81 protein-coding genes and 1 riboswitch (1 of these 82 running past the window's edge) are annotated in these 115343 nt (G+C 42.2%); of the genes, 30 read left to right on the top strand and 51 right to left on the bottom strand.

Going from position 1 to position 115343, the window contains the following annotated elements; all coding sequences use genetic code 11:
* Together QYZ87_07110 and QYZ87_07105 are read left to right on the top strand one after the other, a co-directional pair.
* Positions 1–588, top strand: partial view of an adenosylcobalamin-dependent ribonucleoside-diphosphate reductase gene (locus QYZ87_07110; GenBank protein ID MDN4754296.1) — the end only. The gene continues 1962 nt to the left of window position 1, outside the view; the window shows 588 of its 2550 coding nt (coding positions 1963–2550); its start codon lies off the left edge, out of view; it ends in the stop codon at positions 586–588.
* Between the two features lie 280 nt (positions 589–868).
* On the top strand, positions 869–2011 hold the full coding sequence (locus QYZ87_07105; GenBank protein MDN4754295.1) for an IS256 family transposase: 1143 nt from the start codon (positions 869–871) through the stop codon (positions 2009–2011).
* 424 nt (positions 2012–2435) lie between these two features.
* Here QYZ87_07105 and QYZ87_07100 read toward each other — a convergent pair whose 3' ends face one another.
* Entirely contained in the window at positions 2436–4757 is a 2322-nt protein-coding gene (locus QYZ87_07100; GenBank protein MDN4754294.1) for a BamA/TamA family outer membrane protein, read from the bottom strand.
* Position 4758: 1 nt separating this feature from the next.
* A complete protein-coding gene (locus QYZ87_07095) occupies positions 4759–9552 on the bottom strand; it encodes a translocation/assembly module TamB domain-containing protein (protein MDN4754293.1) in 4794 nt (1597 codons plus the stop codon).
* 709 nt (positions 9553–10261) lie between these two features.
* On the opposite strand from QYZ87_07095, the gene QYZ87_07090 reads away from it, so the two are divergent.
* The 8 genes from QYZ87_07090 (at position 10262) to QYZ87_07055 (ending at position 24142) form a co-directional block, all read left to right on the top strand.
* On the top strand, positions 10262–11887 hold the full coding sequence (locus QYZ87_07090; protein ID MDN4754292.1) for an ATP-binding cassette domain-containing protein: 1626 nt from the start codon (positions 10262–10264) through the stop codon (positions 11885–11887).
* Positions 11888–11923: 36 nt separating this feature from the next.
* Positions 11924–12901 (top strand): hypothetical protein, encoded by a 978-nt coding sequence (locus tag QYZ87_07085; protein ID MDN4754291.1) that lies wholly within the window; start codon positions 11924–11926, stop codon positions 12899–12901.
* A gap of 55 nt (positions 12902–12956) precedes the next feature.
* The gene (gene purL / locus QYZ87_07080; protein MDN4754290.1) at positions 12957–16721 is read left to right on the top strand and encodes a phosphoribosylformylglycinamidine synthase; all 3765 of its coding nucleotides are present in this window, start codon (positions 12957–12959) and stop codon (positions 16719–16721) included.
* 45 nt (positions 16722–16766) lie between these two features.
* Positions 16767–17921, top strand: a complete 1155-nt coding sequence (locus QYZ87_07075) for an iron-containing alcohol dehydrogenase (GenBank protein ID MDN4754289.1) — start codon at positions 16767–16769, stop codon at positions 17919–17921.
* Positions 17911–19371 carry a zinc-dependent metalloproteinase lipoprotein gene (locus tag QYZ87_07070; protein ID MDN4754288.1) on the top strand — a complete coding sequence of 487 codons (1461 nt, stop codon included), beginning with the start codon at positions 17911–17913 and terminating at the stop codon, positions 19369–19371. Before QYZ87_07075 ends, QYZ87_07070 begins: the two co-directional genes overlap by 11 nt.
* A gap of 75 nt (positions 19372–19446) precedes the next feature.
* A complete protein-coding gene (locus QYZ87_07065; protein ID MDN4754287.1) occupies positions 19447–21162 on the top strand; it encodes a glycosyltransferase family 39 protein in 1716 nt (571 codons plus the stop codon).
* Positions 21162–22940, top strand: coding sequence for a hypothetical protein (locus QYZ87_07060; GenBank protein MDN4754286.1), 1779 nt, complete (start codon positions 21162–21164; stop codon positions 22938–22940). The genes QYZ87_07065 and QYZ87_07060 overlap by 1 nt, the downstream gene beginning before the upstream one ends.
* A complete protein-coding gene (locus QYZ87_07055; GenBank protein ID MDN4754285.1) occupies positions 22937–24142 on the top strand; it encodes a DUF1343 domain-containing protein in 1206 nt (401 codons plus the stop codon). The genes QYZ87_07060 and QYZ87_07055 overlap by 4 nt, the downstream gene beginning before the upstream one ends.
* Before the next feature lie 8 nt (positions 24143–24150).
* Here QYZ87_07055 and QYZ87_07050 read toward each other — a convergent pair whose 3' ends face one another.
* From QYZ87_07050 to QYZ87_07010, 9 genes are all read right to left on the bottom strand, one after another.
* Positions 24151–25038 carry a phosphatidate cytidylyltransferase gene (locus tag QYZ87_07050; GenBank protein MDN4754284.1) on the bottom strand — a complete coding sequence of 296 codons (888 nt, stop codon included), beginning with the start codon at positions 25036–25038 and terminating at the stop codon, positions 24151–24153.
* Positions 25039–25344: 306 nt separating this feature from the next.
* Entirely contained in the window at positions 25345–26217 is an 873-nt protein-coding gene (locus tag QYZ87_07045; GenBank protein MDN4754283.1) for an RNA polymerase sigma factor RpoD/SigA, read from the bottom strand.
* Between the two features lie 156 nt (positions 26218–26373).
* The gene (gene murD, locus QYZ87_07040; protein MDN4754282.1) at positions 26374–27729 is read right to left on the bottom strand and encodes a UDP-N-acetylmuramoyl-L-alanine--D-glutamate ligase; all 1356 of its coding nucleotides are present in this window, start codon (positions 27727–27729) and stop codon (positions 26374–26376) included.
* Between the two features lie 5 nt (positions 27730–27734).
* Positions 27735–28997 (bottom strand): phospho-N-acetylmuramoyl-pentapeptide-transferase, encoded by a 1263-nt coding sequence (gene mraY, locus QYZ87_07035; protein ID MDN4754281.1) that lies wholly within the window; start codon positions 28995–28997, stop codon positions 27735–27737.
* Positions 28998–29042: 45 nt separating this feature from the next.
* Complete coding sequence (locus tag QYZ87_07030) at positions 29043–30503, bottom strand: UDP-N-acetylmuramoyl-L-alanyl-D-glutamate--2,6-diaminopimelate ligase (GenBank protein ID MDN4754280.1); 1461 nt, start codon at positions 30501–30503, stop codon at positions 29043–29045.
* A gap of 20 nt (positions 30504–30523) precedes the next feature.
* The gene (locus tag QYZ87_07025; protein MDN4754279.1) at positions 30524–32701 is read right to left on the bottom strand and encodes a penicillin-binding protein; all 2178 of its coding nucleotides are present in this window, start codon (positions 32699–32701) and stop codon (positions 30524–30526) included.
* A 23-nt stretch (positions 32702–32724) separates the two neighbouring features.
* On the bottom strand, positions 32725–33099 hold the full coding sequence (locus QYZ87_07020) for an FtsL-like putative cell division protein (GenBank protein MDN4754278.1): 375 nt from the start codon (positions 33097–33099) through the stop codon (positions 32725–32727).
* 507 nt (positions 33100–33606) lie between these two features.
* Positions 33607–34410, bottom strand: coding sequence for a PD-(D/E)XK nuclease family protein (locus QYZ87_07015; GenBank protein MDN4754277.1), 804 nt, complete (start codon positions 34408–34410; stop codon positions 33607–33609).
* A gap of 54 nt (positions 34411–34464) precedes the next feature.
* The gene (locus QYZ87_07010) at positions 34465–34953 is read right to left on the bottom strand and encodes an Lrp/AsnC ligand binding domain-containing protein (GenBank protein ID MDN4754276.1); all 489 of its coding nucleotides are present in this window, start codon (positions 34951–34953) and stop codon (positions 34465–34467) included.
* A 739-nt stretch (positions 34954–35692) separates the two neighbouring features.
* Here QYZ87_07010 and QYZ87_07005 point away from each other — a divergent pair.
* Entirely contained in the window at positions 35693–36835 is a 1143-nt protein-coding gene (locus QYZ87_07005; protein MDN4754275.1) for an IS256 family transposase, read from the top strand.
* A 294-nt stretch (positions 36836–37129) separates the two neighbouring features.
* Here QYZ87_07005 and cbiD read toward each other — a convergent pair whose 3' ends face one another.
* The 18 genes from cbiD to pepE all read right to left on the bottom strand — a co-directional run bounded on the left by cbiD (position 37130) and on the right by pepE (position 66707).
* The gene (cbiD, locus tag QYZ87_07000; GenBank protein MDN4754274.1) at positions 37130–38971 is read right to left on the bottom strand and encodes a cobalt-precorrin-5B (C(1))-methyltransferase CbiD; all 1842 of its coding nucleotides are present in this window, start codon (positions 38969–38971) and stop codon (positions 37130–37132) included.
* A 3-nt stretch (positions 38972–38974) separates the two neighbouring features.
* Positions 38975–39694, bottom strand: a complete 720-nt coding sequence (gene cobI, locus QYZ87_06995; GenBank protein ID MDN4754273.1) for a precorrin-2 C(20)-methyltransferase — start codon at positions 39692–39694, stop codon at positions 38975–38977.
* A gap of 3 nt (positions 39695–39697) precedes the next feature.
* Positions 39698–41518: a precorrin-4 C(11)-methyltransferase gene (gene cobM / locus QYZ87_06990; protein ID MDN4754272.1), complete on the bottom strand. Its 1821-nt coding sequence runs from the start codon at positions 41516–41518 to the stop codon at positions 39698–39700.
* Between the two features lie 31 nt (positions 41519–41549).
* Positions 41550–42740 carry a precorrin-6y C5,15-methyltransferase (decarboxylating) subunit CbiE gene (cbiE, locus tag QYZ87_06985; GenBank protein MDN4754271.1) on the bottom strand — a complete coding sequence of 397 codons (1191 nt, stop codon included), beginning with the start codon at positions 42738–42740 and terminating at the stop codon, positions 41550–41552.
* A gap of 20 nt (positions 42741–42760) precedes the next feature.
* Positions 42761–44167 (bottom strand): precorrin-3B C(17)-methyltransferase, encoded by a 1407-nt coding sequence (gene cobJ, locus QYZ87_06980; GenBank protein MDN4754270.1) that lies wholly within the window; start codon positions 44165–44167, stop codon positions 42761–42763.
* Positions 44168–44764: 597 nt separating this feature from the next.
* Positions 44765–45907 carry an IS256 family transposase gene (locus QYZ87_06975; protein ID MDN4754269.1) on the bottom strand — a complete coding sequence of 381 codons (1143 nt, stop codon included), beginning with the start codon at positions 45905–45907 and terminating at the stop codon, positions 44765–44767.
* A 582-nt stretch (positions 45908–46489) separates the two neighbouring features.
* Positions 46490–48445, bottom strand: coding sequence for a PL29 family lyase N-terminal domain-containing protein (locus QYZ87_06970; GenBank protein ID MDN4754268.1), 1956 nt, complete (start codon positions 48443–48445; stop codon positions 46490–46492).
* Positions 48446–48506: 61 nt separating this feature from the next.
* Positions 48507–49271, bottom strand: coding sequence for a hypothetical protein (locus QYZ87_06965; GenBank protein MDN4754267.1), 765 nt, complete (start codon positions 49269–49271; stop codon positions 48507–48509).
* Between the two features lie 28 nt (positions 49272–49299).
* Entirely contained in the window at positions 49300–51381 is a 2082-nt protein-coding gene (locus QYZ87_06960; protein ID MDN4754266.1) for a PKD-like domain-containing protein, read from the bottom strand.
* A gap of 2 nt (positions 51382–51383) precedes the next feature.
* Entirely contained in the window at positions 51384–52568 is a 1185-nt protein-coding gene (locus QYZ87_06955; GenBank protein ID MDN4754265.1) for a YncE family protein, read from the bottom strand.
* Positions 52565–54655: a TonB-dependent receptor plug domain-containing protein gene (locus QYZ87_06950; protein ID MDN4754264.1), complete on the bottom strand. Its 2091-nt coding sequence runs from the start codon at positions 54653–54655 to the stop codon at positions 52565–52567. Before QYZ87_06950 ends, QYZ87_06955 begins: the two co-directional genes overlap by 4 nt.
* A gap of 109 nt (positions 54656–54764) precedes the next feature.
* Positions 54765–54977: riboswitch (cobalamin riboswitch) on the bottom strand.
* Between the two features lie 346 nt (positions 54978–55323).
* Positions 55324–61518, bottom strand: a complete 6195-nt coding sequence (sprA, locus tag QYZ87_06945) for a cell surface protein SprA (GenBank protein MDN4754263.1) — start codon at positions 61516–61518, stop codon at positions 55324–55326.
* 18 nt (positions 61519–61536) lie between these two features.
* Positions 61537–62145: a Holliday junction branch migration protein RuvA gene (gene ruvA, locus QYZ87_06940; GenBank protein ID MDN4754262.1), complete on the bottom strand. Its 609-nt coding sequence runs from the start codon at positions 62143–62145 to the stop codon at positions 61537–61539.
* 13 nt (positions 62146–62158) lie between these two features.
* The gene (gene hemE / locus QYZ87_06935; protein MDN4754261.1) at positions 62159–63217 is read right to left on the bottom strand and encodes a uroporphyrinogen decarboxylase; all 1059 of its coding nucleotides are present in this window, start codon (positions 63215–63217) and stop codon (positions 62159–62161) included.
* Between the two features lie 15 nt (positions 63218–63232).
* A complete protein-coding gene (tpiA, locus tag QYZ87_06930; GenBank protein ID MDN4754260.1) occupies positions 63233–63988 on the bottom strand; it encodes a triose-phosphate isomerase in 756 nt (251 codons plus the stop codon).
* A 42-nt stretch (positions 63989–64030) separates the two neighbouring features.
* Positions 64031–65386: a DoxX family membrane protein gene (locus tag QYZ87_06925; protein MDN4754259.1), complete on the bottom strand. Its 1356-nt coding sequence runs from the start codon at positions 65384–65386 to the stop codon at positions 64031–64033.
* On the bottom strand, positions 65387–65974 hold the full coding sequence (locus QYZ87_06920) for a DUF1599 domain-containing protein (GenBank protein ID MDN4754258.1): 588 nt from the start codon (positions 65972–65974) through the stop codon (positions 65387–65389).
* 19 nt (positions 65975–65993) lie between these two features.
* Positions 65994–66707: a dipeptidase PepE gene (pepE, locus tag QYZ87_06915; GenBank protein MDN4754257.1), complete on the bottom strand. Its 714-nt coding sequence runs from the start codon at positions 66705–66707 to the stop codon at positions 65994–65996.
* A 616-nt stretch (positions 66708–67323) separates the two neighbouring features.
* Here pepE and QYZ87_06910 point away from each other — a divergent pair.
* The 5 genes from QYZ87_06910 to QYZ87_06890 are packed head-to-tail and all read left to right on the top strand — an operon-like array spanning position 67324 to position 71489.
* A complete protein-coding gene (locus tag QYZ87_06910) occupies positions 67324–67755 on the top strand; it encodes a type II 3-dehydroquinate dehydratase (protein MDN4754256.1) in 432 nt (143 codons plus the stop codon).
* 38 nt (positions 67756–67793) lie between these two features.
* Complete coding sequence (gene pyk / locus QYZ87_06905; protein MDN4754255.1) at positions 67794–69248, top strand: pyruvate kinase; 1455 nt, start codon at positions 67794–67796, stop codon at positions 69246–69248.
* Positions 69241–69888 carry an O-methyltransferase gene (locus QYZ87_06900; GenBank protein MDN4754254.1) on the top strand — a complete coding sequence of 216 codons (648 nt, stop codon included), beginning with the start codon at positions 69241–69243 and terminating at the stop codon, positions 69886–69888. The genes pyk and QYZ87_06900 overlap by 8 nt, the downstream gene beginning before the upstream one ends.
* Before the next feature lie 2 nt (positions 69889–69890).
* Positions 69891–70250, top strand: coding sequence for a 30S ribosome-binding factor RbfA (gene rbfA / locus QYZ87_06895; GenBank protein MDN4754253.1), 360 nt, complete (start codon positions 69891–69893; stop codon positions 70248–70250).
* A 27-nt stretch (positions 70251–70277) separates the two neighbouring features.
* Positions 70278–71489 (top strand): FtsX-like permease family protein, encoded by a 1212-nt coding sequence (locus QYZ87_06890; protein MDN4754252.1) that lies wholly within the window; start codon positions 70278–70280, stop codon positions 71487–71489.
* 1 nt (position 71490) lies between these two features.
* Here QYZ87_06890 and QYZ87_06885 read toward each other — a convergent pair whose 3' ends face one another.
* From QYZ87_06885 to QYZ87_06830, 12 genes are all read right to left on the bottom strand, one after another.
* Entirely contained in the window at positions 71491–71925 is a 435-nt protein-coding gene (locus tag QYZ87_06885; GenBank protein MDN4754251.1) for a DUF695 domain-containing protein, read from the bottom strand.
* Positions 71926–71936: 11 nt separating this feature from the next.
* A complete protein-coding gene (locus QYZ87_06880) occupies positions 71937–72857 on the bottom strand; it encodes a hypothetical protein (GenBank protein ID MDN4754250.1) in 921 nt (306 codons plus the stop codon).
* 6 nt (positions 72858–72863) lie between these two features.
* Positions 72864–73577, bottom strand: a complete 714-nt coding sequence (locus QYZ87_06875; protein ID MDN4754249.1) for an MBL fold metallo-hydrolase — start codon at positions 73575–73577, stop codon at positions 72864–72866.
* Positions 73578–73585: 8 nt separating this feature from the next.
* Positions 73586–74575 carry a ferrochelatase gene (hemH, locus tag QYZ87_06870; GenBank protein MDN4754248.1) on the bottom strand — a complete coding sequence of 330 codons (990 nt, stop codon included), beginning with the start codon at positions 74573–74575 and terminating at the stop codon, positions 73586–73588.
* Between the two features lie 6 nt (positions 74576–74581).
* On the bottom strand, positions 74582–75211 hold the full coding sequence (locus QYZ87_06865; GenBank protein MDN4754247.1) for a ribonuclease H family protein: 630 nt from the start codon (positions 75209–75211) through the stop codon (positions 74582–74584).
* Position 75212: 1 nt separating this feature from the next.
* On the bottom strand, positions 75213–75866 hold the full coding sequence (locus tag QYZ87_06860; GenBank protein ID MDN4754246.1) for a thiamine diphosphokinase: 654 nt from the start codon (positions 75864–75866) through the stop codon (positions 75213–75215).
* Positions 75863–76444 carry a nicotinamide riboside transporter PnuC gene (gene pnuC / locus QYZ87_06855; protein ID MDN4754245.1) on the bottom strand — a complete coding sequence of 194 codons (582 nt, stop codon included), beginning with the start codon at positions 76442–76444 and terminating at the stop codon, positions 75863–75865. The genes QYZ87_06860 and pnuC overlap by 4 nt, the downstream gene beginning before the upstream one ends.
* Positions 76445–76834: 390 nt before the next feature.
* Positions 76835–77587: a shikimate dehydrogenase gene (gene aroE, locus QYZ87_06850; GenBank protein ID MDN4754244.1), complete on the bottom strand. Its 753-nt coding sequence runs from the start codon at positions 77585–77587 to the stop codon at positions 76835–76837.
* The gene (gene ubiE, locus QYZ87_06845) at positions 77575–78345 is read right to left on the bottom strand and encodes a bifunctional demethylmenaquinone methyltransferase/2-methoxy-6-polyprenyl-1,4-benzoquinol methylase UbiE (protein ID MDN4754243.1); all 771 of its coding nucleotides are present in this window, start codon (positions 78343–78345) and stop codon (positions 77575–77577) included. Before ubiE ends, aroE begins: the two co-directional genes overlap by 13 nt.
* Positions 78346–78349: 4 nt before the next feature.
* Positions 78350–79300 (bottom strand): phosphoribosylaminoimidazolesuccinocarboxamide synthase, encoded by a 951-nt coding sequence (locus QYZ87_06840; protein MDN4754242.1) that lies wholly within the window; start codon positions 79298–79300, stop codon positions 78350–78352.
* Between the two features lie 35 nt (positions 79301–79335).
* Complete coding sequence (locus tag QYZ87_06835) at positions 79336–80310, bottom strand: PhoH family protein (GenBank protein MDN4754241.1); 975 nt, start codon at positions 80308–80310, stop codon at positions 79336–79338.
* A 23-nt stretch (positions 80311–80333) separates the two neighbouring features.
* Entirely contained in the window at positions 80334–80846 is a 513-nt protein-coding gene (locus tag QYZ87_06830) for a thioredoxin domain-containing protein (GenBank protein MDN4754240.1), read from the bottom strand.
* 352 nt (positions 80847–81198) lie between these two features.
* Between QYZ87_06830 and QYZ87_06825 the strand changes: the two genes are divergently transcribed.
* The 13 genes from QYZ87_06825 (at position 81199) to QYZ87_06765 (ending at position 98711) form a co-directional block, all read left to right on the top strand.
* A complete protein-coding gene (locus tag QYZ87_06825; protein MDN4754239.1) occupies positions 81199–82173 on the top strand; it encodes a BACON domain-containing carbohydrate-binding protein in 975 nt (324 codons plus the stop codon).
* A gap of 152 nt (positions 82174–82325) precedes the next feature.
* Positions 82326–83918 carry a BACON domain-containing protein gene (locus tag QYZ87_06820; GenBank protein ID MDN4754238.1) on the top strand — a complete coding sequence of 531 codons (1593 nt, stop codon included), beginning with the start codon at positions 82326–82328 and terminating at the stop codon, positions 83916–83918.
* Positions 83919–84011: 93 nt separating this feature from the next.
* Positions 84012–86846, top strand: coding sequence for a S8 family serine peptidase (locus tag QYZ87_06815; GenBank protein ID MDN4754237.1), 2835 nt, complete (start codon positions 84012–84014; stop codon positions 86844–86846).
* A gap of 58 nt (positions 86847–86904) precedes the next feature.
* A complete protein-coding gene (locus QYZ87_06810) occupies positions 86905–87873 on the top strand; it encodes a PorV/PorQ family protein (GenBank protein MDN4754236.1) in 969 nt (322 codons plus the stop codon).
* Between the two features lie 31 nt (positions 87874–87904).
* Positions 87905–89278, top strand: coding sequence for a PL29 family lyase N-terminal domain-containing protein (locus QYZ87_06805; GenBank protein MDN4754235.1), 1374 nt, complete (start codon positions 87905–87907; stop codon positions 89276–89278).
* Between the two features lie 167 nt (positions 89279–89445).
* Positions 89446–92451, top strand: coding sequence for a SusC/RagA family TonB-linked outer membrane protein (locus QYZ87_06800; GenBank protein MDN4754234.1), 3006 nt, complete (start codon positions 89446–89448; stop codon positions 92449–92451).
* Positions 92452–92472: 21 nt separating this feature from the next.
* Positions 92473–94026: a RagB/SusD family nutrient uptake outer membrane protein gene (locus tag QYZ87_06795; protein ID MDN4754233.1), complete on the top strand. Its 1554-nt coding sequence runs from the start codon at positions 92473–92475 to the stop codon at positions 94024–94026.
* A 174-nt stretch (positions 94027–94200) separates the two neighbouring features.
* Positions 94201–94593, top strand: a complete 393-nt coding sequence (locus QYZ87_06790; GenBank protein ID MDN4754232.1) for a hypothetical protein — start codon at positions 94201–94203, stop codon at positions 94591–94593.
* Between the two features lie 311 nt (positions 94594–94904).
* Positions 94905–95375 carry a hypothetical protein gene (locus QYZ87_06785; protein MDN4754231.1) on the top strand — a complete coding sequence of 157 codons (471 nt, stop codon included), beginning with the start codon at positions 94905–94907 and terminating at the stop codon, positions 95373–95375.
* Between the two features lie 315 nt (positions 95376–95690).
* Entirely contained in the window at positions 95691–95927 is a 237-nt protein-coding gene (locus tag QYZ87_06780) for a 4Fe-4S binding protein (GenBank protein ID MDN4754230.1), read from the top strand.
* Positions 95928–95986: 59 nt separating this feature from the next.
* Positions 95987–97066, top strand: a complete 1080-nt coding sequence (locus QYZ87_06775) for a 3-methyl-2-oxobutanoate dehydrogenase subunit VorB (GenBank protein ID MDN4754229.1) — start codon at positions 95987–95989, stop codon at positions 97064–97066.
* Between the two features lie 254 nt (positions 97067–97320).
* Positions 97321–98118 (top strand): thiamine pyrophosphate-dependent enzyme, encoded by a 798-nt coding sequence (locus QYZ87_06770; protein ID MDN4754228.1) that lies wholly within the window; start codon positions 97321–97323, stop codon positions 98116–98118.
* A gap of 32 nt (positions 98119–98150) precedes the next feature.
* On the top strand, positions 98151–98711 hold the full coding sequence (locus tag QYZ87_06765) for a 2-oxoacid:acceptor oxidoreductase family protein (protein ID MDN4754227.1): 561 nt from the start codon (positions 98151–98153) through the stop codon (positions 98709–98711).
* Between the two features lie 396 nt (positions 98712–99107).
* Here QYZ87_06765 and QYZ87_06760 read toward each other — a convergent pair whose 3' ends face one another.
* Both QYZ87_06760 and QYZ87_06755 read right to left on the bottom strand, forming a co-directional pair.
* Entirely contained in the window at positions 99108–100730 is a 1623-nt protein-coding gene (locus tag QYZ87_06760; GenBank protein MDN4754226.1) for an ABC transporter ATP-binding protein, read from the bottom strand.
* A 392-nt stretch (positions 100731–101122) separates the two neighbouring features.
* Positions 101123–101833, bottom strand: coding sequence for a hypothetical protein (locus QYZ87_06755; protein MDN4754225.1), 711 nt, complete (start codon positions 101831–101833; stop codon positions 101123–101125).
* Positions 101834–102472: 639 nt separating this feature from the next.
* Here QYZ87_06755 and QYZ87_06750 point away from each other — a divergent pair.
* Positions 102473–103045, top strand: coding sequence for a hypothetical protein (locus QYZ87_06750; GenBank protein MDN4754224.1), 573 nt, complete (start codon positions 102473–102475; stop codon positions 103043–103045).
* A gap of 63 nt (positions 103046–103108) precedes the next feature.
* On the opposite strand, the gene QYZ87_06745 is transcribed toward QYZ87_06750, so the two are convergent.
* The 8 genes from QYZ87_06745 to QYZ87_06710 are packed head-to-tail and all read right to left on the bottom strand — an operon-like array spanning position 103109 to position 115188.
* Positions 103109–108607, bottom strand: coding sequence for a hypothetical protein (locus tag QYZ87_06745; GenBank protein MDN4754223.1), 5499 nt, complete (start codon positions 108605–108607; stop codon positions 103109–103111).
* On the bottom strand, positions 108604–109350 hold the full coding sequence (locus QYZ87_06740) for a hypothetical protein (GenBank protein MDN4754222.1): 747 nt from the start codon (positions 109348–109350) through the stop codon (positions 108604–108606). Before QYZ87_06740 ends, QYZ87_06745 begins: the two co-directional genes overlap by 4 nt.
* A 4-nt stretch (positions 109351–109354) precedes the next feature.
* Positions 109355–112984 carry a hypothetical protein gene (locus tag QYZ87_06735; GenBank protein ID MDN4754221.1) on the bottom strand — a complete coding sequence of 1210 codons (3630 nt, stop codon included), beginning with the start codon at positions 112982–112984 and terminating at the stop codon, positions 109355–109357.
* Between the two features lie 3 nt (positions 112985–112987).
* Positions 112988–113137, bottom strand: a complete 150-nt coding sequence (locus QYZ87_06730; GenBank protein MDN4754220.1) for a hypothetical protein — start codon at positions 113135–113137, stop codon at positions 112988–112990.
* A gap of 14 nt (positions 113138–113151) precedes the next feature.
* Entirely contained in the window at positions 113152–113670 is a 519-nt protein-coding gene (locus tag QYZ87_06725) for a hypothetical protein (protein ID MDN4754219.1), read from the bottom strand.
* 3 nt (positions 113671–113673) lie between these two features.
* Positions 113674–114201 (bottom strand): hypothetical protein, encoded by a 528-nt coding sequence (locus tag QYZ87_06720; GenBank protein ID MDN4754218.1) that lies wholly within the window; start codon positions 114199–114201, stop codon positions 113674–113676.
* Between the two features lie 27 nt (positions 114202–114228).
* Positions 114229–114684 (bottom strand): hypothetical protein, encoded by a 456-nt coding sequence (locus QYZ87_06715; protein ID MDN4754217.1) that lies wholly within the window; start codon positions 114682–114684, stop codon positions 114229–114231.
* A gap of 51 nt (positions 114685–114735) precedes the next feature.
* On the bottom strand, positions 114736–115188 hold the full coding sequence (locus QYZ87_06710; protein ID MDN4754216.1) for a hypothetical protein: 453 nt from the start codon (positions 115186–115188) through the stop codon (positions 114736–114738).
* Between the last annotated feature and the right edge of the window lie 155 nt (positions 115189–115343).

Raw genomic sequence — 115343 nt, 5'->3', positions numbered from 1 at the left:
GAAAAGAAGAAAGAAGATGAGGCCAAGAAGGATAATTCAGACCCTTTAAAACGTCCATTAGAGCTCGAGGCGGATATTGTCCGTTTCCAGAATAATAAAGAGAAATGGATCGCATTCATTGGTTTACTTGAAGGACGACCTTATGAGATCTTTACTGGTATTGATGATGAGGATGAGGGCTTGAGTATTCCTAAACGCGTCAATAAGGGTTTGATCATTAAAACTTATGAGCAAGATGGCACTAAGCATTATGACTTCCAGTTCTCTAATAAACGTGGTCTAAAGATGACTGTTGAAGGACTAGATACTAAATTTAACCCAGAGTTTTGGAATTATGCCAAACTAATCAGTGGTGTCTTACGATACGGCATGCCAATAGATCAAGTGATTAATCTAGTACAGGGAATGGAGCTTAATGATGCGTCTATCAACACCTGGAAAAATGGAGTGGAGCGTGCTCTAAGAAAATATGTCAGCTCTGGCCAAAAAGCAATTGGTCAGAAGTGCCCAAATTGTGGATCAGAGGATCTCGTTTATCAGGAGGGATGTTTGATCTGTCAGAGCTGTGGTAATTCCAAGTGTGGCTAAGTCGAATGACTTCTGGTTATAAGACTGGTGACTTTTTAGAATGTCAAATGGGCGAGAGGCAGTAATTACTGCCTCTCGCCTTTCTCTTTGTTTTCACCGCTCTGTCATTGGCTTCCCTTGAGTTTTGATGAGCATCGTTTCTGTTCTGAAAAAGTGAGTAAGCCTCTAGTCGGTTATCTATAAAAACAGGATACTGTCCCCAAAAAGTGTGTAAGTCCCAAGAATGTTATCTTTGAAAAGTTAAAAACAAAAGATAAACAAGAAGATGAGACTTACACAAATGCAATTTAATGAAATTCTATCAAACTTGATGACAGAGCCAAATGGAGTTGGCCGTTTAATGGAGTTAATCATCGAAATAGCGATGCAAGGGGAGAGGGAACTGTATAAAGAAGATAGTGGCGATGTGAGCAATGGATACCGCTCCCGTCGCATCTTTGCGAGTGGTAATATGCTAGAATTACGAGTACCCCGAACTCGACAGCAGGGCTTCATGCCCTTGATTTTAGGCGTTCTCAAAGATCAAGAGAAAGAGATGGGAGAACTAGCAGGTTATCTATATAGCTGCGGTGATACGATGGAGGATATCTCTGGAGTATTCGAGCGTTTGTATGGTAAACGTTATAGTACGAGTCAAATCAATCGTCTCTCCTTATCGACCCAAGAAGCAGTAGAAGAGTGGCGTCAAAGACGTCTACCGAGGACTTTAGAGGCACTTGTTATCGATGCTACATATCTTCCTGTACGGAGAGGAGAAAGTGTGAGCAAGGAGGCATTTTTTGTAGTGATGAGTTTAGATAGCGAAGGACGTCGAGACATCGTGGGTGTCTATAATAATCCAACAGAGGGAAGCGGCATCTGGGGCGAGTTTTTTGAGGATCTAAAAAGCCGAGGACTCGAAGAGGTAGGACTAATCATTTCAGACGGGTTGAATAACATTGAAGAGGTTGCACGTGAGCACTTTACAGAAGTGGAAGTCCAGCTCTGCACGGTGCATCTACAGCGAGAAATAACTCGAAAGATACGCCCTCGAGATAAGTCAGCCATCGCAAGTGATCTACAGGAGGTCTTTAGTAAAGACGGCTCAAGAAGCTCACCTTTAGATGGCCTAGAGAGCTTTAAAAACTTTGCGTTCAGATGGCGTAAGAGCTATCCTTTTCTCACAAAAATAGCTAACGGTCAGAGGATAGAGTATTACTTCACATACCTAAAATACGACGTCAGTGTTCGCAAGTACATTCATAGTACTAACTGGATAGAACGCTTCAATAGACAGGTAAAGAAAGGGGCTCGATATAAATGTGCATTACCTAGCGTAGAATCCGCTCTACACTTGATAGGTAGTATTGCAATCAATGCAAACTATCTGAAGAAAAGAATAGGAGATCTAACTCTTGGACTTAGGAAGAACAATGAAAAGTAAATAACAACAATGTGCTTTATTTTCCAACACAAAGATATCAACCTAAAAGAATACGGCAAGGCGGTGTCTCCGCGGTGCTACGACAGCCTTGCCTTAATTCTTTATTGGTCTATCTTTAATGTTTATGGAAAACAAAGCGAAAAAATATGTAGGTTTGCTTTTCAGAGACGCATTCTGCCGTACACACTTTTGGGGACACTACCATACAACGCGAAAAAATAGCTAGGTTTGCTATGGCTAATCGCATTCTGACTTATACACTTTTGGGGACACTACCTCGTGCGTAGTTTTTTTTTATTTCCTTAACCGAGTTTCGACTGGATGGTGCTTGTATGGAATCCGAGATGGGATATAAATAGGGGCCTATAATGCTTTAGCACTATAGGCCCTATATCTTATAAGTCTATAAAACTTTTTATGAAGGTTAGAACGGATAACCGATGGCAAAGTGGAAGGCGACAGGAAAGCCTCTGTCTTTACCAAAGGTATTAAAGTATTTTCCTTTCTCTCGTGTTGGATTATGAAGGGCTAACCCGACATCAAATCTCAGTAATAGATAATCTAGTACATTGTATCTAAGTCCTAGCCCTGTACCTAAGGCAATCTCCTTCAGAAAATACTTGCCATTTAATAAAGCATTAGGACGTGAAGCATCACTTCTTATTAACCATATGTTACCAGCATCTATAAAAGTGGCTAACTCCAGATCTCCAATCACTTTATAACGCAATTCTATATTGCTTTCAAATCGTACATCTCCCGTCTGGTCAATAAAGCTTAGTGGATTATCTGTGTTTGGAACAAATGACCCAGGACCGACCCCTCTCACATTATATCCCCTGATACTATTGGCACCTCCTACATAGAATTGCTCCGTATAGGGTGCGATCAACATATTTCCGTAGCTCCAAATGGCTCCTGCGAAAGCCCTAGTTGCGATCTTAAGTTTGTTACTAATCAAGTAATTATAGCGTAGTTCCACACTCCCCTTAATGAATTGAGCAAAAGGAGCTCCTAGGAACTTATGCGGTGAGCCATCTTCTCGGGTCTTACCTTTATAAAATAGGGATAAGAGACCTCCAGCTTCTGCTACGTAGGTTTCGATACTGAATCCATGCTTGCTCATAAATTCTTGATTTTCAAACCTGTAGAGATAGTTCATTTGAGGAATAAACTGGTTCTGAAAAGATAACCCTAATAACGGATTCTTGTCAATTGCTTCTTTGAAGCGATCTGTTTGGTGTAGCAGGTGATTATAGCTAACACTTATCGGTGTAATACTGTGTAAAACATAACTATTTGGCTCAAATCTGTAAGTTAGGTCAGACCCAAACTTTGCCTGTCTGTAAAACTTTCCTCTATTGAGTAGTGCACTATAGAGTGATATTTTTGTGGTAGCCGGATAGTTAATAGGTTTATTCGCGATCCCTGGAATTAGAATTCGGGGAAAGGTTAGGGAAGTATTGAGGCCTATTTCGTAGCTATTGATATTCCAGCTCTTATCACTTCGACTACTATTTGTTTGCCATTCGTAGTTTCCATTCAAGCGGATGTTAAATAACTCACCCCCTCTGAATACATTCTTTTTATTCACAGAGAACACTACACCAGGACCTACTTGCTGACTACTTTTCCATCTGAAGAGTCCTTCAAGTTCTGTAAAGTAAGGCCTGTCCACCTGAGAGTTGATAATAACATTTAGTCTATTTTGAGTGCTATCGCTCTCAGATGCGATTTTGTAACTTACATCAGTATAGGCAAAGGTGTTTAGCTCAGCCATAGATCGAATGGTCTGATTCTGGTATTTCTGATTATAGAGTGAGTCAGAGTGAATTCTTACCCGATTATGCAGTACTTTCAGTCTTACAGGTGATTTTTTATTGAATTTATATAGTACCCCTTTGTGATAAATGCTGTCTGTTAATTCACTTCTGTAAGCGTCATAGACATTATATGTTATGTTTCCAATTTTCCATGGTTTATAAGCTTCGGCTGGTGTCTTTTCATTAAATCTCACTCTCAGCTGTACCATCTTTGGCTTTATGACTGTATCAGCATCATATACTATATTTGTGGGTTTGAAGAAGTAGTACCCCTTTCCTCTTAAGACATCACTTATCCTATTTCTTTCCTCCTCTAATGGTCTGACCCCAAAGGGTTCATCCTTATGTAGAAGTCGTTCATCGGTGTCACTCAGCTCCGCTTGGGTTTCTTGAGGTAGCTTATCAAGATGGTATGAAATACTATCCATTAGATAAGGCTCATTCATAACAATATAGTACGATGGTTTGGCGATAATAGAGTCTCCAGATGCATTAACTTCAGCGACTACGGAAGAGCGAAAATATCCATATTCATCTAAAACCTGTTTTGCTACGATTGCTCTTAAGTCGGGGTTCACCTGAGATATAAGTATAGGATCATCTCCAAATTTCTTATATAACCATCGCCCAAAGAAATTATTAGAGTTTTCGAAATGCTTATTTATATAAAAGGAGAAGTTGATCGGTAGCCTTGTCGAAGCACTCCCAAAAATGCTATTGTTGGGTTTGTACTTAAGGATGCTTTCCATATCTTGGGATGCCATCCTACCATGCTTGCTTCCATCTTTATCCTCATATTTTATTTCTTTTACTCCAGCGTAGAACTGTTCCCCTTCTGGTATGTATGGCTTTACAGAACAGCTACTAGTGATGGTCAGTAAAAGTAGTACGAGTAGTGAGTATTTGTATGCTTTATCCTTCATATTATTCCTCGTCTGAGTTAAGGGGTTCCTTACTTATTGATTTGTCCTCCTTAGGAAGAGCTGGCGTTTCCTTGGAAGGCTCTACCGCTGGGATTGTATCCGCTGGAGTCTCTTCGATAGGCTCGAAGCCTTCTTTTTTCTCCTTTTTGAACTTAAATAAGTCTGTTAACTTGTGAAGACGTCTCCGAATCACATAACCTCCTCCTGTTTCAGTTACCTCACCATCCAGAAGGTTTTCATAATTCTTATTATGGAAAAGTCTTAGGTATTGATTTCCAGCCTTGTCTAATCTATAATCCAATGAGAACTTATCTATAAAGCTCTGTTGTATACCACTAGCAGCCTCACCCGTCACCATCTTTCCCCCTATGGTCATGCTGATTCGGTTATTGTAAAAGCTTTTGGTGAAGCTATATGAATAATTAGTTCCCTGCCCGTAAGCATTGGTACCATCTGAGACTCCTAGATTAATTTCAGCATCAAGTGCTTCGCCAGCAAGTGAATTAATCTGAGATGCGAGCACGGATGAAATAGCTGAGTTTACATCAAAACCCCTGTTGGATGATGCATTACTGTTCATCGTAAGGAATCGTCCTGTGGTTAGAAGTAACATGGACTGCCTATTCTGCTCTTCAGGACTCATGCTACTCAGAATGTTCTTCATTGTGAGGTCTTGTACAGCTTCGGTTTCGAAACGAAGATTAAGTTTGTCTAATCGGTCCTCAGCAATGATATTAACATCGAAATCTACCTGTCTTGATGGTTCACCAGGAGGGGTCACATTCGTTTTGATACGAGCCGTAGCCTTGAAGTTAAGCTGAGGCTCCATAATGTCACCGCTCCATACTACGCGACTTCCTTGTCTGATGATGAATTTCCTAGAGATAGGAGGTTGACTAAAGAAGATATCCCCCTCCTGAATATCGTAAGTCCCATTAAGGTTCATTTCCCCATATGGTGGTATGACTAGGTTGAAGTCACCCCCTCCCTGTACGGACAGACTGTTCGCCTCATCATCTGTGAGGATGGCATTAATCTTAGTTGCAGGGTCTATATGGAGGCCTAGTCGGATATCCATGCCGCCTAAAGTGAGGCTGTCCACATTACTTTTCTTAGCAACAAAAAGTGTATCGCTGAAGTAAGTAAAGTTCACAAGGTCCTTATAATTATTTCTATTTTGTAGTTCACTCTTTTGTGACTGGTAGGTCACATTTGTATTCCCCAACAAACTCACGTCACCCCTTATATTAATGGCTTTAATAGGTCCCGTAAGCTTTAAGTCAGCATCCGCGTTCACGACACCGAAGATCATCGTGTTTTTGGTCTGCTTAGAGTTTAATAAGAGGATGTCATCCCCAGTGACACGGAGATTGATCTCATTGTTATTCTCCAGATCAAAGGTCCCTTTCAGTAGCATCTTACGATCATTTGCCGTTAGGGCATAGTCGTCAAGCCTTAGCATCCCTTCTCTGATAGGTATTGTCTGGCTGTCCATCTCGTACGTTTCATTAGCTATAGCTGTGTAAAGCTTAGCATCTCGCATTCTTATTTCCCCAGCATAAGAGAGTTTCTTAGCTTCTTTGATCGGTAAGCGGGTGTCGTAGTTGCTTACTTGGCCATTCAGCTGACCTGATAGTTCTGCATATTTTCCTGGAAGGAAAGGATTTGCTTTATCCAGAGGTAACTCTTTGATGCTGATGGCAAATTTTTGGCCATCTTTAATTTTCTTTGGATTAAAGAAGTTTGCGTCTATCACCTCTTTCTGGTTTAGGTCTATCTGTGATTCTAAGGTGAGATCATTATCGGTCATGTTAGCATCAGCAAAGACCTCTAATGTGCCCATTGCCTTCTTCTCGAACTCAAACTTATCAATAAGGATGTGACCATTAATATTACTACCTTTTTCAGGGAGTTGTAGCCAGTCCATTTCCACATTAAGTAGTCCCTTTAGGTTAGGAACAAATTCAATACCATCCAGCTGTGATAGCTTTAGATCCTTGATGACTGCTCTAGAAAGGGTCCCCTTATCACTTGGCACACTTTTAAACGATACGGTAGCTCCCTCAGGTGAAGTAAGTTCTATATCAGCATCGAGTTTGCTCGTTTTGCCATTAGGTAAGGTGACGTAGTCTTCATCTGTTATATTGAATGTGTTGTATGCCAGAATGATTGGGTCTGGTGTAAATTTAAATGTGAGGTCACCATTGGACTTATTCCATAGCTCTAACCCCAGATTAACAAATTGTTCATTCTTCGAGTCTAACCAGTTGAGGTAGGCTTCGCTTCGTAGGACATTCGAGGTTAGTGAGAATAGGATGTCAAATGGTAATTGATTGCGGAATCGCTCTTTGTGTACCGTAGAGACAGCGTTGAAGAACAATGAATCCTGGCGAAGTACAAGGTCGATGTTATCAATCCTAAATGTATCCACTTGGAGGTACGAGATGACACCAAGGCCAGTAAGACCCTTGTCTGTGGATGTCGCTAGGTTAAGTGATGCTGATTGAGCCCCAATCCGATACTCATCCATGTAAGCACGCAATAAGTTATTGCGTCCCATCTTAAAGTTGATGGTCATATCTGGATAATGCATAATCCACGGAGCCATATTGATTTGTCCAAGCGAATCCGCTAAAGATGTCTGAACTTCAGCAACTACCTGCTTTACCCTAGAGGAGAAATCATTCAATCCATTTTTTGCCTCAAATTTCAGGGACAAGTCTCCCGATGTGACCTCAGCGTTCATCGCTATGTCACTAGTATTTGCCTTGATATACGTGTTCGTCGGATGGATTTTATTCTTATCAGTTGTGATGAAGAAGTTCTCGATTTCCCCCGTAAACTGATGATTCTCCTTGAGGTCACTTCGTAGGTTGCTCCTAAGCTCTAATCGAGCCGACTCTATCATTGACATGTTTAGGCCCAGCTGCGAAGGGATAATGGTATCTACGAATATATTGATACTACCTACGAGATCTTCTTTTTTGATTGTAGCATCAGCCTGAGCCGTCATCTTAATAGCATCATTAGGGCTATCAATCGCTGCGAAGAATTGATTATTATTCAGCTCGGATAGGAGCGTAATCCTTCTTAACGTTTGGCTCTTGTACGATATTGAGTCAATTACAGCATTGATTACGAAGTTCGTCTTAGGACTGTATATGTCGGTGCCCATACCATCCATAACAATTAAGCCAGATGTGACACCAATGGAATCGTTGGGAAGGATCTCGTTTAAGGGCAATTCTTGAATTAATAGATCTGCAAAATACTTTTCAGCATTAGGATTGTATTTTACCTTAGCATCCAGGTTGGTTTCCCCTTTAATGTTTTTCAACGTGAGGTTTGCAGAGATTGCCCGAGGTGAATAAAGTGCATCTCCTTCAATGCTGACACCCTCAGGAATACGCCACGAAGGGGGCGTGCCACCTTCCTTGCCCTTATTCATGAAGTGGGTGATCGTCTTCATTAGGTCCTCACCAGTTGAGATACTATATTTTGCAGTTAGTTTTCTATCATGTTCAGAGAGGATGCTTTCCGCATTAGCCTTAATGTCGAGGTCGATTAACTGCTTTTTGTTTATTGTTATGTCTGCGTCTATTTTCTTTTCTATGTATCCCTGAGCCGTTAGATCTATATCAAAGATGTCATCTGGAAGGCCTTCATTATTTCCGATGAAGCGTTTGAGGTCCGACGGATTAAGCCTGCCCGATAGCTTAAGGTCAGCTGCCCCAATACTATCTGGAAGCCACTCTTTGAATGGCAAATGAGCATATCCGGTAATGTCGCTTTCTGGAAGTTTGAGGGATAGGTCATTGATGAATAGGTTGGTGCTGTCTTTATGAAAATTCATGGCCCCATCTTTGATAGCCCATCCGTCACCAGTCTCATAATAGATCTCGCTGATGTTAGCATCTATATTATGAACCCCTCCATATCGGATATTCTTCGCTTTTAATTCAGCTATCCATGGAAAGGGGATAGACTCAATATCGCTTCCAAGGTAACCCACGAACGCTTTAAGGTTAACCCTTTTGGCTTGATAATATTCCTCCCTCATGTTAACTTCTCCATCTGTTATTTTTCCCTCATTGATTTGAACTGAGAGCTGTGTGGAGTCAGGCAGGATCAATACATCTCCAGATATATTGGAAAGATCCGCTCGATCGAGTAAGATGAGTAAGTTTGATGGCTCTTTAGGTTTTTCACTTGGGACAGTATCTACTAATATATGTAGATCAATAGAGGCATCATGGAGTTTTAGCTTCCTAGCTACCATCTCCATGCTTTTCGTGTCAAGGTCGAAGTTGCTCAGTCGGAACTGTCCTATCTTCGCATAAATAGTTATAGAGTCACTGGGAAGGGTGTAATCTACAATGGCATGATTTAGCTGAATGCCAGAGATAGGGATCTGTCCACCTTTGAGAAGAGGGATGATGCTGACCTCTGCAGTTAGCTTCTCAATGTCACCGACAAGCATACCTGTCTCACGATCCACAGCTTTTACGTCATCAACCTTTAATTTTAGCGGAAAGCCAATCCTTATTCTGCCAATTTCTATATCATAACCAGTAGCCTTTTCTATGGTTGAAATACTTTTTTGGGTGATCCAATCCTGTATCGAAGGCACATACAATAACCCAGTTAGGATAATAAGTAAGGCCATCAATGCGCCAATAATGCCGAAGAACCACAAGATTAGTCTCTTCCACCACGGACGACGTTGTTTCTTTTGAATTTCTTCGTTCTGATCAGACTCCTGATTGTTTTGCACAGGAAGGTCTTTCTGCTCCATATACTCTATCAACTATTTCTGAAGATTCCACACTTTCCCGCAAATATAATCATAATCATTCATTCAATGGAATTTACAGGATGTCCTTCTTCGAAGCTAATGTGTTAGAATCTTTATAAATAGGTCGCTCTTTGAATGATGATGAATAGACCATTTTAAGGATACTCATCGGGTGTTTTGATGATATTAATAGAATATCCATAGTGTGTCATGAGGTGTTTTAATTTGCGATTCGTAAGCGTTTTGCTTTCTTTCTGTTAAGTGCTACCCTATAAGTGTAAGAATGATGAGGTAATCCGCTGTTATATAGCGATAAATACGATGTGATGAAATGTAAGGATAGTGTGATTTTTTTAATGTAAATGCAGGTGTGATTTTAGTTATATGAAAGAGAAATGTTTCCTATAGGAAAAAATCATCTCTCCTATATGACGGAGATATGCTTCCTATAGGAAAGTTTCTATCCGTATTAATGGGATCTTTTGCTGTGTGGAGAATAAATCACACTTTCATTTCGTTACTTCTCGTAGGTCCAATAATGCCTGATAGAACCTGATTAGCAAGTTTCGGGAAAAGCGGTCTTATATGATTGTCTATTAGATTGCGTCTTCTTACGTCTAACTCATATATTTAATGGTGTATTGGCTTGGGGGAGTTTGTTGAAAAGATTATCTTTGCAAGTAGAATACTTAAAGATATATTTTTCAGAATGATTCAATTAAACGATCTAGGGATACAATTTTCTGGTAGAGTCCTCTTCCAGGATGTTAATTTGCAATTTCTTCCAGGCAATTGTTATGGAATTATTGGCGCTAATGGAGCTGGTAAGTCCACCATGTTACGAATGATAAGTGGTGAGCTGGAGCCCTCTCAGGGTAATATCCAGATGGGCCCAGGTGAACGCCTCTCGGTACTGAGTCAGGATCACTTCGCTTTTGATGATAAGACCGTGATGGATACTGTCCTTACAGGGCACTCTGTTCTCTGGGCTATTATGCAGGAGAAAGATGCACTCTATGCTAAAGAAGACTTTAGCGATGAGGACGGAATTAAAGCTGCTGAGCTGGAGGAGAAGTTTGCAGAGTTAGAGGGGTGGAATGCTGAGAGTGATGCGGCACAATTGCTGAGTGGACTTGGCGTGAAGGAGGATCAACATTATCAATTGATGTCCGATCTTAGTGGTAAGCAAAAGGTGCGGGTGCTACTCGCAAGAGCTCTTTTTGGAAAGCCTGATAACTTATTGCTTGATGAGCCCACGAATGACTTGGACCTTGAGACGGTGAATTGGCTGGAGAATTATCTATCTGAGTTTGAGAATACCGTGCTGGTAGTGAGTCACGACCGTCACTTCCTTGATTCGGTGTGTACCCATACGGTAGATATCGATTATGGTAAGGTGCAGCAGTTCAGTGGTAATTATAGCTTCTGGTACCAAAGTAGCCAGCTGGCACTTAAGCAGCAACAGCAACAGAATAAAAAGGCTGAGGAAAAGAAAAAGGAGCTGGAAGAATTTATACGTCGCTTTAGTGCAAATGTCGCTAAGAGTAAGCAGACTACTAGTAGGAAGAAGATGCTGGAGAAGCTCAATATTGATGAGATTAAGCCTTCTACTCGTCGCTATCCAGGGATTTTATTTCAACCAGATCGCGAGGTCGGAAATAAGATATTAGAGGTCAATGGGCTTACAGCTTATGCCGGTGGTGATGGAGAGCGTACATTGCTCTTTAAGGACTTGAGCTTTAATGTGGAGAAGAAAGATAAGATCGTCTTCCTATCCCGTGACCCTAGAGCTATGACAGCTTTTTTCCAGATAATTAATGGTGAAGAGAAGCCTGCGGCAGGATCTTTTGAGTGGGGGCAAACCGTTACCACAGCCTATTTGCCAGTTGATAATGGTGCATATTTCGATACTGATATGAATCTCTTGGACTGGATCTCACAGTTCGCGAAGGACACTAATGAGGTTTATCTGAAGGGTTATCTTGGACGAATGCTCTTCAGCGGTGATGAGATAAAGAAGTCTGCTAGGGTATTGAGTGGAGGAGAGAAAATGAGATGTATGATTGCTCGCATGATGCTTAAGGATGCCAATGTGCTGATCTTAGATTCACCTACCAATCACTTGGATCTTGAAAGTATTCAGTCCTTTAATAACACGCTTGTAAATTATCCGGGTATAGTCTTATTTAGTAGCCATGACCATGAATTTATTAATACGGTTGCTAATCGAATTATAGAGGTGGGGCCTAATGGTGCTATTGATAAGATGATGACCTATGATGAATACATTACCGATCCAATCGTAGCTGAGCAACGTCTGAAGATATATTCGTAACTGAAAAGGGTGTATTAAGATTATTCTGTCTGTATTATGTATAAAGTAGGTATTGTAGGAAGTGAGGGTTACGCTGTAGGGGAGTTGTATAATCTGATTATCAATCACCCTGATGTCCATTTGGAGATGATATATGCTCCCAACCGAAAGGGAACTCATATCTCAGATCTTTATCATGACTTGAATAATATTCGCTCATTGACTTTTACAGACGAGCCAATGCTGGATGAGCTAGATGTGCTCTTCTTGTGCCTACAGTCGGCTGCCTCACGTGAGTTCTTAGAGACACATCTGGTGCCAGACCACCTCAAGATTATTGACTTTTCTCAAGAGTATAGACACACGGATTTTAATGAAAATGGATTCATATACGGATGTTGTGAAGCCAATAGGCGGCAATTAAATTTTGCCAACAAAGCTTCTGTGCCAGGTTCTTTCGCTACTGCGATACAGGTGCCATTGATACCTCTCGCAAAGCATCTGCTTTTGAATTCCCCTCTTCATGTATATTCAGTATCAGGTAAGACCGAGGCTTTTGCGAGACCTACTCCTGAAAAGGGTATTTCATACGATATGCTTTTTGATAATTTCCATGTGCATCGCCCTCTGGAGCATCATCATGTAGCTGAGGTAAAGCGTACATTGCAGGGTATTCAGGCTAGCTTTGAGGAAGATATCATCTTAATTCCGATGCGTGGAAATTATACGAGAGGACTTTATACCACTACATATCTTGATACCACTGTTGATCTCGAAACGATTAAGGAGATCTATCGAGAGTACTTTGAAGATCACTCTTTTGTGAAGCTCGTGGACTACTACCCTGATGTTAGGGATACGGTGAATACGAATGAGATCCATATTCACTTATCAAAGCATGGAAATAGGTTGCTCATAGTTAGCACATGTGATAATTTGCTCAAGGGTGCTGCTGGCAATGCGATTCATATCATGAACTTGATGCTGGGTTTGGTCGAAACAGTGGGGTTAAATGTGAAAGGAACCATTTTTTAGGGTGGGGATAGATATAGAGATAGATATTTATTAAATTTGTAAGATACATAATACGATTTACCAAGATAAAGAAATGACTAATAATATGAAGATATCTTTTTTTCAAGTAAAAGAGAGTGATGGCCGTGAGCTAGTCTATGCAGTACAACACACTGGGGCGATGCAGTCAGATGATTTAGAGGCGTTAAGATGGCTCTTTGGCGGAGGTCAATTGGTAAATAATGAGCAATTAACTGGTCATTATGTGGGGCCACGAGCTGAGATGATTACCCCATGGAGTACTACAGCAACCGAGATTACTCAGAACATGGGACTCGGCGAGAGGCTGGGGGTGTCTCGTATTGAGATGTTTGTCGGTGCTGATGCTGATACTCCGTATGATCGTATGTTGCTACGTATGTATGAAGGACTTAACGACCAAGTCTTCGAGCTCGAAGGGGGAAAAGCCGAGGTTTTGGAGGTGAAGGATATTCGTTCTTATAACGATGAGGAGGGCTTGGCTCTAAGTGAAGAGGAGATAGAGTATCTCGAGAATGTAGCTAAGGAAATGGGGAGACCATTAACCGACGGAGAGTTGTTTGGCTTTTCACAAGTCAATTCTGAGCACTGTCGCCATAAAATTTTTGGTGGTACATTCGTTATTGATGGTAAAGAGAAGGAGCGATCACTTTTCCGAATGATAAAAGATACTTCAGCCGCTCACCCTAATGATTTGTTGAGTGCTTACAAAGATAATGTTGCTTTTAATAAAGGTCCAAAAGTAGAGATATTTGCACCCAAGAAAGCGGAAGAACCTTCTTTATTCCGCGTTCATGAGGTGGACACCGCTCTTTCTCTAAAGGCTGAGACACATAATTTCCCCACCACCGTAGAGCCATTTAATGGAGCTGCTACAGGAACTGGTGGTGAAATACGAGATCGCCTTGCTGGGGGACGTGCTAGCTTGCCATTGGCGGGTACCGCTGTATATATGACTCCATATAGTAGATTGGCGGGTCATTCATGGGAGAAGTCTATCTCTGCTCGTCCATGGCTGTACCAGACGCCTCAAGAGCTATTGACTAAGGCAAGTAATGGTGCTAGTGATTTTGGAAATAAATTTGGTCAGCCACTGATTAACGGTTCTCTATTAACCTTTGAGCATAAGGAAGAGCAGCAAATGTGGGGGTATGATAAGGTTATTATGCTCGCTGGAGGAGTAGGATTTACTACCGTAGATAATGCTATAAAGGATGAAGCTTCAGTCGGTGATCAGATGATCGTCATGGGGGGTGATAATTACCGAATCGGTATGGGTGGAGGAGCTGTCTCTTCTGTGAATACAGGTCAGTATGCTGATGCTGTGGAGCTAAATGCTATTCAGAGGTCTAATCCTGAAATGCAAAAGCGTGTGGCCAATGTGATTAGGGCTATGGCAGAGATTGATGAGAATCCTATCATCTCTATTCACGACCATGGTGCTGGTGGTCACCTCAATTGTCTTAGTGAATTGGTCGAGGATAAGGGTGGAATTATTCACTTAGATAAGCTTCCGATAGGCGATCCTACACTATCTGCTAAGGAGATTATATCTAATGAGAGCCAAGAGCGAATGGGCTTGCTCGTGAATCGTAAAGATGTTGATTACATCAAGACGGTAGCAGACCGTGAGATGGCTCCATTTTATGAGGTTGGTGAGGCTACCGGTGATATGGAGCTTCAGTTTGTAGATAAAGATGGTTCAAAGCCATTTGACATGAAGCTGGATCACCTCTTTGGCTCTGCTCCTAAGACCATTATGGTGGATGAGACCAAAGAGCAGACCTTCTCAGAACCAGATCAATCTCTCTTTTCTATCGAAAATATCGAAGAGCATATCTGTAATGTGCAAAAATTGGAGGCTGTGGGCTCTAAGGATTGGCTTACCAACAAAGTGGATCGCTCCGTTAGTGGTAAGGTGGCTCGTCAGCAGTGTCAGGGAGTGTATCAATTACCTGTAAGTGACTTCGGGGCGATGGCCTTGGATTATACTGGGAGGTCTGGTATCGCGAGTGCTATCGGTCATGCTCCTCAAGTAGCTCTGATTAATCCAGCTGCTGGCTCACGTATCGCGATTGCAGAGGCGTTAACCAATATTGTTGGAACACCACTTAAGAAAGGTGTAAGATCCGTTTCTCTTTCAGCGAACTGGATGTGGCCTTGCAAGAATCCAGGGGAGGATGCTAGACTGTATAATGCCGTTGAGGCTTGTAGTGACTTTGCCATCGGCTTAGGTGTAAATATCCCTACTGGAAAGGACTCCCTCTCTATGACTCAGAAGTATCAGGATGGTTCGAAAGTGCTATCTCCAGGTACCTTGATCGTATCAGCGAGTGCGGAAATAGCAAATGTTGATAATTTAGTTGGTAATATCTTGACTCCTAATTCTGATGGCGATATTATTCTACATCTCGATTTCTCTGCTGTAGCACCTGCTTTAGGAGGGTCAGCTTTATATCAAACAATCAATAAAGTTGGGGCTGTGTCACCAGATGTGGCTGATCCAGAATACTTCTTAAGAGCCTTTAATGCAGTTCAAGAGTTACTAAAAGCAGGATTAATCGATGCTATTCACGATATTTCAGCTGGAGGTTTGATTACGGCTCTCCTAGAGATGGTATATCCACAGAGTGACTGTGGACTAGAAATCCGAGCTGATGGGGGCGATCTATTTGCTCAACTCTTTGCAGAAAATCCAGGCGTTGTTATTCAGGTGAAGCCAAGCCATCTTGATAAGGTGATCACGGTTCTTCATAATTGTGAAGTGCGTACAGCGAAGGTAGCTAGTGTGGTTAGTGGTCGGAGATGTGTGCTTAATGGCAAAGAGCTTAACCTAGATAAGCTATTTAAGGCATGGTCAGCTCCTTCGGATATCATGGAGCCATTCCAGACAGAAGTAAACGCAGCCGAAAGCCGTATAAATAATAGACTTACTCAGCCTATCCTATGGAAAAAAGGAGATAAGGTGATGAGCCTAGGTGTAGAAACAGTACCGGGTGATGTCTTGGAGCTGGTTAAGAGGAATAGAAAAAATCATGAATCATCACCACTTACAGCAGCTATTATTCGTGATAAGGGGACTAATGGGGAGCGTGAAATGGCCTATGCGTTGTACCTAGCTGGCTTCGATGTTAAGGACATTCACATGAGTGACCTTATTACTGGTAGAGAATCATTAGAAGAGGTGCAGCTGATCGTCTTCTGTGGTGGTTTCTCACACTCAGATGTATTAGGATCAGCTAAAGGCTGGGCTGCAGGATTTAAGTATAATGATAAGGCTCGCAAAGCCCTTGAGAAGTTCTATGCTCGTCCTGATACCCTTTCGTTGGGTATTTGTAACGGATGCCAGTTGATGGCTGAATTAGAGCTACTCTATCCAGAGCATGAATTAAAGCATAAGATGTTACACAATGCCTCTGGAAAGTTTGAGTCTAGTTTTGTGACACTTACCATTCCAGAAAATAACTCAGTCTTCCTAAGTACATTAGTCGGAGATACACTTGGCTGTTGGGTGGCACATGGAGAAGGCCGTTTTGACCTACCTTACCCAGCTGATGAATACAATGTGGCTGTAAGATATGCATATGATGAATATCCAGGGAATCCTAATGGTTCGCCTGATCGTATCGCAGCACTTTCGAGTGCTGATGGCCGCCATTTGGCGATGATGCCTCACCCAGAGCGAAGTATTTTCCCTTGGCAATGTGGCTATTACCCTGAAGAGTTACGTGGTAAAGACCAGGTGACTCCATGGTTTGAGATGTTCGTGAATGCCTATAGATGGCTGGAACAAAAGAAATAAATGATGATCTCTTCTGGAGATCGAAGATAGATAGATAATATTGTTATGATCAACTTTGAATTTTATAACCCAACCAAGATTATTTTTGGAAAAGGAGGAGTGCACAAATTAACTTCTCTGATCCCAGATAATAGTAAGGTATTACTTACCTATGGTGGTGGTAGCATCAAGCGTAATGGCATCTATGATGAGGTGATGAAGGAGCTAGAGGGGTATCACGTGGTCCCATTTGGCGGTATCGAGCCTAATCCTGATTGTGCAACGATAGATAAAGCCATAGCATTGGGTAAAAGAGAAGAGGTTGATTTCGTCCTCGCTGTAGGTGGAGGTTCGGTGATCGACGCTTCAAAAGTTATCGCTACGGGTATCTTGACTCAGAAGTCAGCATGGGAGATGGTCTTAGATGGTAGATTTACCAAGTCATTGCCTGTCGGAACTGTCCTTACTGTACCAGCGACTGGGTCAGAGATGAATAGGGGTTCGGTCATTTCAAATAGAGAGACAGAAGAGAAATATAGCTATTATAGTCAGCATCCGATTTTCTCTATCTTAGATCCCACCTATACCTACACGCTGAGTCAACATCAAGTCTCTTGTGGTCTCGCTGATATATTCATGCACACATTGGAGCAATATCTGACCTATTCGGGACAGAGTGGAGTGATGGATCGTATGGCAGAAGGTATTTTGCTCAATTTAATGGACTTTGCTCCTATTAGACTTCAGGAAGCGGACAACTATGACGTCGCCTGTGAGTATATGCTTTCAGCAACTATTGCTTTGAATGGAATGCTTTCAATGGGTGTAGAACAAGATTGGCTTACACATAAGATTGGTCATGAGGTTACAGCTCTTACTGGTACCACACATGGGGCTTCGTTAATGATGATATTGCCTTCTTTAATGATGGTACTTCGTGAACCTAAGAGAAGCAAATTAGTACAACTTGGTCTTAGGGTCTATGGTATTGAGGAAGACAGTGAAGAGACTGTTATCGATAAGACAATCGCACGAACCATCCAATTTATTCACGATCTAGGCTTGTCCGCCTCTCTATTAGAAGGTGGAATTGATCTCAGTGTTGCTGAGACTATAGCTACTCGGTTTGAGGAACGAGGTGACTCCTGGGGAGAGAAGAATATCGGTACCCCTCAGGCTATTAGAGAGATATTGATGACCTCAGCGAAGAATGAATTTTAATAAAATAACCATGAAGAACATCAGCTGGATACTATTTCTGCTTATCCTTATTACTTCATGTAACAAAGGTATTAATCTGCCTGATCTTGAGGCTTCTCAAGACGAAGTGGTGGTGGACCATCAAGGATACGACAAGAATGATAAAGCTCCAGTGGTGCTATTAACTGCTAATGCAAAGTGGGAGGTCACCTCTAGTGCAGACTGGCTTAGTACAAATACAAGCAAGGGTGGGACACGTACTCTGGTCACCATTAAGGTGAGTCCTAACTTTACCGATAAAGAGCGACAAGGGCTGCTGACATTTAAGAATGAAAATGCAGAGATAGCCATCAAAGTTATTCAAGGTACTGGGGAGGTTGATATTGAACAGATTACTTATGAAGTGCCGGTGATTTTTCATGTGATCTATAATGAAGATGATATTAACAATCCTGATGAGAAGAAGCGCCGTCATGCCCTCAATAGTCAGGATTTGCAAACGATTCTTTATACCGTAAATAGATTTTATGGAGCTCCTCCGACCAATAAGCAAGAGGAAGAGGAGGATGAGAAGAATCTGAGGGAAAGAAATGGTGTGCCTAAGATTGAGACCCGAATACGTTTTGTCTTGGCTAAGGAGGATCCTAGTGGCAAAAAACTGCCTAATATGGGTGTTACTCGTACTGTAATGCCAGAGAAATTTATAGACCCATATAGTGTCCTTAATAGTAAGGAAGGGGAGTCATATCACGATATGGCGTGGCCTCTTGATAAGTATATCAATGTTTTTGTCTTTCCTTTTAAAGCAGCAGACCAAGACATTAATCAAGGTATGGTCTTAGGTGTTGCGAGTATGCCTCGAGTCCCTGAAAGCAAGCCTATTGATGGACTGGCAACTTTGAACGAAAGAGTGACTCAATTCAGTAACTACACGCACTGTATTGTTCTTAATGCTGAAGCATTTGAAGAGCGAGTGTATGGGGATAATAAAACGTTCCTCGGTGAGAGATTAGGTTTGACTACCTTGGCACACGAATTAGGGCATTACTTAGGACTCTCTCACACTTTCACTGAGATTAAGCAGAAGGATGGAGGGGTATTGATGGATGCATGTGAGGATACTGATTATTGTAAAGATACTCCTACCTATAATAGAGTCTCATATATTCGTACAGCTAGAGAAATACTTTCTGCGGGTGGAAATTATTACACACAGGTAGAGGGACTATTGCGGAGAACAGACTGTAGTAATGCAAAATTTATTTCCACCAATATCATGGACTATGAGTGGTCTCATAGTGATCGATTTACACATGATCAGGTAGAACGGATGAGACATGTCCTTTATTATAGTCCTATTGTCCCAGGGCAGAAATTAATAGACTTTAGTAGTACTCGAGCCATGGATGATTCTATTGAGGTAGAGCCCCATTTCTCCGTATGCACAAGCCTTTGTCATCATCACCATTAAGGTGATATATTTTCTTTTGAATATATGAAGAATGGATCGAAAATATTAACTGGTCTGCACTCACAACGAGCAGCAATGAGTGTACTATTACTGGTTGTAATAGGGTTGCTGTTTTCGGTTTTCTTTTCCGAATTTTATACAAAAGGAGAACCTCGAGAGGCTATTGTAGCACAGGCGATGATGGAGTCGGGTAATTACGTGTTACCGACTGTGTATGCGAGTGAATTTGCCTATAAGCCCCCGATGGTTCATTGGTTGATAGCTGGGGTTAGCTCTCTTTTGGGCGGCGAGGTGACTCCGATCTCTGCAAGGCTACCATCAGCTATAGCGATGGTGATACTAGTCATGTCTTCATTTCACTTCTTTAATCCGAGAGTACGATTTCGCACCTCATATTTAGCCGTCTTAGTACTTCTAACTAGCTTTGAGTTGCATCGTACAGGTCAAGCTGCTAGAGTCGATATGGTTCTCACTATGTTTATAGTCCTTACACTATATGAGCTATACCGATGGGAAGAGCAGCGTAGATTATGCGGATTGCCCTATCTGATCCCATTATTAATTAGTGGTGGCATCCTTACCAAGGGTCCTGTGGCATTGGTTCTTCCAATGTTGATATTTGTGGTCTACCTGCTTTTATTTAAAGATTACAGCCTTAAGCGAATTTTGAGGGCTGTCTTTATTCCATCAATTCTCTCTCTCTTGCTACCCGCTATATGGTATTATGAAGCTTGGCAGATAGGTGGTGATAAATTCTTGATGTTGCATTTTGGAGAGAGTATTAGTCGCTTTTTCCATACAAGTCCTGGTGAGCTGTGGTACCCTTTGGGGCATCAATTACCATTCTATTATCCTGTGATATTTTTATTGGCTGGAATATTACCATGGTCTATTTTATTTTTCTTCGTTCCATGGTGGAGAAAAGATTTGTACCAGCAGCGTCCTACTGGAGAAGAACGCTTGGGTGATATGCGTATTTCAAAGCTAAATGGGTTACGCAAGGTTCATCTATTTTCCCTAGTCGTGATCATAGTGACTCTCGTCTTTTATATGATTCCATCAAGTAAAAGAGGTGTGTATCTATTACCACTATACCCATTTATGGCTCTTATGATTGCAGAACTTCTACAGCAAATGAGTAAGAGTGCTCGTAAGCTATTGGTCGCTTTTAGTTACTTTATGGCTTTTGTCGGGTTGGTTGTTACTGTAGGGTTGGTTCTAATAGTTTCTGGTGCTTACCAAAAGGTAATACCTGCGGAATATGCAGAAATACATCAGCAGATATCACAGCTTCAGGTGGGTATGTCCGATTATTTCCCACTAACTTTATTGCTTATATTTGGTCTCTTCATCATCGTTCTTTCGACCTTCTATCAAAGTTACCGAAAGGGATATACCAAGCTGGCTTTTTGTGCTGTAATGATTATGTTCTTCTTGAATCTGAATATAGATGGACCGATGATGATGGGCTTTAAAGAACAACACTCAGCCAGGCGTTTTGCACAGGTTATTAAGCCTATTATGAAAGATAATCCAGCTGAGGTATATGCTGTTAGTCGTCTTAATGAGAGGATATTCAATCTCTATGGATTGACATTTTATGCTGATCTTAGGCCGAAGGATTTTGAGAAAGAGCAGCCTCAGAGAGGTTATATGATCATATGGGAGAAGAATTTGGAAGAGGTGCAGAGGCGGTTCTTGTCAGATTATAACGTCGATCTTGTTGCGAGTGATATTTTACCCATACAAGAGGGCGGAATCCAACTTCTTCTCTGGATTGAGCGAAAATAGTGAAACAAAGATCCACTTCTTATATACTGCTTGTTGTTCTCTTCCTACTAGTCGGATGTCGCCAGCATCGTCCCTATGTTGGAGAGATCGTGGTTGATACTGATATGCCTAATAAGCATAATGGGTTGCTACTGTTAGGATATACCTTGGACGATGGCAGTACAGCAAGAGATCTTCTTAGTGGGGAGTTATTAGTCGATGGATCATTTGATGACGGTATAGATGCTTGGCAACCTGTAGGTGGTCGGATAGATGTGGACCAGTCTCGTAGTGAAGCTGAGACTAATAATAAATCGTTACTTAAAGCTATAGTCTCTAGTGAAGATAGTATTGCAGGGATCAGACAGACATTATCCCCCTTTCCTATCAAGAAGGGCGAACAGCTTTTATTTTCAACAAAAGGGTATAGCCAGGGCGAAGCAACACTTGAAGTAACAATTGTTGATGACTCTCTTTTTCTCCCACTTAGTGAGCCATTACTATTCGAGCTACATGAAGAGAGGGAAGAGCATAGTGGGATCATGACGGCTCATAAGGATAATGAGAGGGCTATTCTTCAGATACTGATGACGGTTACTCCTTATGAATACACTCAGTACTCTGACTCAGTTATATATAGAAAGAGTAGGGTGGCTACGATTTTTCTTGATGACCTCCACTTACAGGCTCCTGATAGCCATGTTACTATGGACTTGCCGAGTGATCTCGTTACATTGCTCTCAGAGCTCCAGCCAGGATTTCTTCGTTATCCAAGTGGAGAGGGGGCAGGAAAGGAATTGCCTTTCCATTTGGATTCCTTGCTTCATGTTCAGAAAAAACCGATTCCTAAATTTGATTATAAGGACTTTATTCATTTGTCCGAGAGTATCTCAGCTACTCCTATATTACTGACTAACTTTGGCTATAATACTAAGCCCCAATACATATCTCAGTTGATAAGAGATATTTCTAATCCCAATGTGATTATACAGTTGGGGTATGATCAAGATGGTTTGGAATTCTTCTATCGTTTCCATGCGTTAGAGCAACGCCTATTAGAGGATTCTCTCACATTTCACATTATAAATTCAGGGAGTCTCCTTCCGTACATGAAGTTTAGTGATTATCCGTATGATAGGGTCTTATCTCCAATACGATTTTCTTCGCTTTTGGACCTAGACTCTTTGATTTCGGAGCACAATTTCTTGGCAGAGCCTCAGATGCTTGGCGAGGTCTATTTTCAGGACTCTATCTCATCAAGGTATTCGGTACCTCCTCTTGTATTAAGAGCAGCTTTTTTGACTATAGCAGAGAGGAATACTAATTATTTAGAGGGTGTTGGTGTCGCACCGCTTCTCTCTACAGACATCACTAAGGATTATCCACTTATTCAAGTCCAGGGACCCCATTACCGTCCCACCCCTTTCTATCATTACATCAAGCTCTTTAGTGAGTTGAGAGGTGTTGACTTGAAAAGTTTGAGTGCTCACCAACCCTTTGAGAATGGCTTGGTTTTATCCCTAACAGCTGATGAGTCTGGTAATAATTATTATCTTAAGGCGACCAATACAACCCGTCATCCTCTCCCTTATCTTATTAAAGCAAAAGGGCAGAAATCCTTTTTTACCTCAGTTACGATCCATTCTTTTTCCCCAATCTCTCGAGCATTAGATAGCCCTAAAAGATCCTCTACTGACTATGAGATGAGGTCAGTTGAGCAAAAGATTGGACAGAGGCAGCGATTTGATTATCTTTTTGCTCCATATGAAGTTGTTATCTTTCATTTTAAGCAATCATGAAGAATTATCTCCTCGGATTAGGTCTTATCATATCTCTGACATTTTTTACTATATCTTACTCTTATGCACAAGTAGAGGTCGCAGCCGATCAATTGTCAGAGATTCTTAAATATACAAAAGGTAAAAGGGTCGGAATTACTCTTAATCATACTAGTGTCTTATCTGATTCTCTACAGACCCACTTATTGGACCACTTGATGGCTCATAAGGTTGATGTGAGGAAGTTATATACTCCAGAACATGGACTTCGAGGGACTTCGGATGCGGGCAAGTCTATTGCGTCCGGTCGCGATCAGAAGAGTGGGCTACCCATTATTTCTCTTTATGGCAATCATAGGAAGCCGACGGCAAGAGACCTTTCGGGTATTGATGTGATGCTTTTTGATTTACAAGATGTCGGCGTACGTTTTTATACATACATTAGTACTCTTTACTATGTCTTGGAAGCCTGTGCAGAAGAGGGCGTTCCAGTGATTGTACTAGATCGTCCAAATCCCCATGACACTATTGATGGCTTTGTGTTGAAGGATAAAAAATACCGCTCCTTTGTGAGTTTATTACCGATTCCCACAGTACACGGGCTGACTTTAGGAGAAGCTGCTGAGATGATAAATGGTGAGGGTTGGCTCGCTCGTGGACTCAAAGCAGAACTAACCGTCATCACTGTTAAAGGGTGGCGTCATGGTGATCCATATTCATTGGTGGTATCACCTAGTCCCAATCTTCGTAGTGATAGAGCAATTTTACTGTATCCTACGATATGTTACTTCGAAGCTAGTAGCTGGAGCGAAGGACGGGGTACAAAAATGCCTTTCGAGCAGATAGGATATCCCGATAAAAGGATGGGGACAAATCGATTCGTGCCTCGTAGTCAAGAGGGTGCAACGCATCCTAAGCATAAGGGGAGGGCTTGTTATGGCCCTGATCTTAACAATTACGATGTTAAGTTGGGAATCAATCTTGATATCATCCTTGATGCAGCACGTGTGAGTCGTAAATATGGTGTTGTGTTCATCAAGCGTTCAGCATTCTTTAACCTCTTAGCTGGTAATAGCGACTTTTTATCCCAAGTCAACTCAGGCATGAGTGCCGAACAGATTCGTGCGACATGGCAACCAGGACTAGAGGAGTACAAAAAGCTTCGCCGAAAGTATCTCCTATATCCTGATTATCGCGAAGATGATGTAATCGTATCAGATTAATGCGAGTATTACAATGGTGCGTTTACCACAAGTGAGATATAGAGATAAGCAGGCAGTGCAGCTATAAGGATGCTATCCACTCTATCTAAAATGCCACCATGTCCTGGTAAAATCTTACCAGAGTCTTTTACACCATAAGTTCGTTTTAGAAAACTCTCAAAGAGGTCTCCCCATGTGGAGAAAATAGACACTATTATGGCAAGTGTTATCCAATTTGCAAGTGTTGTGACCATAGGAAATATGTAATAGAAGCCTATTGCTCCAGCCAGTGTAAGGATAACCCCTCCTATGGTTCCCTCTATTGTCTTCTTAGGTGATACCCTCTCGAGAAGCTTATGTTTACCAAATAGTGATCCTATAATATAAGCTCCAGTATCATTCAGCCAAACAAAAGTAAAGACGGGTAATAACCAGAATGTTCGTGGAAAGCCTAGACTTTGATCCTCTGGAACAACTGCTCTCAATGCTTCTGGGTTAGTCATCATTAATAAGAAAGCAAATGGTAGGATGATGTATATGTGAGAGAAAAAAGCATGACCGATCTCCACGAAAGGGTCTCGCTTTTGACGATAAATTTCACCGATAAGGAAGAAAAGATAATAGAGAAGATATGGTAGAAGAGCAATCAAAAATCGTCTGTCATCTGGTCCAAATTTCAATGCGGAATATGTCACGTAGAGCAGCAGAGCTCCCATGATAGAGTGCCATATCTTAAACATTAATGCATATTTATTGGAGCCCACCATAGTTTGGTATTCATATACTCCAAGAGCACCCATTGCTGCAAATACCCACGCCATCATCTCTAGAGAATCAGTGAGAATACAGCTCAAGATGATACCAATATAGATTAATCCTGTGATACTTCTTGCAAATAGTGACCGAATCTTACTCATAATAAGTTCTTCTTTTATTCATTGAATTTGAGTGAAACCAAGTCGTCGTATTCATTCTATGTTGTAAGATGCCCCTCCCATACAAAGGAGGATAATATGGCTCTTGATATATTGATGCGATGACCTTCTTAGCAAAGATAACGATATTTTTTGCTCTATAAGGTAACTTATTATAAGAAGTCTTTCGTGAAAAGCTTTTTCGTGTTGATGAGACGCAGGTTCAAGGGTGGCATCATACGAGGCGTAATTAAAAAGAAACGACCATCCACAAAAGTGATGGTCGTTTTTTTTAGTCTAAGTTTTATATTAGCCTAGATAGCTTCGAAGTTGCGTTTCATCTGCGTTCTTTCTGAGTACTCTAATGGCTTTCTCCCTAATCTGACGTACTCTCTCACGGCTAAGTCCCACTTCAGCACCAATCTCATCAAGACTCATCTCTGGTTGGCCTCCTAGTCCAAAGGTATGGATGAGGACAAAACGCTCACGCTCTGAGAGACATTGCATAGCTACGCGAATCTCATTGACGAGAGATTCGTCAATCAATCCCCCATCAACATCAGGAGCATTCTCGTCTGTTAGGATATCAAGTAGGGTACTACTCTCGCCTTCCTCAAATGTTTTATCAACAGATACTTCACCCTTGTCTATCTGGATAATGTCCACCACCTTATCTACGTCCATGTCAAGCTCTTCAGCTAGTTCTTCTGGTGAAGGTTGGCGTTGGTTAAGTTGCTCAAAACGGTCTCTCGCACTTTTTAGCTTTGTAACATTACCCACTTGGTTTTGTGGTAAACGAACGATCCTCCCCTGATCCCCTAGTGCCTTGAGGATACTTTGGCGAATCCACCATACAGCGTATGTGATAAACTTAAATCCTCTTGAGCCATCAAAGCCCTGTGCAGCCCTAATCATACCGAGGTTTCCTTCGTTGATTAAGTCAATTAAAGGTAGCCCTAAGTCTTGGTACTGCTTTGCCACACTAATGACGAACCTTAGGTTGGCCCTCACTAGTTTGTCAACAGCCTTAGGAGAATTTTCATCGTTACGTTGGATCATCATCGCTAGCTCCGCTTCCTGCTCTGGGGTGATCATTTCTTCCTTTGCCACCTCTTTCATGTAGCGGTTCATGACAGCGTCATCCCTACTCGTAATCGATTTTTCTATCTTCAGTTGTCTCATATATGCTTTTTCCTCCTCGTCAAGTTATATTGATCAATCTTCTTTAGTCCGCCTAAAAGTGGGCAAATATACATAAAAATATCGATTTGCCCAAGATTTTGGCTCGCTCTTCTCCTATATAACAGCTCTCAATGGTATTTGTTCATTATATCTTAACTAAAATTCAGTACTTTGCTTTAGGATGTGAAATTGATTTGTGAATTGTTCTCCTCTATCTTCATAATTTTTGAAGAGATCGAAGCTAGCACAGGCAGGGGATAGCAGTACTACGTCGCCTTCTTCGAGGTCCAGTTGCAGTATCTGTCGGTAGGCTTCATCCATGCTGAGAGCATCCATAGTAGGTATTTCTAATGGGTCAAATGTGGCATGAAGCTTTTTGCTATCCTTCGTTAGATAGATCAGTCCTTTGCACTTACTCTTTACCAAGTCAAATATCTCCGAGTAGTCGTTCCCCTTGTCCGTCCCCCCAATCAGTAAGATGGTCTTCATTTCTGGCATGGCACTAAGTGCATGCATCGTAGCATCTAGGTTTGTGCCCTTAGAGTCATTAATAAAGGTTATGCCCTTCCATGCTCCGATATGCTCCATACGATGTTGTATGCCATGAAAGCTTTGGAGTGCCTCTAGCACCTTGTGATTACTGAGGTCTATCCCGAATGCTTGCAAGGCCAGGCAAGCCGCCATCACATTCTGAGCATTGTGGTCACCTTTTAATTGAAGTGTGCTAAAGTCTATATCTGTCCCACTTTTGAAATGGATGATTTTTCCATCGAAGTAAGCCTCTGTATCTTCATCTTTAGTAGAAAAGTAGAGCTTCTGAGCTTTTACCTCAGGCATTCTTTTTTCTAACTCGATGGTCATAGGATCATCTGCGTTTAATATCGCATAGTCATTAGCTGTTTGATTTTGAAATATTCGCCCTTTTGCATCTGCATAGTTCTCTATCTTGTAACCATATCTATCCAGGTGGTCCGGTGTGATGTTTAGCAAAAGAGCTATATGGATTCTGGTCTGATACATGTGGTCAAGCTGGAAGCTACTCAGCTCTATGACGGGCTGTTTATTAGGTTCTTCCAGAGCAACTCTAGCTAATGAGTAACCAATGTTTCCGCTCGCAATTGAGGGGATACCCACTTGTTGTAGTAGATGATTGATAAGCGACGTTGTGGTTGTTTTACCATTACTACCAGTGACAGCAATCAATTCATTTTGTATGTAGGGAGCTGCAAATTCAATCTCCGAAATAATCTTAGCTCCTACCTCAATACACTTCTTTATCACAGGAGCTGTATCAGGTATTCCTGGACTTTTGACAATAATGGATGTCTCTGATAGAGTGGGGAGCGTATGCCCTCCTTCTTCGTAAGGAATATTATGCTTGGAGAGCAGCTTTTTATTATGGTCTGATATCGTGCCATAGTCAGATACGAATACCGCATGGCCCTCATGCTTTGCAAGTAGAGCTGATGATATACCACTCTCACCAGCTCCAAGTATAATGATTTGCATAATGCTTTTTATCTAAGTTTTAGAGTAACAATCGTTAGGACAGCCAATAGGATACTTACTAGCCAAAAACGAACAGTGATCTTCGCTTCAGCTACAGGCCTAGTCGGTCTCTGTATAAGAGCATCTACAGTGCCAGCAGGTTTCTGAAAATGGTGGTGTAGCGGTGTCATCTTAAAGACCCTTTTACCCTCTCCACTTTTTCGTTTGGTATGCTTAAAGTAGGTCGTCTGAATGATAACAGATAGTGCCTCGACAAGGAAAACACCACAGAGTATCGGTAGGAGTAATTCTTTGCGAATAATGATGGCAAAGACAGCTATGATACCACCAATAGTTAGGCTACCAGTATCTCCCATAAATACCTGTGCTGGATAGGAGTTGTACCAAAGGAAGCCGACTGTTGCTCCTATGAATGCAGCGGCGAAAATTACCAGTTCCTCAGCCCCAGGTATAAACATAATATTCAGGTAAGAGGCAAACCCTATATGCGAACTCGTGTAGGCAAGTATCCCTAGAGCTACCCCAATAATAGCAGATGTCCCCGTCGCTAATCCATCCAGTCCATCCGTGAGGTTTGCTCCATTAGACACAGCCATGACGATAAAGACGAATAGCAGAGTGACAAAGATAAGCGTGAATGCTTCAGAATTCTGTTTCAGTCCTATAGCTTTCGCGATATTAGCATAGTCTAAGTTGTTGTTTTTTACAAAAGGTATTGTTGTCTTAGTACTTTTTGTCTCTACGTTATCATAATTCACCCACCGTTGGTTTTCGACCGTCATCACCTCAGCGTTCTCTTTGATGACCACTGCCGGACTAGTCAGTAGGACTATCGATACCAATACCCCCAGTCCCAGTTGGGCAATAAGCTTATACTTGCCATGGATGCCATCTTTATTTTTCTTGAATACCTTTACGTAATCATCAGCAAATCCTAAAGCACCTAACCACAGCGTGGTAATCAGCATAAGGATGATGTAAATGTTATTCAATTTGTTGAAGAGAAGTACAGGTATAATCAAAGAGAGTATGATGATAATTCCTCCCATCGTTGGTGTCCCGACCTTAGCCATCTGTCCTTCGATATCCAATGGTCGGATAGCATCAGCCATCTGCTTCTTTCTTAGTATATCTATGATCTTACTTCCTATTATTGTTGCTATCAATAAACTAGTGATCAGAGCCAAAGCAGCTCTAGTCGTGATGTAAAGGAAAGCACCCATCCCGGGAACCCCGCTTTGGTGAAGGTATTCAAAAAGGTAGTAAAGCATATTTAGTGAAAAAATTAATATATATTTTTGTCGTTTTGTTAGGTGTTACCGTTCTGCTTCCATGATTGTCTCCACCTCTTCTCTATCACTAAAGTGGTGGCGTATGCCATCAATCTCCTGATAGGTCTCATGACCCTTGCCAGCTATGAGGATGATATCCTTAGGCATGGCCATGGTACAAGCTGTCCTGATCGCTTCTCTACGATTGCTGATCTGTAGGGTATGCAAGAGTTGTTGCTTATTTAGCCCCGTCACCATGTCAGCGATTATTTGCTCTGGATCTTCCTTCCGAGGGTTATCCGAGGTTAGTATGAGGATGTCAGATTGGTCTGCACTTATGCTTGCCATGATAGGACGCTTTCCGCTATCTCTATTTCCTCCAGCACCGACTACCGTGATGATCCTACCACCATGAGTCTTCTGTAGCTCTGTAAGAGTGGTTAGTACATTCTCTAGTGCATCTGGAGTATGTGCATAATCAATGACAGCGACATAACCTTTAGGAGAAGTTATCGTTTGGAATCTACCCTCTACAGGAGTTAAATTACTAAGGATCCTCAGTACCTCCTCATTGTTCGCTCCTAGGAGCAATGCAGCACCATAGACAGCTAATAGGTTATACGCATTGAAAGTTCCCACTAATCTGGTAAAGACCTCATGTTGGTTGAAGAGCATGTCGGTACCATCTAAGTGTCGTTCTAATATTTTTCCTTTAAAATCAGCTTCTCTTTTTAGTCCGTAGGTATGAATCTCCGCTTTAGTGTTTTGGACCATAACCTGCCCATTTTGCTCATCGATATTGGTTAGAGCAAAGGCTTCCTTAGGAAGTCCATCAAAGAACCCCTGCTTAGCATGCAAGTAATTCAGGAAAGTGCCATGATAATCTAAGTGGTCTCGCGTAAGATTGGTAAAGATACCACCTCTAAAGTAGCACCCTTGAATTCTGAATTGGTGTACTGCATGAGACGATACCTCCATAAAAGCATATTCGCAGCCAGCATCAACCATCTCAGCGAGGTATCTTTGTAGAGATAGAGCATCAGGCGTTGTCAGCTTACTAGGCCTTTCTAAGTCCTTAATCATTACACACACGGTTGAGATCAAACCTGAATCATAACCAAGAGATGTGAATAACTTGTAGAGGAGAGTGGCAATCGTCGTTTTTCCATTCGTTCCCGTAACGCCTACCAGTTTTAGCTTCTCAGATGGGTGGTCATAGAAGTTCGCCGCAACAGAACCTAATACCTGATCTGTATGCTCTACTCTTAGGTAGGTAACCCCCTCTACTCTATCATCAGGAACCTCCTCACATAAGATAGCTTTTGCTCCCAGTTTGATCGCCTGCGGTATGAACGAATGACCATCTGTTACGATACCCTTCAGAGCGACGAATAGTACACCTTCGTTCGCTTCTCTCGAATCACTAGTGATACGATTGATCTCAAGTTCGCTACTCCCTTGGATCAATTCGTGTGTGATTCCTTTCATCAATATATTTAGTTTCATACTTTTTCGTATTAAGTTGTTTATCTCAGTGTCAATGTTACTTCCTGTCCTCTGTAGATACGGCTACCTGCATTCAGGCTTTGATGCTTTACAGTCCCTCCTATACCCTTAACTCTAATTTGTAATCCAGAGCATTCTGCGAGGTAGATAGCATCCATCACGGACATTCCCACAAGGTCTGGCATAGAGTTTTCGATGAGTTGTGTCGCCGAAAACGTTTGCCCCACGTTATCATCTTCTTTCTTAACCCATTCACTCTTTTTGTCAATATGATTTACATCTACGCCTGTCAGCTTTAGACTCTGTTTAATAGCACGTCTATTCCCCGCAGCCACGTCTTGGTGAAAGCTTGCAAGAGAATCAGCCTGCACTGATTTCAGTGGTGTGGGCTTTTTATTCGCAACGATCTTTTCAGCAATCTCCTTAAGTACGCGTCCCGGTATTCCACTTGAATTGACATTTGGTCTGCCTACAGTGACTATACATGTGTATAGCGGGTCATTTGCAGGGAAGTAACCACAGAAGGTCACGTTGGCTCTCCCGCTATACCCCCCTTGCCCAGAGATAAGAGCGGTCCCTGTCTTTCCTGCAATTTCGATGTATGGGGAATTCAGTCCCTTTCCGGTACCTTCCGTAACAACACCCCTAAGCATTTTCTTGGCAATCTCAAGGGTTTTCTTGCTTAATATCTGTTTATTGATAACGGTTGGTTTTCTGCTGTATGCACGTTTGCCATGGTGATTACTTACCTCGTTGACTAGATACGGTTCCATCATTTCCCCATTATTGGCAATGGCATTGTAGAAGCGAAGCGTGTATATAGGAGGCATTTGGACTTCATATCCGAAGGAACTCCAAGGCATCGTGGAGTTAGACCACGTATCTACATCTTGCTTAAAACGAGGTTTAGCTGTTCCTGGTATCTCAAAGTTTATTTGGTCAAAGACGTTCATCTTATTGAGCTGATCCAGATAGTCCTGCCTACGATCCTGACCGAAGGCCTCAAGTACCGAGAGTGCTGTTCCGACATTGGAGGAGTTGTAAATCACTTCATACCTCGTGATCTTACCGTATCCCCCTCTGTGGGCGTTCCAGTCTCTTATCCTCAAGCCTCTCGCATATTGATAGATACCATTGCCTACATCTACGGTGTCATTAGGAGATATGCGACCTGTTTCCAGGGCTGCGACCATAGATATCGTCTTGAAAGTAGAGCCAGGTTCTATCAAGTCTGCTAGTGCATGGTTGGTTGATTCATAGTAGTATCCACTATGAGAGCGATCCAGATTGGAAAGGGCTTTGATGGCTCCGGTCTTGACCTCCATGACAATTGCTGTACCCCAGGCGGCATTAGATTCCTCAACCTCTTTTCTCAGAGCTTGCTCTGTGATGTCTTGGATATCCACATTTATGGTCGTATATACATCCATCCCATCGACTGCTGGGTATATCGGCACTCGCTCAAAACGAGGTGGTACTCGTACCATCCTATCTAATCCAGGCCTGCCACAGAGGAGCGAGTCAAACCTTAGTTCCAGTCCACTATTACCGTGAGTAATGCCCACGCTATCAGGGTCTGTCTGTAGTCCACCCACGGTCCTGCTCGCAAGGTTATCATAAGGTCGTACTCTCCTTATGTACTGTACCGTATAGAACCCAGTAGTATTCGCTCCACGATTGCGGAGATATTTACTCTGTTTGATCTTATTGAGCTCGATATGAGTGATCTCTCTATTGATGATCCTAGTGGCTCTGTTTTTTTGTTTGTAGCCATTCATCAGGACATTTTTGTAGCTTGCAGCTGAGCGGTCATTTAGCACAGATGAGAGACAAATAGCAAATGAATCGACGTCAGCGAGGAAGATAGAGTCTGAATGCCCTCTGGATGAAGTGAAGCCACCGGCCTGAAAATCAATACGAGCCTCATACCGGGGTACGGAGATAGCCAATGGAATGCCCTCATCAGAGTATATGTTTCCTCTGATGGGACTAGATATCTTTGGTCCAGGGAATTGGTGCTTTGCTATCTCTTTCCACTTAGGAGCATCGATCGTTGCCGTTTTGATGAACCTGAATATGGCTGCGATGCTCAGCAGAATAAAAACGCTACCAATAATGATATAAGCAGTCCAGCCTTTATTTATCCTCTTTTCTCGGGCCTTTCTTGCTTTTTCGTCGATACGATTCCTATCACTCATTTATTGTACTCTTTCTTTGGATGCTACTTTATAAGGATTGGTGAGGTCTTAGATATCTCTATATTGATATCTTCTGCCTCTAATCGTGCCTCTATCGTTGAGAGTCTTCTGCTATTCATCAGCTCTGTACTGATAGTCATTTCTTCGATTCTTAGCTCCGTCAGCTCTCTGTTCAGATTAGATAGCTGTCTTACCTTAAACATCCCTAGGTAATTTATATAAATAATAGCAATGACTAATAGAGCCGTCGCCATAACCCATCGTAGAGACTTATTATTGAGCTTATCTTCAATACGACGCCCCTCTACAGCATCCCAAAACTTGGCCACTGTTTCGCGAGTGTTGACTTGTCCTCCTTGTTGGGGGGCAACGGGTGTTTCTTTTTTGAATAAAGCCATGGGTAGTGATAGTTATAACAGACATCTACTATTTCACAAAAATAACCCTTTTTTATGACATAGCCGAACGTTTTAGGATCATTAAAACGTTAGATGATTATTTGAAAAAATGGCATGAATATAGAGGTCTAAGTGATGCTACTATGACGGAGTATATGATGTTAAACATCTGCGTTCAGTCTGGCATGTGGGTTATGCTGCATCATTTTTGTTTAGCTAGTTACGCCCTCAGTCATATGGAGTTATATTTGATTCATCGCTCAACTCATCTCTCTATGAGACTGTTAGTAAATTTGCGAGTAAAGCACTACATACACCTCATAAAGATATAGTAGGGTTATTCTCTTAGACGTATCAAGTAGCTCTATATAACTAGCAGATACTTTATCATTATAAAATATCTGCTAAGTCTAGAAAAAATCCCATCGTTAGGTGTGATTTTTTTCTCAATATCGTCTGCTTCTTTATCTGAAGTGAGTTTATTGCGTATATGAATTAAAAAAGCAATTATATGTTCAGCATTAACTTCACCTCATTATCCATGTCTGGAACAGCTATCTTATGAAAGCGGCTAAATGTGGGACTTAGAATAACGAGATACATCTTATCCACATGGATGTCATATTTTGACTTTAGTATATAGCGATATAAGTTTTGCTGAAGTGAAGCGTGTATGAAAGGGGTGTCAGCCAAGTGGCTAAGCGAGCCTTTACCGCTTTGGTGGAAGTTGCGGTTGTTAGGATAAAAGGCGGTGCCATACTCGCGTCCCATTCGCCTAGATCGCTTCCAGTCATATATCGTAAATGATCCATTAGGCTCCTGAACAAGGAGGTCAAGCGTCCCCGCTAGCCATAGATCTTCATCATAAATCATCCACTCCGTACGATAGGGAATAGGGCGGTGTTCAGTGACGAAATCCTCAAAGTAATGTAGCTCCTTTTCGATACTATAGTTACTCTGAATACCATTGTCATGAACTAGAGCCATCTCTTTCTGTGCTTCTTGTCCCAAAAAGAAATTCTCTATCTGCGTGTGCATGAAAGTGCCAAGATTACGTGCTACGAACCCTTTTTGATCTTGCTCGCTGATCCGTTTTTGGACCTCCTCTTGTGTCAAGGATGTGTCCTTCTTAATCCAGAAATATGGATCATACTCTTCAAAAAAAGATGATATAAAACTGGTGACGGAGGTTAATGGCTTTTCACTATCCAAGTGTGTATATGTGTGCGAATCAGGATCAAAGGAGAGGTTCGCATCTCTTTCATAAGCATGCTGTTGATTAAAATCTCTCCCAAGTGGTTGGTGTGTCATAATTATTTGGGTATAAAGTCAATATTTACCCACTCCCCTAGTTTATTGACGCATTTATTCTTCGGTTTCTTCCTCTTCTACGGGTTCATCCCTTAGAAGGTATGGTCTAGAAAAGCTTTGCTTTAAGGATATTAGAGTCTCTGTAGATCGGACACCAGTAATGCCCTGAATCTGACCATTTAGTATCTGCATTAAGTGGTCATTATCTCTAGCATATAGCTTTATCAACATATTGTAAGGACCTGTGGTAAAGTTACACTCTACAATCTCTTGGATCCTATCGAGTTCGGAACATACACTTTCGTATAGTGACCCTTTTTCAAGTACTATTCCGATGTATGAGCAGGTCTTCATCCCCAGCATCCCATAATCTACCTGGTAGCCGCTACCTTGGATGATTTTCTTGCCGCTCATTCGTTGGATCCGTTGGTGGATTGCTGCTCTAGAAAGTCCGCAGTGATTGGCTATCTCTTGAAATGGGACACGAGCATCTAGGATGAGCATATTTAGGATTTTAATATCTATGTCGTCAACTTTTTTCATTACCGATAATCTCTAATATGGTTAGTAAATAAAATCTCTTACAAAGGTAACAAAAAGTTAGCATTCTGACGATGGAATTTTTGTATCTCGTGCTGCTTTCTTATACTTTACTGTTTTTTGTAATAAAAATAGAATAAAATAGAGGTATATGCCTAGATGTGTATTACATTTTACCTGCATTTGAAACTAGCATTTGTATAGTGCTGTTATAGAAATATACTTTAGCCGTGCTAATAAAAAGTGTTTCTTAATACGAGTTTGAGTTGAGAGTAAGTATTATGAGGGCGATCGTAATCTGTAATCGATTTTAGTAAGATCTATATGATGTATGGGTTATTGTAGAAAAATTGAATACTGATAACAAAATGGTAGGCTTTTTGGAGTGAGATGGCTTAGGGAAGAGTGAAAAATCTTTGTATTGGAAACAGTTCCTCTTCCTATAGGATAAAAATATTTTTCCTATGAGAAGCCTTTTTCTTTCATATAACTAAATATCCTCTTGCCTATAACTCTCTAGATGGCTGGTTGTATTATCGATAAATGATAGCTTTTATGGCTTTGTATCAGAGAGTTATGTCTTGTGTTGATGATGTGTGATACATCCTTGGTTTGGTTGTCGGATATAGCTTACGAATGGTCAAGAGGATAGATACTGTCCCCAAAAAGTGTGTAAGTCCCAAGAATGTTATCTTTGAAAAGTTAAAAACAAAAGATAAACAAGAAGATGAGACTTACACAAATGCAATTTAAGGAAATTCTATCAAACGTGATGACAGAGCCAAATGGAGTTGGCCGTTTAATGGAGTTAATCATCGAAATAGCGATGCAAGGGGAGAGGGAACTGTATAAAGAAGATAGTGGCGATGTGAGCAATGGATACCGCTCCCGTCGCATCTTTGCGAGTGGTAATATGCTAGAATTACGAGTACCCCGAACTCGACAGCAGGGCTTCATGCCCTTGATTTTAGGCGTTCTCAAAGATCAAGAGAAAGAGATGGGAGAACTAGCAGGTTATCTATATAGCTGCGGTAATACGATGGAGGATATCTCTGGAGTATTCGAGCGTTTGTATGGTAAACGTTATAGTACGAGTCAAATCAATCGTCTCTCCTTATCGACCCAAGAAGCAGTAGAAGAGTGGCGTCAAAGACGTCTACCGAGGACTTTAGAGGCACTTGTTATCGATGCTACATATCTTCCTGTACGGAGAGGAGAAAGTGTGAGCAAGGAGGCATTTTTTGTAGTGATGAGTTTAGATAGCGAAGGACGTCGAGACATCGTGGGTGTCTATAATAATCCAACAGAGGGAAGCGGCATCTGGGGCGAGTTTTTTGAGGATCTAAAAAGCCGAGGATTAGAGGAGGTGGGATTGATTATTTCAGATGGTCTGAATAACATTGAAGAGGTTGCTCGAGAGCACTTTACAGAAGTAGACGTACAGCTTTGTACCGTTCATTTACAGCGAGAAATAACTCGAAAGATACGCCCTCGAGATAAGTCAGCCATCGCAAGTGATCTACAGGAGGTCTTTAGTAAAGACGGCTCAAGAAGCTCACCTTTAGATGGCCTAGAGAGCTTTAAAAACTTTGCGTTCAGATGGCGTAAGAGCTATCCTTTTCTCACAAAAATAGCTAACGGTCAGAGGATAGAGTATTACTTCACATACCTAAAATACGACGTCAGTGTTCGCAAGTACATTCATAGTACTAACTGGATAGAACGCTTCAATAGACAGGTAAAGAAAGGGGCTCGATATAAATGTGCATTACCTAGCGTAGAATCCGCTCTACACTTGATAGGTAGTATTGCAATCAATGCAACCTATCTGAAGAAAAGAATAGGAGATCTAACTCTTGGACTTAGGAAGAACAATGAAAAGTAAATAACAACAATGTGCTTTATTTTCCAACACAAAGATATCAACCTAAAAGAATACGGCAAGGCGGTGTCTCCGCGGTGCTACGACAGCCTTGCCTTAATTCTTTATTGGTCTATCTTTAATGTTTATGGAAAACAAAGCGAAAAAATATGTAGGTTTGCTTTTCAGAGACGCATTCTGCTGTACACACTTTTTGGGATACTACCAGAGGATATTAAAAAGCATCTTCTGAGTGATTTTCATGAAATGATACTCACTGAATGCGTGTACGTGATTAACAAAGCCCCATTGGTATATTTACAGTAACTCCCCCTTGTCTGTGATGAGTAGTATGGTTAGATCCCCATCTGGTAGGAGGGGTGCGGTTACATCGTAACAGTGGGCTTTTATTAATTGATAAAAGTCATGTTGGGTGTCCGGAATGATTTCCCATAGCTCACGTGCTAAGTTAAGTTGGTCTATCTTCTCTAAAACGGTGTCAGGACATGAGGCAGCTTTGGCAATAGATTTGATGAATTCTTTATTCATCGTAGATTTTTTGCTGTGCGTGTCTAGAATGCCTTCTGCTAATTTCACGGCCTTCCCGAGCATGATGCCTAGAGTGACCTTTTTTATTCCCTCCTCATTAGCAACATTTAGTGACTCCCCGATGAAGTTGCCATATTGGACAAAGGCTTGGGAGGCGAGGTCGGGGTATAGATCCTTGAGGTATTTTTCACTTTTTGCACCTGAGTTTAGTACGAGTCGCTGGACGTTTAGTGCCTTAGCGACCTGAACTTCACGGCGGATAGAATTAACAAAGGCTTCGCTGGAGAAGGGGCGAATAATCCCAGAGGTGCCAACAATCGAGATACCTCCAACAATTCCTAACTTGGGGTTGAAGGTCTTTTTTGCCAATTCTTCCCCTTTTGGGACAGAGATAGTTATATCTATACCACATGATGGGGACTCTCCATATTCTTCTAAGACCTCTTGAACGGCATGGGTCATCATCGCCCTCGGTGTTTTATTTATCGCTGGTCCTCCGATTTCTAGGCCTAATCCTGGTAGTGTTACTTTTCCGACACCTATGCCTTGGAGGAAACGGACCTCTTGGTGAGCAGGGTTGAGCCTGACGTTAGAGCAAATCTCAGCTTGGTGTGTGACGTCTGGGTCATCTCCAGAGTATTTAATGACGGTGGATGTTACGCTCCCATTATCTTCCGTTTCGGTCTTTTCTATCTTGATGTAGTAGGGCTCTCCGTCTGGTAATTCTATCTCCACTTCATCAATAGAGGAGCCAGAGAGTAATTGGGTGATGGCCGCTTTGGTTGCAGCTGTTGCACAGCTTCCTGTAGTGTATCCTGTTTTGAGCTGATAGAAATCGGGTATGATGAGCTCTATCTGTCTTCGTAGTCCGTGCCTCCCATATACCGTTGCGGTAGCGGAGTAGGGAAGAGGTGGTCGTCGTATGACCAGTACAGGGATGCCCATGGAGGTGGCTGTCGTAACCTTTTCCGTGAATCCGCCAGTCTCACCACTCTCTTTTGTTAGGATGGCTTGTGGCTTCAATCGAGCGAAGAGAGCCTTGTCGTCTTGTTCGTCGTCATAGAAGATAATTTGCTCAAGAGGGAATCTATTTCGATGTACAATCGCCAGAGATTCTTCCCGCTTCATGATCCGAAAGTAAGTGGGGTATTTCTGCCAGTAGTCCTTGAGTTTAGCAATGGTATTAACTCCAGATAGAGCCAGAAGAGAGGTTATCCCCTGTTCTTCCATATAGTGGATGGCCCCATCGTAGTCATCAAACCAATTCAGCCCTTTTGGAGGCTTTGGAAACTGTCGTTCTAGTCGTATAACTGGAATTTGAAGGGCAGAAGCTGTCTTGCCAATGTTACTGTGGACATTCTGGGCAAATGGATGAGCAGCATCAATAATTAAGATAATATGATGAGTCCGACAAAATTCGGGCATGCCTATCTCATCTAGGCCGCCCGTAATCCTTTCTCCATGAACGCTTTCAACCTCTTGAGAGCTATTTTTAGTAGAGTAGAAGAAGCGTCTGCCAGATTCATCGCATACTTTTACTGCAACTCTTCCCTCTGTCGTACCGCCAATGATTAGGATGGTACCAGTTAGTTCTTCTACCTCTTTCTTCATTATTTAGTCCTTATTCTTAATGATAAGAATAGAGAAGTATGGTATTTCTCTTGCTGCAATCTCATCACGGTCTGCCGTATAGTACTCTCTATCAGGTAGGCCAACGTTCTCAAAATAATGAAATTCAGCCTCTGGTATAGTCTTGATAGCTTCCTTGACAGCCTCCTTATTCTGAGATAGCTTCATGACTACCATGGAGCGGTTCTTTCGGAGCCCCTCCCTAATATTCTCTACCGTAAGATCTGTTGTCAGCACCATGAGTGTCTCCTCTTGCTTCACAACGTGGATGCCAGCTCTAGCTCCGCAAGCAATGAATGCTGGTACACCAGGAACGACTGCCAATGAGATTTCTGAGTCAGCATTGATGATGTCTGTGATGTATCGAGCTGTTGAGTAAAATCCAGAGTCGCCCTCAGCTACGATGGCTACATGCTTACCTTGTCTTGCCTTAATGAGCATTTCTTGTGCTACAGCCTCGTACTCTTTTTTGGCAATAGAGCGGTCTTTGCTCATCGTGATTTGGAATGGGACAATCTTTTCCTCCTCAATTCCTAGTTCTTGTAGAATCTGATTGGAGCGAGAGGCTACCTTGGTTCCTGGGCAATATATTAAGTCCGCCGCTTGTAGGGCACGTAATCCCTTGATTGTAATAAGTTCCGCTTCTCCTGGTCCTAGAGATACACAGGTGATAACTGGAGCTGAATGATTGGTATGAGTATCCATATATTATTTTCTGAAAATGTGTTTAAAGTCATCCGAATACAGGTGTGATAGCCCTTGACGATTGTCGATAGCATCGCCTACTACAATCATGGTGGTTAGGGTGAGGTTATTATCTTTCACAATCTTAGCAAGGTCTTTCAACTGACCTCTGAATATCTTTTCGTCCTTCCATGTCAGTTTGTAACATGCTGCTACAGGTGTTGTTGGTGGGTAGTGGACGAGGAGATCTTTCTGCACCTTATCTACGATAGATGCACTTAGGAAGATACACATGGTGCTCTGAGAGCGAGCCAGTAGGTGCAACTTCTCTAATTTTGGCATAGGGGTACGTCCTTCACCTCTAGTGAGGATGATGGTCTGTACCTTTTCTGGAATCGTAAATTGTGAACGTAGGGCCGCGGCGGCTGCTTGGAATGAGGAGATTCCTGGTGTGATATGGTAGGACATATTATGAGTATCGAAGAGAGCCATCTGTTCTTGAATAGCTCCATAGATACATGGGTCTCCTGTATGTAGCCTTACAATCAATTTTCCTTGGTCATAAAAGTACTTCATGATCTCGAACTGCTCCTCAAGTGCCATATCAGCCGAGCTACGAACAGTTGCACCAGGTTTGGCATAATGGGTGAGCTCAATCGGTACTAAGCTACCAGCATATAAGATGAGGTCAGCACGCTCTAAGAAATACTTACCCTTAACGGAAACGAGCTCAGGATCTCCTGGCCCTGCCCCCACGATCTCAATATGTCCGCTTCTGATAGCTGAGCGAGCGTAAGCTACTGCAAAGGTGAAGTTATTGCCTTCGCTGAGGACCCCTTTCTGCTTCTCCACAATTAAAGCCCCTAGCCCTGATGCCCTTATGGCTGCAGCTTCGGATACGCTAGCAGAGCCTGTGGTGTCTTCCACTTTCTGTGAAGGATTGGGCACCTGTATCATATCTAGTTCCTCTGAGGTGTAAATATGTGCAGGAGCATTAAAATAGGTGGAAAGCTCTTTTAGTAGAGGCTCATCTTTTTTGAGCTCAATGGTAGAAATAGATGCGATGGACTCTTTTGCTAATCTCAGCTTCTGTAACTGGCGATCGATATAAGTAGCAATTCCCCTCGGCTCACACATCTTGCGACAACCAATGCCCATATGTAGTACAGCTGGGTGGAAGTAGATAACAGGGATGGGGTAGTTATTGTATAGAAATGGGGTAACCGTAATGAGGAGCTCGAATTTAGAAAAATCTATTTCCTTGATATCCGAAACTATTGTCACATGTTCTGGTTTTGTCCTCTCTAGATACTTTGTGCCTTCGTCGTGTATGTCAAAGAGTAAAGCAGTGGGCTTTTTATTCACGAAGAGGGTCAATGGCTGATTAAAGTTCTCAGCGGTCGTTGAGGTGCGCCACCCAAATTTCTGACCTATCGTATCCAAAGCCCATAACCCACTCGTGTCACTTTGTGTAGTGATCACTTCCTGTGCTCCGATGATCCGAGCCACTCTGGTAGTAAGGTCGTTGGCACCTCCCACATGTCCTGAAAGCACAGATATCGCATGCTGTCCATTACTATCAATATTGATGACGGCAGGGTCATGATGCTTGTCTGTGACATGTGGAGCTATACTTCTGATACATATCCCCATAGCACCGATGAAGATAAGAGCATCTACTTTTGGAAAAAGCTCTGCTACGGCATCAGAGATGGAGCTTATTTGCTGTGTCCCCTCTATTAGGTTCTTGGAGTAGATCTCCACCTCTGGGAGCTCTCTCTGTATGGTCCTTGCTAACTGAATAGCTGATTCCGAAACGAGGATTAGGGCAATAGGTGAGTTCATTATTTATAATAGTCGTGTAATATGTTATGTGTCAATTCTTATGTTCCGCCTTCATCACTTCGATGATGTTGTGATCATCTATCTTAATCAATGTGGAGGCTGTAAGCTTTAGCCCATTAGGCTCTAATGCGTCAATAAACATCTGTCTGCTCTGCTCGGAAACGGAGTTGAAAACAATATTCCCGCCATCCTTCAGTCGGGATGCTATCTGCTTCATAATCTCAGCCATTTTTCCGCCATGTCCGCCAATAAAGACAGCATCAGGAGCAGGGTAGTCTGAGAGATCTAGCTCTGAAAAGTCTCCTATGACACCCTCTATACCTGGTGTTCCGAAGAGGGAGGCGTTATCCTGTAGTAGCTTCTCGCCCTCCGGCCGTTTCTCAAAAGAGATAATCTGAAGATGAGGAAATTGGAGCTTTGCCTCTATCGAGACCGATCCGGTGCAGAAACCAACATCCCAAAAGACTTTACGATAACGGAGATCTAGCATACTCATGGAAAGCAATCTTATCGGCATCTTCGTAATCATCTTTGCTCTCCCATTGAGTAAATGAAAGTCTCCCTCTGGGATACCAAAAGGGCGAGCTCTCTCTCGGGTGCGTTGTAGGATTAAGTTATTGGGGTATTCAAATGATTTGCCCACCACTTCATCCAAGTTCCATTCCGTCACCCGCTCCTTTTCGCTATTGCCTAGTAGTTCTCCGACTGCTATTCGATAGTTATCATATCCGTATTCGAGGAGACGTGCTGCTATGGTAGAGGGCGTATGAAGTTTATTGTCCGTCAGCACGCCTATCTTTTCATAACCCATAATAAGAGCTTCATCTAGCTTCTGCCATGGCCGGCCAGTAAGCGAAACAATGTGCATGTCCTGATATGGTAGCAAGAGTCTATGTGCTAATAGCTGTAGAGAATTGAAGTAGGGGTATAGCTTAACGTCAGCATCTGGTAATCGTCGTAAGACAGTGTTCCCAAAGCCAAAGAAAAGAGGGTCGCCTGAGGCAAAGATAACGATCTCATCAGCCCCCTCATACTGAGAAAAAACATTATCTAGAGGCACCGTAATCGGTACCCATGTATGCCTAGCTGGGAGATAAGGCTTCATAATCTCATAATGCCGTACTCCGCCAGAGAAGAAGTGCTGACGAGCTATTAGCTCATTAACCTCTGGGGAAAAGTGCTGCTCTCGGTTGTCATCAAGCCCTATCAAATGGATTTTCATCACTTATTACTCCTTTCTTATTACATATCTTCGCCAGGACGAAGGGCTGCAGCAGAATCAAATGTTAGGATAGAGTTAACCAAGGTTGCAGCTAAGTTGCTACCACCCTTTCGACCCTCTACTATAATCTTAGGGATATCTTTGAATGGTTTTACCATGTGTTTGGACTCTCGTACATTTACGAAGCCAACAGGAGCGGCTATAATACCAGTAGGTTTCGCCTTACCCTTACGAATCAAATCACATAGCTCAATTAAGGCAGTAGGGGCATTTCCAAATACAAATAGGGCATCGGGATGCTCCTCAACTGCTAGCCTGATACCTGCTTGAGTCCTAGTGATCTTTGCTTTTTCAGCCAGTTCTGCTACCCTAGGATCGTGAAGGTAGCACATGGCCTCAATATCCATACGGCTGAGGGCTCCCTTTCGGATCCCTGATACAACCATCGTAACGTCAGAGATAATATGTCTTACCTTCTTCGTCGCGAAGGCTTCGTGAAGAGTCTCAACGGCATTTTCATCAGTCATCACCACCTTCTCCATCTCGAAGTCGGCTGTTGTGTGGATCGCGTGTAGTAGAGCCCACTTTTTCCCAAGTGGAATGTCTTTATTTTGGAGTTCACTCTCAATGGTCTTGAAGCTGCGGATCATAATGTCCTGCCCAATTTTCTCTGACTCCTTCTTCTTAGAGCCATAATAACCACGAGGTGTTACAAATTTACCATTTACTAATTTGCTTTGTGAATTACCAATCAGTACGATGGTAAACATATCTGCAACCTCAGGGTCAAATTCTCCGAGAGTCGTCACAGTGACCTCCTGCTCTTCCCTGCCAGCTTGGCGTACTATGCCTACAGGTGTTTCAGGTGAGCGGTCATGCAGGAAGAGTTCTTGGAGTCGATAGAGCTGCCAAAAACGTCCTTTGCTTTTTGGATTGTAAATAGCGGTCACAAAATCCGCCTGTGCAGCAGCTATAATCCTCTGCTCAATCTTATCCCATGGAGTTAGTAAGTCTGAGAGGGAGATGATGCAGAAGTCGTGACCAATAGGAGCCCCCAGTAGAGCGGCGGCTTTTTGGAAAGCACTGATCCCAGGTAGTACCTCAAGGTCAATGTCGCTTTGTCTCTCTTCACGCATCTCATACACTAATGGAGCCATGCCATAGATACCAGCATCTCCGGAGCTAATGACACAGACAGTTTTCCCCATTTCTGCTTTTAAGAAGGCCTCTTCTGCACGCTCTCTTTCCTTCTTCATGCCTGTATCGATGCACTCAGCATCAGGTCTGATGACAGCTGAAATAAACTGGAAGTAATATTTGTATCCCACTATCACGTCAGAGGTTGCGACAGCCTCTAGTACGGCAGGTGTTATGTCCTCTTTTGATCCAGGGCCTATGCCCGCTATGATGATTTTTCCTTTCGACATTATATTGATTTTTTCGTCTTGGTTCCTAATAAATAAGTTGCTCCTCGCCCCATTAGCAAAGTTATCAAATTTCAGCGACAATATTTAGCTGATTCTTTGTAAAAAGAATAATCATATTCTCAATAAGCACTGGACAATTAACCTTTCAGTGGAAAATGCATCTAAATTGTAAATGAGTAAGTTCACTTGATATATTTATTTGTATGATGGAAAGTAAAAAATTTGGAATCTTATTGATTCTTATGCTGCTCTTAAGTAGTTGTGGTGTGAGTGGATACTACGGCAATCCACCTGCTCGCAGGGGGAAAGTCATTGTCGTAAAAGATCAACGACGTGGGCATCCTCGTAATAGATATGAGCAAAGGAGATATAGACTTTCTTCATCTGAATTTTCGGTAGTGTCCCCAAAAGTGTGTACGGCAGAATGCGTCTCTGAAAAGCAAACCTACATATTTTTTCGCTTTGTTTTCCATAAACATTAAAGATAGACCAATAAAGAATTAAGGCAAGGCTGTCGTAGCACCGCGGAGACACCGCCTTGCCGTATTCTTTTAGGTTGATATCTTTGTGTTGGAAAATAAAGCACATTGTTGTTATTTACTTTTCATTGTTCTTCCTAAGTCCAAGAGTTAGATCTCCTATTCTTTTCTTCAGATAGTTTGCATTGATTGCAATACTACCTATCAAGTGTAGAGCGGATTCTACGCTAGGTAATGCACATTTATATCGAGCCCCTTTCTTTACCTGTCTATTGAAGCGTTCTATCCAGTTAGTACTATGAATGTACTTGCGAACACTGACGTCGTATTTTAGGTATGTGAAGTAATACTCTATCCTCTGACCGTTAGCTATTTTTGTGAGAAAAGGATAGCTCTTACGCCATCTGAACGCAAAGTTTTTAAAGCTCTCTAGGCCATCTAAAGGTGAGCTTCTTGAGCCGTCTTTACTAAAGACCTCCTGTAGATCACTTGCGATGGCTGACTTATCTCGAGGGCGTATCTTTCGAGTTATTTCTCGCTGTAGATGCACCGTGCAGAGCTGGACTTCCACTTCTGTAAAGTGCTCACGTGCAACCTCTTCAATGTTATTCAACCCGTCTGAAATGATTAGTCCTACCTCTTCGAGTCCTCGGCTTTTTAGATCCTCAAAAAACTCGCCCCAGATGCCGCTTCCCTCTGTTGGATTATTATAGACACCCACGATGTCTCGACGTCCTTCGCTATCTAAACTCATCACTACAAAAAATGCCTCCTTGCTCACACTTTCTCCTCTCCGTACAGGAAGATATGTAGCATCGATAACAAGTGCCTCTAAAGTCCTCGGTAGACGTCTTTGACGCCACTCTTCTACTGCTTCTTGGGTCGATAAGGAGAGACGATTGATTTGACTCGTACTATAACGTTTACCATACAAACGCTCGAATACTCCAGAGATATCCTCCATCGTATTACCGCAGCTATATAGATAACCTGCTAGTTCTCCCATCTCTTTCTCTTGATCTTTGAGAACGCCTAAAATCAAGGGCATGAAGCCCTGCTGTCGAGTTCGGGGTACTCGTAATTCTAGCATATTACCACTCGCAAAGATGCGACGGGGGCGGTATCCATTGCTCACATCGCCACTATCTTCTTTATACAGTTCCCTCTCCCCTTGCATCGCTATTTCGATGATTAACTCCATTAAACGACCAACTCCATTTGGCTCTGTCATCACGTTTGATAGAATTTCCTTAAATTGCATTTGTGTAAGTCTCATCTTCTTGTTTATCTTTTGTTTTTAACTTTTCAAAGATAACATTCTTGGGACTTACACACTTTTTGGGGACAGTATCGAATTTTCTAGGTTATACTATCAGCTAAAAGTTTCCTCTTCTGATCATCAGAGACGTAGAGTAATACGTAATCTACCGAATAGGATAGTCTTAACCAGAAGGCAGTGTGCTGATATCTTATATCTCGAACGTTCTGAGAAACAAGCTTATAGAATCTATAAAGAGCTAATACCACACATCATGAATAGGCGAGATGCGGAGATGTTAGCAGATACATTCCGATCAAGGTCATATCGAGAGAAAGCGTTTCGATTAGCTCAGAGGGTTCCTCCCCATAATGCTCCTTACGGATATCCTCATAGGCGTTGACGCAGATTAATAAGGAGTCAAAAATGTATTTGCTTTTGCGTCTTTATTGAAAAGTTATCCTGTTAATCACCATCGTAGTGACTTAGGTTTTTTGATTGTGCTAATTAATAAAGTCAGGGTGTACATTATGTCTATTCGGACATAATGTACACCCTGAAAACTATAGTAATGAACTAACTTTATTAGTTGAAGTTGGCAGGGAAGAATATACCGGCAGGGAAACGAGTATAATTCTTGTAACCAGTTTTATATGGGGATACTGATGAATCAGGATTATCAAAATTAAAAACAGAGATTTCGTTAGTGACAAAGTCCCAACCAAACCCTTTAATTGTATTAATATATACATCGCCAGTGATTGGATGCACGCCTATTGCATTATACACAATGTTAGCATTTTCGACATAATCCTTTGTATTGACCATCATTTTAGTTGCTTTTTGGCTAAAGATGTGTCTATAAATAGTAAAACCACCATTATTGTAGTATAGGGTGTCGCCCTTAGCTGAGAATGCTGGAGTACTGGTCCAACCACGGCTTAGTCCACCTTCTGTTACTTCATTTTCTTGGATAGTCTTGTAAGTCTTGCTATCTAGTTTTATGAATTTACCAGGCTTACTTTCAACGGCTACCCATATGTTATCGTCCTTAGATTTCTCGATTCCTGTAACGTTAGCAGAAAAGGTTATGGTCTTTACGATCTCCATCTTATCGGCTTCAAAAACAAATAAGTCCTTTTTCTTGATGACAAAGACTTTGTTATTGGCTACCGCCATTCTATTCTTTTCAGCACCACTAGTCCCTTCTATTAATGTTAGCTTACCAGTAGTACTATCAAAGTGAGAAACACCACTATTGTCTCTGATGAAAATATTTTTATCATTTAGTACAGCAAGATGAGTAGGCCATCCCAGTTTGTACTTGCCTTTCTCGTCCTTCAATTCGTTATCAAATGCAACTTCCTTCTTCATGGTCTTGAGGTCAACTTTCACCAACATCCCTTCATTTTGGAAGGCATTACCCATCGCATTTGTACCTCCATTCTGAGATATAATCCACATCTTACCATCTTTGATGAAAAGATCTTGAGTCACATTACCAAGCTCTTTCCCATTAATAAGAGAGTATATGTTATTTATCACTTGCCCATCAGGAGAAATGTAAATTAATGATCCATTATCGGTGGTCATGTTACCTTCATTTAGTATAAGTGTGGAGAGTTTGTCTCCATATCCGACCTTTGGATCAGAAACGGACACTACCGCTACCGCTTCAAAGACGCGTCCTTTTTTGTCCCAACCCCTTAGTACTACTTCTTTTCTACCTAATGTCATATTGCTAGACGGAGCCTTTACATTAACATATTTATCAGGCTTATGAAGATTAACTTCCCAACCATCAGGTATGTTAGTAATCTGCATCTTTACGATGTTACTATAGGCTATACGCATTCTCTTCTGTTCTCCAGGTTTGAATACAAAGATAGGATTGTCAGCAGCTTCTGTAAAGTAAAGATGAGTGTCAGGTAGTTTTGGTATTTTTATTTCGGTGTCATCTGCGAGTATAAAAATCACTTCTTCATCTTCCTCAAGAATTTCTTTTATGAATCCCTCACCTTCAGCTTTAACTTCTTTGTTATTGGCATCTATGATACGTTTGCCATTAACAGTCCAGTATCCCTCTGCATCTATCCCAAGTTCAGGAGTCTTTCCATCGTTTCCTGGTTGACCTGGCTTTCCAGCTTCACCCTGCTTACCTGATACAGGAAGCTTGTCCCCATTATTATCGAGTAAGAAGTCAGTCTTACCATCTGTTGTGATGGTCCAGTAGTAATTGCCATCTTCTTCCTTTACACCAATCACTGGTACAGCCTTACCATCTTTTACTTCAATAGTTTTCCCATCACTAAAAGTGATTTTATAGCTATTCTTTCCAGTCTGTTCTTCGACTGCTGAGATATATTTCCCTTTGTTTAGGGCGTCAACAATTTCCTTTATTGCGGTTGTTTCCTTTTTGAGACCAGTTATATCGGTCTTGATAAGATCAATTTCTTTTCTGATCTCCGAATCATCATAAGCACAGCTATAAGCAAGCATTGCTGTGATGACGAGTACAAATACTCTTGTTAAATGTTTCATTTTAGTAAAATTTTAAAGTTTAGAATATGCTTTTTAATTTATTATTGTCTATATGCGTTTGTTAGTTTGCTGATGCTGGTACAAATTTGGATCCTAAAGGTCTACCTGACCAGTTACTCATATCATCTAAGAATGACCATCCATCCCAGCTACCATCTTTTAATACTCTACTAGAGGCCCCCCAGTTGGAGTAGCTCCAATCTTCGTTAAAGGAATCTTTTACCCAGTAACTCCAATAACCCTTGTACCAACCTGATAGCCAATGATCTTCAGAGTCAGAGTAGCTCCAATCATCGTAATTGTATGCATCAGTTTCAACAACTCCATCAGTGGGCATGAATTTACTGTCTTTATAAATCAAATAGTGTTTTCCAGTCTTATTTATATCATAACCAAGTCCTGCAATAGTATTGCCATACTGAGTCATATGTGTTAGGAAGATAAGTCTCTTGTCTGCTTTTACAATAGCCCTAAGCATATCAATACCGTGAGCGTCGCCATCCCAGCGGTAACCCCACACTAGAGCATCAGGACTTTTTCCATCGTGCCACTCAATGACTAGTGCTGCTTGCTTAGATCCATTACCAACCCAATACTCAATATCATCCATTGAAAAGTTGGGATCTCCATCACGCAGGCTCGCCAATGTTTTTTCAGGGATAGGAGAAAGTGTAGACTTTCCCCAATTGTATGGCTGACCTTGAACAAGGGTAGCATCGCTCTTATTATTATCTATCTCAGGAAGACTAGCATTGTCTGTACATGAGACACTCATCCATGCAAAAAGTGCAAAGAGTAAGCAGAGAATTGATTTTTTTTGTTTCATAATTTTAAATTTTAATACGTATTATAATTTAGTGTGATGTCGCAGAAATCTGTTTGTCAAGTAAGTGGAGATCTTCACCTCGGTCTACTTCTGTAGAACATTCTCCTAGCCATCCATTCTCTTGATTAACACCATTATAAACCTTGATAAAGTCTATTCCAGGTAGATGAACTGGATTTCCATCTTTATCAATAGCCCAGTCTATATCAATTGCAGCCCCATTCTCATTATTGGGTTTATTATCTACATAACCGTAGTTAAAGCTGTACAATACAAAATACACACCTCCATCATTGATGCCTGGGTTATATTTTCCTTCATTGATAGCATTCTCAGGCAATCGAATCCCCTTAAAGGTGATCTCATTATCCTTTATCCAACGTGGATAGTAGCTTTGGGTGTGATATACATTCTTGACTTTATATCCACTATTGCCCTTATTATCAGACCATGGGATATAATCTTTGATCGTGATATAGCTTGTTGGATTTTCAGGTTGAGCATCTTCTTCAGGATCTTCTTTTGTAGGTCGAGTATAGGTCATCTCATAATCACGATAGACCTCTACATCATTCCCATTTTCAACCGCTATATGATACCATGGCTCATTTTTAGAACTAAAGTTAGAGCTACCTTTGATCTCATACCATTCATCATCATCGGGCTTACCATTCATATTCTTGTCATACGCCACCATGATTATCCCAGGCTCACAGCTGCCTCCAGCAGGAGCATTAGGACGTTTATTGTCATGTGCTTGGAAGGCATTCCCATTGACTTTGAAGTCTTTCAATCCTTCTACATTCACGATGGTGTGATCAAAGCCGAAGATTACATAGCCACCCCAACCACCTAGAGTAATCATCCATGTGTCTTCGCCCACCAGCCATTTATTAGCCTTCTCTACCATATCTTCGTATGTATCTCCTTCTGAGTATTCAGGAAGTTTATTTACAAACTGTCCAGGAGCAGGCATATAATCAAATACCTTGCTGATATATGGTGAATAGTTGCCTGACTTTCGCTCGGCTGTAATATTTATAATTTCAGCTACAGCATTATTAATGAGTAGATGTAATTCATAATTACCTGATTCGTAAGTTAAGAAAGAAGCTGTCTTGTCCTCCACTAAACTTGCACGATAGAGCTTATTTTGATTAGAGACATTAGCTACGATTAGCTTAACGTCTTGCCCTGTAGGAATTGTAGTTAATAATGGAATCGTAAAGATTTTATGAATGGCTGTTTTGAGCTGTTGCTTTTCTTGTTTTGTGACTATCAAACTCTTTACTTCACTACTTCCCTTCTCATCTGTTACCTTGAGCAGGATTTGGTGCTCATCAGGGTTGGTAGAACTAAATGTATATTTAGCCTCTTGGCTTACTAGTTTTCCACCAACAAACCATTCAATCTTTGTTTTGCCAGTACTTGAGATAGATGGCTCTAGCAATAACTTTGCTCCAACAGGGAGTTCATATTTTTCTTTGATATTCGTAATGGTTGGTGGTAACCCTTTCTCAACTACTTTGATCTTAATAGTTTTTTCTGTCTTACCTCCTTCGTTATTGACTTCTACTTTGATGGTAAATTCATCAACTTTAGCAGAGGCGAATTTGTAGGATGGCTCATCGCCCACTTTCTTTCCATCGACGAACCACTGTACACTAATATCTCCAGCACCAACAATCTTAGGTTCAAGAATCAGCTCCTCATTCTGCTTTATGACATAGCTGTCCAGCAGACCGCTTATTACTGGTGGTGCCGTTTTGGTTAAAACGGTTAGTTTTGTTTCCTTCTTGTCCTGCCCGCCATCGTTAGAGACAATCAGAGTTAGCCTATAAACTCCAGGCGTCTTAGCCAAATAGGTGAGTTTGGATGTGGCTGCAACCTCTTTTCCATCTATAGCCCAGCTGTACTTAGCATTTAAGCCATTCGTAATGTTGGGCGTAATGGTTAAGATCTCCCCTTCTACTACGGCATATTCCTTTTCTAGGTTTTCGATCTGAGGTGGATTGATAATGATATCCTCTTTCTTATCAATCTTGACACACGAGGCTATAAGCAGCATTAGTACACTCGTGTAAATGATGGTTCTAGTTATCCGTTTCATATTTAATTATGTTTCTTTTTGGGTAATAGTGTAAAGTGTGCTGGTATGTTGCCAGCTCGTACCCGCCACTTCATTTCTCCGTATGGTGAAAAGCAGTATAGTGCTCCAGGTGTGACAAAGTTCCCAGCATCAGTGATGTATATATTTTTTGTGACAGGGTGTACCATTATTCCGTATGGCATCTCTATCAATTTATTAGTTCCATCCGTTATGATATTCTTTGTGACGATCTCATGAGTTAGAGTATTCACGATAGCGTAGGAAAAGGACCACTCACTTTTATTGATATAGCTGTATTCTGCCCCGTAGACATAGAGCAGATCATCATCCAACCAATAGTGTGTGGCCGATACTGGAATAGTATCTGTTACCTCTCCTTTTTTTCGATCAATAAAGTATAAGCGTGAGGGATAGCCCTTATAATCCCCTCTAGAACTGACCCATAGATCTCCTCTTTTGTCCGCACGTATTCTATGAAGATTCCATGCTACATCAATTCTCTTTTCTTCTGTAAATGTGGCAATGTCAATCACAGATACAGTGCGTTCATATCCTCTAAGGTCTCCAGCACCCATATATCCACCTGAATTGGCTACATATATCTTACCCTCTACTATCTCTAACTCATCTGGTTGAAATCCCACTAAGCATCTCCCAACGACCTGAAGTGTAGCGGTATCAACTTTGGCGACGTATCCGAGTTGAGTGTAGTTCGGGTCTATCTTGACGGGGCCTGCGTATGAGGTTACATACGCATAAGCACCATCAAACTTGATGTATCGGCAATTAGGGATCTCCACCTGTCCAATCCTTTTGGTAGTGTACGCATCCATGACCTCTACCTTATTCGAACAGTTAATGACAGCATATACTCTATTGCCATAGATTTTGATATCATTTCCCACATCTCCCATCTCTTTTGGGACGGTTGGATTGATTTCAGCATAGATGTTACGATGATATATACCTGTCTCGAACTCTAAAAAGTCTAAGGTGCTCTTATTGGAGCCCATATTTCCTTCGTTCAGAAGGTAGAACCCCACATAATCCTCCGCTGCTATAGGATCTGGAGTCAGTTTTTTCTCTTCGGAGAGAATCAGCTCCACATCTCCACGGCATGAGCTAATGAGTGGGACGACGAGACTCAATAGGAGTATCCAAAAATATATTCTCTGTTGATTTCTCATATTTCTATTGTTACGCTGAACTTGTAATTACGCTTTGGCATTGGGTAGTTGAGAATGACCTCATAGTCTTGATTAAGAAAGTTATTAACTTCAGCAGCTAGTCTGTAGTCTATTCCTTTCCATTTAAACGTTTTGACTAATGTCAAGTCGTTTGTGTACCATGGCTGCTCATAATCTTCTCTGATGTTAGCAGAGCTATGATACCGCTCACCTACGTATATAAAGCTATAATTGAGCTGCCAGCCACGCCAGAGCAGACTTCCCAATACCGAGCCACTATGCCATGGAATATAAGCTATCTGTCCTCCATAAGTGGTCTCTTGGAGGAAGGGGTTCTCTCTCTTCGTGAAGTCCCGGGCGTTCTGGTAGGTGTAGGTTAGTTTTAGATTGAGAGCTAACTCACTACCTAGTCTGAACGTACCAGAAGTCGCAAAGTCCATCCCCAGAATCTCCACATAGCCAAGGTTCATCATCATCCATCTATACTGACCACTTCCTTTGGGTACCGCAACGATCTTATCTGTTACCTTATTGAAGTAAAAGTCAGACTGTACATCCCATCCTTGGACAATCCCCTTATCATACTTCTGGGCATATTGAAATCCAATATTATACTGGTGCGTGTACTCTGGCTTAAGCTTAATATTGCCAATGTCGGTATAGTATAGGTCATTGAATGTCGGCATCCTAAAGATGTATTTATAAAATGCCCTTATGTTAAAGTCATAGTCCTCCCACGGCTTGTACGTGACAAATAGAGAAGGGGTCAGCTCGAACTTGTCTGGTGCTGACTCGGCCTCATCATCCTCGTGTACATTTCCTCTATCTATGTTCTCTCTTACAAATGTGGAGAGAAGACTTGCTTGAGATTTTATCTTATTTGTATCGATCGCAGTAGAGAGAGCTGTGAGCCACGTAAAACGTTTGGGATAGACGAATCCATCCATATCTGACTCGAGAGTATTATAAATCACATCTGAGGCCAGAGATACGTTCCACCACTCTTTGATCTTGTACCTATTAGCCATTGAGAGATACCACTCAATTTGATTGAATTGATTGTCAATGAGCATTAGAGTAGTATCAGGATTCACATAATGCATATAGTCGTAAGCCCACTTGGCGTTTACCTCAAAGCTATATCGATCTCCAATCGATTTGTTCAAAGAGCCTTGCACAAATAGGCTTCGATCCCATTGCCTCTGTGCGTGTTTGAAGACATTGTTAACGATAGCACCAGGGATCCCACGTTTGGAGTTGTAAAAGTATCCTTTTACTTTCCAATTCCCTTGTCTTAAGTCTCCATATAACCCTGCTTCTGCTCTGAGTGAGAGAATATCTCCATTCTGACGAATGGCTGTGGTATCATACATCACCTCATGAGTGGCAGGGTGTACCCGTCTGTATCGAAATTTATATTTACCTGATGATTTTACCAATTCGGCACTAGCAGACATCGAAACGTGGTCGCTAATCTTTTGCTCATAGTAAATGGCTGGATTGATAAGGTCAAACGAACCAGTCTTAAAGCTAGCCCTAATATGATATCTCTTGTCGCCCTTAAAAGATGGCGTCCTTGAGCGTAGGTAGACAGAACTTGCGGAGGCAAAGTCTTTTGCCGATTGCAGTGTCTCACTCTTTTGCCCATTGTATAGAGATATTTCCTCAATATTATCTAATGAGAACTTCCCTAGGTCCACCTGACCATTTTGTGCATTCCCTAGTTGTACACCGTCGTAAAAGACTCCGACATGATGGCTCCCCATACTTCTGACATTGATGGTCTTCAAACCACCTATGCCACCGTAGTCTTTGACCTGTACGCCCGAGAAATAACGAATCGCATCAGCAACGGAAAAACTACTTAGTTTTTTTAGCTCTGGACCATTTAGCCTTTGTGGAGGAATGATTTCATAAGGACGCTTTGCCACTACCTCTACATTAGGTAGTGCCATGTCCCATCTTACTGAATCCTCCTTGTTGTACTGAGCTTGTACGCGTAGCGTATTACCAAAAGCAAGAAGTAAAAGGGCGAGTGTCAAATACCCAACTCTTCTCTTTTGACCAATACATAAGGTATCAATCATCAATTTTTTGCACGGTTGTGAGCGTCATTAAGGGAAGAAAGAACGCATAATGATATTATGCTATCTTTATCGAACCTACCGCACTCTTAATCCCGAAAGTGACGTCTCTGGTTATAAAAAATATTTAGGCAGGTTTTCTGGCTTGTCTCCTTATTCGCTTCCTTCCCAAGGGAGAAATTCCCTCAGTGGATCTATATGAGTGCGAATAAGTGCTTTTTGAGACTTACAGCAACGGGTATTGCTCAGGATTTACACCTGATTCCCTTTTAATACGGCTATCAATAGATTATTGATCCGTATCACCTAAATTACAGCCGCAAAGATAATCATTATTTTTGTAAATAGATGAGGGTGACAATAGTTTCTGACATTGATACTAATAGTTGTGATTGCCTCTGTCTTAAGGCAATGTCATAGAGGTATATATCAGGGATGAAATGTATCGGATCCGTTCAGAAGAAGACACACTCTGTGATGAGCAAAATTTCTTCCTATAGGAAAGAGTTTTTCTTCTCATATAAAAAATATCTTTTTCATATGAGAAACGTTTCTGCTTTATATATCACAGATTTTGACAGTTTTTAACTCTTCAAATTATACATGAGTTAGATTTTGTTTCTCTCTTTTTTCCAATGTGTTACCTCTTTTTTTTCGTGCGGTGAGGGATATTAATGGAATTGCAGATTGAGGATGATGCCGTAGGATGTACGGCGGTATGGGTAACTATAATTGCTGACGAGAGGGCGTCGGTTTTGGAGTTCATAAAAAGCCCTTAAGCTAATCACTTCCGAAAGCCCATATTCAGCAGAGACCTGTAGTGTATGATTTAGGACACCTTGTGTAGCACTTCTAGAGCCATTCGTAAGTATCTCGGTGTGTAGGAGACTTTTGGTGTATCTATGATGTAATTGTAAAGAGAGCTGTTGCTCAAAGCTATGTAGCCATTTGAGTGTGCTTTGGAATAGAGGTTTGAACTTAAAGGCTACATTTATGGCAGAGCTTACCTCGTGATCTGACTGCTCTAATAACTGCTGAGAAGTGGAGAGTAGGGTGTAGCTCTTTCTTTGGATATATCGCTCTTCAATATTTATCCCACTTTTTGTCCCAATACTGAGTCCTATTAGCGGGTTGAAGTCTTCGGTTATAGTCATGGATGGTATGTATGGCATTGACTCATCATCGGATAGGTGATAATTGGGAATATCGATATAAGATGCATATCGATGTCTTATCTGAAGGTGAGTAAATTGCTCTGTAAGCCAAGGATGTAGGTGTGTGAAGTGGTAGGCTATTTCCATATTTGGAAGTGTTGAAAGGAGAGAAGGGAGTCCGTCTTTGAAGCGACCTCCTATAGCATACTTTTGGAAGAATGATTCCTGTAGGTTATTAACATCCAGTTGCTTAGAGCCTTTGTGTGCTATGATGGAAAATCGTTGAGACCCGTTGGTAAGGAGTTCGAGGCTGCTCACGTCACCTCGTAACTCGTGATGTCGATGATTAGAGGTGAGCCAATGTAGGTCGATCTCAAGGCCTTTAATCGGCGTCATGTGAAGGGTGGCGTCAATCTCGTCGCGACTGAAGTAGGTTAGTGGGCGAATTTGACTTTTATCAGTGGTAATCCATCCTCTGTCGTAAACTCGTCTGAGTTCTTTATTGTGATGATCTAATCCTAGAAAGTAGAGAATAGAAGGGGCCAATTCCTTTTGGTATATCGAAAAACCAAGCGCTTTTCCTGCCTCTGGTAAAAGTCCGGGTATGGCACTGCCTGTGGTTTGTCTATAATGGATGCCCATTGACTTGACGAATTGTGCTTTCCCCTTTGGATATAGGTTAGAGAAGTCATACCGAAGGAGTACGTCCAGATACGTGGCATTCTCAGCTCGATTCCCTATTTCTCTGCCTGTGATATGACGGCCTCTATCCCATCTGTAGTTACTTCGCCAAGTGGCTGTACCTTGTAGCCCTTGCCATCCACGTTTGTGAAAGAGAGGTAATCGATACCCTAGTTCTATCATGTTGTTGTAGTGCATGGTTTTTCCTAGAGAGAGTATATCTCTGCCAATTTTTTGAGTGAATAGTTTGAACTCAGCACTCTTGTCATATAAGTGATTTTGCTCAAAGGGCTCATCGATTAGAGCCATCGTATTGCTTTGGATAACAGCTTGAAGCCCTGGAAGGATCTGCTGGCGAATATTAAGGGCTCGTTCCCAATCCCACCGGCTTAATAATGTGTTGAGGGTGGTTTGCTCATTACTGCCAGTGTAACGTTGGTAATGGTACAGACGATTCCATCGGCTAGAAAGACGATAATAATTTTGCTGTCTTGGCTCGAAGGTATAGGTTAGATCACTACGAGCGTGCCTATTGATGTCATCTTCCAATTCAGGTGAATAGCTTTTGCGATTTAGTAGATGATAAGTAAAATGGAAATTGTTAATATGGTAGAAACGTTTTTGATCTCTCTTGGGATCTGCATAGAGGTCTTTGATTTCGAAGCTTTGTAGCATCTCCATCCTGCCAGCACGATGATTATCCGAAGGGAGATAGCGGAGATCGTTATTGTAGGGGTCATAGAGCGGACTACTTCGTTGGATATTATAAGCATATATAATAGGCGCATTCACTTGCCATGAAGAGGGGAGCAGTAGTCCGAGTTCTAGTTTGGACCTTATGTTGAAGGCTTTTAGGTCCATTAATTCACTTTTTCGAAGGTCTTGTGTAACGCCACCAAATCCGGCAGATTGGTATCGTCCATCTAATTCAAGGCTGGCTAGCTCAGCTAAATTTGCTCTCATGGAGCCTTGAAATGCTTTTCCACCGAGATCTCTAGCACCTGTTAGGGCGAGTTCGTTGATCCAGACCTCTCCTCTGATGGTGTGATCTGACCTATTTCTGACTCCAATCAACATGGCTGAGACTTTACCTAAGGTTGGATGTCCTTTGATGCTCATCTTTTCTCCTTGATTGCTTGATAGTATCGCTCGTATAAATGGCACTGAGGGGTCCGCTCCAGTTTGTGCCCTTTCCTGTTTGAGATGTGTTAGTGCTTCGAGCGTTATGTTCAGTTGGTTATTAGGTAACCATATCAATTGTTGTAGCTCGTGCTCACCCATGCCTTGGTAATCACTTATAGGTGTCGGGGTGAGTTGAAGGGCATACTCATAGTAGTTTTCGGTATAATCCTGACCGATACGAATGAATAGCTCCACCTCCCCTTTTGTAATTAACAATGGAGAGTGTAGATGAGTGAATAGCTGTAATTGCTTATAGTGGCGGAGATCCAATGACTGCTCCTGAAAAACGGCTACGGCTTGCTCTGGCTCTATCTCTGAGAATTCAAGTGCTAGAGCTTGCTCATCATCGCGAGCTAAAGAGATGGCTTGATGACGAATCTCTCTATGTATTCCAGGGGGAGAAACGTACGGTATAGGTTGTCGATCGCTATCCTCCTCTGTACTGAGAGAGCCGACGTGTAGTGCTGCAGTTCGACGGTCAGATGGGTCTATGGCTGCATCATAGCTACTCCATGCGGTAGAGATGATACGTAATTGAGCCAGACGGAGGTGTATCCGTTTATGAAAGTTAGTAAGCGAGAGCCTAACGGTGCGGACATCCTGCAACGATGGATTATTGCCTAGAATAGTGGTAGGCTCTTTGAGAGGAATACGAAGTTTGACCCACCGTTCGCCATTTTGTAAGATTTTCTCACTCACGATATTGGGGTTCACGTTACTTAAGCCTGCTTTAGAAATAGAGACTTCGTAGCGGAAGAAACTCTCCTCAAGGCTTTGTATCATATCTCTATTGAGGTCTTCGGTATCGGGTTGCCAAGTGGCGGCACTCCTAACACCCTGTATGACATTATCCAGTGCATTCCCTTCTGTCCCATTGATGTACTTGTATCTTTCGAGGATTGGAGCCTTTATTTGATCCCATTTATCGCCAAGGAAGAATTGATAGTCATCGCCAGCAGGATCCTGTTCTGGATTACCAAAGGGCTGATCTTTCCATGGGTCCATATTGGTTATGTTGGTGAGCTGCTCTAGATAGTTTGCGTACGTAGGGTGTCCTTTCTCCTCTTTGGAACTCAATCCGTTTAGCCCTACATCTTGGACTTCCATAGGAATATTCCCAGTCGCATCAAATCCGTATAGCTGCGGTGGCTGACTTGCTCTTTTACCCCATTCTGTCTGGCTTTTCTCCTGAGCCCCCTCGTAGGATAAGCCTCCGTCAGGTATGATTTCTTCTTTTATTTTTCCCAAATCGAGGAGTAGTGTCCCCTCGCTATCCAAGCCTACAGAGTAGGGGTCTAGCATCCAAACTTCTATGTAACTGTAGCGACTACTCTCTAAGTCACGGATGGGTAGGGTGGTCATAATGCTTCCCCATAGAGAGGCGGGATTATTCGTTTTCCCTTCGGGTGTGATGAGTGAAGCATCAAGATTGTATGGCCCTCTCTCCTCTGGGTAATAGGAAAGGTTGAGGAGCATAAGATTGTTTGGGAGTATAGGGTTTTGATCCCGCTTGGGAAATAGCTCCTGAGTCATGACCTGTCGCACGAGTGGATGCTTTCTCTGCTCCTTATCAGCTCTAAGGTGATCTGGTTGGTACTTAGCACCGTCTGCGACAAGTAGAGGATCGATCGTGAACCAAGCCATCTGAGCCCGAAGCTCGGGTGAGGGTAGGGAGCCTAATTGCCACTTAAGTGGAAAGGTGAGGTCTATCCATTGATTACCTTGTTCAAAGTCCTCAATAATGATGTGGTCGTTTTCATCGGGTAGGTTGTAAGATGAGTGGAGCTGAGCGTAGGAGGTCTGTATTTCTAGTGCTGAGGGCTCTTTGAGATCCATTCCCCACCACTCATTGAGCCAGCGAGTAGGAGCCATGCCAGAACTTTTATAACTGGCATGAATTCCCCACATCATACTTTTAAGGGCTTCTTCTCCCCAGCGTATCCTGTCTCTATGGCTATCTTCCCAGTAGGTCAGCCATGAAGTACCTATATTCAGGCCTGCTAGTGGAGACCAATTAAGCTCTGTCCCGACGAGAGATTTTTCTTTCCTTCGGCTGCGTTCATGCTCCTGAATGATAATCTCTACACGTTCATTTGTTTCACTAGTGAGTGTTAGATAACCCGTGGCATAATTGATGGTATAGTCGTTCCCTTCCGTAAGGGTTCGTCCCCCACTTTCTACTCTTACGGAGCCAGGGGTTAATTCTCGTGAATCTAGGGAGACTATTTGGGTGGAACTTCCAGAGACTTGGCTGCGAATAACGAAGCGGTCTAACTCAGCCGATTGCTGGGCCTCTCGTCGAGAGAGGTCATATAGGCTAGTGTAAACTGGGTAAAATGAGGCTCCATTATTGGCTTCCTGTGGAACCGACTCGAAGGGTCGTCTAAAAGGAAGGAAGAGCGTGCTACTTTTGCTAGAATATGTGACGCCCTCAATGAGGTCAAATTGTCCATCAGGCTCATTCGTAGATCCGCTCCGATTGGTGCGATCCCAGCCAAAAAGGTCTAGCCAACTTCTCCCAGCTTGCTCCCCCCTCTCGACTATAGCTTTCTCAATCCCAGCGGATGGGTCTCTCAGCAGTAGTGCTACTTGTAAATCCTCACTTGTTAGTTGTCTTTGCCCGCTCTGTAAGGAGTAGCCATTTTTCATCATCAAATCCCAGAGGGGAGAATTGGGAGATAGGTCTTGTCCACTGATGAGTGCCGTCTTTCTTTCCCCATTACTGGATTGAAAGTCTCCGACTTGATACTTTTTGCCTTGATATGTGTAGCTATATGCGACAGCTAAGACTTGCCCTTCGCTCAGGGGGGTATTGAGTGAGATAAAGCCCAGCGTGGGGTTGAGGGTATAAGCACTTTCGGGCAATCGTTGTGCTGAAGGGATATGTAGGGTCGGGCTGGTACCAAAGGATTGTTCACTCGGAGGGGTATTATCCACCAGACTCGCCGATGTGTAGGCGACAATCGGTTCAATATTTGGAAGCAAAGAGCCCTCGCGTGAAGTGCTGACCCAGACCTCGATACGGTCGATGTATAGTTCGCTCTCAATGAGTGGGATGGCTCTGAGGGCATAGTCATATTGCTGAGCAAAGAATTCTGAAAGGAAGAAGTGTTGAGCCACATCGTAGTCCGATGATTTGCGTTCCACCTGACGAAGTTGTCGTCCCCCTTGTACGACAATCCTTCTCTCTTCACTATGCTGCCTGCTAGCTACGACTTGAAGAGAAAAGGGGCCTAGAAGAAAATCACCACGAATACCAAAGAGCTCTTGACCTGTGTCAATAAGAGGATTTCTGCTCTCCATTCGGACATTCCCAGCCTGAATACGTTGGATAAAATCATGTTCCTCACCTTCAAACTGAAGTCTTAACCGACGTCGCTGACTGGCTAATGCCGTCTCGGTATTGTATGAGAGGTCGAGCTTGATCCGCTCGCCGTATGAGCCTTGTAGGTGAATATTAGCCAATTGCTTAAAGTCCACAAAGCTTCTCCGACGTAGTCCTACAGGTATAGCTGGATTATCGTCCGTTATGGTTGTGTTATTCAGGTTCAGCCTTAGATACCCATTGGCTTGGAGCTTGAGGGTAGGTCTTTCCTTAGGCTGAAGGCTTTTATGCTTATTCAAGCTGTAGAAGCGAGACCAATTGAGGGTGTCTAATCTCTCTCTCAGATACTCATCCCCCTTTAAGACATTCCGGAGTTGCCAAGCCCCTAGAGAGTCACGCTGGTATATGAGATATAAGTCACGACTGGGCTGGTACGCAATCGAATCTCTGCTCCACTGTTGAGCCATTGCTGTCATCGATAAAGCAATGAGAAGCAGGGTGAGTAATATTCGTTGCCACCGCATACATCGTGTTGGCTAGATTTATAGGAGACGTAGTCCTTGTCTAATTAAGTCGTTGAGCGAAAGTGTAGGCGACTCCTTGAGCAGTTTCGTGATGACTTTTCGTGAAGCGGCAGGGGTGTAACCCAGAGCGATAAATGCTTTCTCGGCTTCGCTCGCCATCTCTTTTTTCTCCGCAGATGCTGCGGCTGTTTCTTTGGAGTCAATGCCCACAAGATATTCCGACATCTCGCTCTCCACTTTGCTTTTGAGCTCTACAATAATTTGTTGTGCTGTACGTGTTCCGACCCCCTTGATACTTTTGAGCCCCAATTCATCTCCCTCAGCAATCATCCGAGAAAGCTCCTTGGGTGGAAATGACGATATCATCAGTCTGCCACTAGCTGGACCTATCCCTTTCACCGTAATAAGTAGTCGGAATAGCCGCCTTTCACTCTCTTCTGCAAAGCCATAAAGCTCGTGCATATCTTCACGAATCACTTCATGCACTAATAGCGTAACCTCCTCTCCCTCACGAATGAGATTATAACTATTAAGTGAAATGGAGAGTAAGTAGCCCACACCATTAGCCTCTATCACAGCAGAGGCTGGTGTGCGGCTAGTCACTATTCCACGAATATATTCAATCATATCTTACTTGATATTACTTCTTCAGTTCTCTAGAGTAGCTATGTACTGTATCAACGAGCAAAGCCACCTTATCGGGATGAATATTCTTATCCATACCATGACCCAGATTAAAAATGTGCGGAGTGTCCTTGCTCACAGATTTAAGAATCTGGTGGATGGTACTTACAATGTGTTCATCTGAACCAATAAGCGATAGAGGATCTAGGTTCCCTTGGATAGCAATGTTACGGATGCTATTAGAGACAAGGTCTAGCTCGTGTCTCCAGTCAATTCCGACACAGTCCACTTGTATATTCTCGTACATCTTGTACCACGCTAGTGGAGCTTCTTTGGTAAAAGCAATCACTGGTACCTCTGATGTCTCAGGTGCTTTCTTCAAGGCCTCCACAATCTTCTCTGTATATGAGAGACTGAAGTTGGCAAAAGCTGGGGTGGTTAAGATACCGCCCCAAGTATCGAAAATTTGGAGTATCTGTGCCCCAGCCTTGACCTGAGCGGTTAGATAGTCAATCAGTGCATCGGATAGCACCTTTAGTAAGTGGTGCATTAAGTCCGGGCGATTGTATATCAATTGCTTCGTCTTAATGAAATGTTTGCTCCCACCACCATCTATCATGTAGCATGCTAGTGTGAAAGGACTTCCACAGAATCCAATTAAAGGCACTTTCCCATCAAGTTCCTTCCTTGTGAGTCGGATAGCATCCATCACATAACCGAGGTCATCCTCGACATCAGGTTTGGTCAGTGATAAAAAATCCTTCTCCTGACTTAATGGTCTTTCAAACTTAGGACCGACCCCTTCTTCAAAGTGAAGTCCCAAGCCCATCGCATCTGGAATGGTCAGGATATCACTAAAGATGATAGCTGCATCTAGGGGAAATCGTCGTAATGGCTGGAGCGTTATTTCGCAAGCATACTCGGGATGAGTAGCGAGGTTCATGAAAGAGCCTGCTTTCTTCCTCAGTTCACGATACTCAGGTAGATAACGTCCTGCCTGACGCATCAACCACACAGGGGTCTGTTCGGTCTTTTCACCCCGAAGTGTACGGAGCATAAGATCGTTCTTGAGCATATTATATCAAATCAATTAAAAACCTAAAATAACGGGTAAGAACTTCTCTGCGGATAAAGAGGCACCGCCTATTAAACCTCCATCCACATCACTCTTAGAGAATAGTTCGTGAGCATTACTGCCATTGCAGCTACCACCATAAAGGATTGTGGTATCTTCTGCTACAGTCTGCCCATATTTCTTAGAGATAACAGAGCGGATATGGTGGTGAATTTCTTGTGCTTGTTCGCTTGTGGCAGTCTTGCCAGTACCGATTGCCCATACTGGTTCGTATGCTAGTGTGATCTTACGGAAGTCGTCCTCTGAGAGGTTAAAGAGAGCCTCTGTTATCTGCTTCTCTACTACTTCAAAGTGCTTTCCTGCCTCACGCTCCTCCAGAACTTCCCCTATGCAGAAAATAGGCTTAAGATCATTAGCCAGAGCCAATTCTACTTTCTTTGTTAGGATAGCAGATGTTTCTCCATAGTAGCTACGTCTTTCGCTATGACCTAAGATGACGTACTTTGCTCCAGTACTTGCAACCATCTCAGCCGAGACCTCACCAGTGTACGCCCCCTTTGCTTCAGCGGCACAGTTTTCAGCAGCTACCCCAATCTGAGAGCCTTCTACAGCCTTTACGACTTCTGTTAGGTGAGTGAATGGGACCCCTAGGATCACATCACATTGTAATTCTTTTCCCTCTATTGATTTTCTTACATCCTTAGCGAGTTGGACACCCTCTTGGAGTGTGGTATTCATCTTCCAGTTACCCGCAACAATATTCTTTCTCATCGTTCTAATTTTTTTATCTATATGATTGTTTCTTATTCTTACTTATTCTCTAGTAAATGTAGATCTTCTTAATTTTCTCCTCTGATTTCCGTGTATCCAGCCGAGTATGACTAGTATGATAGCATATACAGCTAAAGGACCAAAAGAGTAGAAATAGCTCTTGAATTTACTATATTTCTCAACGGGTTGATAAGGGTTCTTCACAAAAGAATCCTTCTTCATCAGCTTGTCGAAGTCCTTGGCAGAGAGCTTTCGCACAATTTTTCCTTCCTTGATCACCAATAACCCAGGGTTACTGCGAATAACCGTTTTGGCAGTCGTCTTATCTAAGAAAAGTATTTCCTTAAATTCGTGTTCAAACGGCTTATTTTTTTCGCTCTCCCAGATCTCTCCACCATTACTTACTGCTAAGTACAGCTTCTCATCAGATCTCTTTTGGAATTCAAGAATGCGGTTCAGAAGCTTACGACTGATCTTATTGAAGTCGGGGGTGATCAGCAATAATGCTCTCCCTTTTTCATAAGCGATTTGCTCCATCGCGTTAGAGCCGTCCTCTCGGAGTAATACAAAATCTGACCCCGCTGGCTGCTGTGCCTCCTTGATTACCCTAGTCTCATCTCTTACATAGGTCCAAGAGTCATCAATGTTACTAAGCTCCTCTAGGCTAAAGGTTTTCTCTTTTCCCTCTTTTTCATACACAAAGAGGTATTCATATTCTCCCTCTGAGCCGCCCGTGAGTGTTAGTTCCTTCAGATTACTACCGACCTTATATGGACGGAAGTCAATAGCAGGGAGATGCTTAACGGGGTACATGTTAAAGTTGATGAGGAGTAGCATGCTGACGATAATCAGTGTCACATCCCAGCTCTCATCTAACAGTCTTACCCAGCGACTTCGTTTGATCCAAAGTAGGATGGTTAGTGGCAGTAGGATGAGGTTCTTGAGAAAGGTTGCTGTGTTACTGATCTTTAGGGCATCACCAAAACACCCACAGTCTTTGACTGGATTGTAAATTACAATGTAAAGTGTTAGTAACGTCATACCGCTCATCAAAACTAGCAATATGCCGCTCGTCAATCTTGGTACTAGCCCCAAGAGTAGTGCGATTCCCAATAAACCCTCGAGCACATTGAGGAATATCGCAAAAAAGGAAGATAGGTCATCAGAAAGTGGTATGCCAAACGAGGATGCATATTCTCCAATCTTGATGGCTGTACCCGTAGGATCAATGCCTTTCATCAAGCTAGAAAACACGAAAGTACATCCGACTATCAGCTGTGCAATGAGACAAATCATCCTCCACACTTTCGTGGAGCGACTACTCTCAAGGCCCTCGGTTTGGAGGTAACTCTTAACGGTTTCTATGCTCCCTTTTGTAGCTTTATCTATATCAACCATTTATTGCATTGGATCTATCCCTTCGGATATGAGTATGAGTGCGAAGATGGCATAATTAATCATGTCTAAGTAGTTAGCATCAATGCCTTCGCTAACGCTTACCTCTCCACGATTATCTTCGATCTGTTTTGTCCGAAATACCTTTTGGAGGATGATATCGGTGATACTAGAGATTCGCATACTCCTCCATGCTTCACCGTAGTCATGATTCTTGGCAAGCATCAGTTGCCTACTTCTTCCAGCGTAGGTATCGTACCATGACATCAGCTCTTCTCTATCCTCATTAGGGGTGTTATTATAGCTGTGTTCAAGTTGAACCAGCCCCATAATCCCATAGTTAACGATGCCTATAAATTCTCCTTTTAGGCTCTCGTTAACTAGATTTTTCCCACTTTCTTGAACAGATCTAATCCTCTGAGCCTTGATGAAGATTTGATCGGTCACGGCTGAAGGACGCATGACACGCCATGATGCACCATAGTCTTTGAATTTCTTACCGAATAAGGTGCGACAAGTATTGAGCACTTCATCATATTGATGCTCAGTGTCATGTGATTTACCACCCTTGGATGTTTGAATACTATCCATTGATTAAAATCGTATGAAATTATCGCTTCATTAAGAAGGAAAGGTCCTCAGAGGGCTTATACTCCTTGATCTCCTCTCCATATTTAAATACACGCAAGTTATTCTCTCCCTTTAATGTGATTTTATCATCTTCTATCAAGAAGCGACTCCCCTCACGCAGTCCAGCGACATACATATCCCTGTTGGCTGCAATATATTCTAGAAGACGTTGTTCACGGGTCTCTCCACCATGATTGGTTGGATGAGCATCTAGGTAGTGGGGGTTGATTTGAAAAGGAATCAGGTTCAAGGCTTCGAAGCTGATTGGCTCTAGGATAGGCATATCATTAGTCGTGCATAGTGTAGGACAGGCTACATTACTTCCTGCACTCCAGCCGAGGTATGGAGTACCACTCTTTACCGCTTCTCTTATGGCCTGTATGAGTCCTTGCTCTTGCATCATCTTAGTTAGCTGGAATGTGTTACCTCCACCTACCATGATAGCTTTCGCCTCCATGATGGCTTTGATTGGATTTTCAAAGGTGTGAATGCCCTTAACTGTTACACCGACACCAGATAGAGCCTTATTCACCTTCTCAACATATTCATCAAAACTAAAAGTTACTCCAGCAAATGGGATGAATACCACTTCTTTGCTCCGCTCATCTCCTAAAAATGATTTGATGTCGCTGGCTGGTTTCTCTAGATAGCTCTCCCCTGGAGATGCTGAATTGCTGATTAATAGTAGTCTCATAGTCCTTTTCTATCAATAAATTATTTCTTTCGTTTATACATTTCTTATCTGTACAAACTTACCAAAAAAAGCTTACCTCACATTATTAAATGGTACGGTTTCTTAGACTCTGTCAGTAATCAGTCTGTATCTTTATTTTTATAAAGTCCGAGTGTAATAGTTAGTTTGATAATTGTTTGCATACCGCTATGGTATAATAGGTGATATAAGTAAAAGTAGCCAGGGGGCTGTTCTTGGATATTTTATCTGTTTTTGTTAATTATGATTACTGCATGGACTGGGTTGTCTCTGAGTAACGAGTTAATTAAGTCGGAATTTGTATCGTAAGTTCTATTTGTGTTCATAATATGTTTGCTAACATGACTAAATCCAAGTGAACTAATCTTAAGTCGAATAATTCACTTCTTTTTACCTTTTATTCCTTTTAATCAGATACGTTATATTTTCAAGTTTTATGTGAAGGGGTTGATTTCTTTGAGATGTGATGGCTATCTTAACTGTCTTGTAACGTGAGGCTTATCATATGAGGAATATTTTGTATATAAAAGTCTACACAAAGATAAAAATTGAGTACCTTTGTATTAGATATTATTTAAAAGGAAGTAATCAAACGTGTATGAAACCAATCCATATTATTAACGGACCTAACCTTAATCTATTAGGTGTACGTGAACCAGATATTTATGGTAATACTCCATTTGACATGTACTTGGAGCGTCTGAGAGACTTATATCCGTCATTTGATATTATATATTTTCAAAGCAATCATGAGGGAGATATTATTGACTATCTCCAAGTAGAAGCTGCTGATGCTCATGGTGTTATTATAAATGCTGGAGCTCTCTCTCACTACTCTTATGCTATTGCTGATGCTATACGTATCCTTACATGTCCTGTGATTGAAGTGCATATATCAAAGATTGCTGCTCGTGAGCCTCATCGGCATGTCACGGTGCTGACGGAGGTGTGTGACGCTATGTTACAAGGCTTTGGTTTGGATGGATATCGATTAGCATTAGCACATTTGGTATCAAGAAAGCCATATTAAATAAATCGTAATAAATATTCTAAAATTAGAAATAAGAAATGATAAAGTCAACAAAAATGATCGCTACAATCTCAGATTTGAGATGCGATATACCGTTTTTACAGAAGATAATTGATGGAGGTGTAGATGTCGTCCGTATGAACTCTGCACACCTTACAGAGGAGGGTTTTTCCAGAATTGCATCCAACGTGAGAGCTGTCAGTGATATGGTAGCACTCTTGGTGGATACGAAAGGGGCAGAAATTCGCAGTACTACCTTAGAGGGTGGGGAGCCTATTGAGCTTACTAATGGATCGAAAATAGACATCATCGCGGATCCAGAAGCGAAGAGTTCGGCCACATTGTTAAGTGTCAATTACAGACACTTTGTTAGAGATATCCCTGTTGGGACGAGGATCTTAATTGATGATGGTGAGATAGAATTACAAGTGCAAGGTAAGACAGATACTGTACTACATTGTGTCGTTCTCAACGACGGTATATTAGGCTCACGCAAAAGTATTAATGTGCCTGGCGTAAGGATAGAGCTCCCTTCTGTAAGTGAGCAAGATAAGCGTGCTATCAAGTATGCTATTGATCTAGGGATGGACTTTATAGCACATTCATTTGTTCGGAATAAAGCTGATATAGAAGCGGTTCAAGCTGTTTTGGATGAGCTTGGAGGAGATGGGATTAAGATTATTGCAAAGATTGAAAATCAAGAGGGGGTAGATAATATAGATGAGATTATAGAGGCAAGTGATGGTATCATGATTGCTCGTGGAGACCTCGGGATAGAGCTGGCTATGGAGCGGATACCAGCTGTCCAAAATCTAATCATTCATAAGTGTATCCTGAAGAAGAAGCCTGTTATTGTATGTACCCAGATGCTTCACTCAATGATTACCAATCCTCGCCCTACTCGTGCTGAGGTTTCAGATGTTGCTGGGGCTATTTTTTCAGGTACTGACGCGGTGATGCTTAGTGGTGAAACAGCTTATGGTAAATACCCAGTGGAAGCTGTTTATACTATGAGACAGATCATTCGTGAAGCAGAGAAGCATAAGAGTTATAGCAATAATTTCAAACCCGAGAAGGGAGAGAATGACGTTGTGGATGTGACCAGCTATCTTGCTAAATATACAGTTAAGTCCATTGAGAAGCTAGGAGTGAAAGCCATTCTTAATGATGCGGCTACTGGACGTACTGCTCGTAACCTTAGTGCGTATAGAGGTAAGGCTCCTATTTATGCACTTTGCAAGAACCCTCAGGTTGCTCGTCAGTTGGTATTATCTTATGGTGTTTTCCCTCGTGTTAATGCTGCTAATCAAAAACACCGCAGCTACTATGCTGAGTCATTAGAGATCCTCTTGGCTGAAGGGGTCTTGAAGCCTGATGATATGGTTGCCTACATTGGTGGAACCTTAACACATGAAGTTGGAACGACCAGTTTGGATCTGAATAAGGTGAGTGAAGCAATAGAATTTTACAGGAAAAACTCACGCGGTGAATAATAGACTCCAAGAAATGGCTCTTGAGGAGTATATTTCGGAGCATTCTTCACCAGAGCCGGAGATTTTACAAGATCTAACTCGAGAGGCTTATCGAACACTTATACATCCACGTATGGTGTCGGGGCATATTCAAGGTCGTTTTCTCAAATTCTTGGTCAAGATGATTGCTCCCAAAAGAGTTCTCGAGTTAGGTACGTACATTGGTTACTCGGCCCTCTGTATCGCAGAAGGTCTTTCAGAGGATGCCTTATTAACCACTATTGAGGTAAATGATGAACTGGAGCAGCGGATCTTGGATCTGTTTGATAAGGCTGGGGTCTCAAAAAAGATTGAGTTGTTAATCGGTGATGCTGTAAAAATATTACCTACACTGCCTTTGGAGGAGTTTCAGTTGGTTTACCTAGATGCTAATAAAGCTTTATACCCAGAATATTATCGTATCTTGTCGGATCGTATGAAAAGTGATAGTTATATCATTGCCGATAATACCCTTTGGGGTGGAAAATTACTAGATCCCAAGAGCCATGATCCTCAGACAAGAGGGATAAGGGAATTTAATGAACTCGTCGCCCACGATAATCGTATGGAAAAGTTGCTACTACCATTGCGTGATGGGCTGACCTTGATTAGAATAGAATAATTATGGATGAATTAAGAACAACTAAAGTTGCTAGAGAAATACAGAAAGAGCTAGGAAAGCTCTTTCAAGAAGAGACACAGAAAATGCGTGGTGTGATAGTCTCTGTCACAGAGGTAAGATTGAGCCCAGACCTTAGTTCTGCTAGGGCTTTTCTAAGTATCTTTCCAGATGATAGAGCTCCTCAGATTATGAAGAACATTAAGAACAATACGTCTCAGATACGTTTTGATCTAGGGAAGCGGATGGGTCAGCAACTGCGTATTATACCTGAACTCATTTTTGACTTGGATACAAGCGAAGCGTATGCCGCTCGTATTGATGAGCTCTTGGGTATTAATAATAATCCTAAGGATAAGAAGTAAAGCCTTCATATAAAGCGTATCTGGTTTATGCGGAAGCACGAACTCAAAAGTGCATTTTTCATAGCATGGCGGTATTTCTTCTCTAGGAAAAGTACCAATGCGGTCAATGTTATGTCCTTAGTATCTGTTATTGGGATAGCTCTTGTGGCTCTCTCAATGATCGTCGTACTCTCCGTATTCAATGGCTTTGAACGCTTTACTACCTCACAGTTTTCCGTACTGACACCTAAGTACATTGTTCAGCGTATTGATGGAAAGCCTTTTTCTCCATCTTTATTATCGATTCCTAACACTCAAGGGGTGCTGAAAGAGCAGGCGTTAGCATCATACGAGGAAAATAGTACTACAGCAATGCTGATTGGTATTGAAAAAGAGTACCAAAAACTTTTGCCATTGGAGTCTTTTGTCTTTGATGGTTCTTTTGATGTTGGGGATGCTCAACACCCATTAGCTGTAACTGCCTTAGCATTGGCATACGAATTGGGAGCCGGTGTTGAGTACCGCACGCCACTGAAGATTACCGTTCCGAAGAGGGTTGGGAGGATCTCAATGGTGATGCCTAACAAGAACTTCAACACCCAAGATTTTGTGATCTCAGGTACTCTTCGACTAGATCAGTTAGAAGATAGCAAAGTGATTTTTCTACCTATTCAAATTGTTAGAAATCTCCTCCAATATAGTGGGGATGAGGTGAGTTACCTTGCTTTGCGAGAAGATGTATCTGCTGCTGAAGCCGATATTCTCGCTAAGAAATTGCCGAAAGAGTACGAACTGCTAGATAGATACCAGCAACATCCGGAGGTATATAGAGTCTTAAAGGTTGAGAAGTGGGTGAGCTTCCTACTCCTTTTCTTTGTGTTAATACTCTCTCTCTTTGGTGTGATTAGTACACTTGGCATGCTGGTGCTAGAGAAGCGTGATGATACAGACACCCTCCGATTTATGGGAGCTAGAGAGAGGATGATAGATGCGGTTATCGTATTCGAAGGTTGGCTACTCTCCATTACTGGGCTAGTGATTGGCCTCTCTCTTGGGGTACTCCTTGTGCTACTTCAGGCCAAGTATGGCTTTGCGAAGTTTGCAGGTGGTAGTGACGGAGCCTTTATCATCAACACCTATCCTGTAGAGTTACGTCCTCTAGATTTACTTTGGATTGGAATAATTATCCTACTTATTGGGTGGCTTAGTAGCCGTCTTGCGTATCGTTTATTCCGTCGTTCAGCACCTAAGGCACAGTAATTCATTCCAAGAGCATCTCCACCTCGGCGAATGCTTCTGCATTTCGGTCTTCCTCTGCGTAGAAGGTAAGGGGCAGATGCGGGAGCTCATCTGTAGCATGATTCAGGGTCTCTTCGAAGGCCCCTATGTTTCGAGTGTAAAAGCACCATAGACGCTCCCCCTCACCAGTCAATTGGTATGCCTGTAATGCTAGGTTATTCTTTTCCATAGCAGGAATTAGTACATCTTCGAACTCCTCCATGAGCTTCATAGTATTTTCTGTAGGCATGCCTGCATGATCTCCTTCATATGCCCAAGTAATATCCACACGGATAGGGTATTTTCCTGTATCTAACTCTCGGCGAATCTCATTTCGTATTTGTAAAAAACGAGCTTGCTCTGGATTTCTCTCTCCATCCAGGATAAGTGAAGTCATGTCTTTGCTTATTCGTGCCATAATTACTATTATTATAATTCCTTTGGTTGTGAGGCGTTGTGCTTGTAAACCGATATTTCTAATGAGTTGATGACATTCTGCCAAATGATATAAAAGATGGGAATCAATGTTACAGCCTCTGGGAGAAAAGCCATCGCTAGCCATATCGCAAAGATTGTATTCTTCTGCCCTAACGCTTGTCTACCATTGACCACATCGTGTCCATTCCACTTCGCAATCCTGCCTCCGATGAAGTATAGGGTGACCGTAGTCACAAAGGTAACAAATCCCAGTAGGATCCCATACTGAAGTGTAAGTGAATCATTGACTCTAAAGGAATGGATCGCTTTTGCTGAGACTATGAGTACGGTAAACGCCCAGATATAGAAGGTGTCACCCGAACGCTGTGCTAGTTTTTCGTGCCATTTGGGAAGCTTATACCGTAGTAACCATACCAAGCCTAATGGGAGTAGTAACAGTAGAGATACTTGTGATAAAATTCTTATCACCGTAGCACTATATGATGAGGCAATATCAGGACTCACTCCACTAATCAATAGGGGACCAAGTAAGGCAATCGCCACATTACTAATAATCAAAAAGGTAGTCACAAATGCTATACTCCCGCCCAGCATATAAGTGATGACAGAGGCGGCCGTCGCAGTAGGAGTAAGAATGATGAGAGAGACCCCCATCGCTATTACCGCGCTATAGGGTGCTAAAATTAGATAGCTGATGATACCTAACAACCATTGTACTACCAACATAATGATATGGGCTTTCTTCACCTTTAGGTCCCTAGGCTTAATACGAGTATATGATAGCGTCAGCATAAGGAATAGATTATAAGGGAGGATAGGCGAAAGATGATAAAGCCACGGGTGAAAAATGGCTCCAAGTAGCATAGCCCACAAAAGGGCGTAATCCTTGAATATTCGAGCTGCTTTAATCATAGCGGGTTATAGAGGCCGACTCACCAGCGGTTGTGGGAATAATAAACGAGTGTTATTTTGCTCGCAGATAGCCTCTAATTCGGACAGATCATTAAGCTCTCCATTCATATGCATAGGTGCCAAGGTATCACAGGGTACTACATCCATCAATTCCTTAAGCCCCTTCAGGTAATCCTTACCTAGACGTAAATCAGTTGGGAACATGAGCAGGTTGAGTGTCAGCTCATCTCTCTTCAATGCAGATAACTCCTTATGCCACTGCTCTTCATAAATCTGGACGTACTTAGGAGAGGCCTCCTCATTCCAATGCCAGTTATTTAGATCTCCAGCATGAAAGAGTTGAAAGTCCTCGTCTTGTATGTAAAATGAGCCACCTAAGTCTGTACTTCCATACGCCTTGATATTGAGAGCGTCAATACTCTTTATATCCCCAGTATCTAAGTATATAACTTCATCTTGATACTCTGTAGGTACAGCATGGCGAACTTCTTCGTGGAAGATATAACTAACTCCAGCTGGATGGTCTCTAAAGAGAGTATGAACATCCCTGCTATAATGATCGCCATGTGAGTGTGTGCAAAAGATGTATAAGTGTTTGTCAATGTGCTCTGCAAGAATCTCCAAGATAGGTGAAGTCCCATAATAGTCAAAAAGAAGCATAGACTTAGCACTGACATATGAGTAACTGCTATGGTGAATAAAGTAAAGGTATCTGTTCATAAATCTAATTAAGGTTTGGTCCATTCAGTCGCATTTGTGGCATCGCCATCTATGGCTACTAGAAGTAAGACCTCAGCACAAGCTGCAGAAGCATTAGGGCAGGGGATGAATGTGAGATCTTTTCCACCAGCTTTAATGAAATTGTCTCGCTCATGAATGTCTATCTCCCATGAAGTTTCCAGATTATCACACACAAAGCTAGGACAGAACACAGAGATCACTCTGCTGTCTCTTGCCAAAGTTCGTATCTGATCTTCTGTAGCAGGACTTAGCCACTTATTATTCCCGAGTCTTGATTGATAGCCTACTACGGGCTTTAGATGCAAGGACTGAATCTTATCAGAAGAAAAGATTAGTTCAGTCATCTTATTGCACTGAGCTTCGTAATCCTTATCTCTATTTCCTAGGTATGACTTAGTCTGAGAAAGCGGTATCCCATGGTATGAAAGGAGTAGATCGCTATGAGACTTAGCATAAGTAGCGATTTGTTCAACCAACAGGTCAATGTATGCTGGGTGGTCAAAGTAAGGACGAACACATTTGAGAGCATAGGTATAAAGTCCCTTCTTATGCTGTGCTACTACGTGCTGCACGGCACTCTCATAGCTACTCATCGCATAGTGAGGGAAAAGCGGAAGTATAATTAATTCCTCAATATCATCCTGTGCAGCCCTCATCAAGGCATCATCTACACTCCCACGATTATATCTCATCGATGAGTAAACTGGCAGCTGCCCCAGCGAAGACATCCTTTCAGCCAATTCATCGGTTAAGATCTGCAAAGGGAATCCCTCGGGGGTCCAGATTAAGCGATACTTATCAGCCGATTTAGGGGCTCTCTTAGGTGCGATAATCCCCTTGACCAAGATATGCCTAAAGAGGTAGGGAATGTTTATGACTCTGGGGTCTGTGAGGAAATCAGTTAAGTACTGTTTCACATCATCAACCTCTGGAGTAACTGGCGATCCTGTATTAATCAGTAAAATACCCTTCTTCATCTATCCTTACTTACGTCCATAATCTGCAGGAATTTCACCCCATTCACGTGTCTGCCACTTTATGATCTTATACTTACTAAGGTCATTGCTCTTAAGCCACTTTATGGCACGTTCTACGTGTCGGTAGAGCTCCTCTGTAGCCTGATTACGCTCAAGCTTTGTTTTGCATACCGCCTTTTCGACCCATGCAATGGCATTCCTACTGTCACTATAGATAGGCACATAATAATCATGCTGCTTCATCCAGGCCATAGCATGTACTATAGCGAGGAACTCCCCTATGTTATTGGTGCCAACAGGGTATAACTTACTCGAAAAGACCACATCGCCCGTCTCCACAACTACACCTTGATACTCCATTGGTCCTGGGTTATGGCGAGTAGAGGCATCTACAGCAATAGCATCTGGGATAATCTCATCACTGTTTTTCCGTACTCTCTGGCTCTTCGAATCTTTCTTTTCAGGAGGCTCAGGACCACTTTCGAAAAGACGCTGGGCGTCCTCCTCGCTAATCCCTTTATACGACTTATATTTAGCTTTAGGATACCCATGTACCTCAGCCTTACACTCATCCCACGAGTTGTACACCCCAGGATTTTTACCCTCCCACACGATATAATATTTTTTATCCTGCATGCTAACCTCTAACCTCGTTTGCAATATAAATGAGTGCTACTTCTTCGCTTTCTACTTCTACCACTTCCTCTACTGCATAATTAAGAGTCGCTTCCCAGAGAGCATTAAATGTGCGATTTTCAAAAGGATATGCCACCCCTCTAGCACTCATGGGAGATGGACGAAGTGCGAAGAAAGATAGCTGCTGTTGAATAGCAACCTCTATCCTAAGCAATCCTTTGAATGGGAACATCACCCCATAATCGGTTATCATACGAACCTCAGCACCCATATCATAATACTCTGCGAGCAGAGCAATATTACCAAGCGTATGGTCTTCTCTCCTACCCGAAGCTCCCAATATACAGATTTGGTTCCACCCTTTCTGAAGAGCATACGTGACCGCCTTAGTGAGGTCGTTAGTCTCTTGGTCTGGAATCCACGTAAATTTCATTCCTATTCGCTCCAAGTCTCTATCATCAACAGAGTCTCCATCCCCAATGATTACATCAGGTCTCCTACTACAGAGAGCCAAAAAAGATGATGTCGCACCATCGCACACTATAATATGTGGCACGTTGTCTAATAGCATAGATATAGTGCTATTTAGGCGAAGATCTCCATTGGCTATAATCGCCACCTGAGGTAAATAAGTATCGGAAAGGTCTAGACTCATATCACTTCTTGATTTAGCATCATTCGCTTCCAGTTAAAGTAACCATAAATAGCCATCCCTGTGTACACCGTAAAGAATACGCCAGTAATGACAAATCCTTGATAAAAGTAGAGGACGCTGTAGATGAGATTAGAAAGAATCCAGCAGTACCAGTTCTCGATATGTTTCTTTGCCAAAAGCCACATCCCCACTAAGCTAACGGAGGTGGCTAATGCGTCCCAATAAGGAAAGGGACTCTCCATAAATCTCCTGAAGACTGGCCCTAAGAAGAGGATCAATAGCACTGTGATCATAAGGAAGTAATATCCCCTCTTTTTCCCAAGACGCGTGATGATATCCTTTTTCTGCTCCTGCTTCCTCATCTTTAGCCATTCTTGCCAACCATAGATACAGGCTATAAGATAGTATATATTGACAAAAATATTACCATACACGTGACTCTTCCATGAGATATACATGTAAAATAGTGGTAAGATAATACCCACTGGCCATAGCCATATACTAGCCTTAAGCTCTAACCATACATAGAGTATGCCTATCGTCGCAGCTACCAACTCTATTATTTGAATGAGTTCCATATCAAGTTACATCTTTTCTTAATCTGTATCTCATGCAAAGGTAACTAAATATTACCCCAACTTATATTCCAATAGTGTACAAATTCATAAAAAACACCCTTTCATTTATCCCGAATAGCTACCGATTTAGATATTTATGCGTGGAGTATTATATTATTCCTGAAAGAGCCATATTTTTGGAGCCTAAATAGAATGATTCGAGTAAGAGAAGATTTTTTCTTTCCCTATTTTTATTCCGCTAATAAATGGATTCGAAGTGTTGTTTAACACGATACCAATAACTCGTTGTTATTGCATTCGGATGATGTAACCTTTTTTTTGCCTTTTGTTACTGTATGGTAGAAAGCACCACAATTATCAGATAATGAAGTTGCTGAGGACGGCAGCCAATTAGAGTTTGCCGTTAACAAAGAATTGTAGTGCGGAGATGGCTTGAGCTTCAAGCATAGCCATACCATTTAGCTTTTGGCACTCATTTGGAGCATGGGCTAAGAAACCGCTATTATCTGTGTATGTGAGGTCGTAGAGAAGATGGTTAGCATTCAATAGATGGTAAGGGATAGGAGGGGCCAAGTGTGGATATTGTTTACCTCCAAGGGGCGTAGCATTGACAATAATAGAGGTGTTATGCAGTAGGTTTTTGGTCATTTCTTCGTAAGTCAGGTCTCCTCGCTCTTTGCTTCGAGATACGGTCATCACTTTTATCCCTTTGCTTTCAAGCCCATATCTGACCGCCTTGGCTGCACCCCCAGTACCAAGTACTAAGGCTTGTTTATCAGGGGATAAAAAACCGTTATTAAAATAGGGAGCTAGAGGCGTGAGAAAACCAGAAACGTCGGTGTTATGACCAATCAGATGTCCATTAAGTACCCTGACGGCGTTAATCGCTCCAATGCTCTTGCCTACAACTGTAAGGTCATCAAGATATGGAATGATCCACTCCTTATAAGGAATAGTTACGCTGAAACCTCTCCAAGAGGAGTCCTGACGAACCTCCTCAATAAATGAGGTTGGATCGTTAGTATCAATTAGCCTATACTCTCTGGGGGTTGAATCTCCTTCCCACAGTTTATGAAAAATTTCGGGTGAACGGCTGTAACTGATGTTACAGCCGAGCAACCCAAAAATCTCTACTTTTGCCACAGTTCTTCTCTTTTCTTCTTCTCGATGTCACTCAGTATCACATTTGTTTCTGAATGTAGTGGCTTGTACCCCACATACAGAGCACATACGTATGGGAAATAGACCTTGTGGTATGTGTTTATAAATCCAGCCATCTTCATGAGCTGAGTCATTTCCTCTCTTTGAGGAACTTCCTCTATACTCCGAGCAAGATACTGATACGCCCACTTATTGTGTCCTACAGCTGAAGCGAGTGTAGGCATAGTTACGTTTACATGCATATCATAGAGCTTATGAATAATGGAGCCTTTTGGCTCGCAAAGCTCTAATATAGCAACCATGCCTCCAGGACGAACTACCCTATACATCTCCCTATATGAATGGGCAATGCTTTCAAAATTACGTATTCCGAAGGCACACGTAATAGCATCAAATTGTGGATCCTGGTATGGAAGGTTCATGGCATCCATTTCTTGGATCTCAATTTGAGGAAGTCGTTCTGAGTTAGCCTTTTTTCTTGCTATCTCTAACATTCCGATAGACATATCTCCAGCTATCACTGCTGCTTCAGGGCACGCTTTAGCTAACATGATAGATAAATCACCAGTACCAGCAGCTAAGTCCAGGATTCGTTTCGGCTTTTCCATAGCTACGTGATTGATAAGATCCTTTCGCCATTGAAGGTCTAGACCAAAACTATTTAGTCTGTTCAGCTTATCGTATGTGGGAGCTATGGTATCGAACATAGAGCGGATTTTATCCGCAAAATTATTTGACATTATATTACTTTCTTGACTCCAACCAAGCTACGACATTTCTTTCAATCCTATCGTGTAATTCACTGGTAGGATGTTTTACGAAGGTTTCGCCCGTTAGCTTTTCATATAATTCGATGTACCTTTTTGTCACAGTATCACAATATTCAGGAGTCATTTCTGGCATTTCCTGTCCCTCTTCTCCTGAAAAACCCTTGTCCATGAGCCATTTTCTCACAAATTCCTTGGAGAGCTGTCGCTGTGGCATCCCTTTGCTGAAAAGCTCTTCGTAGGTATCTTTATAAAAATAACGGCTAGAGTCCGGAGTATGTATCTCATCAATGAGATAGATTTCGCCATTTTTTTTGCCAAACTCATACTTTGTGTCAACTAGAATTAACCCCTTTTCCTCAGCTAGTTTTGTTCCTCTCTGAAATAGTTCGTATGTGATACGCTCAAGTTCCAAATAGTCCTCACGATCGACCAGTCCACTGGAGATAATCTCCTCTCGAGAGATCTCTTCGTCATGACCTGCATCAGCCTTAGTCGTAGGGGTGATGATGGGTTTGTCAAACTTTTGATTTTCCTTCAGTCCTTCAGGGAGTTGAATGCCACTTACCGATCTCTTACCATTGGCATATGCTCTCCAAGCACTTCCTGTGATATAGCCACGAATGACCATTTCCACTTTGAAAGGTTCGCAGGCGTGTCCTGCTGTGACCATGGGGTCTGGAGTATCAATCTTCCAGTTCTTTACAATATCAGCAGTGGCATCTAAGTTCTTTGCTGCAATTTTATTTAGGATCTCACCTTTATATGGAATACCCTCAGGTAATATCTTGTCAAAAGCAGAGATACGGTCTGTAACCACCATGATCAGTAAATCATTATCCATGGTATAGACATCTCTTACCTTTCCATGATATAGGCTTTTGAGATTAGGTAGCTTTAGTTCAGTATTTACTAGTGCATTAGCCATAACTTATATTTATATATGTGTATTATTATATGTGTTTATTTACTTGTCTTGTCATTCCGATTCTCAGCTTCTTGTCTTTCAAAGCCTTCATATGCTTCGACAATAGCTTGTACCAATCCGTGTCTCATGATATCTTTCTTCTCAAAGTTTATCCACCCAATACCGGAGGTCTCCTCAAGAATTTGCTTAGCCTGTTTCAGTCCGGATTGAACGCCACGAGGGAGATCGACTTGGGTAATATCACCAGTGATAATCATCTTAGCATTTTGACCTAAGCGGGTTAAGAACATCTTCATCTGGTGAGGGGTCGTATTTTGGGCTTCATCTAAAATAATCACAGCATCATTCAATGTCCTACCACGCATATAGGCTAGAGGTGCTATCTGAATCACACCATTCTCAATGTGTTCTCTTAGTTTGGCCGCGGGTATCAATTCCTGTAACGCATCATAGAGAGGTTGAAGATAGGGATCTAGTTTGTCCTTCATTTCACCTGGAAGGAAGCCCAGTTTTTCACCTGCCTCCACTGCTGGTCGACTTAGAATGATACGTCGAGCACTTTTATTTTTTAGCATCTTTACTGCCATTACGATGGCTAGGAATGTCTTACCTGATCCAGCTGGACCTGTAGCGAAGACCAAGTCATTTTGCTCAATGATTTTGATCATCCTAGTCTGGTTGGCAGACTTTGGTGTTATCGGACGCCCTCCAGCACCATAGATGATGACACCATCAGAATTGCTCTTCATCTCCTTATACTCGCCCTGAATCATCTCCCTAATAATGTCCTCGCTAAGCATGTTGTATTCAGTGGCGTATGCCTCTAATTGATTGAGTAACTTAAGAAAATTATTCATCTCCTCTGGCTCACCAATCACTTTAATCACGTTCCCACGTGCTATGATCCGTAACTTAGGATGTGTCTCTTTCAGTAAGTGTAGGTTGCGATTATTGGCTCCATAAAAGATTTGTGGATCGGTGTCTTCAAGTAAGAATATTCTTTCGTTCATCAAAATTGGTTTCCCTTTTATTTCTAATTTTCTAAAATTTTTTCAACGCCTTTTCTTAGTTTGTAAAGAGGTATTAATCCTACACTCTTGTAAGGAATGCCCTCCAATGGTACAAAGAAAACTGTTGGAAAACGATCCACACCCATATAAGCTGAAAGGTGAGGTGCTAATTCGGCATCAATAGAGTAAACAATAATTTGGTCACCATATTCACTTGCCAATTGTTCCAGACGGGGACGCAGTCTCTTGCATGGTCCGCACCAAGTAGCATAAAAGTCTATGACCACGGGCTTGTCTCCACTGAACTTCCATTCGCCCCCTTTTTCAAAATCAAAAATAAGCTCAGCAAACTGAGATTGATTAATCTCCACAACGGTTGCATTACTTTGGTTTGCTTTTTTAGGGGATATATCAATGTGTCCCGAAATGATACCAACCACCAGAAAGATGACAATTAGAATGCCAGCATCCTTTAATATTTTATTTAAGTTCATGAGTTCTTTTCGCTTGTAACCTCCACCCATATTCTTTATCATCCTCAAAGATAAAAAGAAAAGATGAAACATAGTCATTTTTACCATTTATCTTTCGTTGATTGATATACTCTGATTCTTGTATTTAATGATTTGATTAATCAACTGATTTAATAATATTATTTAAATGTTAAAGTGTTACGTTTTAATTACGATGAAGTTATATTTTTGTATGTTTGCACTCTGTGTTTAAAATGATAGCGATCGACGTGAATAAATTATAAAATATTAACTTGCTTGGAGTGTTGAGGTGGAATTCTTAATGGTCTGGGCGCTAATTAATGTTAAAATGAAACGTGTGATAAACTTAATTACAATAATGGTATTTATTGCTATTATGAGTAGCTCTTGTTCTATGCAAGAAGGAGGTAAGGCACTAATGGAGCCGGAAACTTTAGAATTATCGCAATATGCACTAGAATTACCAAGTGAATCTCAAGAAGTAGCCCCTCTATTGACCGTTACGACTAATCAGCAAATTGTAAAAGTACAATCTCTCGCTCCTGACTGGTTAGAAGCTCAGTATCGTAATAAGACTATTTATATATCTGCAAAGCCTAATAATTCAGGTGAAAAGAGAGAGACTAGTTTGTTAGTTTTTGCTGGAACAAAATTTGAAGTAGTTAAAGTGGTTCAAATGGGTTCAGCTCTGTATTTAGAGTTATCAGAAACTGAGATGGTAGTTCCAGCAGAAGGTAAAACCTTAATAGTGGATGTTAGGTCAAATGGAGGTGAATGGAACTATGAGATTGATGAATCAGCGGAAGATTGGATCAATGTGACTCGTATTGATAACTTCCTCCAATTATCTATAGCACCAAATACAAACAGTAGTGAAAGGCAAGGTCAGATTTACGTACAGGTCAAAGGTACTAATCCTAAAGAATTGTCCATTACTCAACAAGCTTTTAATAACGGGGCTAGATTTGGTCTTCCGTTGTTGAAGAAAAGTCCGACAAAGCATGAAATTATTGAATATGAGAAGAAGCAAGGAAGTTTTGTTGTCAAGTATGTGGACAGTGAACTGGGTGAACCTATTGATATCCCTTATGTAGTATTCCTTTATGCTTCTCCTGTGTTTCAGTCTGTAACATATAGCATAACTGCAGCAACTAAGTCTATTCACCAGATAGTGATGATTTCTGATGATGCTAAGACTCTAAAATCAGATGAATTTAAGCAAACATTAATAGACAAGGGGTTTGAAATAAAAGTTCAAAAGGGATCTGATAATTATACTGGAACTAGTACTTCAACTGGTTTTGACGTCGAGGTCGTAGTTAATGAATTGAAGGATTCGAAGGTTATTTTTACTCCAATCAAGGGGTAAAGCATTGATTTTATTACAATTCTGTGCGAACTCGGTATGCTTTTAAAAATATTTGTATAAGGTAAATGATGAATGTGAAAACAATGATAAGATTAACCTCTGTCTTCTTGACTTTTATAGTGTTAGCTATATCTTGTGTACCTGAGGATGAGATGGATAGAAATACGGAGCCTGCGGTGCTAGAGCTTTCATCTCAATCTCTAGAATTTACAAGCAAAGAGGTTGAAGCTGGCTATATTCCTCAAATAACAGTTAAAACTAATCAAGCAATAGTTAAAGCTGTCTCTCTAGATCCTAGTTGGCTTAAAGTAGAGTATAAGGACAAGGGGATCTATGTCTCAGCTAAAGAGAATAGGTCTGGGGAAAAAAGAAAGTCTGGTATTTTAGTGGTAGCAGGCGGTGTTAAAGAATTGGTAACTGTTACGCAAAGTCAGGCTATTACGCTTTTAGATGTTTCCCCAAAAGATATAGACCTATTGTCTGATGGACAAGCCATTTTGATAGATGTATCCTCAAATGATTCTGATTGGTCTTTTGAAATTGAAGATGGTAAAGAGTGGCTACATGCAAATCGGATTGGCGGGTTTATAAAAGTAATTGCTGATGCTAATTCTACACTAAAAGAGAGAGTTGCTCAGATGTATGTTAATATGTCTGGAAAAGTTGTTGTCGTGAATTTCACTCAGCAACCTAGACGAAAAAATGCCAAATATGCACTCCCTCTTTTGGAAAGAAGGTCTACCCCTTATGAAGTCATTGCATTTGAAGAAAATAATGGCAACTTTTTGCTTGAGTATTCAGCCGCAGCCGGTTTGCTTGGTCAGCCAGGTAGTGTGACAGTAAAATTTGTTTATGCATCGTCGGTCTATTCTGATGTTGTCTATAATATTGACACATCTTCAAAACTTATTACAAACATAGTAATAACATCCTATGCTCCAGACGTTTTACAGTCTAGTGAGTTTATGGATTTTTTGTCGTATAATGGATTTGCCATATCAAATAATACTGTAGATCCTTCTAGTAAGATTTTGGTCTTTTCTGGGTCTAATTCTGAAGCAGCTTATGGTTTGGTCATGAAAATTAATAAGGATGAAACCAAGCCTTCTACAATTACACTTAAGTCAAGAGGAAAACAGACAGAGCCATATAAGACGTTTAGTAAGTTCCCATTTGATAAATATGAGTATTTGTTTGGTGATTGGACTTACGCAAAAATCAAGGAAAATGAGCTGGCAAATGGTTCAACCCTTGATTATGAAACACGGAGTAAGAAGCATCCAAGTATTGTCGTAGAGTCTCAGTATACAGTTGACCCAAGTCTAAGTCCATTAGTTGCACGTATTTTCGGTATGAATGATTCAGAAGTAGATCCAAATACGGGTGAAATTGCTGATAAGCTAGATCAATTGGTAGCTGTTTTTAATGATGTTCATTTGGGAGCATTTTTAAGCGAAAGAAAATACTATCTAACTGAAGAGTTTCAAAACCTTCTTGTAGCTTCTGGCTTTAAGTATATAAAGGAGGTTGATGGACTTACTCAATGGTATAATGAAGAGAAAAAGATTCTTATTATCCCTCGTGGTACTAGGTTTAATTCCGTTATGGATCTAATGCCTGTTTTGGCAATAAGTTATTTCCATAGAGATTTAGGTGCTCAAACTGCAGCAGAAAGAGAAGCTTTTTTGTCTATGGCTCACGAGGAGGTAGTACGTCAAGATAAACTGTTATCTTCAGGAAAATGATTTATCTCAGATGTCACAATTTTATTTGAATAAGATGGTGTTTGTGTTTTGTGATTTGAATGAAACATTAAATGCAAAAATTAGTAATAGATTATGAAGAAAAAATATATATTTAATCTGCTAATAGTCTTGGTTGCCTCTCTTTTTAGCATATATGGGTGTGAGAATAAGAGAGAAGTAGTATTAACGTCTTCTCAGACAAGTGACCAAAATGTTTCTGAAAGAAACACTTCGTCCTTGTATGCTCCGAAGAGTGCGATACCAGGCAAGATTATTTTTAAGGTTGGTCGAGAGACATCAAGAGATATAAAGCTTATCAATTCTGGTGTCATTCAGATGTCATCTGTGCCTGGACCTATGTCTGCTGCTTTGAGTGCGATGAATACGCACAAGGTAGAACGTCTTGTCCTTCCCTCTGGAAAATTCGAGGGTGCACTAAAGGATGCGGGGCTTGATCGGTGGTATATTGCAAGTTTTGATGAAGAAACCCCTTTGCCCTCTGCCTTTTCTTTACTAAATAGTGTCGCAGAGATCGAAAAAGTGGAGTATTCATGTAAAGCCGAAGTTTTTGGCTCTGCTCAAGGCGAAGAACACGTATATGATCTCATTCGCTCTGATAAATATCCATTTGATGATGAATACTTACCTCTTCAATGGCACTACAACAATTTAGGAGACAAATATTGGTCAAAGCAAGGCTGTGATATTAATCTTTTTAAAGCATGGGAAATAACCACCGGAACACCGAATGTAATTGTTTGTGTCGTTGATGGCGGTATTGATGTGACTCATCCAGATTTGGTAGATAATCTATGGGTCAACCCAGGCGAGGCCAAGAATGACCATGATGATGACGATAACGGATATAAAGATGATATTCATGGATTCTGTTTTGTCTCTAATTCAGCAGATATTCTCCCTGATGCAGATGGTCACGGTACTCACGTAGCAGGTACAGTAGCAGCGAGATCGAATAATGGAATAGGTGTTGCAGGAGTAGCTGGTGGAAATGATAAAGACCCAAAGGCAACTGGAGTACGTCTGATGTCTGCTGCAATTCTTAGAGCGAATCCTGATGGTGTGACTACAAAAGGTGCTTCAACAGAGAACATTGCTAATGCCATCATATATGGAGCTCTAAATGGTGCTACTATTTCTCAGAATTCATGGGGTTACCCTTTTGCATCAGGGGTTGAAGTTATGCCAGATGTCATAAAAGAGGCTATTGACTTTTTTATCGATAAAGCCGGAACAGTCCTGGTTAAAGATGATCCAAATTATGGCGAGCAAAGAAAAGACTCTCCAATGAAAGGTGGAATCGTATTTTTTGCAGCGGGTAATGACAACTTGGATTATCCCACTCCTCCAGCTAATTACGAGCGCGTAATAGCTGTGTCAGCAGTTGCTCCTAACTTTACAAAAGCTAGTTATTCTACTTACGGTGATTGGGTAGATATTGCTGCACCAGGTGGTGATATGCAGAGGTATGGTGAAAAAGCAGGTGTGCTTAGTACAATGGCACCTGCTATGTTGAATGGAGAAGAGTATCATTACTATCATGGTACATCTATGGCATGTCCACATATTTCAGGTGTTGCTGCTCTTGTCTTATCTAAGTTTGGTGGACAGGGATTTACAAATGATGAGCTAAAAGCGCGTATGCTTGCGTCAGTACTTCCAGTGGATCTGGACAAGGTTAATCCACAATATGCTGGAAAGCTTGGTATAGGTACTATTGATGCATATGCAGCACTTACACTGAAGAATGATCACAAAGCACCTGATAAACCAGAGATTATTAAAGATAAGTCCACTGAAAATGCATTTACTGCACTTACCGTGTATTGGGTTGTTCCAAGTGACGAGGATGATAATCAACCTCTCAGATATAGATTGTATGTATCTAATAAGCCACTAGATAAGAATAATTATCTTACAGATGGTGATGTATCAGGAACAGCTAATGGATTCATCAGTGGTGTCGGAACAAAACCTGGTGATGAGATGAGTTTTACTGTTTCTTCTCTTGAGCCTGCCACTACATATCATTTTGCTTTAGTAGCATATGACAAGTGGGGTAATACTTCAGAACCAAGTTTTTTCGCTGGTGATACAAAAGTGAATCATGCTCCTGAAATTTCAAACATTCCAAGTGAACCTATCTTCGTTATTGATAGAAGTACATATCTCTTAGATGTAAAGGATATAGATGGTCATTCTTGGAGCTATGAAATAGCAGGTGACAGAGGAGGTATTACACACAGAAAGGTCACAAATGGAATTGAGTTCGTAATTCGTCCAGTTTTAGGTGAAGGAGAGCATGCCGTTAAAGTTGTTTTGACAGACGAGTTAGGACTTACCAAAACGTTTAGTGTTCCGTTCAGAGTCGTGTATATCAAGAAACCAATTCTTAAGTCACCTATTCAGCCACTTTTAGTTGGTATTCATAGTGAACCGATAGAATTGGCACTTCCTAGTTATTTCGAAAAACCTTACTTCTTGAGCCACAGCTTTAAGGCTATATCTAGTAATCCAGCTGTTGCTAGTACCTTTATTAATGAGGCTGGTCATTTATTTATTATTGGAGAAAAACCTGGAAAAACTTCTATTGTGGTTACAGCAAGTAATGGCTATATGACAACCAATACTACCATAGAAGTTACAGTCACCGAGGATGCTACTTCTGACGTATTTGCGGTATGGCCTATACCTGTTCAGCGAGAGCTTAATATATGGCTTAATCCAAAATACAATGCCGCCCATGTAAAAGTTCAAAGTGTGAATGGAGAATTAATTTTCCAAGAAGATGCGAAGGTGAATGATTCTGGAGCTGCACAGATTGATATGAAACATTTGATGCCAGGTTCTTATGTCTTAGTGATAAAAGTAGATGGTCGTGAAACAGTACGAAGTATTTTAAAGAAATAATCTACTTTAGAGTATAAGAGATTCCAAATAAATATTTTTGGTAAAATGAATAAATAATATGAGAATTAAGTTTTTTGAAAAGTACCTTCTACTCATTCTTTCAATAGGGTTAGCCTCTCTTGAAATGAATGCTCAGAATCGTCTTCTCCCAATACTAGAAGCACCAGTTGATGCACGAGCAGCATCCATGGGTAGTGCAACATTAATGAGTGCGAAGAGCAATTATCTGTATATTAATCCAGCTTCTATATTGTATCAGCCTAATAAGTACACGATCTCTGCAAATGGAATGTTATATCCAACTTATGAAGAAGCATCGGGTCGTCTTAAGAATGGTTCAATATCTTTAGGTGCTAAGTTTTTGAATAGACATGTAGTATTTGCTGGATTTCGCTACCAAGGAGGGCTGTCATATCAAATTATAGATGGGCCATACGATGATCAGGACATAAGGAAATATAACCCCTTTGATTGGGCTGCCGATCTTGGTTATGCTTTTAGGATTAACGATCAGTTTAGTGCTTTTGCTACGATGTCGTTTATCCAGAGCTATACAGGCCGTCCTGCTTATGCAGGAAGTTTCTCTGTAGGAGCTAATTACCTTACTGATTTCAGTATCGCACGTTCTTTAGCAACACTTAATGTGGCCGCACGGGTCTCTAATTTTGGAACCCATCTTTACTATTCGTCATCTGAGAGATATAATCTCCCAGCTAAAGCAGAAATAACTTCCGACCTAACTGTCAAGTTAGGTGATATTCATAAGATTACCTCTTTAGTAGGAGCTAGATATTTCTTTTTGCCTATTAAGAATCAGGTTTTTCAAGCGAACCTTGGAGGAGAATATACCGTGTTTGATCTTGTTAGCTTCAGGACCGGTGTTCAGATAGGTACAAGGTACACTAGCCATTGGACAGCTGGTGTTGGGGCTAAGTTTATGGGTGGTTCAATAGACTTTGCCTACTTGAAAGGGCTGAATACGAACTACAGTGATAGGCTTGTACTGAGTCTATCATACAATTATTGAGTGTTAAATAACCAAATTATATAGACTGAAAATGAAGAAAATCGCAAATTTTACATGTGGCCTTCTGCTTTTGATAATTGCAGTATCATGTACTGATCTATCGTCAATTAATCAAGACCTTGAGGATTTAAAATCAAGGGTGAGTAACCTTGAGAATTTAATGAAAAATGCTAATTCAAGAATCGAAACTCTTCAGGTTCTCATTGACGCCGAAGCTGGAAAGAAATCTATCGAAAAGTGGACTGAGACTTCATATGGTTATGAACTCATTATGTCTGACGGTAGTAAGCTTAGTTTGATGAATGGAAGGAACGGAAAAACACCAGATATTTCTGTGAAAGAGCTTAATGGGACTTTATACTGGACTATTAATGGTGAACTTATGAGAGATTCAGGTGGGGAACCTATTAAGGCTAAAGCAGAAGATGGAAAGATGCCTAAAGTGCAGATTACAGCTGACGGCTTTTGGCAAATTAGTACAGATGATGGCGCAACATGGAAGGTTTTAAGGGATGAAAATGGTGAAAGAGTACGTGCTAAGGGGCTTGATGCCACAGATACCTTTTCAATAACAGAAACCGATGCAGCTATAGTTATTAACTTTGATGGAAAGACTTTTACGATTTCCAAGAATGCTGGCGGTTCGGATAATCCTGGAGTCTATGATCCTGATAAACTTGCATTAGAGTATGTTTCAGAATTCGGTGTTGCTACTGAAGGTAAGAGTTTTGCAACTTCTAATGGTATTGATCAGCTTGGAATGTTCTCGTTCGATGAGGCTAAGAGTCTTTTTGCAGAACGCTTTTTAGCTGGTATTTATCATTTCCCATCAGCTTCAGAATGGCTGGGCGTGTTCCCTTCTTCTGGCATTATTTCCTTTACCGAAAGTAAAGTTAAGGAGAGTGTAAAGGAAACTATAAAAGTTGGTAAAGGCCAAGAGGAAAAAGAATACACTGCGGAATATAATTCAGTGTCTGGCGGTGTCGTTTATGGTATTAAATTCATTGGAGATGACAATCGTATGCGAACTGCCTATAGATACCGCTTGGTTAATTTCGGAGAAGATAATAATATGTCTGCACTCGAAGTAACTGCTCGCTTGATTGGAAGTGATGCTAAGATGACTTTGGATGCTATTTCAAAAGAAGATTTCTGGAGCGATAGTAGTGCTAAGTATGTAAAGCGTCTTTTCCCAACTGCAGGTTATATAAGTGGTAATTCACATGTGTATCTCGGAACAAAAGGTTTTTATCCTGCTTCTGATGATTACCAAAACAGTGGATTTAATAAATATAAATTGCATGGTGTGGAATTTGATAAGTCAGAGGTTCGTATCCATCGTTCAATCTTAACAGGTAATACGGATAAGTATAAATTTTCGGTAAGACCATTTAGTGATTATTAATTTGTGTTGACTTCTATGTTGTCATAAGTATTTTCGCTCAAAAATGAGTATTGCTTGATCGATTTTAGAAGTAATTTTAAGATGTAAAATAATGATAATTGTACCTTCATTATATCCTTCATATTGATGGATTGATGATGTATAAATGTCAATATGATAATAATGGTATGAAAAATAAATTTTTGATGATGTTCGGAATGATCCTATTTACTATAAAGATCGCTTTCGGACAAGACATCAACGTACAAGGGCTTGTGATAGACGAGAATAATGAGCCTCTAATTGGAGCTAGGGTTAGTCTTAAGAATAATCCAACCGTAGGAGCATCAACTGACTTTGATGGTAAATTTAAACTAAAGGCAACTAAGGGAGAAATAATCATATTTAGCTTCATCGGTTATGATACTCAAGAAGTGCCGGCATCAGCGGACATGAAGGTCCAACTAAAACCTAGTTCTGAGCTCTTAGATGAAGTCGTAGTAGTAGGTTATGCTTCAAAGAAGGTAGCGGCTACGTCTGCTTCTATTGTAAAAGTCGGTTCTAAGGATTTGACAGAGAAGCCGACAGCGAATATTTTTGATGCTGTTCAGGGTAAGGTCGCTGGTGTACAAGTTTCTACTTCTTCTGGAGAGCCAAGTGCTGTTGCATCTGTTAAGTTGCATGGTAGAGGGTCTATTAACTCTGGATCTGCACCTTTGTATATCCTTGATGGTATGCCTGTATCGGCAGGTATCATACAAGGGATGAACTCTAACGACTTTGAGAGTATGCAGTTTCTTAAAGATGCTGCTGCTACTTCCATCTATGGAGCAAGAGCTGCAAATGGTGTGATATATGTAACGACTAAGCGTGGGTCAATGTCAGAAAAGGCAAAGATCAATGTAAGAGCACAGTATGGTATTTCGTCACTTGCTAATACTAGTTACTATAATAGGCTTCAAAATACTGATGAGACTTTTCAAATGTTAGAAGAGTTTGGAATCAAGACAGGTGCTGAGTTGGATGAGATGAAAAAGAAGTATGGTATGAACAATACCAAGTGGTATAAATACTTTTATCAGAATGCCCCAACATATCAGGCCGATGTTAATGTCTCAGGAGGAATGGGTAGAACAAATTATTTCTTCTCATTAGGTTTTTTTGATCAAGAGGGTCTTAGAGCGGGATCATCATATAATAAGTTGAATACCCGACTTAATTTAAATTCTACTTTGAATGATTACATTAAGTTAGGGCTAAACGCAAGTTTGTTCTATTCTAATACTAAGACGGTTCCTTATCCTTCTAATTCATTTGGAGGAGGATTTGCACCATATATAGCACCATACTATTCTCCGTATGATGAGAATGGTGAAGAAATATATGATCGTCCCATCCCCGCTGTGTTCCTTTTTCTTAATCCTAAATATGTTATAGATAAGAATCTATATAATACAAGAGATTTAGTATTAAACACAATCGGTAGTTTGACAATCACTCCATTTGAAAATTTTCAAATCCGTTCACAAGTAGGAGTGACTCTCAACTATAATATCTACAACAGTTTATCCAAACCTTCATATATCAAGAATGAAGGTCATGGTAGTAAGACGAGATCGTTTAATGGTGGTTACTCACTATCTACAAATACTGTAGCAGAGTATAAGTTTAATTTCGACGATATTCATCATTTCTCTCTTTTAGGTGGTCATGAATATACTGAATTCAAAGCCGATGGCTTTGGTGCATCAGGAGGCGGATTGGTGGATGATAATCTGACCTTGCTTTCTGCTGCAACAAAGGACATCAGAATCTCTGAAAATGAATATGAATATGCTTTTCTTTCGTTTTTTGGACAATTTGGGTATGACTACGATGATAAATATTATGTAGACCTAGTACTTAGAAATGATGCCTCTTCTGTTTTCGGTGCAAATAAGAGAAACGGGTTGTTCTGGTCTGCTGGACTTTTATGGAAGGCAAAGAAGGAATCGTTCCTTGAGAATGTAGATTGGATTGATGATCTTGATTTGCGTTTAAGTACTGGTACACAGGGTAACGCTGATATTGATTATTATGAATCTCTCGCACTTGTTGGAAACTATAGCCAGTATAATGGAATAAAAGGCTGGGGGTTAGTAAGTCCAGGTAATCCTGATCTAGGTTGGGAGAAGCAAAGAAAAACTACTTTGGGCGTTAGTCTTGATGTCTTTAATCGACTTCACCTAAAAGTAGAGCTGTATGATCGCTTAACTTCTGATATGCTGATGGATGTCCCATATCCATATACTTCAGGTCTAGAGTTATCTGGTCAATATGCTTTTGTTAAGAAGAATGTTGGTAAGTATCAGAATAGAGGTATTGACTTAAATATTTCAGCAGATATACTTTCTGGAAAAGATTATGGATTGTCTGCATACTTTAACTTTAACTATAATAAAGATAAAGTGATTGAATTATTCCAAGGTCGTGACTCATGGATTATTCCAAATACTGGTGTGGGATATATAGTTGGAAAACCGATTATGTATGTTTTACCTATCTTTAAGGATATTAATCCTAAGAATGGATATCCTCGTTGGTACATTCCTGAAAGTGAGAATGGCGTTTTTTATCCAGAGCGTACTAATAAGGATGAGACTATGTTAACTTCCGAGCATTCTGATATTCTTGATCAAAATTCAGGTATTGCTCGTTATGCACCATTCTCCGGTGGTTTTGGCTTGGTTGCTAATTGGAAAGGATTTTCACTACAGGCTGATTTTGCATTTTTTCTTGGAAAGCATATACTATCTCTGGATCGTTATTTTTTGGAAAACCCTATGAAATATGCAGCACAAGGGTTTGCTCAAGATCGAGATGTTATGGACTACTGGAAAAAACCCCTTCAGAATGCAAAGTATCCTAGCCTTGAGTATCAGAGAAAATATGGAGAGGCACTTTCATACGATACACGTTATCTTGAAAATGCATCTTTCATGAGACTTAAAAATTTAACTCTCGGGTATACAATACCAAAAAGTTTATTAGAAAAACAGAGTGCTTTGACTGGTGCGAAAATTTTCTTATCTGGTCGTAACCTTTTGACCTTTACTAAATTCCAGGGGCAAGATCCTGAAGATAATAGTAATGCTTCACGAGGCATGAATCCTAATACCAAACAGTTTACTTTAGGAGTAGAATTGAACTTTTAAGTCTGACGAATAAAAAACATTATGAATAAATTATATTTAAGAGTAATCTATGGTATCGCCATATCGCTATTGTTAGCTTCATGTAACTTAGATAGGCTACCATCAAATGCTATACCTGAGCATCAGTCTCTAAAGACTGTAGATCATGTTAGATATTGGGAGGCTGGTTTTATGGCTGGTTTCAGAACTGTCCAAAAAGGTATTTTTGAGAATCTTCAGGATGTTCAAGCCGACCAACTTAATGCCTCTGTAGGCTTCTCTAATAATATGAGTAACGCTTATGATTGGGAGCCATTTAAGGCCAGTAATGAAGACCTAGGTAGCGTATGGCAAGCGTATTACAGCAGAATTAAAAATATTAATTATGCATTGCCTCGTTTTGCAAAGGTGCCTACTAGTAATCCAGATGAGGAAGCTACAGTGGCGAAAGCGACTGGCGTGGCACATTTTTTACGTGCTTACTATCTTTTTAATTTAGCAATACGATATGGTGCACCATACCATGCAGAAACTGCAGAAACTGATTTGAGTGTGCCTTTGACTTTAGAGTATGCCCCTTTTGGAATGCCTGGTCGTTCAACTAACAAGGCTGTTTATGATCATATTCTAAATGTAGATATCAAGGAAGCTAAAAAGTTATTAGCTCCAAATAAAGGTAGTGCGATGGCCTTTGGTATCACCATTGATGCTGTTATTGCACTTGAGGCTAGAGTTAAATTTTATATGTCTGATTGGGCCGGTGCTCTAGAGCTTGCAGAATCATTGATTTCGTCAGCATCATACCCTCTAACTATACCTAGTGAAGAGAATTATAGATTGATGTGGCATAGTAGCCTAAGTACAGAGGAGATATTACAATTACGTATTGAGAGACCTAATGAACTTCCTAATACATCCAATTATTATTCTCCAACTACACTATATGAGGAAAAGTACGGCCTTAGAAATAATCCTGATTATTTACCTACTCAGTGGGTTTTAGATTTATATTCTGATACTGATCTACGTAAAAAGGTTTATTTTGAGGAGCAAAAGTGTCTTTATGGCGATGAAACATATTCTCTATATGTTATATCTAAGTTTAAGGGCGATAAGGAGTATGCATCACTCTTTGGTAGCTTGTATGATGTTTGGGGTGGTTATGTCCCAAATAGTTTGACCGAACCTAAAGTTTTTCGAATTGCTGAGCAGTATCTTATAGCATCTGAGTCTGCTTTTATGATGGATGACGCAGTCCGAGCTACTAGGTATCTAAATGATCTTCGCTTGAGCCGTGGCTTAAGTGCTGTTAAATCTACTGGCTCTAGGTTGTTTAAGGAAATACAAGATGAGCGTACTAGAGAATTAGCATTTGAAGGGTTCCGTCTTTGGGATCTTCGTCGTTGGAATATGCCAATGAAACGTTATGCACCTCAGGCGAGAAGAGATGGTTCAACACCTTATCTGTATAGTGGAGTAGGGCTTAACCTTGAGATCCCTGCTGGACATGATAAATTTGTTTGGGCTATCCCAAGTAATGATATTAAGACAAATCCTGAAATTGCCAAACAACAAAATCCTGGATGGGGTTTGTGAAATAAGCCTGTTATAGGAATTAGAATTTAGTACATCTGTACTCTTTATTAATATTAAGATATTAATGGGGGGTACAGATGTCGCTTTTAAGATTATTTCTATGTGCCGGCATTCTCTATTATGGGCTTTTGAAGTACCTTTGAAAGTTAAATGATTGTTTTAATTAGAATTAGTATGATGAATAAACAGAATTTATTTCTTGCCGCATGTATGTTCATGCTTGTCGCCCTAGTTGCTACGGGTTGCCAAAAGAATAATGAAAAGCCCTCTGATAAGTCTTTAAGTGGAACGGTATGGGGTTGTGAGCAGTATGAAACAGGTGGAGTGTATCATAAGCTTGAGTTACAGCTTATGGATAATACATTTAAATTTACTTTTGTAGAAAAATCAGGGTATGAGAAATCAGAAAATGAGTATACTGGTAGTTATCGATACGCTGATCATAAGTTGACATTAAATATATTGCAAGCTAATGGTGGTCATGTGAAGCATAACCTCGTCGTTAATGGGAATACCTGCATTATGAAGTTTGAAGGACGCCAATATACTCTAATAAAGAAGAATTGATCTTTTTTATTACTAGGTAAGTTGAGTTCATACGTTTTAATAGCTATCTGACAATTACAGATACAATACAAGTTTTTCGGGGGCTTGGTTTTCATATAAAACCAAGCCCCCCTTTTTGATGTCATAAATTTGCGGTAAGTGATTAGAAATTATTATTCTCTTGAAAGTTCTGGGTTGTTTAAACAGATTGATAATGAGTTGCTTTGGATAAAGTTGGTACGCAGGTGATCGATAAATATAATATTTGTACAATTAATGGGACGAGGGTAATAAAGCTTCCATAATTCAATGCAAAAGAGTATCTTTGGTTGATGAAGAATAAGAAGCAACATAAAAGCCAGGAGGGTAATATTTACCATTGGAGCTGGGGTGCGTTCGGGTTCAGGTGGATCTGGGGGCTCTTTTTTGGCGTCTATTGGCCACTTTATTATAAGATAGGATACATTATATTATTGATGTTGATCTTACCTCTTTTCGTCATGGATGGTAACCCCTCTAATGGCTTCTTTATTGTAGCTGGCGGATTTACGATTATTGATCTGGGAATTTCCATATACTTAGGTATAGTTGGTCGTAGGCAAGCATGGTGGAGTAATTATAAGCAGTGGGACAGCCAGAGGCAGTTCTCTAAAAAAGAGAAGATTTGGCAATGGGCTTTTTTTATAGCTTTAGCCATACTTATTATATCGCTTATCGTCATCATTACGCAGTTCATGATGAGCTTCGTTGAAGGAGGTTCATTACCCTCTGACATTCGTACTCTTCCTGTCGATTCTTTATGACTTTTCATAACAAAGAGTCAAAAATAACATCAAATAACCATAAAAAAGGAGTTAGAATAATGTTAAACTCAGAAATTTTGTAGGGTCCACAAAGCAAAATAAGAAGTTATTGTGGTCTGATTTGTTAAAATGTGCATCCTAGCGTTGTTTATATGCCTAAATCTATTTACTATCAATCTGTTACGATATATTGTCCTTTTGAATGAATTTAGGTAACTTTGGTCTAAGGCTATTATGGAGAGTATAGCATTTTCTTCTAAATGTATATCTCTTTGCTGATATAATATATAATAACGTGTAAATATTTTTTGTGTTATGACTTCAACATTAAAAGGAACCGTTGTGGTTAATCAACAGCGTTGTAAAGGGTGTAACCTTTGCGTTGTTTCATGTCCAACAAACACCTTAAACCTACATCCTTCAGAGATTAATGATAAGGGATACCACTTTGCTTATATGCAAACACCTGATACTTGTATCGGATGTGGCAATTGTGGACTAGTATGTCCTGATGGGTGTATTACTGTGTACAGAGCACCTCGCAGTAAGTAAGCGATAACTCTCTACTGAGGTAATGAGTAGATATTAATGAATAACCACAAATAGACATTATGGAAAAAGAAGTAAAACTATTAAAAGGAAATGAAGCTCTTGCGCATGCTGCAATCCGTGCCGGAGCCGATGGATATTTTGGATACCCTATAACTCCACAAAGTGAGGTATTAGAATGCTTAACTGAAGAAGCTCCATGGGAAACTACTGGGATGGTAGTTCTTCAGGCAGAAAGTGAGGTTTCGTCTATAAATATGGTATATGGCGGTGCTGCATGTGGTAAAAAAGTGATGACTACTACATCTAGCCCAGGCTTTAGTTTGATGATGGAGGGCGTCAGTTATCTGGCAGGAGCTGAGCTTCCTTGCGTGTTGGCTAACGTCATGAGAGGTGGTCCTGGTCTTGGGACTATTCAGCCTAGCCAAGCAGACTATTTCCAAGCTGTTAAGGGTGGCGGACACGGTGACTATAGGCTGATCACACTAGCTCCTAACTCTGTTCAAGAGATGGCTGATTTTGTAGGAATGGGATTTGATTTAGCTTTCAAGTATCGTAACCCTGTCTTGATTCTTTCTGATGGTGTTATTGGCCAAATGATGGAGAAGGTACATTTGCCAGAGCAAAAACCAAGAATGACAGACGAGGAAATTCGTGAAAAATACCCATGGGCGACTGTAGGTCATAAGCCTGAAGAGCGTTCTATTATCACTTCTTTAGAGCTAAGCTCTCCAGTTATGGAGCAGAATAACCTTCGCTTCCAAGAGAAGTATGATACTATCGAAAAGAACGAAGTGCTATTTGAGGAAAGCCAGACTGAAGATGCTGAGTATATCATCGTAGCCTTTGGTTCAGGTAGCCGTATTTGCCAAAAAGTTGTAGAGCTATGCCGTGAGCAAGGTCTCAAGGTAGGTATGATCAGACCTATTACGCTATGGCCATTCCCAAGTAAGAGAATTGCAGAGTTAGCAAACCAAGCCAAAGGCTTCATTAGCGTAGAGCTCAATGCCGGTCAGATGGTAGAAGACGTGCGACTTGCAGTTAATGGAAAGGCTCCTGTGTACCATTATGGTCGTATGGGTGGAATGTTATTCTCTCCAGATGAAGTAATGGCAGCGATGAAGGATTTTTTCAAGTTCTAATTTATAATTAATCTACTTCCGTACAATGAATACCCAGGGACTCCAACAAATTCTTACCACGATATTTATGCTATTAGCCATAGCTGCTATTGTAGTATTTTTTGTGCTAAATGATCGAATCTGGTTTTACTCACTTGGTATATCAGCCGTAGTGATTCGCTTAGTACAATATGGAATTAAAATTGTTGAGAGAAGAAAGAGGCGTAAAAGGAAAATAGATTTTGATTTTGAAAACGATAAAAGTAAATAATATCATGAACCAAGAAAAGCAAATAATGGGCGAAACAACAGCGAACGTAAGTGAGCTAATTCGACCTGAAAATCTGGTATATAAGAAACCTACACTTTTAAATGACAATACTATGCACTACTGCCCAGGCTGTAGCCATGGCGTAGTACATAAGCTAGTTGCAGAAGTGCTAGAGGAGATGAACATGGGAGAGAAAGCTGTTGGTATCGCTCCTGTGGGGTGTGCTGTATTTGCATATAATTACATCGATATCGATTGGCAAGAAGCAGCTCACGGTCGTGCACCAGCTTTAGCTACTGCTGTGAAACGATTACAGCCTGATAAGCTCGTCTTTACTTACCAAGGTGATGGTGACTTAGCGGCTATCGGAACAGCGGAAACTATTCACGCGGCCAATAGAGGTGAGAATATCACTATTATCTTCATTAATAATGGTATCTACGGGATGACTGGAGGTCAGATGGCTCCTACTACCCTAGAGGGGATGAAGACTGCTACATGTCCTGCTGGACGTAATGTAGAGCTTAATGGATATCCACTAAATATTACTAATCTACTTAAGGAGCTTCCAGGTGTTGCATACGTGACTCGTCAGAGTGTTAATACTGCTCCTGCTGTACGTAAGACTAAGAAGGCTCTTATGAAGGCATTTGAGAACTCTATGAATAAAAAGGGTTGCTCTGTTGTAGAGGTGGTATCTACTTGTAACTCAGGATGGAAAATGAGTCCTGAAAAGGCTAATGAATGGATGATTGATAATATGCATCCAGCTTACCCACTAGGTGACTTAAAGGATATTTGATATTGATACTCAATTAATAAGATAATACTGAAATGAAAAAATACGAAATTGTAATCGCTGGATTTGGTGGTCAGGGTGTCCTCTCTATGGGGAAAATCCTTGCATATTCAGGACTAGTAGGGGGAAAAGAAGTTAGTTGGATGCCTTCATATGGACCTGAGCAGCGTGGCGGAACAGCTAATGTTACAGTTATTATTAGTGATGATAGAATTAGTTCTCCTATCCTAAATAGTTATGATGTTGCGATTGTCCTTAATCAGCCATCTATGGATAAGTTTATGCCTACCGTTAAGCCTGGGGGGATTCTTTTGTATGACTCAAATGGTGTAGCTAACGTTCCAGAGCGTAAGGATGTGAATGTGTATCGTGTAGATGCAGCAGAGGAGGCAAATAAGATGAATAACTCTAAGGTGTTCAATATGATAGTGCTAGGGGGATTACTCAAAGTAGCCCCAATGATTGAGCTCTCTAACGTAAGAGATGGTCTTTATAAGGTACTACCAGAACGCCATCACAAGCTTATCCCTTTAAATGAAGATGCTCTTAAGAGGGGTATGGAGATTGTCAAGCTTGAGTCTAAGGCTGAGATCTAATGACTCTTGTTTGAATGCGGAGAAGAAGCTGAGGCTTTTTCTAAAATGAAAATATGCTTAAGGGGTCTGTCCCTTTTGACAGTCCTTATATAATTATAGCCGTTATAGAGTAAATGACCTTGGTGTCGCACCATAGTCTCAACTCTGTAACGGCTTCTTTTAATATGTTTATGTCTTAGAAAAAATTAATCGAAGGCATTGCAGTAGGTTCATCTACTGCATTTTCTCATTCAGGTTTGGTTACCTACCTAAGTATCCTCTCATACCCTCAGACCTAGAATCTTGTGTTTTATTCACCTTGCAAATGCTCAGGTAAGAGTCGTAAAGTTAGTGATTCGCGAGAATGAGGCTAAATGTAGCACTCCCGAATTGTGAATATGTTTAGTCGGGAGAGTCCTAATCTTTTTTCTTCAAAAGAAAAACCTTGTCACATTGCGAAGCGACTTCTGAATGATGAGTTATAAATATAACTGATCGTCCATTTAATTCTTTCTTTAGGTTACTAAGAAACTTTTTTTCTGTCTCTTCATCTAGTGCTGAGGTTGCTTCATCTAGGAGTAGTATATTACCTGGTCGTAATAGAGATCGGGCTATGGTTATGCGTTGAGCTTCCCCTTTTGATAACCCCATTCCGCCCTCGCCGATCACGGTATCCATTCCTTGAGGAAATTTGAGTACAAAGGATGCGGACGCTGTCTTCAACGCATTGATGAGCATAGACTCATCTGCGTCGGGGTTGCCGACCAGCAGATTATCACGAATCGATCCACTAAAGAGCAAGTTCTCCTGTGGTACATACACAAAGTTACCTCTCGTACATGCAGAGACAGGGTATTGCAGAGACCCTTGGGTCAGACTTATGCTTCCTTTTTGCGGTTTGACCAGTGCTAGGATCAGTCTCAATAGCGTTGTTTTACCAGCTCCGGTTTCGCCCATTAAGGCCACTGTCTCGCCTGGAGCAACGCTGAAGGAAAGGTCTGTTATGATTACTTTTCTGTCACCAGGATAAATGTAAGTGAGTTCATTTATCTCTAAGGTGAAGGGCTCGTCTAGCACGATCTTCTCTGCACAGTTTTCTGTTGGCATCCCAAAAACCTCATTTAGTCGTTCAGTGGCCGCTTTTGCGATGATAGACTGTGGCACCAATCGTGTGAGTTCGCGTAAAGGTCGATGAATACGGCCAACCAATTGCATGAAGGCTGTAAGGGTACCGAAAGTAATTGCCCCTATCGAAATAGCGTATGCACCTCTAATGAATGCGATGACGTAGCCCCCTTGAAAGGTGAGTCCAGTAATGGCACGAGCGTACAGTGATACCTTGCTCCTGAGGTCTACCTTTTTGTGTAGATCATCCTGTAATGTCGTAAGTCGCTCTAATTCTGCTTCTTGCCTCTCGAAGGTGCGTATGACTAATTGGTTTACAAGGCTTTCCTCCACTTGAGAAGTAATGGTGCTCTCAGACTCTTTTACTTGGCGAGTGTACTTCTTCATTGGTACGTAGTAAGCTCTACTAAATCCAAGGAGTATTGGAGTTATCATCGTAAGAATGAGTGCCAGCTCCCAGTCAAGGATGTAGAGATATACGAAGGCCCCAGTAAGTTGTATTGTGGCGTTCAGAGAAGCTGGGAGGACATTTGTGAGTAGTTTTACTACATCATCAGTGTCACGTATTAATCGAGTCACCATATCTCCTCTTCTTAGTTTACTAAGTGGTTCCCATTCTATTTGGAGGAGGTGATTAAAAAGTTTGTATCGTATCTGATTAGAGAGCTTGACCTCTGTGATTTGGGTGACTCTAACCTCTATTGCCCTCACGGCTATTTGTAAAATGACCTGCCCTATCAACAGACCTACATATAGGATAAAGGACCCCTCTCTGTCACCAGTCGCAACATCTACTAATGCTTTCGTGGACCACACAAAGGCTAGAGTTAGCAAGACATCTGCTAATCCTACCGCAATAAGAGCTATAAGAGATGATCGTATCCCCTTTGATATTTGGTGTAGAAATTTGAACACTCTTGTATTGTCACATTTTCAAATTTTTGCGTCCTGAATAGAGACGCTTTTAACGACGTCAAAGATAGTATTATTTTGCTGAAATGAGTCCTATTACTATATGTAGATTTGTTAAAGCCCATGTAGTATATGCTTTTCATGATTACTTGCTGTGATTCAAGGAGGATCAAAGGATGCAATGTATTAATGATATAGCTAGCAGTATAGTGGATTATCTTTGATTGATTTTATTGAAATACTCAGTGCCTAAAAACTTCGTCATCACCGGTTGGAGGAGATCGTCCTAAGGGGGTGGGGTAGTATATGCATATGGAAGTTGCCTCCATATGCATATACTTAAGTTATAATCGTGCTGGTCTGATTGTATTATTTAATAAAGACCTGAGAGTCCGTCAATTGGAAGTTACCTTTTCCTTGGACATATATTTATTGATAAGTATTTCAGGGGTGGCGTTTTCAAAGTCGTCTTCATCTGTTGTAATTTCTTTGATGACTCCAAGACCAGGAGCAATCCACTGGTACATCTCGAAGTCCTCTGTCTCATTAATGATGAGCAGAAATTTGATATTGAGTCGCCATTTGCTACGGAGCAAATAAGTGTCAAATGAGCCCATCGGAGTCTCTACCACTTCTCGTCGTATGACCTCACGGTCTAATACCATGATATTGACTTTAGGCTTTAGTCCGTAGATGCTAAATGTGAGTTTGAATTTGAGGTCTCTGTATTTATCATTCAGCTTAGGCTGTAATGGAATCACGAAGCCATCACCTTTTGCTCTTACTCTCAACTTTATGTCTTCATCGTCAATGGCTTTTTTGATCATGAGAGCTAGGTTTTTAGGATCCCATATTATCTCATCATCAGTGCGAAGGCATTTCATTTGGACGTCACCTTCGCCAAATTGTATGGTGAGTTCATCCCCGTGAGCTGTGCTTTCCTTCTGTACCAAGGTCATGCGTTCAATGTTATCCGCCTTATCTCCTCTTTGGTATTCTATCACAGTGCCAACTGGATCATCCTTTGAGAAAGCTTGGCTATAAGCTGTTTTGGATACGAAAATGAGGACGATCGTAGCAATAATTTTTATTGTGTTCTTTTTCATTTAGTATTTTGTAATGTAAACTACCGATATTTGTTTGCCAAAGATACTAATCTCTATAAAATTTCCAAAAAATAAGAGGCCTTTTTTTATGAATAATTAAATAATGACCTGGATTTATTGTCGGAATGTTTGATAGAGAGCAGATGTTTTCAAACTACCAAGCGGGTATTATTAAGCTTCTAATAGAGTACTGACGATATGGAAGCTATGCTGTTGGAAAAAGGCTCCAATGTTGAGATGAAATTCATCTCATAGGAAACAGTTCTCCTTCTCATATGAAAAATAATTTTTTCCTATGAGAAGCATTTCTCTTTTATATAATATAACCGTCGAAACGAAACGGCTCTCGAAGACAAAACGAAATGGCTTTTTTCTTTATTGATTGGATGGGTGGTAGGAAAAACGAAACGGCTCATTTGATTGTGACGCACACGTACATTTATAATATTATTCGCTCTCTGGTGGTGGTCGAGTGGAGAACGAACTAAGAAGTATAAACGGAGTTATTCGTTAGTACTAACGGATTTATCCACAAGTACTAACGAATTCACTGGACGATATTAACGGATTTAGCGAACTATATACGCGGATTAGTGTATATTTGTAAAAGAATCAATTAATTATAAAAACTAAAATAATATGAAAAAGGTATTAGTGATGATGCTGGCAGTGGTGGCACTGCTTACAGCGTGTAACGGAGACAAAAAGCCGAAGGTGCTCAAGGATGGTGCTTTCGTTTATGTTAACATTAAAAATGAGGGTATGAGGGTAATTGAGGACAACACAATACCAAAAGTAGAGGGTGACAAGTATACGAGGTTATCGCCTCGGGAGGTAGTAGAAAAGGCTTTGGCATTTCACATGTACGCTCCAGATATGGGGCGTGAAACAGGCATTGGAGTCGGCGATGAACAAAGAGATATCGCTAACGCCAGGATAAAGATGTGGGGGGAGATGATAATAACCGAAGACGGAACATTAAACGAGGCATTTTTAGATTGGCGTGATGTGCGTATCCTTATCCCCATTGCGGAGGGTGACGTCGGGGCTTACATCCCCAATGCTGTCATGAAAGAGGCGAGCGAGGGGATTCGCAAAGCATACAAGTCAGGGGACTATAAAAAGGTTTATGAGCTGTTCGAAAAAGCATTTACAGCGACTCCCATCACCAAAGCGGAGTGGGAAGCACTAAAAGCTGCGGGGAAGCAATAAAGATTCTCCACACAGTTAAAAGAGAGGGAGGAGCGACTATAATTGGTCGCTCCTCCCTCTCTTTTAGTCAGCCTGGTAAGCTACGTAGGATAGCCCATTTCGTGTTTTGTTGTCTCCATTGGTGATAATCCCAACGGTAAAGCTATACGCCGAGACACTATAGACTCGTGGTGTTAGTGACCATCCGCCATTGCCTCCTGTTTCTCCTGACACCTGCACTATCGGCACGTATCGGCTGTGGGGGATGGAGTGGTAGACAGTATAGAGCTTACTATTGTAAGAATAGACTGTATAAGCAGAACTCTGCCCCTTCCTGTTTTTATACTTCCCGAAGCTTTTTAACTCCCTTCCATTCTTGTCAAACGTTGCACCAGCGAGGACGGCTCCGCTGCCTCTCCACTCTCCTGCTTCGAGGATGTCTGCCTTGATGGTTCCCTGGACGAGGACGTTGCCGATGATTTTCATGAGCCAATCGGAGGCATAATTAAGGAGGATTTGCCTTTGCCTACCAAAAAAGAAGGCGACCTTATCCTTAGCAATAGCTACGAATGGCTTGCTTTTGTCGTAGGGGACAAACTCCTTCCCGTTCTTAGTGTGTGCTTCGTATGAGCTTCCGCCGTGAGTTGCCGAGCCACTGATGACTAAGTAAACCCTCCATTTGTACCCTTTTACCATTACATTTGCTGGAATGCGCATATATACTTTCTTCGTCTGGGTCTGCACATCTTGGATATCCTCAAGGGGTAGGATATCCTTTAATGATACGGAGCCTCCACTAGCGTGTGCACTTGCGGTGACTTTCGTGCTTGTGTCGCTCCATACGACGACTCCAGATTTATTGTACACTTTGACCTCCACATGAGCCGTGCTATTCGCCCAAGCTGGCAGATATGTGATTACTTTGTCACCCTTGTTGCTTCCAGGACCATAATCGGATTGTGTAGCTGACATGACCGATGGCCCTCCGTTAAAATCTTCCCGAATTGCGACTGCCTCTGCTGTAGCTGTCAATTCAAACTCATGCCTTATCTCTCTGTTACTTTCGATACTCTCATATTCACGACCAATTATGAATGAACCGCTACGATTTTTAGCTCGTGCGGACGGCATTGGGAACTCTTTAATCTCTGTGCTCTGATCGTTCATGTAGCTCTCAGAAGGAGCCGTCCCGCCAAACTTCAGATACTCGTGATTTTTTCCAGACGACTGATCTATAAATTTCACGACATCCTCATCTTCGGTATTGACATACATGTCGCCGAATCGAGCTGTTCCGTCGTGGTTGATTACCACTCGGGAGGTGTGGTTCTCTTGCTTATAGTTCTTGATCCCTGCTTCGAAAGCGACACCGCCCCCCTCGTTGTAGCCTGAGATGGCGGTTGTGATCCCGCCACTCACGTTACTCATGAGGATGGATTTCGTGAGCAGAAGACCGCCAGCTATGGTGGTCTCGCCGTGCTGGAGGGCGTCGGTGAGGTAGCGGATGTCATCGAACTTGCTGGCGTCAAGTTTGCCCTCCTTCAGTTGCTTAGTGATGGTCTCGATCGATGAGATGAGGGTGTTGGCATTGGAAAGTCCAGCGTTCATCTCTTGTACCTCCGCTTTGAGATTGCTCCATTCGCCCCACGCACTATCATCAGCACCACCGACACGATACAACTCCTGACCGCTGTTAAGAGTCGCTTTCTGCGTCACTCGACCGCCACTTTTATCACCCCAATTGACTGTCGTCTCAAGCGTGCAATACGAGCCATCCCTCCAGACCTTCGGAATTTCAATAACACCTTGAAACTTAAACTCCTTGACGGTTGTGAGTCGGTAATTCTCACGATACCAGTTTGGCAGTTGGTTATCATTTCTAGTGTCCTTGACGTCTAGACCGTCGCCTTTCGGACCAGTCGGACCTCGGTCCCCTTTTTCACCCTTAATGAGCGTCCACTTGTAATCTGATGGAGTAGTGCTGTCCGCCTTCACAAAGTCGGTGTAAGTGCCGATATAGGTCTTGCCTGCTGACACAGTTGTACTAAAACCCTTCTTTCCGTCTGCTGATGTGGCGTAGGCGATATGCAGGTAAGGGGTGCGACCATCTGCACCCGCCTTGCCTGGGGTACCGTTGCGCCCATCTGCACCCTTAATCAGTGACCACTTATACTTCTTGTGGTCGCTGCTATCCTCTTGCACAAAGTCCACGTACATACCGATATATGCCTTTCCAGCTGGATCTTGGCTAAAGCCTCCACCGCTCGCATTGTCAGCGTAGGCGATATGAGTGTAAGAGGTTTTACCGTCCGCTCCTTTAGCACCTGGTATGCCCTGCACTCCCTGAGGACCTTGGACTCCTTGCAGCCCACGAGGACCAGAGTCGCCCTTATCACCCTTGTCCCCCTTGATCAAGCTCCATTTGTACTTGCTTGGATCTGTGCTATCCGCCTTCACAAAGTCGGTGTAAGTGCCGATATAGGTCTTGCCTTGGCTATCGCTCACGCTAAACCCTTGACGACCATCCGAACTATTAGCATAAGCGATGTGCAGGTAAGGGGTTCGGCCGTCTTTTCCTGCCTTACCAGCGATGCCGTCACGCCCATCTGCCCCCTTGATGAGCGACCACTTATACTTCTTTGGGTCACTCGAGTCTGTGGCGACGAAGTCCACATACATACCAATATAAGCCTTTCCAGTAGGAGACTGAGAGAAGCCACCACCCGATGCGTTATTGGCATAAGCGATGTGGGTATATTGAGTTTTCCCATCCTTACCGTCACGACCAGGGAGTCCGTCCTTGCCGTCTTTCCCTTGTAATCCTTGTAAGCCGTCCTTTCCATCCTTACCGTCACGACCATCGCGGCCTTTAATGAGCGTCCATTTGTATTGAGTTGGATCGGTGCTGTCTGCCTGGTTATAGTCGGTGTACTGCCCGATATATGACTTACCTTGGCTATCGCTCACGCTAAACCCTTGCCGACCATCCGAACTATTAGCATAGGCGATATGCAGGTAAGGGGTGCGACCATCTGCACCCGCCTTGCCTGGGGTACCGTTGCGCCCATCTGCACCCTTAATCAGTGACCACTTATACTTCTTGTGGTCGCTGCTATCCTCTTGCACAAAGTCAACGTACATACCGATATATGCCTTTCCAGCTGGATCTTGGCTAAAGCCTCCACCGCTCGCATTGTCAGCGTAGGCGATATGAGTGTAAGAGGTTTTACCGTCCGCTCCTTTAGCACCTGGTATGCCCTGCACTCCCTGAGGGCCTTGGACTCCTTGCAGCCCACGAGGACCAGAGTCGCCCTTAGCGACCTCACCTGTATCCACGTACTTTTCACCATCCCATCGCCACCAAGTGCCATCTTTTATAATTGCTTGATGTTCGTCAAGCTCGTCAATGTAATCAATAATATTAGTTTTTGTCCCACTATCTGGACGACGAAAACTAATACTATCCGAAAAGATTTCGCCAGTCTCGAGGTTAATGGTCATAGCACCGTTTGTGCTCGAGATGGTATTTAGGACCATTTGACCTGGAGTGAAAAGGCTGTAACCGTATAGCTTATTGTACGCTCTATCGCCATCCACAATGCTGGATAAAGTTCCAATAAGGAGATGATAGCTCTGTGGATTACTCTCCATTTCTATAGGTTTTTCCGACAGCAGATAATTGCCTATCTCACCATCTCTATCTACCTTAGCATATATGTAGTAGCTGGCGAAATCATCAGTAAGTGCTGGTGAGATGTACTCAGGGATTGACCAGTAGCGGTAATCGGTAGCTGGTCGATTAGCAGTCATATCGGTAATGCCGATGGTCTGATGTCTAATGATGCCCTTACTGATGATTACTCGCTTGGTGCTGGGGTCATAATTCACAGAAAAAGGGGCAGCCTCAAGCGAATTAATCGCTTGGACAAATCCAAACTGTGTCGCCTGGCTACCTATAAGAATTGCCATGGTCTCCACGACGCTCGGTTTTATCCTCGCCGTAAAGCCCTCCAGCCCTTCAATAGCCTTTTCGACCATCCCGATGAACTCCAGCGCCTGCTGGTAGTCCTGTCGCTGCGAGCGTTGCTGTGCCCTCCGCTCTCGCTCGGCTATCACCTTGTCTGCTTCGAGCTTGGAGAGGGCGTTACTCACACTGAGTGCAGCTGGTGCATTGGAGAGGGTGAGCTGTGGAGCGTAGGGCTTGTCGAGGAGTGTGCGGACACCCGTCACTCGGATGACAGATCCCTCGGGGTGATACTGCGGGTCGCTAAAAAGTAAATGCCCACCTGGCTGCATATACCCACCGATGCGTAGCCACTCCTTCTTCGCCCAGATGGGATCTACCTCCCCAGAAAAGATATAGGGAGGATTAATGACCGTATCGAAGTATCGTACTGCCTCCTCGAAGAGCCTTTGAGAAGCGTTCGAGAGGTATTCGGCAGGGAGGGTGATATTGAAGATGGCGTACTTATCACCTTCCTTGGGGACAAAGTTGCCCCCAGGCATCATAAATCCATCCTGCTCCTCGCTCACGAGCTTAAACTTTCGCTCGGAGTGGATATAGCCACTGAGTTTGCCTTTCGTTTGCACAAGAGCAAACTCCCGCCCTGTGAGTGCTCCCGTCTGAAAGACCACCACCGCTTTTTCGCCTTTGATACGGTAGTCGTTAAAATTCAAGCTCTCAGGGATAGAGGTGTCGGTAAAATCGTATCCATCTGCCTCCTCAATGACCTCAGACACTGTACCCTCCCGCATCGGATATACGGCGGATCCATCGTAGCTATCCTCCGCAGTGCCGATTGCCTGATCACAGGTGATGTACATGCCATGCGCATCCGTATGATATGTACGACCATTGTACTGTAGCGTTGCAGATTTAGGTAGGAGGAGTGTTTGAGCTCCGTAGGTTGAGTAGTCGATATTACGTGTGCCACCCTCGACATAGAGTTTGCCGATCGCCGACTTTTTACCGTCATTGTGTCGCCCAGTGCCAGGGCGGAACCCCTTACCATTGCCATAGCTCATCGGTAGAGGGTTATCCTCCATGATGCTTACCTTGCCGAGCGATACCGTCTTATTGTCGACGCTAAACTCAGTATTAAACACCTCCGCCACTCTAGAGATGGCCCCGAGGCAGTACTCATGACTAAAGGCGAGTGTCTGTTCGGTCGCCTCGATCACATTGCCAACACTCCACCCACCGCCGTAGTGCTCATTGAGCGAGTCCACGATACAGCGGACGAAGTCAATCGGTTTAGCTGTGATGGCAAACTTCACTCGGTAAGGTATGCCACCCGAGATATCCTTGATGAGACAGGAGGAGAGGAGCTCCTCCTCACCGTGAAAAAGCAGGGTGTAATCAAACTCCTTGCTGTGTTGCTTTTTGATGCTCGCTGGGTAGAGCAATGTATAGCGACGTGCCTCATACTCCACATAAGAGTTAAGAGGGATATCAATAGGTTTATCAGATTTAACCACCAACTGGAGGGTGCTGCCACCCATGATCGAGCGATCGCAGTAGCTCCCCTCGAGGTTGGCCACATCAATAATCTTAGTTCCTTGTGCGTTGTATATAGTTATCATATCAATTGTAGATTAAGCGTAAATGAGATAACTGGTTGCTGGCTCACCTGCTTAGGTGTCGAGCATGAGAGGTAGCGAGCCTTAAGAGTTGTGCCCATGTCCGTAGATAGAGATAACTCCCCTTGCAGAGCATCCCAGAGAGCTGCACGATTAGCCCACAGCACCGACCAAGATGATGCGAACATCGTACACATTAGTTGTGCCTCTCTCATATCTCGCACGAGCGTCAATGCCTTAAAATCATCAGGTGTATAGAGCGCATGTGTCTCGTTGATGACCATTCCAAATTGAGATAGTGAGACACCTCCAATTTTGTATCTTGATCTAAAAACTACAGGCTCCACATCTGACGTTATCTGAGTCTTAGGCAAGTCGTCCAGCTCATAGCGATAGGCTATTTCCATGATATGATCACCCTTGGCCAGCACCTTGCAGTTGTCCGCATTAGCCTTGCGGAGGGTAAAGGTACGCCCCCAGCCGTGGGGCGTTAGCTTAATGCTCTCTGCCTTGTGGTATTGCTCGAGAGCCGACCGAGCGGCGAGCGAAGTAACCACGTAACGCACCACCACCTCGGGGTGCTGGATCTGGACGGTGGTAAAGTCCACCTGTAAGCCCTCCACCTCCTGCCAGTCATTGACCTCCGCATCGGAGAGATTAGGGAGCGTAAAGAGTTCCTCCGCGCCATGACGTGCGAGGTAGATGCCTTGTGCATTAATGTCTATATTGTTGATCAGTGTCGCCATCACATTATTTCTTTAGGTAAATACCGTCTTGTGCCACTCTATACATGTCAGTAGCGATGTTATCAAGCTTGCGGAGATAGTCGCTATTCGCTGCGATGCGGTCAATCTGTCGGATCATGGTAGCAAAGTACACCCTTGCATCACGCTGGTAATCGTCCGTCTGCTTGGCGTAAGTTACGAGGGTCGATAGTCGGTCCACCTGCACCGTCATCAGTCCCTCGAGTCGCTCTGCAGAGTCTTGCGTCATCCTACCAATACCTCGAGCCTCCGCCTTGCGCCCTGCATCCATATCAGGGAGCTGCAGACCTTGTTTCTCCAGCTCAGACCGAAAAGCATCCATGGCATCTTTATAGCCATCGATATTGCCCCGAGCCGAATCGACCAGCCAACGGATATCGTCTCTGATGTCACCGTCTCCTCCTGCCCCAAAGCTATCCTCCATCCGCTTCTGGAGCTCATCGAAAGACTCTTGGAAAAACTGAGCGAAAATCATCTGCTCGCCGATGTCGTAGATGACCTTAGAGGCGTACGACTTGAAGTCATCAAAGGCAGCATAGATATCGCCATCGGCTATTCCCTTCTTCAGCGCTTCGGAGAGCTGGCTACCAATGTCACCAGAGAGCGAGCGGAAGTTATCCCGCATCTGTTGCTCCGCCTCCTGCGCTTTCTTTTGAATCGCATCCCAATTGTCCACCAACTTTTTGGTGGCGTCATCCAGCTTAGCATAGTCCTGTAGGATTTCGGGGTTGAGTGCAAAAGTATCCTTGTCATATATCTCCTTATACTTTTTGCCGAGAGATTCGAAAACTGGCACCAGTTTTTTCTTAGATCCACCGAAGATACCACCAATGAGGGCACCGATACCAGCACCGATGGCTGTACCTATGGGTCCAAATATAGACCCCACCACACCGCCAGCGGCTGCACCACCAGCTGCCCCTTTGGCCACATTACTGCCTGATACTACCTTTTTGCTACCCACCTGCACTTGGCCATTGGCAAGGGTACGGGAGAGTGCCTGCAGCTCATACATCGTCTTAGCGTACTGTTTAGCCCCAGCGATGGCTCGTGCGTAGGGGTTTTCGACGCCGAAGATATTACCCTCTTTATAGCCTGCTGCCTCGATGCGTTGCATCCGAGCTACCTGCAGTGCAGACTCGTTTGCCTCCTGCCACGCCTTCATGAACTCTCGATTTTCCTTAGCCTGCTGTATGGCGACATCTGCCACCTGCATGATGCCCGAAATGGCAGCGCTCACTTTATCTATAGACAGTTTGGACTTTATCCCAGAAACAGCAATACCAACCGACTCGGCGAGCGAGCTAAAGGTTTCGCCGATTTCTCCGCCCAACTTAGACAGCGAGCCGAAAATGCTCTGCAGGCCTCGACCCATCTCCTCCAGTTTGCGGACGGGTATATCCTCGAGGGCATCGGTGAGGTCTTTGATACGCTCGGTGACCTCCTCTATCTCCTTGCCCACATCAGCACCATTCGCCTGCATCTCCTGTAGCTTAGCTTGTCTTTTTTGGGCAAATGCCAGCTCCGTTTCGAGGAGTTCCTCCTCACGCTCCGTCTCAAGGTTATACCGCTTGTTGGAGATCTGTATGCGGCGGAGAGCTATCATCTCCTCGAAGTCGATGCGGTCCAGCTCGCCCTCCTTTCGGATGCGAGAGAGCTCCGCTTGCTCTTCGGTAGCTATTCGGACGAGGATGTCGGCAAGCTCCTCCTTATCCCTCACGTGTGCTTCCGCCTCCTTCCGCCACTCATCATACTCACGCTTAGTTTGGGCAATGCGTTGTTCCTGTCGGGTAGCCACCTTGGCATCAAGGGTTGCCTCCACCTCTTGGATGATGCGGTCAGATGCCGCATTTGCTTCGGCTACCTTGCGGAGGTACTCAGCATCGCCATTGTCGCTGACGAGCTTAAGTTTTGCTTGCTGGGCGGTAGTATCAATTCCCGCCTTGGCGATTTCCTCGAGCTCACGCTGACGCTCCTTGAGGAGTGCCTTACGCTTCTCATTTTCTATCTCCAGCTCTCGGAGCTTCTTCTCGCGCCCCTCCTTAAGTGCTGCCAACTCAATAGCCAGCAGTTCCTCCTCATTAGCCTTGGCGATTTGAGCAAGACGATCCGACATTTTTTTGTACGCATTTTCTGTACTCTTACTACTCTTACTGATAGTATCGATGGGGACCACTCCGATGTTATCCCAGATCTCTTTGTATTCTTTTTCAAAGTTCAAAGAGTTCTGTATTAGAAGGTCTCCTGCCTCTCTATCCTTACGAGCGTCATCAGCTATATCACGACTTCTTAGTTTAGCGATATAACCTCCATCCGTGTCTCCCCACCCAAGGCCCAGAGTAAACTGCCTTACATTTTCTTCAAATGCAAACCAGCTATCCATACCAGTAGGATTGGCAGCTCTTTGCTCTGCCTGCATCATCTTTTGAATGCTCTCTTTGTATTTTTCGCTGGCTAGCTCCATGGATGCGGCAGCCTTAGCCCTAATCATGACGCTTTTGACAAAGGCGTCGGTGTTATCAACCAGTAGATTTTCGGCAGATCGTACATCATCTACCTTTACACCCATCTGCTTAAAAGCTTCGGCATTCTTCTGGACAAACTCTTTTTGCTTTTTCAGGTTACCATTGAGTGCTACAAACTCTTGTTGTAGTCGCTTGTAGGTAGCAATGACATCACCAACTTTATTCGATACAGAGGAGGCAAAGCGCTCCTGCTCCTCACGTATCGCCTTTTGCTTGCTCTGCCACTTGTCATAAGCTGAGATTAAAAAGCCGATAGCGACGGACAAACCGAGGGTAATTGTCGCGGTGAGTGCTTTGGCTGCTGCCGCAGACATACCCAATGATGCGGCTAATTTAGTGTTTGCGGTGGACCAAAAGCGTTTGACCTTGGTTACCGTCTGTATGCGAAACGTAGAGGTCTCGAGCAATACATTTTGCACCTGCTGCAAACCAATAGTAATCGCCATCAGTGATTGCAGCTTGGTTTGGATGGCGGCTTGGTCCTCTTGGCTACCCCCTAAGAGCGTCCACGCACCAGTGGCAGCTGATGCCGCACCAGAAAAAGCACTCACAGCATCGGCAAGACCTTGCCAGCTTCTATTACCCTTTGCGAGCTCTTGCCCCGTACGATTGACCATCGCTTGCGCTTCGGCTAATTCTTGGAGGTCTCGCTCCAGCTTGCGGTAGGTCTCACTATTCTGTTTGCCAGCAGCCGAGAGTGTTGCCATCTCCGCTTTGGTCTTTCTTATTTGCGTAGCAATTAAACCGTATCCGTTTATGAGTTTCTCCAGTTCTTTGCTTTCAGCTGCCAACGCCTTTTCCTGTAGTTCAATTTCTTTATTTACAGATGCTAGCTCCTGCTTATAGAATTTCCCATCTTTGGTGAGACCCCAGTCTTTATTCTTCGAGGAGAGTGCTTGTATCTGATCATTGATTTCAATGATGGCATTCTTCAGCTCATTGATTAGCTTTTTTCTGAAGTCCATTGTTGCTTTTAGCTTTGCCTGAGCATCCAAAGCACCTTGCGCCATCTCCTGTATGGCCGAGGTCGCTTTACCTGCTTCCTCCTCTACGTTACTATTGAGCCGTATGTCAATGCTTACCTCATCCATGCTTTAACTTTCTTCTTTGATGCCTAATAAACTTCTTAACTCTTTCGCCCCCTCTATCACTGGTGTTTCCTCCTTATCTTCCTCGCTACTCTTGTAGTCGATATATGGTTGGTCAATGTCCTCGAGGAGCAAAAGTGCAAGTGGCTGAGCCATCAGATCCTCATGTGTTAGTCCTCTATCTCGTTTCCACTTGCCGATGACTCCGAAGACGCTATCGAGTCCTTTGACTCTTGACTCGTCTTGCTTTGTGGCCTCACCCGAAGCATCCTTATCAATGCCCACACCGAGAGAGTAGCTTTCCGAAAATTTTCACCCCTGCACATCGTCATCGTAAGATTATAGAGGTGCAACAGATCTTTAAGAAGTACTTGGTCAAGTTTATCCACTAATCTTGCCAATTCTCTTTCTCTCGGCTGAGCTTTGCCAAGAATCGCTATGGCTACAATACGTTTAACTCCGAGAAGTTGTTTTGGCGTAATTACATTTACGTATAGTTGGCTTATCTCCTCTTCTGCCAAGTCATTAATCACCGCCTCATGTAAAATCATAAGAGCGGTACCCACACTGGGGGGCTTAATCTTTACCGTGTCTCTCCCTATCACTCTTTTCCAAAACGGGGCGGGCAGCCGAAACCGCACGCCCCGCTGGAGGATCAGGTCGAGAGCACTCATTGTGCTATCGTCCATAGGTTATACCGTTGATGGGTCCTTATCGTAGATACCCATAGCGACATTCCACGCTGTCGATGCCCCGAGGCACTCGAACTCGAATGGGAAGGTAACTACACTCTTTTTCCCAATTTTGCCGCTCATGGTTACAAATCCCTGTGCGTTGGGCACGACGATGACCGAGCCGTCGCTCATCACCAGCTTAACCGACTTGTGGATGCGCTTAACATCAGCTGATAGCTCCACACCACCTTCTGTCGCTTCGCCACCCAGTAGCTCCGCCATCTGTGCTTTCGTTACTGAGGTAAAGCTACCAGTGTACTTGTAAGGTACACCGTCGTAAGTGATGTAGATAGGCGAGTCGCTTTCGTGTACGCCAATTTCAAATTTTTCGGGTTTATCTCGGAAAAGACCCACTTCATCTCCATCAAAGTGCATCGGTGCCTTAGTGGTAAATGAGGTGGTTGCGATGGCATCCTTGGAGGTAATCGGCTCTCCGAAGTAAGCCTCCTTGATGCGTAATACTGCGATTGGATTATTTGTTGACATACTATTATCTCTTTATTCTGTTTACTATTAGATTGCTGTATCTCCTTCTTCTGGGGTTGTTTCCTCCTTAGGTGGTGTGCTGGTCGTTGGTGCCTTGCACACATCTGCTTGACACTCGAATTTCACTCTACTAAGCTCCGCCTTGATGAAGGTAGATGGAGTAAAGCGCATCTTAACACCTCGAATGTAATCAGAGGTAAACTTTTCGCCAGCGGGTACTGACTTACTTGAAATGCGTGGGGTAAAGGTGCCCAGCTCGTGAAGATTAACACTATACCCTAACCGCATATACTCACTGACCACCTCGCCAAGGTGCGTCAGTACGTTCATCACATCACCTCGACCAAGCGAGGTAATTTGCTCAAGTCTCTTTGCGATGTCTCGGATAGGCACTTTACCTTTGGACATCTGGGTAGCCATTTGTATCTGCTGCCCTCCATTCAACTTGCTTTTTCGTTGGACTATCTTATATTCAAATGCCATATTCTACTTACTATTTATTCTCGGAGAGTATTCATAAACTCTCGGAGAGTGTTATAATTTCCTCGGAGCATTTTCCATGCCCTCTTTTATTGATATATAAATGATACTAATTACCCCGATCCACATCAAGGCTTTCTGCCACCAGTGTAGGTGGCTCACTTCTATCTCTCGGACCACTTCCACGGGTACTTCCTTGATGGTAGTCGTTTCGGGGTACTCGACGCGCTCTGGAGGGTGCCTCGCTTGTAGCTCGAGCATACCTTGTCTTAATTGCCATAGCAGCTGTAGCCCTTTAGGAGAGACAGACACTCCTGATGTCTGAGTGCCATTTGAAAGCCGTTCGAGCGGCACTCGCATGAGTACCGAGTCGCCTGGTAGCTCAATTGTCTTTAGCTCCACTTGGGTGGTCTCCTTGATTGGCACCTGCTGGATCACAGGTTGCTTCGCCCTGCACCCTGCAAGGGCGATGAGCATTACCATGAGTATTAAGTATCGTTTATTCATCCTTTTTAATAGTTGTAGTTCTACGCCTGCGAGGGATGGAAATGTTCATCTCCTTCAGCACTGCACTCATGGCTTCTGACTCCTCACGCAATGCCTCCAACTGACGCATCAGCTCCTGCTGGTTGACCTGCAATTGTGAGTTTTCAAGCCGCAGC

The organism is Porphyromonadaceae bacterium W3.11 (genome assembly GCA_030434245.1).
In the GTDB taxonomy this organism is placed as follows: Bacteria; Bacteroidota; Bacteroidia; order Bacteroidales; family Porphyromonadaceae; genus Porphyromonas_A.
This window is presented reverse-complemented; position numbering and strand designations above follow the sequence as displayed.

Bases quoted from the DNA above. Each gene is read 5' to 3' on its own strand.
- QYZ87_06800 (MDN4754234.1), top strand. From the start codon at position 89,446: ATGAAAAATAAATTTTTGATGATGTTCGGAATGATCCTATTTACTATA.
- QYZ87_06790 (MDN4754232.1), top strand. From the start codon at position 94,201: ATGATGAATAAACAGAATTTATTTCTTGCCGCATGTATGTTCATGCTT.
- cbiD (MDN4754274.1), bottom strand. From the start codon at position 38,971: ATGAAGAAAGAGGTAGAAGAACTAACTGGTACCATCCTAATCATTGGC.
- QYZ87_06820 (MDN4754238.1), top strand. From the start codon at position 82,326: ATGGATAGAAATACGGAGCCTGCGGTGCTAGAGCTTTCATCTCAATCT.
- QYZ87_07005 (MDN4754275.1), top strand. From the start codon at position 35,693: ATGCAATTTAAGGAAATTCTATCAAACGTGATGACAGAGCCAAATGGA.
- QYZ87_07070 (MDN4754288.1), top strand. From the start codon at position 17,911: ATGAATTTTAATAAAATAACCATGAAGAACATCAGCTGGATACTATTT.
- QYZ87_07065 (MDN4754287.1), top strand. From the start codon at position 19,447: ATGAGTGTACTATTACTGGTTGTAATAGGGTTGCTGTTTTCGGTTTTC.
- pyk (MDN4754255.1), top strand. From the start codon at position 67,794: ATGATAAAGTCAACAAAAATGATCGCTACAATCTCAGATTTGAGATGC.
- QYZ87_07015 (MDN4754277.1), bottom strand. From the start codon at position 34,410: ATGACACACCAACCACTTGGGAGAGATTTTAATCAACAGCATGCTTAT.
- QYZ87_07090 (MDN4754292.1), top strand. From the start codon at position 10,262: ATGATTCAATTAAACGATCTAGGGATACAATTTTCTGGTAGAGTCCTC.
- ubiE (MDN4754243.1), bottom strand. From the start codon at position 78,345: ATGTCAAATAATTTTGCGGATAAAATCCGCTCTATGTTCGATACCATA.
- QYZ87_06770 (MDN4754228.1), top strand. From the start codon at position 97,321: ATGAACCAAGAAAAGCAAATAATGGGCGAAACAACAGCGAACGTAAGT.
- QYZ87_07085 (MDN4754291.1), top strand. From the start codon at position 11,924: ATGTATAAAGTAGGTATTGTAGGAAGTGAGGGTTACGCTGTAGGGGAG.
- QYZ87_06755 (MDN4754225.1), bottom strand. From the start codon at position 101,833: ATGAAAAAGAACACAATAAAAATTATTGCTACGATCGTCCTCATTTTC.
- tpiA (MDN4754260.1), bottom strand. From the start codon at position 63,988: ATGAGAAAGAATATTGTTGCGGGTAACTGGAAGATGAATACCACACTC.
- QYZ87_06885 (MDN4754251.1), bottom strand. From the start codon at position 71,925: ATGGCACGAATAAGCAAAGACATGACTTCACTTATCCTGGATGGAGAG.
- QYZ87_06865 (MDN4754247.1), bottom strand. From the start codon at position 75,211: ATGCAGGATAAAAAATATTATATCGTGTGGGAGGGTAAAAATCCTGGG.
- pnuC (MDN4754245.1), bottom strand. From the start codon at position 76,444: ATGGAACTCATTCAAATAATAGAGTTGGTAGCTGCGACGATAGGCATA.
- QYZ87_07025 (MDN4754279.1), bottom strand. From the start codon at position 32,701: ATGAGTGATAGGAATCGTATCGACGAAAAAGCAAGAAAGGCCCGAGAA.
- QYZ87_06795 (MDN4754233.1), top strand. From the start codon at position 92,473: ATGAATAAATTATATTTAAGAGTAATCTATGGTATCGCCATATCGCTA.
- cobM (MDN4754272.1), bottom strand. From the start codon at position 41,518: ATGAACTCACCTATTGCCCTAATCCTCGTTTCGGAATCAGCTATTCAG.
- QYZ87_06740 (MDN4754222.1), bottom strand. From the start codon at position 109,350: ATGGCGACACTGATCAACAATATAGACATTAATGCACAAGGCATCTAC.
- QYZ87_06805 (MDN4754235.1), top strand. From the start codon at position 87,905: ATGAAGAAAATCGCAAATTTTACATGTGGCCTTCTGCTTTTGATAATT.
- QYZ87_06860 (MDN4754246.1), bottom strand. From the start codon at position 75,866: ATGAGTCTAGACCTTTCCGATACTTATTTACCTCAGGTGGCGATTATA.
- QYZ87_06925 (MDN4754259.1), bottom strand. From the start codon at position 65,386: ATGGTTGATATAGATAAAGCTACAAAAGGGAGCATAGAAACCGTTAAG.
- QYZ87_06785 (MDN4754231.1), top strand. From the start codon at position 94,905: ATGAAGAATAAGAAGCAACATAAAAGCCAGGAGGGTAATATTTACCAT.
- QYZ87_06890 (MDN4754252.1), top strand. From the start codon at position 70,278: ATGCGGAAGCACGAACTCAAAAGTGCATTTTTCATAGCATGGCGGTAT.
- QYZ87_06875 (MDN4754249.1), bottom strand. From the start codon at position 73,577: ATGAACAGATACCTTTACTTTATTCACCATAGCAGTTACTCATATGTC.
- sprA (MDN4754263.1), bottom strand. From the start codon at position 61,518: ATGCGGTGGCAACGAATATTACTCACCCTGCTTCTCATTGCTTTATCG.
- QYZ87_06825 (MDN4754239.1), top strand. From the start codon at position 81,199: ATGCAAGAAGGAGGTAAGGCACTAATGGAGCCGGAAACTTTAGAATTA.
- QYZ87_06780 (MDN4754230.1), top strand. From the start codon at position 95,691: ATGACTTCAACATTAAAAGGAACCGTTGTGGTTAATCAACAGCGTTGT.
- hemE (MDN4754261.1), bottom strand. From the start codon at position 63,217: ATGCTCAAGAACGATCTTATGCTCCGTACACTTCGGGGTGAAAAGACC.
- ruvA (MDN4754262.1), bottom strand. From the start codon at position 62,145: ATGATTGAATATATTCGTGGAATAGTGACTAGCCGCACACCAGCCTCT.
- QYZ87_07030 (MDN4754280.1), bottom strand. From the start codon at position 30,503: ATGAAACTAAATATATTGATGAAAGGAATCACACACGAATTGATCCAA.
- QYZ87_07055 (MDN4754285.1), top strand. From the start codon at position 22,937: ATGAAGAATTATCTCCTCGGATTAGGTCTTATCATATCTCTGACATTT.
- QYZ87_07105 (MDN4754295.1), top strand. From the start codon at position 869: ATGCAATTTAATGAAATTCTATCAAACTTGATGACAGAGCCAAATGGA.
- QYZ87_07020 (MDN4754278.1), bottom strand. From the start codon at position 33,099: ATGGCTTTATTCAAAAAAGAAACACCCGTTGCCCCCCAACAAGGAGGA.
- QYZ87_06965 (MDN4754267.1), bottom strand. From the start codon at position 49,271: ATGAAACAAAAAAAATCAATTCTCTGCTTACTCTTTGCACTTTTTGCA.
- QYZ87_06750 (MDN4754224.1), top strand. From the start codon at position 102,473: ATGAAAAAGGTATTAGTGATGATGCTGGCAGTGGTGGCACTGCTTACA.
- QYZ87_06975 (MDN4754269.1), bottom strand. From the start codon at position 45,907: ATGCAATTTAAGGAAATTCTATCAAACGTGATGACAGAGCCAAATGGA.
- QYZ87_06835 (MDN4754241.1), bottom strand. From the start codon at position 80,310: ATGAACGAAAGAATATTCTTACTTGAAGACACCGATCCACAAATCTTT.
- QYZ87_06730 (MDN4754220.1), bottom strand. From the start codon at position 113,137: ATGGCTCAGCCACTTGCACTTTTGCTCCTCGAGGACATTGACCAACCA.
- QYZ87_06970 (MDN4754268.1), bottom strand. From the start codon at position 48,445: ATGAAACATTTAACAAGAGTATTTGTACTCGTCATCACAGCAATGCTT.
- QYZ87_06950 (MDN4754264.1), bottom strand. From the start codon at position 54,655: ATGATTGATACCTTATGTATTGGTCAAAAGAGAAGAGTTGGGTATTTG.
- QYZ87_06920 (MDN4754258.1), bottom strand. From the start codon at position 65,974: ATGGATAGTATTCAAACATCCAAGGGTGGTAAATCACATGACACTGAG.
- QYZ87_06720 (MDN4754218.1), bottom strand. From the start codon at position 114,201: ATGTCAACAAATAATCCAATCGCAGTATTACGCATCAAGGAGGCTTAC.
- cbiE (MDN4754271.1), bottom strand. From the start codon at position 42,740: ATGAAAATCCATTTGATAGGGCTTGATGACAACCGAGAGCAGCACTTT.
- QYZ87_06910 (MDN4754256.1), top strand. From the start codon at position 67,324: ATGAAACCAATCCATATTATTAACGGACCTAACCTTAATCTATTAGGT.
- QYZ87_06960 (MDN4754266.1), bottom strand. From the start codon at position 51,381: ATGAAACGGATAACTAGAACCATCATTTACACGAGTGTACTAATGCTG.
- QYZ87_06815 (MDN4754237.1), top strand. From the start codon at position 84,012: ATGAAGAAAAAATATATATTTAATCTGCTAATAGTCTTGGTTGCCTCT.
- cobI (MDN4754273.1), bottom strand. From the start codon at position 39,694: ATGGATACTCATACCAATCATTCAGCTCCAGTTATCACCTGTGTATCT.
- QYZ87_07100 (MDN4754294.1), bottom strand. From the start codon at position 4,757: ATGAAGGATAAAGCATACAAATACTCACTACTCGTACTACTTTTACTG.
- QYZ87_06735 (MDN4754221.1), bottom strand. From the start codon at position 112,984: ATGGATGAGGTAAGCATTGACATACGGCTCAATAGTAACGTAGAGGAG.
- hemH (MDN4754248.1), bottom strand. From the start codon at position 74,575: ATGAAGAAGGGTATTTTACTGATTAATACAGGATCGCCAGTTACTCCA.
- QYZ87_07010 (MDN4754276.1), bottom strand. From the start codon at position 34,953: ATGAAAAAAGTTGACGACATAGATATTAAAATCCTAAATATGCTCATC.
- pepE (MDN4754257.1), bottom strand. From the start codon at position 66,707: ATGAGACTACTATTAATCAGCAATTCAGCATCTCCAGGGGAGAGCTAT.
- QYZ87_06725 (MDN4754219.1), bottom strand. From the start codon at position 113,670: ATGGACGATAGCACAATGAGTGCTCTCGACCTGATCCTCCAGCGGGGC.
- QYZ87_07095 (MDN4754293.1), bottom strand. From the start codon at position 9,552: ATGGAGCAGAAAGACCTTCCTGTGCAAAACAATCAGGAGTCTGATCAG.
- QYZ87_06830 (MDN4754240.1), bottom strand. From the start codon at position 80,846: ATGATAAAGAATATGGGTGGAGGTTACAAGCGAAAAGAACTCATGAAC.
- QYZ87_07075 (MDN4754289.1), top strand. From the start codon at position 16,767: ATGATCAACTTTGAATTTTATAACCCAACCAAGATTATTTTTGGAAAA.
- QYZ87_06765 (MDN4754227.1), top strand. From the start codon at position 98,151: ATGAAAAAATACGAAATTGTAATCGCTGGATTTGGTGGTCAGGGTGTC.
- QYZ87_07045 (MDN4754283.1), bottom strand. From the start codon at position 26,217: ATGAGACAACTGAAGATAGAAAAATCGATTACGAGTAGGGATGACGCT.
- QYZ87_06775 (MDN4754229.1), top strand. From the start codon at position 95,987: ATGGAAAAAGAAGTAAAACTATTAAAAGGAAATGAAGCTCTTGCGCAT.
- QYZ87_06745 (MDN4754223.1), bottom strand. From the start codon at position 108,607: ATGATAACTATATACAACGCACAAGGAACTAAGATTATTGATGTGGCC.
- QYZ87_06840 (MDN4754242.1), bottom strand. From the start codon at position 79,300: ATGGCTAATGCACTAGTAAATACTGAACTAAAGCTACCTAATCTCAAA.
- QYZ87_06955 (MDN4754265.1), bottom strand. From the start codon at position 52,568: ATGAGAAATCAACAGAGAATATATTTTTGGATACTCCTATTGAGTCTC.
- QYZ87_06880 (MDN4754250.1), bottom strand. From the start codon at position 72,857: ATGATTAAAGCAGCTCGAATATTCAAGGATTACGCCCTTTTGTGGGCT.
- rbfA (MDN4754253.1), top strand. From the start codon at position 69,891: ATGGATGAATTAAGAACAACTAAAGTTGCTAGAGAAATACAGAAAGAG.
- mraY (MDN4754281.1), bottom strand. From the start codon at position 28,997: ATGCTTTACTACCTTTTTGAATACCTTCACCAAAGCGGGGTTCCCGGG.
- QYZ87_07050 (MDN4754284.1), bottom strand. From the start codon at position 25,038: ATGAGTAAGATTCGGTCACTATTTGCAAGAAGTATCACAGGATTAATC.
- QYZ87_06710 (MDN4754216.1), bottom strand. From the start codon at position 115,188: ATGAATAAACGATACTTAATACTCATGGTAATGCTCATCGCCCTTGCA.
- QYZ87_06715 (MDN4754217.1), bottom strand. From the start codon at position 114,684: ATGGCATTTGAATATAAGATAGTCCAACGAAAAAGCAAGTTGAATGGA.
- cobJ (MDN4754270.1), bottom strand. From the start codon at position 44,167: ATGTCGAAAGGAAAAATCATCATAGCGGGCATAGGCCCTGGATCAAAA.
- QYZ87_06810 (MDN4754236.1), top strand. From the start codon at position 86,905: ATGAGAATTAAGTTTTTTGAAAAGTACCTTCTACTCATTCTTTCAATA.